Raw genomic sequence first — 115,343 nt, forward strand, 5'->3', positions numbered from 1 at the left:
AAAATTATAAATTTTATGCTGTGGCATTGGTGATTTGGATTCTTGCACTGCTTCATAGCCGACCCATTGAAGTTGGTATAGTTGCGTGTATGGCGTTGGCAGGATATGTCGCTTATAAGCAGAATCTAAACTCGCGCCTTTTGCTTCCGTTTTTGTATCCTACGATTCCATTTTTGGCACTTTATAGTGTGTATCTTGATTTTAAGGTTGATGGGATATGGTGGCTTATTTTGGTTATTGTGTGCTGCGATAGTGGGGCGTATTTTGGAGGCAAAGCCTTTGGCAAAAACAAACTTAGTCCAACCTCACCAAACAAAACCATAGAAGGTGCTATCATAGGGCTTGCTTTGGCTGTTATTATCGGTAGCGTTGTGGGTATTTGGGCATTAAATGTCAATTTTTTCATCTCGATTGTGTTTTGCATTATTGTTGGTGTTTCGGGCATTTTTGGGGATTTGTATGAAAGCTATTTGAAGCGCAAAGCTGGACTGAAAGATAGCGGAAGTATTTTTCCTGGACATGGTGGGGTGCTTGATCGGCTTGATGCGCTTTTGTTTGGAGCGATTGCTATGCACTTTTTGCGCTTTGATGTGTGGCAAAACACAATCGATCCAAGCCTTATTCCAAACTTTATACAATAATAGATTCTATGAAGTGATGATACAGAATGATTATTCTTGGAAGCACAGGCTCAATAGGGCAATCAAGCCTTAAAATCGCTAAGAGATTTCGCAAAAATGTCGAGGCTTTGGTCGCTGGCAAGAATATCGATTTACTCAATCAGCAAATCGCGCAGTTTCGCCCTAAAAGAGTATGTATAGCCGATAAATCTGATTATGCAACACTTCAGCCTCTTGGCGCAAAGGTGTATTGCGGAGAAGAGGGCATTATTGAGTTGATTATAGATTCTCAAAGCGAGCTTGTTATCAATGCGTTGGTTGGGTTTATGGGGCTTTTGCCAAGCATTACTACACAAAAATGTGGCAAAAAGCTAGCTTTAGCAAATAAAGAATCTTTAGTTTCTGGTGGTTGGCTTTTGGATACATCAGCAATCATTCCTATTGATAGCGAGCATTTTGGGTTGTGGTATTTGCGTAATGATAGAGCGATAAAAAAGCTCATTATCACAGCAAGCGGAGGGGCTTTTAGGGATTTTCCACTAGAATCTATTTTTAGCCAAACCAAACAAACAGCACTCGCACACCCAAATTGGAAAATGGGTAAAAAAATTACAATAGATTCTGCAACAATGATGAATAAAATCTTTGAAGTGCTTGAGGCATTTTGGCTTTTTGATTTTACGCATATAGAGGCTTTTATCGAGCGCACTTCAAGCATTCACGCCCTTATAGAATTCCTTGATGGAAGCACGATCGCTCATTTTGCTACACCTGATATGTGTCTGCCCATAGCATACGCGATAGATCCAAAGAAAGCTATGCATTCTCAGATTGTAGATTCTTTGTGTTTGGAGAAGATTCAATCTTTGCGATTTGAGTTTATAGATTCTGCGCGTTATCCGCTTTGGGAGCTCAAAAGCTATATATTGCAAAATCCAAAATCTGGCGTGATTATTAATGCTGCTAACGAAGTAGCGATTCAGAGATTTTTAAAAGATGAGATTGTGTTTGGGCATATCAAAGATATTGTTTGTGCGAGTTTGGAACATTTTAAAGAATCATTAGAACTATCAGCATTACAGGCATATAGCGAGATTTTGGATTTGGATCTTAAGGTGCGCGCTTGGGCTTCTTGTTTTGATGTTTTTGGTGCAAAATCTCACTAAATATTTACACAAAATTTATGTATTCGTGGCGAGTTAGAATCTGTTTTTTAATAAAGCGTTGTATAATGCCTCTCTTTGAAAAGAAATAAAGGAGCGTGTTGTGGTAGATTATGGGATTAAGTATTGGTCAAATGATGATTTTATTATCGAAGATGGTGTTGTCAAAGTTAATCACAAAAATAAACCCTCACTTTTGGAAATAGTTGAAGAAATACGAGAAAAAGGCTATAAAGGACCATTACTCATTCGCTTTCCTCATTTGATTTATAAGCAAATCACACAGCTTTTTTGCTCGTTTGAAAATGCCATAAAAGAATACGACTACAAAGGGCATTTTAAGGCTGTTTTTCCACTCAAAGTCAATCAAATGCCAAATTTTGTCTTGCCACTTGTTGAATGCAGCCAGAATCTATGCTATGGACTTGAGGCAGGAAGCAAGTCTGAGCTGATTGTCGCGATGTCTTATACAAATCTTAGCTCCCCAATAACCGTCAATGGCTTCAAAGACAAAGAGATGATTTCACTAGGCTTTATCGCCGCTAAAATGGGACATGATATTACCTTGACAATCGAGGGATTAAATGAATTGCTTGGTATTATCGAAGTCGCCAAAGAAATGGGCGAGCCTTGTCCAAAAATAGGCTTACGCATTCGGCTTCATAGCACAGGCACAGGCGTTTGGGGTAAATCAGGGGGCATTAATGCCAAATTTGGTCTCACTTCAACAGAGCTTTTGGAGGCGATACGACTTTTGGAAGATTCTAAGCTTTTAGCGCAATTTAGTATGATTCATTTTCATATCGGAAGCCAAATTAGCGATATTTCACCACTCAAAAAAGCAATCCGAGAAGTTGGCAATATTTATGCAGAATTGCGAAAAATGGGTGCATCAAACCTTACTTGCGTAAATATCGGCGGCGGACTTGCCGTAGAATACACACAGCACGAAGACTCAAATAATCGCAACTACACATTAAGCGAATTTAGCGGTGATGTGGTGTTTTCACTCAAAGAAATCGCGCGCAACAAAAAAGAGCGAGAACCAAACATATTCATAGAATCTGGTCGTTATGTATCAGCCAATCACGCAGTGCTTATTACTCCTGTGCTAGAGCTTTTTAGCCACGAATACGACGAAAAAGCTTTACGACTCAAAGAAAAAAACCCCCAACTTATCGCTGAAATGCTTGATTTATATCAAAGCATAACAGAAAAAAACGCGATTGAATATTTGCACGATAGCCTCGATCATATGGAATCTTTGCTGACATTATTTGATTTGGGATATATTGATCTTACCGATCGCTCAAATGCTGAAGTGCTGGTGCATTTAATCATCAAAAAAATCATCAAACTGCTTAAATACAAAAACCATAATGAAATCATCAGAATCCAAGAGCAAGTCCAAGAGCGGTATTTGCTTAATTGTAGTTTTTTTCAAAGCCTGCCTGATTATTGGGGATTGGCACAAAACTTTCCTGTAATGCCACTTGATAGGCTCAATCGCCGACCTACAAGAAGTGCGAGCTTGTGGGATATTACTTGTGATTCTGATGGTGAGATTGCTTTTGATGCAAAAAAGCCACTTTTTTTGCATGATGTTGATGTAACAAAAGAAGAATATTTTTTGGGATTTTTCCTTGTGGGTGCGTATCAAGAAGTGCTTGGTATGCGCCATAATCTCTTCACGCACCCGACAGAATTTAGCGTTGTATTTGATGATGATCTCAATAAAGGCTATGAAATCACTAATCTTCTTGAAGCCCAAAATGTGCTTGATGTGCTTGATGATTTGGATTATGATACCAAAGAGATTGAGCGGATCTTAAAGCAAAGAATCGAAGATGCCAAAATCGATGAAGATGACAAAAAAGAGCTTTTGGGACAGTTATATGTCATGCTAAGCGAGAATGGGTATTTGCGAACAATCACAAAAAATGGAGAATAGAATGAGTCTATTTGCACTTATCAAAGAAGATTTTGCTACACCGCTCAAAAACGATCCTGCGATCAAATCTAAATTTGAACTTTTTTTTAATTATCCCGGGCTCATTGCGATTGTGCATTATCGTATCGCGCATTTTTTGTATCAGAAAAATTTTAGACTCCTTGCGCGCATTATCATGGGATGGAGTCAGTTTTTGAGTAATATCGACATTCACCCCGCAGCACAGATTGGCAGGAGGATTTTTATCGATCATGGTATAGGCGTTGTGATAGGTGAGACGGCTATTATTGGCGATGATGTAACGATTTATCAAGGGGTGAGCTTAGGCGGGGTGAGCTTGGAGCAGACAAAGCGACATCCGACACTAGAATCTGGCGTTGTGATCGGGGCTGGAGCGAAAATTTTGGGCGATATAACAATCGGCAAAAATGCCAAAATCGGCGCAAATTCTGTGGTGATAAAAGATGTGCCAGCAGAATCCACAGCCGTGGGGATTCCAGCACGCATTATTCCACCAAAGATTCCGCCAAAGCACACAAGACTAGAGTCTCAATACATAGATTCTCAAAACGACAAAATCGAGCATAAAATCCGCACAAATCTGCCTGATGTGAGTGGCAATGTGTTTTTGTATTTGTTACAACGAATAGAGATTATGGAGCAAAAAAAAAATCTGCTCAACCCTTCTTATACAAATTGCAAAGAAGCTCTTGAAGCATTAGAAAAACTCCAACTTGATTTGGATAAAAAATACGAAGATTACATTAAGGCTCTTAAGATGAGTCATGATGAGTTTTAGATTCTCGCTTGTGGGGTTGAGTAGCGACAAAATGAATGGATTTTGTAATGCTTTGAGTTTTTATAGAATCTAGAATCCAAAATAATTTGAGTTTAGATTCTGTATTTTTTCCCTTTACAATACCTTTGGGTTAATTGGGTTAAAATGACAAAATATGCGTCTTGTGAGTAGTTGCAAAACTGCGTGGTAATCCAATAGAATGAGTTTAGATTCTCTTTTGCTTCGTCCTATCAGTCCTTACAATGACGGACAGGCTTGTCATTACGAGCAAAATTGAAAATTTTGCGTGGCAATCCATTTTTTGAGTTTTTAGATTCTAGAATCTACAATTTATTGATTGATGATTTTGTTTTTAAATCACATTTGCAAACACTTATAGATTTTTATAATGATTAGGGTTAGATTCTAAATAATATAAACTCTACATAAACTTAAAACTTAGATCAAAGAAAGAATAGCAATTTGCAAGACATTAAGACACTAAAGTGGCCGGGAGAGAGGGATTCGAACCCCCGGAGGTGTTACCCTCAACGGTTTTCAAGACCGCCGCTTTCAACCACTCAGCCATCTCCCGCACAAGATTATAATTTTGGAGGCGACACTCGGATTCGAACCGAGGAATCAAAGCTTTGCAGGCTCATGCCTTACCACTTGGCTATGTCGCCTTATTGGTGGTGCCCGAAGCCGGACTTGAACCGGCACGGAAGTAATATCCGAGGGATTTTAAGTCCCTTGTGTCTACCAATTCCACCACCCGGGCATTACTAAAAATTATAACAAGCATGTAAATAGTGTATTATGGAGCGGGAAACGGGGATCGAACCCGCGGCCCCAACCTTGGCAAGGTTGTGCTCTACCACTGAGCTATTCCCGCAAAAATATGAGCTTGATAATAAAGTTAAGTCTAAAGCTGTAATTCTATCAATGCTTCATAAAAAAATCAAGACTAAAAGCGTTTTTTTAAAAAATTTTTATTAGAATAATGGTTTTAAATTTGTATCGAGGAATATTTATGCATTTTCAACCCTATCCATTTGAGCGTCTTAATGCCCTAATTAAAGATATTTCTCCACAAAAAGATATTATAAAGCTCACCATTGGCGAGCCTCAATTTGAAACGCCTAATTTGATATGTCAAGCACTTCAAGATTCTGCAAAGCAGTTGCGCTATTATCCGCCTTCTTCTGGTGAGACTTATCTCAAAGACGCGATTTTGCGCTTTATTAAGCATCGCTACAATATTATGCTAGATTCTACTTTTATCATTCCAACTTTTGGGACAAGGGAGGTTTTGTTTAATCTTCCGCAGTTTTATCTTTCAAACATCACTTCGCCTCTTGTCGCTCACCCTAATCCTTTCTATCAAATCTATGAGGGAGCAGCACTTGCGAGTGGCGCAAAAACGATTTATATGAATCTCACGCAAGAAAATAAATTTAAACCCATGCTTACTCAAGAGCAGATGAAAATGGTAAATTTGGTGATTTTGAATTCACCAAATAACCCGACAGGAGTCGCACTTGACTTAGAAGAGCTCAAAATTTGGGTCAAAAACGCGCTTGAATTTGACTTTTTGCTTCTTTGTGATGAATGTTATAGCGAAATCTATCAAGATTCTCCACCCGCTGGAATCCTAGAGGCTTCTTATGCGATTGGCAATACAGATTTTAAAAACATTATCGCGATTAATTCTATCTCAAAACGTTCAAGCGCGCCGGGGCTACGAAGTGGATTTGTCGCTGGAGATAGAGAGTTTTTGAAAAAATACGCCACATATAGAACATATGCTGGGCTTGCCATTCCATTTCCGTTGCAAAAAGCCGCAGCTGCTGGCTGGGAGGATACAAAAGAATGCGAGAAAATCCGCAGAATCTATGCTAAGAATCTCCAAATCGCCCAAGAGCTTTTTCCAAAGGCTCATATTGCCCCATATAGCTTTTATATGTGGCTTGAAGTCAGAGATGATTTAGATTTTTGTCAAAAGCTCTATCACCAAGAGGGCATTTTGGTTTTGCCGGGTCGGTTTTTGGGAAGAGAGGGCGTTGGGTGCGGATTTGTGCGTATAGCATTAGTTTATGAATCAGAAAAAATGAGATCCATTCTTTTGACTCTTCAAGCCTTTTATCAAAGCTATCAATCCGATACAAAAAACCGCGCCATGATAGATTCTCTCTCTCCACTCTCACTCTCTCAAGCCAAAATCCATTTTATCGGCATTGGTGGGATTGGTATTTCAGGGCTTGCAAAATATCTTAAAGCACAAGGTGCGAGCATTAGCGGAAGTGATATTGCGCATTCGCCAACTACGCACTATCTGAAGTCTTTAGGTGTGCCAATTAGCATTCCTCACGCAAAAGAAGCGATCACAAATCAGGATATAGTAATCCACTCAGCAATCATAAAGCCCGATAATATCGAAATTCTGCAAGCCCAGCAAAAAAACATTCCTGTGCTATCACGTACGCAAGCCTTGAAGCTTATTTTAGATTCTAAGCGCGTGTATAGCGTTTGTGGCGCGCATGGCAAATCAACAATTAGCGCAATGTTAAGCAGTATTTTTCCGCATTATGGCGCGATCATAGGAGCAGAGAGCAAGGAGTTTTTTTCAAATGTGCGTGAAGTGCAGAGTCAAAATATAGTCTTTGAAGCTGATGAATCTGATAAGAGTTTTTTAAATTCTAATCCATATTTTGCGATTGTTCCAAATGCAGAGCCAGAGCACATGGAGACATATAATCACAATTTAGAGGAGTTTTATGCGGCGTATAAGCAGTTTTTATCAAGTGCAAAAAAAAGCTGCATTAATATTGATGATCCTTTTTTGAAGGACTTAGATATGGAGTGTATCCGCCTTGACCCCAAAAAAGACATCAAAAATATCAGCTATTTTCTTAAAAATGATGAGCCATATACATCATTTGAATTAAGAGATTTTGGTGGGTTTGAGGTTTGGGGTATAGGCGAGCATACAGCTACAAATGCCTCTATGGCGATATTGAGTGCTTTAGATTCTATGGATGTAGAAAGCGTGCGCAATAATCTTTTGAATTTTTGCGGAATCAAAAAACGTTTTGATATTTTACACAAAGAGCCTTTGACGATTATTGATGATTACGCTCATCACCCCACAGAGATCAAAGCCACAATCGCTTCATTGCAAATTTATGCTTCATTACGCAATATTGATGAGATCACAATGATTTGGCAGCCACATAAATATTCGCGCTTATTTGATAATCTTGAAGCATTTCAGCATTGTTTTGGTAAGCCAGAAAGGTTTAAGCTCATCATTCTTCCTGTGTGGGCTGCGGGTGAAGATGCGGTAGAAGTGGATTTTGCGACACTTTTTAAGCATTATAATCCGTTGCTTGCTACAAGATTGCAGCGCGTAGGTAATATCCTTGAAGTCTATAAAAACGAGAATCTAGTTCAACGGATTGAGAGTGGTATTGCTATTGGGTTTGGGGCAGGGGATATTACCTATCAGCTTCGAGGGATAAAATAATGCTTGAACTCATCTCAATCACTGGAATCTTTCTGCTTCTTGGAGCATTTATCTTTGTGATACTCCATAATCTCTCTATTGCTAAGATAAAAAAAATTTTTATCGGAGGAGTGCTGTATATATGCCTTTTTGCAATGATGTTTTATATTTACAAGCAAAACAACACACAAAGCACAACTGCTTTTTTGCAAAAGGCTTTTTTGGAGGGGCAGACACTTGATTGTGAGGGATTTTTGGTGAATCAAACAGACTTTAATTTTATTAATCAAACCTATATGTTAATTGGCAAGCCAAATACCCCAACAAGCAATATTATGATTTCACTTGACAAATGCAAAATCGTAGTGCCAGATATAAATCCAGATCAGACGATTAATGGGCATACGCTTGAGGAATTGCAAAGAGATTAAAGATAAAATAAGGAGGCAGGTTTGCGCCAAATATATTTGATTAATTCAAAAGCCATTGCGGGAGTAGATGATGTGGAGACACTACTTGTCAATCATATCCAATACTATCCGATAAAAAAATCTCTCCTTGATGCTCATATCTCGCCTATTACGCCACAAAAGCAAATCGACTCGCTTATTTTCACCTCAAAGCATGCTATTTATGCGCTCGTGCAAGATATAGAAAAGCACCCTGAGATGAAAAGTTTTTTTGAGATTCCAAGCTTTGTGATTAGCAAGCCAAGCGCGCAAACATTGCAAAAAAATGGCTTTCATGTGGAATTTATCGGGCGGGATTCTCATGGTGATGGATTCTCAAGCGAGATTATACCACTTCTTGCGCATCGCAAGCCACTTTATTTTAGAGCCAAAAAAATCATCTCAGGGCTTGATGAGCGATTGTTGGAAGCTAAGATTCCGCTTAAGCAAATTGTCGCTTATGAAAATAAAACGCTCTCTTTAGATCTAGCCTATAAGCCAAAACCACGATCAGTGATTATTTTTACGGCACCGAGCAATTATCATTCTTTTGTGCAGAATTTTGGCTGGGACGGAAGCTACATTGCGATTGCAATTGGGATCACAACTTTTGGGGTATTTCATCGCGAAGTCGAGGGCTATATCAGCCCCGAGCAGACGATTCAGAGTTGCATAGAATTTGCTAGGGATATTATAAGTAAGTATCCATAGATTCTAATTTATCTCTTTTCTTGATTTTTTTATTTCTGGATTACAATGCTTACGCTTAAGAATGATGAAGTTGTTTCTGATTTAGATTCTGGTTTGACTAGATTGCCACGACTTCCTAGCGGAAGTCTCGCAATGACAACTCGTTTTCTGGATTCTTCAGTCGTGCATACGCACTCCTTCAGAATGACAATTAAAAGATTCTATATTGTAATGTTTGCGTTAAGAATGACAAAATGACAACTTTAGATTCTAGATTGCTTCGTCCTGTCGTTCTCACGATGACAGGGCGGATTTGTCATTGTGAGCAAGGTTTATCCTTGCGTGGCAATCCATAGAATCCACTTTTAGATTTATAGAATCTAGAATCTAAAAAGCAAAAAGATTCTCAAAATCCAGGGATAACTTCGCCTTTGTAGGTGTCTTGGATAAATTGTTTGACTTCTTGGCTTTGGAGCGCGTTTTTGAGCTTGATAATCTCTGCTTTGTTTTCATCTCCTAAGCGCACCGCCAAAATATTCACATAAGGCGAGCGAGAATCCTCCAAAATAAGCGCATCTTTTGTCTTAAGCCTTATTTGCATAGCATAATTGCCATTGATGATAGCAAGATCTACATCTTGAAGAGTCTTTGTCAAAAGTGCCGCTTCAATGGGTTTGATTTTAAGATTCTTGGGGTTTTGGATAATGTCAAATTCTGTGGCATTGAGATTATTTGGGTTTTTGAGCGTGATTAAGCCATTATTATGAAGCAAAATAAGCGCTCTTCCACCATTTGTCGCATCAGAGGGGATAGCGATTGTTGCGCCATTTGGAAGCGCATTGATAGATTTTATTTTTGTAGAATACCCACCTATTGGCTCGATATGGATTTGAGCGATAGAGATAAGATTTAGCTTTCTGTCTTTGTTGATTTTGTCAAGAAACGGCTTGTGCTGCATAAAATTTGCGTCAATATCTTTATTGGCTAATGCGAGGTTTGGCGTTACATAATCTGTAAATTCGACAATTTTAAGCTCTATTCCTTCTTTTTGAAGGGTTGGGATAATGCTTTTGAGAATCTGTGCGTGCGGGATAGGTGTCGCACCGATTTTGAGCTCTTGAGCGTTGGCAAAAAAGCCAAACAAAAACAATATAAGAGATAATATCTTTTTCATCTTCTCTCCTTTGGTTGATTGTTTTGATGTGGTTTTGATTCTTGTGTAAATCTTTGCACAAATTCTTGCTTTTTCTTGCCTTTAGATTTGGCTTAGATTAAGCTTGAATTTGGCTTGATTTTAAGTTTATTTTGCGCCACTTGCACCCACAGGCAGAATCTCACCATTATATTTTTTGAGGATAAAATCCGCGACTTCTTTGCTTAATAAAACCTCTTTGAGTTTTTGTATATCTTGGCTATTGTGGTTATCAGGTCGCGCTGCAAGGACATTGGTATAGACAGATTTTTCATTTTCGTGGAAAAATGATTTCTTCACGCTCATTTTTGCTTGCAAGGCATAATTTGCATTAATCACAGCTGCATCAACGCCTTCTAAAACCCGTGGAAGTGTCGCTGCATCGACTGTTTTAAACACGAAATTTTTGGGGTTTTTGATAATGTCAGATTCTTTAGAATCTAAATTATTTGGATCTTTGAGTGTGATTACACCATTATCATGAAGCAAAATCAACGCTCTTGAATAATTTGTAGGATCGTTTGGTATAGCGATAGTTGCGCCATTTGGGATAGATTCTAGTGAGCTGTATTTTTTGGAGTAGAATCCAAGAGGCACGACATAAATTGGCGCGATAGAGATAAGATTTAGCTTTCTGTCTTTGTTGATTTTGTCAAGAAACGGCTTGTGTTGGTGCATAGTCGCATCAAGTGTTTTGTCGTTGAGTGCGATGTCTGGCGTGATGTAGTCTGTGAAGCTTTGCACAGTCATATTGACACCTTGCTTTGCAAGAAGTGGTTTTGCAAATTCTAAAATCTCAGCAGCAGGCACAGGAGTGGCTCCGACTTTGATATTTCCAGCATACGCGACACTCATAAGGCTTCCTAGTCCTAAAAGTAGGCTTACAATTTTGTTTTTGTAGTTTGTTTTCATATTTTTCCTTTTTTGTAATGTTTAAGGCATTGAGAATCTAGTTTGTTTTTAGATTCTCGGACTTTTTTGGATTTTTAAATGCTTTAGATTCTAGATTATTTAGATTCTGTGTTGCCTCCTTGTGTTATCGGTTTTTGCGTAGATTTGCCACAAGGCGATCACCGATACTTTGCACCCATTGCACAAGCACAATGATAACAATCACAGAGCTTAATAATATATCGCTCTCATAGCTTTGGAATCCTAATCGTATCGCCACATCTCCAAGTCCGCCAGCACCCACTGCTCCAGCCATCGCAGAATACCCAATAAGCCCAATGATAGTGATTATAATCGCATTTGTAATGCCGGGCATACTCTCAGCAATCATCATTTTGATGATTTCAAATTTTGTCGCACCCATGCTTGTTGTCGCTTCAATTAGCCCTTTATCGACTTCTTCAAACGCGCCTTCAAATAATCTAGCGATAAATGGAATCGCAGCAATTCCAAGCGGAACAATCGCAGCAGTAGGTCCTATCATCGTCCCGACAATAAGACGCGAGAGTGGCAAAAGCAAAATGATAAGAATGATAAATGGAAAAGAGCGCACGATATTGACACTCCACCCAAGCACGACATTAAACCAAGGCGCAGAGATGATTTTGCCTTTTTTGGTGATACTAAGGGCAATCCCTAGCGGTAGCCCGAAAAACACCGCAAAAATAATAGCAATCGCTACCATATAAATCGTATCATAAGTGGCTTGAGAGATGATAGAGTAATTTCTATATAGCGATTGTGTGAGGTTTTGGGCTATATCATGAGCTAGCATTTCTTGAATCTGTGTTTGTGCTTGAAGTTGCGCAGAATCAAGTGCAGATTTACTCGTAGAATCAAGCGCAGATGCAGATGTTGCAGACATAGATGCAGACATCAATGAATGTATGTGCCCATAGAGATTATCTGCATTAAAAGAAAGAATATTGATTATCTCCTCATCAAACAAAGCCTTTATTTCTAGCGTTTGTAATATATCTTGTAATTCTTGTGGGCTTTTAAGATTCCAAATAGAGCGGATAAAGTCTTGGAGTGTTTGTGAAAAATGATGTGAATAAATTTGATTATTAGCATAATGGCTTGCTATCTTGTGTAAAAGATTCTCAAATATCGCATCATAAGCCATCGCACCTTTTTCTAGTGCTTCACTAATGCTTAAAGAATGTGGCGCATTATTTGCAGAGTCAGAATCTTGCTGTGTGTGCTGTGGTACCAAAAACGTAGAGACTTTGGCTATATCACGCAAAAGAGGCGCGATAATGAGTATCGCCAAAAACACTCCCCCAAAAATAAGCAAAAAATGACGCAATATAGAATTAAGTTTGTTTTTCATGCTTTTTCTCCTTGTTTTTTTGCTTGTTTTTCCTCTTGTTTTTCTTTTGGATTCTCCCCTGCTTGATTGCTTGAAGTCCCGCTATAAGCAAGTGGTTCGACAAGAAGTTGTTTAGATTCTAGGTATTGTATGGCTTTTTGATTGAGCGCAGTATCATCGCCAAATTCTACAAAAAGATGACCGATTTTAGTCGTTGAGAGAGGCTCGATATTGCCAGCCAAAATATTCACATCAACGCCAAATTTTTTGACAATTTCAGAAATGATTGGCTCATTGATATGCTCGCCTACAAATGAAATTTTGTAAGCATTTGGGTTATTAACACTCAAAACTTCCTCAGAAGAGATAGCTGGCAGATATGAGATAAGCTCTTTTGTAACTTGATGTTTGGGCTTGGCAAAGATATGCTCGACATTTCCGCGTTCCACAATCTCTCCATTACTCATCACGCAGGCTTTATTGCAAATATCGCGCACAACTTCGATTTGATGAGTGATAAGCACAATAGTAAGCCCTAAATTTGCTTGGATAGTTTTTAATAAATCAAGAATAGATTTTGTTGTTTTTGTATCAAGCGCGCTTGTCGCCTCATCGCAGAGTAAAATATTTGGGTGATTTGCCAATGCTCTAGCGATAGCTACGCGTTGCTTTTGCCCGCCACTAAGCTGACTTGGATAAAATGATGCTTTTTCTTTGAGCCCCACAATCTCTAAAAGCTCATACACACGCGCTTTTATATCTTGCGTTTTCCAGCCGGCAATTTCAAGCGCAAAAGCGACATTTCCAAATACATTTCGAGAAGAGAGGAGGTTAAAATGCTGAAAAATCATACCGATTTTTTGTCGCTCTTTTTGGAGTTTGCGCGTAGAGAGATTAAGGATATTGACACCATTTATAAATACTTCTCCTGTCGTTGGAGATTCTAAGCGATTGATAAGGCGGATAAGGGTGGATTTCCCAGCTCCAGAATAGCCGATAATCCCCATAATATCGCCTTTTTGAATGGTGAGATTAAGGGGTTTTATTGCTTGGAATCCATTTGGATAGATTTTGGTGATATTTTTTAGTTCTATCATTGCTAAATCCTTATTGCATACAATCCTTGTATTAAAATTTGGCATTCTAGCACAAAAAAATAACAAACACAATATGTATTTGTAAATTTATGTATTTTATTAAATACAATTTTAATTTATTTTTTTTTAAACTCGCTATTTGGCGCTGCATACCAAATAAGTATATTTGTAAGCTCAGTTATATGTGTAGCAAATGCAAAAATATGCCTAAATGACTCAACTACTCTCCAAATATTACCACCTTTATAATATGGAAGTAAATTATATAATGCTCTATAATTCACACTCCAAGTATTGCTTGCTTTTGAATAGCCAAACACATAATAATAACTCTTGTTTGCTATTGATTTTTGTATTTCATCTTTGTCTAATTTGATAAGTTTTATTTTTTGCTCCTTGATTTGAAATTGATTTGAAATAATTGCAACAATAGATTCTGCATAAAGCAGAATCTAAAACTAATCTAACTCTCTTTTTTTGGGTATTAATATCACACAAATTGTCGCTATCAGCATAAGTGCGACAAAATACACAAAAAAGCCATCTTCGATTCCATTTGCTTTGAATTGTAACGCGACATAATTTGCCGAGCCACCAAAGCAAGCTGCGCCTATGGTATAGCTAAAGCCTGTGCCAAGCGCGCGCACATGAGGTGGAAAAAGCGTGGTTTTGAAAATCCCAGCCACCGCGCTATAAAAGCTTAAGAAAAAGCACATTAAAGCAATCACGCCAAAAAGTTCTAAGCTATCATTTAAGCCTCTCATAAACACAAAAAGCGGATAGATTCCCACTAAAGCAAATACACAAAAGATAAGCAAAGAGCTTTTTAGTCCTATTTTATCACTTAGTGCTCCCATAAAAGGCACAAGCACAAAAAGAACACTCAAAGCCCCTAGCATAATGTTATTTGCAGTGTGTGCGTCTATGCCATTATTTATCATAAACACTTTTGCATATACCGTGATGATGTAATATGCCGGCGAGCACCCAGCAGTGATCCCTAGCACAAGCAAGACACTTTTATAAGATTTCAAAAGTTCTTTAAAGCTTCCTCTATCTTCGTGTTTTTTTAGCTCCTCGCTTGAATTATCATGCATAAAAGTTCGCACAAGCAAGCTTACAAGTGCCAAAGTCCCACCGACAAAAAATAGCACTCTCCAGCCCCAAGATTTCATCGCCTCATCATCGATAAATAAAAACAAAAAGCTAATACTTGCCACTGCTAAGAGCTGACCGCCTATGAGCGTGAAATATTGAAACGATGAATAAAGCCCTTTTTTACCTTTTGGTGCGATTTCGCTAAGATAAGCCGCTGCGATTCCGTATTCTCCGCCGACAGCTAGCCCTTGTATAAGGCGAGCCACAAGCAAAAGCACAATAGCTAAGTCGCCAATGGTATTTTTGTCAGGCAAAAAAGCGATAGAAAATGAACCAAACGCCATAAAAACAATGCTTACGACCATGGCATTTTTGCGCCCTAATTTATCTGCAAATGAGCCAAAGATAATGCTGCCTATTGGCAAACACAAAAACCCAGCCGCAAACACGCCAAAAACGGCGATTTGCTGCACTAAAGGCGAGCTTGCGTTTGAGAAATTATGCGCGAAATACACCGCTGCAAAACCATAAATATAAAAATCAAACCATTCTACTAAATTCCCGCTACTTGCTGCAATCACAGAGCTTATACGCTTTGTGTGAGCGAGATTCTGATTCATAATATATCCTTTTATCATTTATCAACTAGACTAAAATCTAGCGTGAGTTTAGCCTTAAACACAGAGCTTAAAGCAGCCTAATACTTCTCCTAAATACTTCACCAAATGCCTTGTGAGATATTTACCTAAATATATTTTTAGCGATATATTCAAGCTCTTGACTCATATTCGCACATTGCACGATGATAAGATCAAGCCCTGCTTTTTCGTATTCTTTGATCTTTGCTACAATCTGCTCTGGTGTGCCAATGAGTCTTGGGCGCAAACCACGATTTGACACGCTGTATTCCTCTTTTGAGATTTCTACATCTAAATTTGAATTATCTGTAAAATCTTTGTAGGAATTTGCATAGGCTTGCTCATCTTTTATTGTGGTGATTCGCTTTAGCTCTTTTAGTGCTTCCTCTTCGCTATCTCTAGCGATAATGTAAGCTGCCATGCCAAAGCCTTTAAATTCGCCCAAGCCTGCTTTTTTGCGCCTTGCTTTCATATCCTCTATTTTTGCCTTGATTTCATCTGGTGTGCCTCCATGCATAAGATAAAAATCTGCAAACTGCGTGATAGATTCTCGTCCTACTTCACTCTCACCACCCGCATAAATCAAAGGCTCGCGATTTGGCTTTGGCTCATTATAAGAGTCTTTAAACTCAAAATATTTGCCCTTAAAGCTAAATGGCGATTTTTTCCAGAATCCACGCAAAACCTGTGTGTATTCGCTCAAAAATGTATATCTATCATCATGCCCTTTGAAGTCGATCCCAAACTGCCGCGCTTCCTCCTCCCACCAAGCAGAGACGAGATTGATACTAAAGCGATTGTTTGAGATTTGCGCTAAAGTTACAAGCTCTTTTGCGGTAGTAGCGACTTGATGGTATTGCGGGCGAAGTGCTGCTAAGATCTCAATTTTATTTGTGATACTTGCTAATGCTGTGGCTATCGCCCATGCGTCCAAACAAGGTGCTTTATGCCCTTTGATGTCGTTTAGATACAGCTCTGGCACAAGAGTTAGCACATATCCTAGATTCTCCGCTTTTATGGTAAGATTTTTGATATATTCCCAGCAACACTGCGTAGTGTCATCATCTACATTTCTAAGCCATGATCCAAATACAGGACTCCAATATCCAAATTTCATTTTTACTCCTTTATTTTTTTAAATTCTTGTATCAAAAATTCAGCGACCCTATCTGCCGCACTTTGCTTGCCATTTGCCCTAAGGTTAGATTCTACTTTTTGGTTGTAGTTTGTATTAGTGTTTATGTCATATATCACAATCTCCCTTCCTGTATCAATAAATTCAATGCCCGCGACTTCGATTTTGTGCGCTTGCAAAAAAGATTCTAGCTTCACTACCAAAGGTGTGTTGGCAGTGATGTCTTCTCTTAGGCTAAATTTCGCGCCTATATCGCATGCTGCGCTTGCTAGTGCGGGTTTTTTCTCTTGTCTGTCAATCTCACAAGATTCTGCCGGACAGAGCTCAAAACCACCATCGCTCGTATCGACTTTTACCGCATAAAAAAACTTCCCGCCAATAAATTCAAGCCTTGTGATAAAAGGATCTTTTGCCTTGATATATTCTTGCAAAAGCGTGATGTTATCAACTGCGCTTTCAAATTCACTTGAAGTAGCGTATTTTTCAAAGTCTGCATAGCTTTCAAAAAGTCGCACGCCAAGCCCTTTTCCACCTTGATTGTGCTTTGTGATAAATGGCGTTTGCAATTCTTTAGCCCTCAAAAGCAAATCATCTTTACCAAAAACAGCCAAAGTGCGTGGCACGCGGAATCCAAATATGCTTAGAGCAAGGTATTGTGCGACTTTGCTAATTTCAAGCTCAAGCACATTTGGACCATTTATGATTCTGCGATTATAAGATTCTAGCCATGCAAAAATAGCCCTTGCGTATTCTTTGGCGTGCTTGTGATTTCTTGTGTGCGATGAGGCACTCATTCTACTAAAAAACACTCCTTTTGGCGGAGCCTTGCTAAGATCAATACTTCCACTGCTTAGATCAATTTCACCAAAGCTCGCGCCAACGCGTTTAAAAGCCTCATAAAATGGTGGCAACCACTCACTATTTTCGTGCAAGATATAAATATCTTTTTCTAAATTGTTATACAGCATTTTGCTCTCCTGAAAGGTTGAGATTTGGAGTAGTGATATTTGAGACACTAAGGCTTGAAGAATCGTTATTAAGGATTCTGTATTGGCTTCCTATGTGATTAGATCCTAATCTATCGCCCTTGCCAAAGAGCTTATTTCTTAGACTTCCACTTGAATACTCAAGCTGGTAAGAGCCTCGTTTTTGAAGCTCTGGCACGATGAATTCCACTATATCGCTGATTGTTCCCGGAGCTGTGGCGTAGGCGAGGTTAAAACCATCGGCATCAGTGTATTCGATAATTTTTTCAAGCTCATCAGCGACTTTTTTTTGACCGCCAATTACCTTTCGCCCAAGCCCGCCAATACCTGCAACGCGTATCAAATCTCGCAAAGTCCAATCTTTGCCATCATCGGTTTTGCCCTCGCTTAGCTCTTTGACTTTGCCAATGACTGCGTTTGATTTGATATTTGTAAGTTTATCATCAAGCCTGTATTTGCTTAGATCCTCACCAAGCCAGCCAGAATTCAGCACCAAAGAGCTTTCTTCACTGACATATTTCAGCAAATCTTTATGCTTCGCTTCTGCTAACGCGTCAGTTTCATCAGTGATGATAGTGCTTAGCACATAGATTTTTGCACTATATGGGTCGCGTCCAGCTTTTATGAGCTCTTCTCTTATTTGTCGGACAGAATCTTTTGTGTATTCAATCGAAGTTGGGCTGATAAATATCGCTTCCGCGTGTTTGGCGGCAAATTTTAGCCCGCGAGGGCTGTTGCCTGCTTGAAAAAGCACGGGCGTGCGCTGAATGCTAGGCTCACAAACATGAATGCCCGGCACGCTAAAATACTTGCCTTTATGATTTATAGGGTGGATTTTAGCAGGATCTGCAAAAATGCCTCTCTCTTTATCAAGCACCACCGCGTCATCTTGCCAACTGCCTTCTAAAAGCTTATAAATTACCTCCATATATTCATCAGCATAGTCGTAACGTTCATCATGTGGAAATTCCTTGCTTCCTAGATTCTCATTTGCACTTGGCAAGTAGCCTGTTACGATATTCCAGCCTACGCGTCCTTTTGTGAGATGATCAAGGGTTGATAGTCGCCTTGCAAATGGGAAAGGTTGCTCAAAAAACACTCCAGCTGTGATACCAAAGCTAAGATTTTGCGTTACGCTCGCACCAATGGTAGCAAGTTGCAAAGGATCATTTACAGGGATTTGCACCGCACCGCGTATCGCTGCATCAGCATTGCCTTTGTAGGCGTCATACACGCCAAGCACATCAGCAATAAACACAGCATCAAAAAGCCCTTTTTCTGCAATCCTAGAGATATTTTGCCAATACTCAATATCTTTATACCTCAAAGTCTCATCGCCCGGATACCTCCAAGTGCCAGCACTTTGGTGGGTAATGCAGTTCATTTCAAATGCATTGAATCTGATTTGTTTTTTTGTTTTACTCATTTGTTCTCCTTTACTTTAAATGTTTTTTGTGATTTTTAGATTCTAGATTGACTCAACTTTTTTGACTCCACGATTTTTCGGTTTTTTATTTTTATTGTTGCGCTTTTGGCTTTGTATTTTTCGCGCTACACATACACATCAAACACATTTTTTATCCTTTTTAAAAATTTCAGTGAGAATTGTAGCATATTTTTTATAAACACGATATGTGTTTTTTAAAATTTTTTATAAATACATATCGTGTTTTATTTAGAATCTAAAATACATTCAGAAATGCGGTATTTGCTTTAATCAAGCTATAAAGTTATCAAATAAAAATAAGTTTGTTTTGCCTAAAATTGGTAAGACTTTTATGCAAGGCTTTTGAATGGGTTTTTCCAAAAAATTGGGCAGAGCTTTATTATATAGTATTAGATTATTATCATTGTAGATATGGTGATGGCTATTGCTACAATCGCGATGTGGTAGAGTTTTTGCAAAGCAGGGCGATGGTGCAATGATGTAATAATGGCAAAATAATGGCGAAATGATTGGCAGTAAAGCTTTCTACATAGCAATATAGAATCCAAATTTAAGCAGAATCTAAACTCAAAATAAAGCTTTACATTAATGTAAATGTGTGGCAATTATTAAGGGTTAGATTCTTGCATTAAGTCTTGCATTAAGTCTTGTAATGAGATTTTACAAACGCATCATTGGATATTTGTATAAACTGCTTGCACATCATCATCATCTTCGATTTTATCAAGCAGTTTTTCAATCTCACTCATTTGCTCTTCGCTAAGCTCTATCGGACTTGTAGCGATTCTTTGAAGTGAGGCTTTTTTGACAGGGATACAGAGGCTTTCAAAGCCCTCACTTAGCATACCAAAATCCTTATAATCAGCATACGCGATAAGTAATCCAAGCTCATCGTTAGATTCTAGCTCTTCTAATCCATAATCAATCAACGCTAGCTCTATCTCTTCTGTCTCCATAGATTCTGGTTTTTGAAATTCAAACACGCTTTTGCGATGAAACATAAACTCTAGCGAGCCATTTGGCACGATTTGCGCGCCGGGTGTTTTGTTGAAATAGCTTTTGATGTTGGCGATTGTGCGGGTTGGATTATCTGTGGTGCATTCGATAAAAATCAGCACACCATAAGAGGCTTTGCCCTCATAGCTTATCTCGCTAAACTGCCCATCTTTGCCACTAGCGCGTTTGATCGCAGCATCGATATTGTCTTTTGGCATATTTTGCGCTTTAGCATTAGCGATTGCGGTGCGGAGTTTGGCGTTCATATCTGGATCGCTTCCGCCTTCTTTGGCTGCGACAGTGATTGTTTTTGCAAGTTTAGGGAAAATCTTACTCATTTTATCCCATCGTTTTTCTTTGGCTGCTCTGCGGTATTCAAACGCTCTTCCCATAATGTAATCCTTAGTCAATGATTTGAATCTAAAATCCAAAATTATAAAGAATAAAAACTTTATACATTTTGAATTTTTGATGAGTTGTTTTGAATTTTATGAGCTACGAATGAGTAACGTTAGAAAATCCATACATAAATTTATACATAATAGAATCCTTGAGTTTGCCACAAGCTTAAGCCAAAAATCAGTATTTTTACGCTAGAATCCTGCGTCCTTTTAGAATCTATCTTGAAGTCAAAGATAAGATTCTAGAAAAATTCACACATACCAATCCTTAAATTTGTGTTGCAAAATATGGAAAGTATTTTGTTAAATGGGTATGGAGGACAAACCAAATTACTATAAAGGAGCCTATTATGGTTACTATGAAAGACTTACTTGAATGCGGAGTGCATTTTGGTCATCAGACGCGTCGCTGGAATCCAAAGATGAAGCCATTTATCTTTGGTGTGCGTAAAAATATCCACATTATCGACTTGCAAAAGACTTTGCGATATTTCAGATATACATATAATATCGTCAGAGACGCAGCAGCAGAGGGTAAAACGATTATGTTTGTAGGGACAAAAAAACAAGCAAGCGAAACCCTCAAAGAATACGCAGAAAAAATTGGTGTGCCGTATGTGAATTACCGCTGGCTTGGTGGAATGCTAACAAACTTTAGCACGATTAAACGTTCTGTCCGCAAGCTTGAAGTCATCGAAGAAATGGAATCAAGCGGACAAATCGATCTTCTCACCAAAAAAGAAAAACTTATGCTTTTACGCAAAAAAGAAAAACTTACACAATATTTAGGCGGTGTGCGTCATCTCAAAAAAGCTCCTGATATGCTTTTTGTCATTGATGTCGTCAAAGAAAAAATCGCTGTGGCTGAAGCAAGAAGACTTGGGATTCCAGTTGTTGCTCCTCTTGATACAAATTGTGATCCTGATAATGTGGATTATCCGATTCCGGGAAATGATGATGCGATCCGATCGATTCAGCTATTTTGCAAAGAAATCTCTGAAGCAATCATAGAAGGTCGAGAAAGCAATGGTGGAAGCGGAGAAGCAGAAGAATCTGAAGTGTCCAATGATGAGGCAGTGAGCGCGACTAAAGAAGAGCAACAAGCTGTGCTTGAAGAAGCTATGGCTGAAGAAGAAGGAGAATAAGATGTCAGAAATTAGCGCGCAACTTGTCAAACAACTTCGAGAAATGACTGATGCAGGAATGATGGATTGCAAAAAAGCATTAGTCGAAGTTAAGGGTGATTTACAAAAAGCAGTGGAGTATTTGCGAGAAAAAGGCTTAAGCAAGGCTGCAAAAAAGGCTGATAGAATCGCTTGTGAGGGTGTGATCTCCGTCAAAGTTGCTCCTGATTTTTCAAAGGCTTCGTTGATTGAGATTAATAGCGAGACGGATTTTGTCGCTAAAAATGACGGATTCAAAGATCTTGTCTCAAAAAGCACAGAGCTAATTTTTGCTAATCAAATCAATGATGTGCAAAGTCTTGGCACACTAAGCATCGATGGGCAAAATTTTGATGAATACCTCAAAACCCAAATCGCAAAAATTGGCGAAAATATCGTTGTGCGAAGGGTTGTGAGTATCCAAACAGGTGCAAATGAAATAGTCAATGGCTATGTGCATTCAAATGGGCGCGTCGGCGTGCTTATCAGCGCAAGTTTCACAAATCCACAAAACACAGCAAAGATCGCTGAATTTATCCGCAATCTTTGTATGCACGCAGCTGCTATGAAGCCTCAAGTATTGGATCATAGCGGGTTTGATAAAGATTTTATCCAAAAAGAAAAAGTCGCCCTTATCGCTGAACTTCAAAAAGAGAATGAAGAACTCAAACGACTTGGCAAAACGCTTAAAACCATTCCAGAATTTATCAGTCGTTGTGAGCTGACTCACGAAGTGCTTGAGAAGCAAAAACAAAAACTCAAAGAAGAGCTCAAAAAACAAAACAAACCAGAATCTATTTGGGACAAAATCATTCCGGGGCAAATTGAGCGATTTATCGCTGATAACACTTTGATAGATCAGCGACTTACACTTTTGGGGCAGTTTTTTGTGATGGACGACAAAAAAACGATCGCGCAAGTGCTTGAAGAAAAATCAAAAGAATACAATGATGCGATTAAGATCACAAAATATGTGCGATTTGAGCTTGGCGAGGGTATAGAAAAGAAAGTTGAGGATTTTGCTGCTGAAGTCGCAGCACAAATGAAATAGCGTAAATAAATTTGAGAATCTAGCCTGAGAATTTATGCGCTAGTGTCGCAATATAAGGTAGAGTAATGGATATAAAGCTTGCTGTTTTTGATTTTGACTCGACGCTTATGAATGGTGAGACGATTGATATATTGGCGCAAGATTTTGGCGTGGGCGATGCTGTGAGTGTGATCACCAAAGAGGCTATGGAAGGTCATTTGGATTTTTTTGAGAGCCTCAAAAAGCGCGTCGCAAACCTAAAAGGTATGCAAGAATCAAGAGCAAAAGAGATTTGTAGGAATCTGCCATTAAATGAGGGTGCAAAAGAATGTATCGCTAGTCTCAAAGAAAAAGGCATAAAAGTCGTGTGCTTTAGCGGTGGATTTAGCTTTGCGACTCGTCATTTTGCAGAGATTCTCAAGCTTGATGCGGATTTTAGTAATGTCTTGCATACCAAAAATGGCGTGCTAAGTGGTGAGGTCGGGGGCTATATGATGTTTTCAGATTCCAAAGGTGAAATGCTCTCAAAACTTCAAACGCTTCTAGGAGTCAGCCCCAAAGAAACTATGGCTGTGGGCGATGGCGCAAATGATATAAGTATGTTTAAACATTCGGCATATAAGGTTGCTTTTTGCGCCAAAATCGCGCTCAAAAATGCAGCAAATATCATCATAGACAAACAAGATTTACGCGAGATTCTAAAACACATTTGAGGTGGTTATGAGAGACAATAGAACAAATGACAACTTAAGCCTTATCCCTATAATGTTTTGCTTTGATAATAATTATGTGATTCCAGCTAGCGTGTGTTTTTATTCGCTTCTAGAGCATGCAAATCGATATACTTGCGACATTGTCAGCGGGGGGGGGGGCAGAATCTAGCTCTTTAAAGCGTAAGTTAGAATCTAAAAATTCTTATAAGCAGATTTTGGCTTATGAAGCAAAAACTACAAACTCACACCAAAACACACAAAACAAAATCAAACTTTTTTACAAACTCTATGTAATCCACAATGACATATCTAAAGATTCTCAAAATATTCTTCACCAAAGCATAAGCGAATTTAGCAGTTTTGCGAGTTTGGAATTTATCGATGCGGCGAATAGATTTTCACAAGAATGGCAGAATTTAGGATTAAAAGGGCATTTTGCGCAAGAAGTTCTTTATAAACTCCTTCTTGCAAGCCACTTTCCGCAATATGATAAAATCATAGTTTCTGATGTTGATGTCGTTTTTTTGGGTGATGTATCAAGGAGCTTTTTAGAGTTTGATTGTGAAAGCAATCTATACCTATCAGGTGTGAAGCTAAATGACCCTGAAAGTTTCTTGCCACTTGATGGCTGGAAAAGCGGATACAAAAAATACACTCAAGATGAATTTAACGCAGTGCAAAATGGCATAGGTGGTGGGTATTTCATCGCCAATCTTAAAATGTGGCGCAAAGATGATATAGAATCTAGATTGATTGATTATCTCTCGCATAATGCTTATAAATTAATCTTAGCCGAACAAGATGTGCTTAATATAGTTTGCTACCCAAAAATAGACACTCTCTCGCCTGCGCATATCGTGCCACATCACTCATGGGAATGGTATGGTAAGCAATGGGAGCATTACAAGCCAAAGCTTTATACTCAAGAGCAGCTTGATAATGCAAGGGATTATCCAATCCAGCTTCATTATGTGGGTTCTAAGAAACCATGGAATCACCCAAGCGAGCCAAAAAGCGATATTTGGTATAAATATCTAACAAAAACGCCATTTCTTGAAAACCACCTCAATAATCTAGAATCTATCATCATTAATGCCTATGTCAAAACAACTTTATCTTATCGCTTGCAAAAATTCATAAAAAATAATCCGCTCTTTGTTTTTGATGTGAGATTCTATGGATGTTTATTATCTAGGATATATCGCAAACTTTACAAACTCTATAAAGGATAGCCAATGAATGAATTAGATAGATTTTTATCGCCAGATTTTAATGCAAAGGTGTTTTTGGAATGTCAAGATAATTTCGCTAAAACGCAGCATATAAAATCGCATTGTGTTTTTAGGCAAGAAAATTTGCAAGAGGATTTGATAGGGGATTTGATAGGGGATTTGCACAAGAATCCGATGGGAGAAAATTTAGTAGGGGATTTGCAGAATCATAAAAACCAGAATCAAGAGAGTGAGATAGAATTTAGCATAGCAATTCCTACATATAAAAGAATCGACACCCTAAAACAAGCCATAGATTCTGCATTGTCTCAAGATATAGATAATGCTAACGCGTCGATATTGTCGGGGGGGGCAATCACAAAAGCCTAACCTTAAAAAATCCTATGAGATCTTGGTCGTAGAAAACACAGATAACTACCCCAAACCCTCTCCGACACAAGAACTTCTAGAATCAAAATATAAAAACAAAATTACTTATTATAGAAACGAGCAAAATCTAGGACTTCTTGGGAATTTTAATCGAGCTATCACGCTTGCAAAAGGCAAATGGGTGTGTGTATTGCACGATGATGATGTGCTATTGCCACATTATCTCTCATCTATGCAAAAAGCAATAAAACAAGTCGCTTTAAACACTTCTCTTATATCGCATCGAGCGATTTATTTTGGTGATTTGAGTCTGATTTCTTATTCTCCAACTAAAGAATCTAGCATTAAAGCTTTTCTCAAACATTATGCAAAGCCCTTGTTTCTTACGCTTAAGACTACAAAGAAATTTTTATTTTCTTGTATTGTCTCTCCAATGCTAGGAATCAAGCGATACAAAACTCTAGATACACGAGATTCTGACTATATATGCAAATATAATCCACTTCACCCATCAGCTTTGCTTCATCATAAGGATTTGACTCTTAAGCTTGGAGGGTATGATGCGGAGTTTTTTCCAAGTGATGATTGGTTTTTTCATACAAGGGCTGCAAAATTTAGTCAAGTCTATCAACTCAACGAGTTTTTGAGTAAGTATCGTTATTTAAACAATGCTTCATTTAATACAAATACTTTGCGACTTGGAAGTATTGTAAATTTTTTGCATATACGAGACAATATAAAAGTATCAAAGAAAATCAAATCCATACTTCTCACAAAGCAGTATCAACATATTTTAGAGATAAAAGATGATGCCCTTAGAGTCGAGTTATTGGGATATATGCAGAGATTGGAGTTTAAGCCAAAGAAGCTAAACAAACTTGATGAATGGCTGTATAAAATCTATCGCTTAGGTGATACGGAACTTTATGAGGTAGAATCTAATATTTAAGACACAAAAAATCTAGCATTTTGGTGTATAATTCTGGCTTTAGCCAAATGTTTGCATTGCAAATTTTTATATTGAAGGAGCAAAGGAGAATATATGTTTTTAAGTATTTTAGTTCCGACTTATAATAGAAAAGATGAATTAAGCAGGAATCTAGATTCTATATTGGCGCAAGGTTATAGCTGGCAAAATAGCTCAAATCAAAAACGATATGGAAAATTTAATGAGCTAGTTGAGATCATCGTCCAAAATAATGCCTCAACAGATGGCACAAAAGAAATGCTTGATGAGATGTCGCATAAAATCCTCTCGGGGGGGGGGGCAAATTTAAAAGTATTTCATAACCCTTCAAACTTTGGGCTTTGTCAAAATATGATAGAAGTTCTTAAAAATGCCACTGGAAAATATGTTTTATATCTCACTGATGATGATTATTTACTGCCTCAGTCATTAAGCAAGATTATAGATTTTCTCCAAAACAACACTTATGATTTCGTGCGGTTAAATCTCATAACTTTTTTGGAGCAATCTATTCAGGCATATTGCAATATTCTATTTGCTTCATATATCAATACTACAAATGCTACACAAAGCCAAAAGGTTTCTATATTTTGTTCTACACATATTCTTACAGGAAATATCTTTAGGCGAGAGAAAATAGACATGGAGGCAATGTGCGCGGTAAAGGAATGGTGGTTTCCACATATGAGTATATCTGGAAGAATGATGGATAATTTTGCTTATATTCCTTATGTTTATATTGTGCATACTTGGGAGAATAAAGTGTATTGGGGAGATGAAAATGCCCATCACAAAAGAGATGAATATAGCAATGTAACAGCAGGATTGTATAAAACAATCTTAGGGCTTGAATGTGTGCTAGGAATGGACTTTATCAAAGAGGCTATCTGCTGGTATAACCCACACAAAAAACTTTATGCTTTTGCGTATGATATTTTAAGCACAAAGCAAAAAGTAGCTCTATGGCGGGCAAATACAAAACAAGCACTCAAAACTTGGCTAAAAAAGATTGTATTTTTCTTATAAGTTTGGCTTTAGATTCTAGATTCTCATTGTAAGTGGTTGCAAACAATATAACAATTCAGTCAAGATTTAGATTCTAGTTTTAGAATCTAAAATAAATATCACAAACTCCAAAACTCCAAAGTCAATTTAGATTCTGCATAGCAAACTAAATAAAAATCTAAATGCAGAATCTAAACTCACTGCGCATTCTTATCCCACCAAATCTGCGGGCTTAGATCATATCGTGGCATAATCTCTGGCATTCCTATATGATCCCAATACGCTATCCGAAAAGTAGGCAAAAAATAATGAGGCACGACATAATCCCCCCACAACAAAACCCTATCAAGAGCCCTTAATGCGCTAATTTGATAAGATCGATGAGGGGCTGCAATCACTTTTTCAATCAAACAATCAACCACTTGAGATTGAATCCCGCTATAATTTTTGCTTCCCTCCTGCATAGCACTTTTTGAGCTCCAAAAATACCGCTGCTCATTTCCCGGAAACAAGCTTTGAGCGATAACTTCGACAATCATATCGTAATCAAATTTTTTCACACGATTTGCATATTGGCTTGGATCGATTTTTTGGATATGAAGCTTTATGCCTAGAATTTGAAGATTTCTTGCATATTGCAAGGCTAATCGCTCAAAGGCTGGATTATCAAGCAAGAGCGTGATTTGAAGTTGCGTGTTTGTGCGCGGATTGATGAGCTTTGTATCTTTAAATACATACCCTGCTTGAAGAAGTAAATCTCGCGCGAGTTTTAGATTCTCCCTTCTTGCCTCTCCTGTGCTTACAGGCACATGATATGGCGTAGTGTAGAGGGCTTGCGGAAGTAAATGCGCGCTATCACATTCTCGCAAAATCTCTTTCTCCTTATCTTGAGGAATGCCTGTGCTTGCGAAAATAGAGTGATTAAAATAGCTTGTGGTGCGCTCATATTGAGAAAAAAACAAATTCAAATTCGCCCATTCAAAATCAAATGCATAAATCATCGCCTTTCGCACCAATGGATTAGAAAACACCTCTTTTCGTGTGTTTAAAAAAAACCCCTGCATACCCGTTGGAAGCGCGTGATGAATAGTTATTTTTTTGATTTTAGATTCTCGCACTGCATTTCCTACATACTGCTTTGCCCAAGTTTTTGCTTTGCTCTCTTGCCTCCAGTCATATTGATGATTCAAAAAAGCTTGCAAGGCAACAGCATCATCACGATAATATTCATACTCAAGAATATCAAAATTAAACTGCCCTTTGCGACTTGGTAAGTCTTTTGCCCAGTATGTTTTGTCGCGCTCATAAGTGATTTTTTTGCCGATTTCAAAAGATTTGATCTTATAAGGACCGCTACCAAGTGGAGGAAGTAGCGGATTCTCGCCAAATGTGTTTTTGCCATTGTGGATATAAAAATGCTTAGGCAACACGCAAAGCTGCCCTAAAATCAATGGAAGCTCTTTGTTTTGTGTGGTGCGAAAAATAAATTTCACTTTGTGTGGTGAGAGGATTTGCACCTCTTTGACATCTGCGTAATATTGCTTATAAATAGGGCTTCCTTTTGTTATTAGCATTTCAAAGCTAAATTTCACATCTTTGGCTTCAATCGGCACACCATCAGCAAAGCGCGCCCTCTCATCAAGCATGAAAATCACAAAATCATTGTGCTTTGAAACCTCTATATCTTTGGCGACAAGTGCGTATTGCGCGTAAGGCTCATCCATACTTTGAGCCATAAGCGTATCATAGACAAACTCTAATCCACTCGCACTCTCTCCGCTTAGCACAAATGGATTCAGAGACGAAAAGCTACCTATCGCATAGCTTTTAAGCGTGCCACCTTTTTTGACATTTGGATTGACATAGTCAAAGTGCTGTAAATGTGGGTATTTTGCTCTCTCTCCTAATGCGATATATGAAGCACCATACACAAAACACAGCGACAAACACGCGCCAAACAAAATCTTTGCTACATTCATTAATCTATACTCAACTTTTGTCTATATTTCCCTAATTTTGCGATATTTCTCTGTGCTTTTTATTGCAAATATTCTTAGATTAGCCCGACACATTCTTTTGCTTTTTGATAAGTCTTTCTTGCTATTGGACGCACTTTTTCTACTCCTTGAGTCAATATCTGCTCCAAAAATGCCTTATCAGCATAAATTTTTTGATAATTTTCACGAATAGGACGCAAAGACTCAATAATCACCTCTGCTAAAGCGATTTTTAAATCCCCATAACCCTTGCCTTCAAAGCTCTTTTGTATGGATTCTCGGCTTTTTTGCGTCAAAACCTCATAAATGCTTAAAAGATTATAAAGTCCCGCTCGCGATTCATCAAACACAATCGTGCTTTGTGAATCAGTTGTGGCTCTTTTGATTTTGCGCAAAATCTCATCAGGCGAATCAAGCAAAAAAATAGCGTGATTTGCACCATTGGCTGATTTACTCATTTTGGATTCTGGATCATCAAGCCCCATAACCCTTGCGCCGACTTTTGGAATGAGCGGCTCTGGAATCTTAAAGCATTCTCCATAGTCCTTATTGAACCGTTCTGCGACATTACGCGTAAGCTCTAAATGCTGCTTTTGATCTTCGCCCACAGGCACAAGATCTGCTTGATAGAGCAAAATATCTGCCGCCATAAGGGCTGGATAATTAAAAAGCCCGACATTGATATTTTTTGGGTTTTTGGCGGATTTGTCTTTGAATTGCGTCATTCGGCTCATATCGCCCATAGAAATATTGCAATCCAAAATCCACGCCAAAGCAGGATGTTCGTCAATTTGGCTTTGTATAAAAAGGCTTGATTTGTGTGTATCAATCCCACACGCAAGCAACATAGCGACAAGTTCATAAGTTTTGGCTTTGAGCTCTTTTGGGTCTTGATAGATTGTTATCGCGTGAGAATTCACGATACAAAAAATATTTTCGTAGATTTCTTGAGAATCTACCCAATTTTTGACTGCCCCCAAATAATTTCCAAGATGAATTTTTCCTGTTGGCTGAATCCCTGAAAAAACAAGCTTTTTTGACATTTTTATCCTTAGTAGTATGAAAAATTGAACAGGCAATATTATACATTCTTGGATTTAAAGCTTTATTAATGTTTTTTAATTACAATAAGCGCTTATTTTACAAACAAGGACAAACAATGAAAAAACAAATTCTTGCTCTTGGTATCGCGCTTTTGGCGATAACTGGTTGTAAAGATATAGGTGAAAATGCTGATGTAAATGATGCGCTCAAAGGTGCTCCAGACTGGGTAATCGACGGAAGTAAAGACAACTTAAGCGCAACAGGAAGCGCAAAAATCAAAAATGGCAATATTGGCTTTGCGACAACACAAGCTTCAGCAAGTGCGAGAGCTGAGCTTGCAGGACAAATCGCAACGCGGATTGAGAGCAAATATAGAGAGCTTACAACAAGTGGTGAGGATAGTGTCAATCAAGAAGCAGTCCGAGCTGTAAGACAAAGCGTAGATCAAGTCTTAACTGGCACGAAAGTAACAAAAAAATGGGTAAGTAAAGATGGTGTATTGTGGGTTTTGGTGCAAGTAGAAAAACTTGATACAAAACTCCTTAAAGATAATCTCTTGCAACTTGATGGGCTTAATCAAGAAGCCGCAAAAGCGTTGGCTCAAAGCGTTGATGAGCTCATCGATGGACCGCAAGCTCAAGAGTAGTTTTATCCAAATATGCCTTTTGGCATATTTGTGGGTTTTTACTTAAATCTTTTTGATCTAATCTTACATAACTTCTAAATACAAAATAGATAATACATAATGATAAATATTGTTCTAATTGAGCCTAGAATACCGCAAAATACAGGCAATATAGGGCGTTTGTGCGTGGGTGGCAATGCGATTTTGCATTTGATTCACCCATTAGGATTTAGCTTAAGTGAGAAAGCCATTAGACGATCGGGGCTTGATTATTGGCAGCACCTTCACAAATACGAATGGGCGAGCTTACAGGATTTTTGGGAGCGAAATCCTATCACCACGCAACATTTTTTTCTCACTACAAAATCCAAAACACCCTATTATCAGGCTTGTTTTGGTGATGAATGTTTTTTGTATTTTGGTAGAGAAGATGCGGGGATAGATGAAATGATTTTAGATTCTAACCCAAACCAAACGCTTACCATTCCGATGTCAAGCAAAGCCCGAAGTCTCAATCTCGCTACAAGTGTGGGAATCGTGCTATATGAGGCTCTAAGACAGAATCCATGGTATAGGTTTGATTAGATTCTGCAACAAAAATAATTCAGAATCTAAAAAGAATCTAAAATCTCTTTATGCTTTTTTGAGTTTGTATAGATTCTAGATTCTGCTTTTTTGAACGCTCTCTTAGATTCTAACGATCTTTGATATTGAGTGCTTTAATGAGCTCCACATATTTTTCATATTGTGTTTTTTTGAGATATTTAAGAAGATGTTTGCGTTGCCCGACAAGCTTAAGTAATCCCAAACGACTTGAATGATCTTTAGAATTTGCCCTAAGATGCTCTGTAAGGGTTTTGATACGTTCGCTCAAAAGTGCTATTTGCACTTCAGGAGAGCCTGTATCTTTTTCTCCTCGACTAAATTTTGCGATGATTTCTTGTTTTTTCGCCGTATCTAAAGCCATGATGACCTCCTGATTGGTATTTTGAAATAAAAATGTGATTTTACTTTTAAAACCTTTAAAAAACTTTTAAAGCCTCGCAAATATTTATAAAACCTTTAGAAAATAATATTTTTAGGTAAAAAAGCTTTTTTTTACCTAAAAATAGCTAGAATCCAAACTTCATTATAAATATATTTCAATCTCAAGGCATATATAAAAATGGCTTCAAAGCGACAATCTGTGCTTAAAAAAATCGCCTTTTTTCTCCAAAACATTGGTAAATCCAAAGACCTCACGGTTGTAGTGTTTTTGATGTGTATTTTGGTGATTATTATCGTTCCGCTGCCACCGGTGATTTTGGATTTTTTGCTGACTATTTCGATTATGCTTTCAATCTTGATTATTTTCATCGCACTATATATCAATAAACCAACAGATTTTTCCTCCTTTCCTACGCTTTTGCTTATCGTTACACTCTATCGGCTCGCGCTCAATGTCGCCACTACAAGAATGATTTTAACGCAAGGCTATTTGGGACCAGAATCTGTAAGTGATATTATCGCTGCATTTGGGGAATTCACGGTTGGTGGGAATTACATCATCGGGACGATTATTTTTATTATCCTAATCCTTGTAAATCTCCTTGTCGTTACAAATGGTTCTACGCGCGTAACTGAAGTGCGAGCGCGATTTGCTCTTGATGCGATGCCCGGTAAGCAAATGGCAATTGATGCGGATTTAAATAGCGGGCTTATTGATGAAAAAGAAGCACGTACAAGACGCGCTATGCTTTCTCAAGAAGCGGATTTTTATGGCGCAATGGACGGAGCGAGTAAGTTTGTCAAAGGTGATGCGATCGCCTCAATCATCATTACCGTGATTAACATCATTGGTGGTTTTCTTATCGGGGTATTTCAGCGGGATATGAGTATAGAGTATTCCGCATCGACTTTTACGATTCTTACCATTGGTGACGGACTTGTAGGGCAGATTCCAGCACTCATCATTGCGACTGCCACAGGTATAGTCGCCACAAGAACAGCACAGCAAGAAAACCCAAAAGAAGGTTTTGCGCAAAATCTCGTCTCACAGCTCACCTCACAATCAAAAACGCTTATCATCGTAGGCGTTATACTTCTTCTTTTTGCTTCTGTGCCGGGGCTTCCGACTTTTTCTTTGGGTTTTGTTGGACTGCTTTTGTTGTTTATCTCTTGGCTTCTTTCACGAGAGGACAAAAAAAGTCTGCTCTCTATCATGACGGATTGGCTCAATAAGAAATTTAATATCAACCTTGATCTCTCCGCAGAATCCAAACCAGAATCTAGCACAGCAGCAGATCTCTCGCCCATTCCTAAAGTCGAAAAATCACTCGAAGAAATCAAAAAAGAAGAGGAAAAAAATCTCAATGAAGCATTAAAAATCGAATTTTTAGAGCTTGGATTGGGATATGAGCTTATCGGACTTGCAGATATTAAGCAGGGCGGGGACTTGATAGAGCGGGTGCGTGGCATACGCAAAAAAATCGCAAGCGAATATGGATTTTTGATGCCACAAATCAGAATCCGCGATAATCTCCAGCTTCCACCCTCAAACTATGAGATAAAACTCAAAGGCGTTGTGATAGGCGAGGGAAGTGTGATGTCAAATAAATTTTTGGCAATGGATACGGGGATTGTCGGAAAAGAGATTGAGGGGATCAAAACCAAAGAGCCTGCGTTTGGGATTGATGCGCTATGGATAGATCCAAAAGACAAAGAAGATGCGATTATTAATGGCTACACAGTGATTGATCCTGCAACTGTGATTGCGACGCATATCAGTGTGCTTGTTAAAAACCACGCAGAAGAATTTATCACCCGTGATGAAGTCAAGGGGATCTTGGATCGAATGGCAGAGGATTATCCAGCACTTATCGAAGAAGCAAGGAAGATTCCAGCACTCATTCGGCTTGTATTGCAGCGGCTACTTTATGAGAAAATTCCTATTAGAGATATGCTCTCTATTTTGGAGACGACTATTGATAAGCAAGCTCAAAATATGGATATTGATACGATAGTTGAGTGCGTGAGGGCTAAGCTTGCACGCGTGATTACGCATACTTTTGCGTCTGATGATGGAGTGCTAAAGATTCTGACTTTTGCGCCAATGGACGAAGAATATCTCAAAAATAGAGTAAGAATCAGCGAAGAATATGGCAAAAGCCTTGATCTTAACGCTGGTGAGGCACAAAAACTTATCGATGCGATCACCTCAAAAGCAAATAGTTTCTTAGAAAAAGGCTTAGGGCATTGCGTCCTTGTGGTCGATCCGCTGTTGCGCCAACCGATGTTTAGAAAAATACAAGATTTTAGGCTTGATGTGATTGTCTTAAGCACTGCTGAGATTGATATAAACTCCAAATATGAATTTATAGGCTTAGTTGAACCTCATTTTTAAAGAATAAAAAGGATAAAAATGCAAACTTTTCATCTCTCACATATTGATCTTGATGGGTATGGCTGTCAGTTTGTAGCACGAGAATTTTTCGAACATATCACATTTTTTAATGCAAATTATGGCAAAGAAGTGCTCGCTAGAATCAATATGATTTTTGCGCAAATCGATGAGTCTTTGAAGCTTGAGATGAAGTTTCGCTCCAAAAATCCGCAATCTTTTCTTATCCTTATTACTGATCTTAATCTCACGACAAATGAAGCCAAATACATTGTCTCAAAGATTAATGATTACAAAATCTCCGGACACAATATAGAGCTTTTGCTCCTAGATCATCATATCAGTGGTGAAGAATGCTCAAAAATCTATGAATGGTATCATTTAGATTCTGCACATTGTGCGACAAAGATTACTTTTGAAACACTCAAAAAACAATACCCCAATGCAGAATCTAAAACACGATGGCTTGAACCTATTGTTGAGATGATTAACTCTGTGGATATTTGGAAAGAAGATGGATTTGGGTTTGAGTTTGGCAAGGTCGCTTTGGGAATGATTGCTTCAAGCAATGAGCTCAATCGCTTTATGTTTGACAAAGAGCATAGGGATTATAAATTCTATCTTTTATCTCAAATCAAACATTATCTACATAAGCCAAAAGGAGAAGTGCTTTTTGATAATGCTATCTTTAGGCTTAAAAAGCTCGCACTAAAAGGCGATCCTGATAATGAAACAATGGATTTTATCACTTCAAGAATCCAAGCCAAACTTCTTAGCCAAATCAAAGACAAATGCTTTATCTCATATAGAGATAAAAAAGGATTCTTAAGCTATTCTATGGGCGGGATTAGTGTGCTTGCAAATTTATTTTTGCAGCAAAATCAAGATATTGATTTTTATATGGATATTAATAATCGTGGCAATATAAGCCTTAGGGCAAATGGAAAATGTGATGTGTGCGCACTAAGCAAAGAAGTGTTTAATGGAGGAGGGCACAAAAACGCTTCCGGTGGCAAAATGGAAGGCTTTAAAGAGAGCTTTTTGTATGAGGATATTAAATCTCAAGTGCAAGCTTTTATTAACGCTAAAATCAAACAATAAATAACTACTAAAGGAGTTTTATGCCAAAAATAACTCAGACTCAACACACCAAAACCACTCACGCGCGTAATTCTCATACTCAAGACACTAATATCCAAAACATTCGCACTCAAAACACCCATACGCAACATGCCCGCACGCAAAAATCTCACACCCAATCTATGCAAGATATAGATGAAGAGAGCGCGATAGAAATTCTTGATTTGCTTTGTGTGGCACTTCATTTTGCTGGAGTAAAGCAAGAATGCATAGAAAAAGCACTTCAGCTTTATAGCAAAGAGCTTGATAATTTTGATGAGAATGCCTCATATGGACAAAAAGAGATTATACAGATTATTTTGACATTGCGTAAGAAATACAAAGATTTGTTTCAATAGAATCTAAATACAAAGGCAAAGTATGGATACAACGAGCGAAAACAAAAAAATAGCACTTTTTATTGATTGTGAAAACATAAGTTATAAATTATGCGATGAGATTATGAAAAGACTAAATGAAATCGGCGAGGTATGCATTAGAAAAGCGTATGGAGATTGGCGTAAAGAAGCTTTGCATTCATGGGTGGGATTGCTTTTGCAGTATTCCATAGAGCCTATCCAGATTCTCACAGGTAATCGCCAAGATGACGGAGATAGGCGAGGCAAAAACTCAAGCGATATTAAACTTACCATTGATGTAGTCAATACCCTTTATAGTCGCAATATCGATTATATCGCACTTGCTACAAGCGATAGCGATTTTGCGCCATTGGCACAAGAGATTCGCAAATGGGCGATTCCAGCCATTGGGTTTGGGACAAAAAACGCGCGCGATGAGCTTAAGCAATCTTTTAACAGCTATGATGAACTTGATGAACAGCATACATTGAGTGCAAATAAGGCGTTGATAAAGCTTTTGCACAAAGCGATCGAGCAAAATCAAGATAGAGAATCATACGCGCTTGTCTCAAGGATAGGGAATTGGATTAAGGAGAATTATTATAAAAGTGCTTCTTCTTATGGAGAAGAAAGCTGGGGCGATATTTTTAAGCAGCTCAAAAATGAATTTGAGCTTAATTATAGCGGAGCAAGAAATAGCGTAATGAGTGTGCGTATAAAGCGCGAGAATAAATAATCATAATGCTATAAAACCTAGCGTCTCAAGACCTGCGGTGCTTGGCTTGGCATTTGCTTTGTAGATTGTATATCCATAAGAGCCAAACCCAACCCACATTGAAAGAGTGCTATTGGCAAGGATATGATGTTTGCACATTTTCATAAGTAAAAAATCATATCGCACTTCATATTCACCATTTACATCGACAATTACACAATCTCTACTTTCACTAAATTGCCCTCTCATATAGGCAAAATCATTACCAAAAATAAAAAATTTTACATTTGAGACAAGTTGTCGTATTTGCTCCATGGCGTGTAGATAATACTCCATATCCAAAACATCAGATGGTATATGCATCAAATAATCGCCCCTGCGTATATGGATAGAGCAAGAATTTGTATGTGATTGTATTTGCTGCGCTATTACAAGACTTTTGCTATCAAGTGGGAGTTGTGGATAGAGGATTTGCAAAAATTCATCTTTGTAGGATTTGATTTCTTTAAAATTCCACATATATTCCTCATAAATATAATTATGATTTCCTAGATTCTGCGCTAATTGAGCGATGGATTCAAAGCGCAAATGTGGCTTTGTGAGAGTTTTTTGTTTGTCATAAAGAAAAAATGGCTGTTTTTTGCAAAGTTTATAGAGGATTTTATTGCCTAATTTTTTGAGACAAAACATACAATAGCTTATGTTAAGTTTTTGTATAAGCTCTTTTTTTGAAGTGATAATTGGCAATATCGGAGAAAAATAAACAAGCTCTAAATTGCGAGCATTGAGCGATGTTGTGAAACGATATTGTGTGCAGTCTAGATATACAGGCTTTTTAAGATAACGATAAAGAATCACGCAAAAAGCATAATGAAAGAATTGATTACCCAATCCTCCATCAATAAATACTACTGCCCCCCCCCCTTATTAAGATTTTTCATATTTTTTCTATGCATTTTTATCCTTTGAGATAATATAAAAGCTGTAATTATATAATAAAATAGTCAAAATGATAGAATCTAGCTATTGAAATATTTTGTATCTCCAAAGACGCAAAGACTGCAAGAATTTTTAAGTTATATTAGATTTTAGTTTGTGGTTTTGACAAGCACAAAATTCGAGCCCTTAGTTGTGTAGATGTGGTTTTTGTATTCTATTTGGTTATTAAACATAGATTCTAGGAATGATTTTTTGATATGAGAATCTTTAAGCGCAAATTCTACCCCCACAGAAGTTGAATAACTCACCCAATCGTATTTCAAATCACTATTAAGCAAAGCTGCATATTCGACCAAATCCGCACTTGCAGGGCTTATGGCACTGATGACAAAGAAATTTTTTCTATTGTCTGGAGAGGCAAGCTGGAGAATGGTTGGGTTAAAGTTGATTTGGGTTGAGAGGAATTGTTTTGGTTGTTTTTTAGAATAGCCAATTTGAGAGAGGATAAGTCCGCTTTTTGAGGCGGAAGTGTTGAGTAAAAGCGTCGTATTATCCAAAAACGCCTCTTCAGTTTTAAGCTTTTTGGTGAAATTTGAAGCATCTTGGTTGTTAATTATGGCTTGGTGGATAATGTGTAAATCATAAGCACGAAGCAAATCCATAAGATAAGTGCCAATCTGGCTATCATCGGTATATTCTACGATTTGGCTATCTTTGGCAATGCTTGCAAGTATATCAAGCTGCTTTTTGTAGCTGATACCTCCAAAGTAAAAATTCTTAGGTGTATCACCTTGTATGCGCTCTTTGTTTATTGTTGGTATATAAATCGGAAAAGAGACATTGATATTATCGATGAGATTTTGCGTGCCTTGCTGCGTGAGGATTGCGATAGCAAAATCAAAATTACTTTGCGTGATTTTGTAAGTTGTAGATTCTAGGTTTGTGATACCCTCATCAATGCAGTCAAACACTTCAAACTCAAAATCTATTTTTTTAGACATCAGATATGCAAGGATTGTATTAGAAATCGTTACAGCATACTGCCCGATCGTTTGTCTTGGGATAATGAGAGCGATTTTGAAATGAGATGATTTCTGGCTTTCTTGGATTTGGTTAATGCGCGCTAATGCTTGAGCAAAATTTTCAAGCAAGCTTTTATCAGTGATATTTGGGCTAAATTTTGCGATAAATGAAAAAAGTAAGCCATTATTATAAAGCTTTTTGAGGCAGGCTTCATTACAGGCTTGATCGTTTATATCCAAAATCTTTTCTGTGGGAAGAGGAAGTGGAGAGATGATATAGCTTTTTGCAAGCCCTATATTAAGCCCAAATACAAAAACCAACAAAAATACACACAATTTCGCATAACACTTCGCATTTGTAGTCAAATATCGCATATTTACACCTTTCATCAAATGGAGTATTCTAGCATAATTATGCGATTTTACGATAACTTAGGGCTTCAAGAAGATGTTTTTTTGCGATTGTATCACTTTCATCAAGATCAGCTATCGTTCTAGCAAGCTTTTTGATTTTTTGGATTGCGCGATGTGAGAGATTAAATCGTATTGAAGCTTGCGCAAGCAAATCCGCTGTCGCAGAATCTAGCACACAAAAGGTTTCAATTTCGCTTTCGCTGAGTTTGCCATTAAATGTGCTTTGATTGCGCTTTATTTGCCTTTCAAATGCGGCAAAAACTTTCTCTTGCATTTCTTTTGAAGTGATTGAGGATTGTTTGTTTACTTCATTTTCTTGCATTTGCACAAATATATCTATCCTATCCAAAAACGGCTCACTTAGGCGATTTTTGTATGAGAGAATCTCCTTATCTGTGCAACGACACTCTTTTGTTTGGCTTAGTAGATTTCCGCAAGGGCAGGGGTTTTGCGCGCCAATAAACAAAAACGAAGTCTTATATGATACCTTGCTATGCACCCTTGAGACGATGAGCTCGTTATTTTCTAGCGGCTCTCGCAGGGATTCTAAAATATCCTTGCCAAAATATGGCAACTCATCAAAAAACAATACGCCATTATGCGCCAAAGCCACTTCACCGGGCTTGGCTTCGTATTGTGTAGCAGAGCCTAAGATAGATGATTTTGAAGCACTTTGATGTGGTGCGCGAAACCTTCTTATGGGTGAATATTTTGTCTCTTGAGAGCTTAAAGCTTGAAGTTTGACACACTCTATCATATCTTCAAGATCCATTGGAGGAAGGATATAGCGCAATCTTTTTGCAATCATACTTTTTCCGCAGCCCGGACTTCCTTCTAAGATGATATTATGAAATCCACTCGCAGCAATAAGCGCGGCTCGTTTGGCGATTTCTTGTCCTTTGACTTCTTTAAAGTCAAGTTTGAAATCCGTAGAGTAATAGAAATTTTTGTCATTTATAATAATCGAATGAAAATCAAAATGATTCTTTTTTGGCGCGGGTTTAGATTCTAGATTCTGGATAATTTCTAATGCTTCTTTGAGTGTATCTGCATAATACATATTGAGATTTGGAATATAAGAAAATAGATTCTGCCCAGCTCTTGGAAGCAGGACTTTTGCATTTGGGCGCAATAATGCCACCTCAAGAAGCAAAGGATAGAGGCTATCGCTATGTTTTATCTCTCCATCAAGCCCTAATTCCCCAAAAGCAAACCAATCTATGGGTGTAGCATTTTCTTTTTGAAGTGCGATTAAAAGCGCGATTGGCAAGTCAAAATGACTTCCTGTTTTGTTGAGATCGGCGGGTGAGAGATTGATAGCGATTTTTAATGGAGGAAAGTGAAATCCGATGTGTGTGAGCGCACTTTGGACGCGCTGTTTGGATTCTTGGATAGAGTTATTTGCAAGCCCTGTGATCACAAATGCAGGCAATGCTCGGACAAATGTAGCTTGCACCTCTACGATTTCTCCGCCGACACCATTTTTTGTTGCGCAGTAGATTTTATTCACCATTTGCGTTGCTACTCCTGTTTGTTTTTGTGTTTTAGATTCTACCACAAGTTAGATTCTAGTTTTCATAGAATCTAAATCCTCTCTTTTTTGCTATGCGCTCATTGGGCTTTGCTTGAGAAGGCATATTTCAGGGAGTTTGAAATTTTTAGCCTGCAAACCTACAATGAACGCTTATGTTACATTTGTTTGTGTTTTTGCTTGCCTAAAAATTTCTACACAACTATGACTAAATCTGCCTAAAAATAGAGGATTTCTTAATGCCTCTTGTATTTGTATAGAATCTAGAATCTAAAAGTAGATTCTTATAATTAGCCACGCAAAATTTGAAAAATTTGCTCGCAATTGAGGGGGCGGGTTTGTCATTACGAGGACGATAGGGCGAAGCAATCTAGTCAAAATGGATTGCCACAGCCCTAAAGGGCTTCGCAATGACGACAAAAATGATATAGATTCTAGTAGAATCTATGCAGATACAAGCGAACACAAAAAGAGAGAATCTAGAATCTATGTAAATATGAAAATTAGATTCTAAATTCCATCATCGCAAATAGCACAGAATCTATTTTCCCAAATACACCTGTCTTGGACGCGTAATTCGTGCGTATGGATTTTTGACATGCTCAATGAGTTGTGCGCACCAGCCGGGCATTCTTCCTAGCACAAAAATAGGCGTAAATAATCGTGTCGGAATCTTAAGCGCACTCAAAATTATCCCACTATAAAAATCAACATTTGGATAGAGATTTCTTGCCTTAAAGTAATCATCGCTCAACGCAACTTCTTCGAGTTTTTCGGCAATATCACTAAGTCTGTTATCCATTTTGATTCCTTTTTTGTTTAGCTCATCTTTAAGTGCTTTGATAGCCTTTGCTCTTGGATCATAGCTTTTATACACGCGATGCCCAAATCCCATCAATCGGAATGAATCGTTTTTGTCTTTGACTCTTGCGATAAATTTTTCTACATTTTTCACATCGCCAATCTCATTGAGCTGCTTAAGCACAGCCTCATTTGCGCCTCCATGAGCTGGTCCCCAAAGCGCATTGATCCCAGAAGCGATAGCCGCATACGGATGGACGCCAGTGGAAGCGACATTACGCACCGTCGTAGTAGAAGCGTTTTGTCCATGATCTGCGTGTAAGATGAGAATCTTATCAAGTGCTTCGACTTCAAGAGGGTTAATTTCTTGCTCGCCTTTGAGGGTGTATTTGTAGCGTCCATGAGGGTAAGAGCGGAGCATATATAAGAAATTTTCCACATAGCTTTTGCTTACATCTGGCTCGATAAATGGGGCTCCCACAGAGTGGCGGTAACAAAAAGCAATCATCGTTGGAGTTTTGGCAATAATTCGGCGAGCCATTGTTTGATAATCATCTTCATCGTCCATTTCTTTGTGATCATAATACAGTGTCGCAAGTATAGAAAGAAGTGCAGAGAGTGTCGCCATAGGGTGCGCAGAATCTGGAAATACCCCAAAAATCCCTTTGATTTTTTCGTGCAAAAAACTTCTATGGCGCAATTCTAAATCAAAGCTCAAAGATTCTTCTTTGTTTTTTGGAAGATCATCGCTGATTAAAAGCTTGCATATATCGGTGAAGTGGTATTTTTGCACTAATTCTTGAATAGGAAAGCCCTTATATAAAAGCTCGCCTTCCTTGCCATTGATAAAGCTGATTGTGGATTCACAGCCTGCGGTGCTTCCATATCCGGGGTCATAAGAAAAAATCCCTGTTGTCTCAAAAAGCTTTGAAAAATTTATAGCTTTTGGTCCTCTCGTGCAGTCAATCAGGTCAAAATCCCAACTTTGATTTGTCTCGTTATTCTTTAGTGTTACTGTTCCCATGGATTCTCCTTGTTGTATAGTGTAATATTTATTGTATACAGAAAGTTTTTCAAAAAGTAAATTATTTGTTAAATTTTTGGCGTAACGAGTGTTGCGTGTGGTAATTTTGTAACGCACAGATTAAAGTGTGCGTGGCGTAAATACCACAATAAAAAACGCAGGCAAAGCAAAAAGTGCTGCAAATAAGGGATTAAAATGCACGCCCATATAGGCAAATACAGCTCCACCAAGTGCGCTTGCCAAAGCGATTCCGACATTAAATGCTCCTTCATTGACGCTAATAGCAGTATCTTCAAAGCCATGAGCGTATTTATTTGCCGAGAGGATAGAGAGAGATTTAAGTGGCGCGATACCAGCAAAAGCTACGATTCCCATAAGGCAGAGATTGATTAAAACTAGCGTTTGCGAATACGCACTAAGTGCCATTGCTCCATAAATGAGAATCTGTCCTAGTAAAATAATACGTAATGTTACGATTGAGCCTTTTGAATCAGTGATTTTGCCACCGATGAGATTCCCGAAAATCGCACTTCCACCATAAATAAGGAGAATTGATGCAATGGAGTTTTTGTCAAATCCAGATAATGACAATAAAATTTCAGCAATATAAGTATAAATCACAAAGCTTGCCCCGCAAGTGCAAGCTGTAACGATATATGCTCGCAAAAGTTGAGGCACTTTGATTGCAAAATATAGATTCTTAAAAAATGTTTTTTGTCCATTGATATTTGGCATGATGAGATATACAGCCACAAACGCACAAAAGCTCAATATCCCAATAAGCCAAAAAATAGCCTTGAAATTATACAAATGACCAATGAATGTCCCCGCCGGAATCCCCGTAACAAGCGCGATAGTCAAGCCTGATACCATTAATGCTAGGGCGGTATTTTCTTTGCCCGGCGTTGCGATTTTTACCGCAGCGATTGTTGCGATCACAAAAAACACCCCATGCATACAGCCAGCTACAAATCGCGCAGCAAGCGTGAGATAAAAATTTGAACTTAAAGCGATAGTGATATTTGCAAGCATAAAAATAAATAAATTTAGCATAAGTTGGTGCTTTCTATCCATGCGACTGATAGGAATAGTAAGTATCGGTGCTCCGATTACAACGCCTACGGCATAAATTGTTACAAGCCAGCCAGCCATAGGTTGAGAAATCCCAAAATATTCTGCAATATCAGGCAATATCCCTGAAACGATAAATTCTGTAACCCCCATACAAAATGCGCTTAAAGCAAGGGCTATGAGTCCTTTTGAAGAATGTGTTTTAGTTTTTGACACGAGAATCCTTAAAATTTGAAAATTGAAATACTAAAGATTTTTGTCTTATTTTTTACTGAAATTTTAAATCAACCCCAAAGCTCTAAATAGAATTAAGGAAATAATGCTAGAATAAGGCTTATTTTTTCACTTAGGAATTATAATGAACCACAAGAGAGCAAAACTATCAATACATTTGGCGCATTTGGCATTTATGGTGAGTTTGGCATTTGTTGTGCTCATGCAAATAGCCCAAGCAGAATCTAGCAATATAGTAGAATCTAGCCATACAAGCAATAAAAACATTGTCGGTGGAATCGCTATAAAAGTCAATGGCGATCCAATCACAATATATGAAATCAAACAAATCCAATCCAATCATCACCTCACAAAAGAGCAAGCAAGCGAATTTCTAATCGCCCAAAGACTCAAATCCCAAGAAATCGAACGACTCAATATCAAAGTAGATGATATGCGCATAGATCAAGAGATCGAAGCAATCGCTAGTCAAAATCAAATGACTCATCAGCAGTTTTTAAACGCGCTTTATCAAGAAGGTATAGATTTTGATACTTACAAAAAGCAGCTCAAAGAACAAATAGAGACGCGAGAGCTTATGCGAAATATTTTGCTTTCATCAGATGTGTCAAATGAGGACAAAATGCGAGAATATTACAATACACACAAAGATGAATTTATCGCTCCAACAGATGTCCAAACAACGCGCTATGTCTCTAAAGATCCAAAACTCCTTGAGCGCACGATACAAAATCCAGCAATCAGCCTCAATGGTGTCGAAAAAACAGAAGAAAACATAAAGACAAATTCACTTAATCCGCAAATCGCCCAACTTTTTTCATCACTCAAAGAAGGTGAGTTTAGCCCAATCCTTGATGCTGGCGGTGGAAATTATGTAAGCTTTTATGTCCAAAAAAAGCATGGCACAGAGGTGATGTCTTTTGATCAAGCCAAAAACTACATTGCTCAAAAACTCGCCCAAACAAACCAAGAGCAGATTCTCAATGAATACTTTGAAAAAATCAAACTCAAAGCCAAAATAGAATATTTGAGAGGAGTTTAGCTAAACAATGTCAGAAAATATAGCGTTTTTGTATAGAGATCCTTTATTTGGCATTGCGATTTTTATCGCGATTGTGATTATTTTGGTTTTTGCTGATTATGGACGCAATAAATACAGACAAAAAAAGCGCGAGATCGCCTTACAAAACTTCACAAAATCTTATGGTGAAGGCTCATTAAGCGATGAAGTTGTCAAATTTTTATCGCTTGCTAAAAATCCTATTCCACCTTTGTTGTTTTTGGCAAATACCTACTCAAAAGCTGGCGATAGCAATTCTGCGATTAAAATCTATCTTGGAATGCTAGAGCAGGTGCATAATTTTCAAGAAAAAATCATCATTCTAGAATCCTTGGGGATCACTTATTTTCAAGCTGGATTTTTGCAAAGAGCAAAGCATATTTTCTTAGAAATCCTAAAAAACTATCCTCGTAACTCTCAGATTCTGCTTTATTTGATGAGGACTTATGAGAGTATGGGGCAGTATCAAGAAGCCCTCGATACACTTGAATGCCTTGATGAAGTCGCAACTACAAAACAACGCAAAGATAATGCCATTGTCAAGACATATTTGCATTTTATGCGCTTAAGCAGTGGTGATATGCTTTCTTTGGAGAAAAAAAATAAAGAAATCATATCGCTTATGCATCGCTGCCAATACATTAACCGCATAGCACTAGGCTATCTGAAGCTATATGCAAGAGAGTTGTTTTGGCAGGAAGTCAAAACATTTGATAAGGTAAGATTCTGCTATGATTTACTATGGAATATCAATCAAAATGAAATTCCATTTGAGGCAATCAAACACCATAGCGACATTATGGATATATATCGCGCAAAAGGCTATATTAAAGACAATAAAGAATGTGCGACTTTCGAGCTTGAGGCATTAAGGATTTTGCATCAGCACTCTAGCCAGCAAGGAGATATAACTTTTGAATATCGTTGCGTTCAATGTAAAAATATTTTTCCTTTTGATTCGTATCGTTGCCCGATATGCGCTCATGTAGGTGAAATGGATTTGGTTCTCAAGCTCAAGGAAAAAACAAGCGTGCAATGAAAGAAATCACTCTCTACACTGATGGCTCATCTCTTGGTAATCCCGGTCCTGGAGGGTATTGCGGAATCTTAGTGTATAAAGATACTGAAAAAATTATTCAAGGGGGCGAGCCAATGACAACAAACAATCGCATGGAGCTTTTGTCTGTGATAGAGTCGCTCAAAGTGCTAAAGCAACCTTGTAAAATCGCTTTATATACGGATTCTCAATATGTCTGCAATGCGATAAATCAATGGCTTACAAAATGGGTGCAAAATGATTTCAAAAAAGTCAAAAATATTGATTTGTGGAAAGAATACCTTAATCTATCACAAAAACATAGCATTATCGCACATTGGATCAAAGGACATAATGGACATGCCATGAATGAGAGATGCGACAAAATAGCAAGAGAGCAAGCCCAAAGCTTTGCACTTCATATCGCAAAAACCAATAAATAAAATATTAAAGGTTACTATGGATTCTATAACACGATTTCAAAACAACATAAACTACCATTTCAAAAACAAACAGCTTCTCATCGAAGCCCTCACGCATAGAAGTGCCAAAAAATATAATGCCAACAAACACAATAACGAGCGTTTAGAATTTTTAGGTGATGCGGTGCTTGATCTCATTATCGGGGAATATTTGTTTTGTAAATTTCCACAGCATAATGAAGGCAAACTCTCAAAAATGCGCTCATCTCTAGTCAATGAAGAAAGCTTTGCAAAAATCGCTAGAAATATACACATCGGGGATATTCTTATCCTCTCTCAAAGTGAGGAGCAAAACAATGGACGCAATAAAAACTCACTCCTCTCTGATGCGTTTGAGGCTATAATGGGCGCGCTATACCTTGAAGCTGGGATTGAAAAAGTCAAAGAAATTATATATAAATTGCTTGATACTTTGTATCCAAATATGAATATGGATAATCTTTTTATGGATTACAAAACAGCCCTGCAAGAAATCACCCAAGCGCGCTTTGGAAGCATTCCTGTATATAAACTCATCGATGAAAAAGGACCTGATCATGATAAAAAATTTGCTATGCAGATTCTGATTGAAGATATTATCTATGCGACAGCGATAGGGAATTCCAAAAAAAACGCCCAGCAATCATGCGCAAAAATCGCATATCTCAAAATCACAAAACAAGAGGATAATCAATGAATACTTTTGGAGAAGCACTTAGAGTTACGACATTTGGAGAATCTCATGGCGCAGGGATTGGCTGTGTGATTGATGGTTTTCCTTCTGGCATACATATCAATACAAACCTTATTAATCACGACTTGCAAAGACGACAAGGAGGCAAAAATCGCTATACAACTCAACGCAAAGAAGATGATTGCTTTGAGATACTAAGCGGGGTATTTGAAGGGGTAAGCACCGGAATGCCAATCGCACTTTTTGTCAAAAACACCAACACAAAATCAAAAGATTATGACAATATCAAAGATATTTTTCGCCCCGGACATGCGGATTTTAGCTACTTTGTGAAATATGGATTAAGGGATTATCGAGGCGGGGGAAGAAGCTCTGCAAGAGAAAGCGTGGCAAGGGTCGCAAGTGGGGCATTTGCAAAAATGCTTCTTGGAGAATTTGGGATTATTTGTGAGAGTGGGATTCTGGGCGTTGGCGAATGTATGGGTGAGAGTATAGATTTTGATTTCGCTAGGGAGAGTGAAATCTTTGCTCTTGATAAACAAAAAGAGTCAATCCAAAAAGATCTCATTATGCATGCGCGTAGCACTCACGATAGTATCGGTGGTTGCGCTCTTATTAGAGCTTTTGGTAATAAAAAAATCCTGCAAGGACTCGGAGAGCCGTTGTATTACAAGCTTGATGGCGCAATCGGGGCTATGATGATGGGGCTTAATGGTGTCAAAGCCGTGGAGATAGGAGATGGTATCGCCGCATCACAAACATGCGGAAGTCGCAATAATGATATGATGAATGAAAATGGATTTTTGAGTAATCACGCAGGCGGGATTCTAGGCGGGATTACCACAGGCGAGGAGATCAATGTGCGGGTGTATTTCAAGCCGACTCCAAGTATATTTGCTATGCAACAGACAATCGATATTTATGGTAATAAACAAGACTTTGAACTCAAAGGTAGGCACGATCCTTGTATTGCTGTGAGAGGTAGTGTGGTGTGCGAAAGTATGCTTGCATTGATTTTGGCAGATATGCTCTTGCTTCATACCAAATCAAGCCTTGCAAATCTTAAAAAAATTTATGCGGAATTTAAATAGAATCTAAATCTTCTCTTTTGAGTATATTTTAGGGAGTTTGAAATTTTTAGCCTGCGATGAACTTCTATGTTACACTTTTTTGTGTTTTTGCTTGCCTAAAAATTTCTACACAACTCCAAAATCTGCCTAAAAATAGAGGATTTTTTTTACGCCCATTTGTGTTTGCATAGATTCCAGAATCTATGCAAATGAGAATATGTATTTTAATTAGGCTTAAGTTAGATTATGCTAGCGTAGATTCTACATTTTCTAATAAGTTTTAGATTCTGATGCTACTCAAACTTATCCACAAGGAGGCAATGATGAAAAAAGAGACCATTACACAAGCCTTGGAGCTAGCCCAAAAACTTCAAGAACAAATCACGCTTCACATCTCAGCCACAGAAAAAGCATTTCACAAAAAAATGCAAAAACTCCTCAATAATCCAAAAAGTAAAGTCATGCTTATCGAGCTTTTGGATAGAAGCTTTCGATGCCAAAACAAAAGAGCAAGCTTTGATTTTATTGAGCAGACACTCAAAAAATACGGCATAGCAGATTTTTTTACCCCTATTGAAAAAACCCTGCTTTTTGTGTTTTTGACTTTTGGAAAGCTAGCCCCAAGGCTTAGCGTGCCATTTTTTGTCAAGCATGTGCGAGATGATACAAGAGGCATGGTGCTTGATAGTAGTTCGGATTTTTTGCAATCCCACATCAAAAAACGTCAAGCACAAAATATCACACTTAATGTAAATCTTATCGGTGAGGAAGTGCTCGGAGAAGCAGAATCCAAATACAGAATCCAAAAATACCAAGAAGCACTTAAATCAAGCTATATCACTTATATTTCAATCAAAATCACAACAATTTTTAGCCAAATCAATATCCTTGATTTTGAATACTCTAAGGCAGAGATTGTAAAGCGACTTGATTATTTGTATGGAATCGCTTTGAGCGAAGAAAAAACCCAAAATATTCCAAAATTTATCAATCTTGATATGGAGGAATTCAAAGATTTGGAGCTTACCGTGAGCGCATTTATGGAATCCATTGCTAAATTTCCAAATCTAAATGCCGGAATTGTGCTTCAGGCGTATATTCCGGATTCTTTTAGATACCTCAAAATCCTGCATACATTTTCAAAACAACGCGTGCAAAATGGCGCAAAACCTATCAAAATCCGCTTTGTCAAAGGAGCAAATATGGAATCTGAGGAGACCATAGCTTCTCAAAAAGGCTGGGCTTGTCCGACATTTGATAAAAAAATTGATACAGATTCTAACTACAACAAAATGCTTGAATTTATCTTAGAAGATGAAAATTATAAATACATAAATATCGGCATAGCTAGCCATAATATCTTTGAGATTGCTTATGCTTACACAAGGATTTCTCAAGAAAACGCGCTTGAATTTTTTACATTTGAAATGCTTGAGGGAATGAGTATGCAAGCAAGTTTTGAGCTTGCAAAAATCCATAAGCTTATCTTGTATGCGCCAGTGTGTGATGAATCGCATTTCAACAACGCGATTGCGTATTTGGTGCGTAGGCTTGATGAAAATACAAGTGAAGATAATTTTATGCGCTATTTTTTTAATCTTCATGTCGGTGATGTAAATTGGGAGCTTCAAAAAAAGATATTTTTGGAGGCGATAAATGGTATAGCAGTGCTTGATAACTCTACACGCAGAATCCAAAATAGAAATCTCAAATCTCAAACCAAAAGCTCATTTGAGACGCATAGCTTTGTCAATGAGCCTGATACGGATTTTGTTTTGCCCCAAAATAGAGCATGGGCTCAACAAATCAAAGCCAAATACCAGAATCCAATATGCATGGAAGTCTATCCTGTGCTAGCCCAAATCGCACAAAAAGACACACAAAAAACAACAAATACACAAAAAATCTATGACAAAATCCACAACAAACACATCGCTAATCTCACTCTAGCAGACAAACAGACAATCCAAAATGCCATAGAAGTCGCTTCAAAGAGTGATTTTTCTAATCTATCACACAAAGACATTTATGCTACTTTGGCAAAAGTAGCACAGCTTATACGCGAGCGAAGGGGCGATTTGCTAGGGATTGCGGCATTAGAGGTTGGCAAAACATTTGCAGAAGTGGATAGTGAAGTAAGTGAGGCGATTGATTTTTTGGAGTTTTATCCATATTCACTTCAAGTGCTCAAAGAGCAGAATCCAAAAACTTCTTTTACCGCTAAGGGCATTGGCGTTGTGATTGCGCCTTGGAATTTTCCTATTGGCATTTCCGTAGGCACGATTGCTGCACCATTGGCTGCTGGCAATAAAGTCATTTACAAGCCTTCGACATTAAGCGCGCTTTGTGGATTGATGGTTTGTGAGTGTTTTTGGGACGCTGGGATTCCAAAAGATGCACTTATCTATCTGCCCTCAAAAGGAAGTGATATATCACAACACCTTCTTTCAAATCCACTTATCCAATTTGCCGTGCTTACAGGTGGCGAAGAGACTGCATATAAGATTCTAGAATCTAACCCGACATTGCAGCTTAGCGCAGAGACAGGAGGCAAAAACGCCACAATCGTTACAAAAATGGCAGATAGAGATCAGGCTATAAAAAATATTATCCATTCAGCTTTTTCAAATTCTGGGCAAAAATGCTCGGCGACATCGCTATTAATCCTTGAAGAAGAAGTTTATAATGATGAAACATTTAAGCAAACGCTTGTTGATGCGGCAAAATCTATGAGTGTTGGCGATCCATTTGAATTCAAAAACAAAATCGGCACGCTTGCAAATGAGCCTGACACAAAGCTCAAAAAAGCCATTGATGAATTGAGGGATTATGAATATTGGGCGTTGAAGCCAAAATTTTTGCATAATAATAAAAAACTTATGACGCCGGGTATCAAATACGGAACAAAAGTTGGTGATTTTACTCATCAAACCGAACTTTTTGCGCCACTTCTCACGGTGATGTGTGCTAAAAATCTAGATGACGCACTATATATCGCAAACTCCACTGGATATGGGCTTACAAGTGCGCTAGAATCTCTTGATGAGCGCGAATGGGAATATTATATCAATCGCATCGAAGCTGGAAATATTTATATCAATAAACCCTCAACTGGCGCGATTGTCCTAAGGCAGCCATTTGGTGGGGTGAAAAAAAGCGCCATTGGCTTTGGGCGCAAGGTTGGGATTTTTAACTACATTACGCAATTTTTGCATATCACGCAAGATGAGCCAGATGGGCATCTCACAGATACAATTATAGAGCCAAAAATAAAGCGACTCCTAGAATCTAGTGAGATTGACACAGCCCAAAAAGAAGCACTAAAGATAGCACTTATGATGACAAAAAGCTATGTGTATCATCGCAATAATGAATTTAACACGCAAAAAGATTATGTCAAAATCCGAGGCGAGGATAATCTTTTTTCTTACACGCACATTGCTAATATGGCATATCGATACAGCAAAAATGACAGCTTGCAAGATATTTTGGGGGTGATTATCGGGGCGCAAGTCTCAAAAACCCCGCTTACAATAAGCTTCAAAGAGCATGATAAAAATTTAGATTTTGCTTATCAGAATCTTGAAAAAATGGGACTTCATGGAGATTTTGTCAAAGAAAGTGATGAAAGCTTTGCTTCCAAAATATCAGAATTTGAGCGCATTCGATATATGGATATTGCAGATTCTCATCATATCATTTACCAAAAAGCCGCACAATATGCAAAAGTCATCATCAAAGACAAGCCTATTTTAAATGGACGCTTTGAGCTTTTGTATTATTATAATGAAAAGTCAGTTAGCATTTCATACCATCGTTATGGGAATCTAGGTGCACGAGCTTTGCAATCTTTGAAGGACTAAAGCACAATAGAGAAGTCTATAAGCAAGCAGGCTTTGACTAAAGCGTGAGGTATTTTAACTAAAGCGTGAGGCATTGAGGCTACAAATTTGTTAAATGCAAGATTATTTGGGCGCGGAATTATTCAAACACAAAATAAGCGAGCGGATTTCTTCAAATTTTTGATAGATTTGCTTGTCTTTGGCAAGATTTTTAAATGTGCCATTGGAGTGTTCGCTAAAGCATTGATTATCTTGCTTGATAGGTGTCTGATAATATTCAAGGATATTTTTTGGCACCCAAGCTTGCACTTCTAGTGCTTCGATAGTTGGAGTCTTGATAATCTCACTAAAAAGCTCTTGATGTTCTTTTAAACAAGATATTATTTGATTTTTTCTATAATGATTAAATTCGCTTGCATAGCTTGGGTGATTGAAGCAAAAGAGAATCTTTGGGGGCTTGTAAGTGATTTTGAGAATGTTTTTTTGCATATCAAGCGGGAGGACTAATTTTAGACTTTCTAGGTTTTTGCGCGTTTGCAATCGCTTTGCGAGTTGCTGGTATTGTGTGTTTTGTAATAATTCGGAGAGGATATGTTTCGTATTTTTCATTTGGCTATTGTAGCATATTTTTTGTGTGTTTGTGCGGGTTGCGCGGTCAAAACAGATCCATATTATGGCGATCCAAGCAATGCAAGAGGTTTTGATGATTTGAGTAATTTTGGTAGTGGAACTTCTGTGATTTCTGAGTAAGCATAAGTAAGCAAGAAAATAAATCATTGGGATAAAGTTATGCAATATGATGTGATTATTATTGGTGCTGGGATTGCTGGACTTTCGTGCGCGAGGTATTTAGATAAGCACCTCAAGGTTTTATTATTATGCAAAGAAGAGCCTTGGGATTGTAATACATTTTTCGCACAAGGTGGGATTACTTTTCCAAAAGATCCTTTGGATATGGATTTGCATATACAAGACACAATAAATGCTGGGGCTATGCATAATGATTATGAAGCAGTGAAGCTACTTAGCCAAGAGTCATTTGTGATTTTTAGTGATATTTTAGATTCTGGATTTTGCGTAGATAGGGATACAAATGGAGCAATTTTGTATGCCAAAGAAGGTGGGCATAGTATCGCTAGGATCATTCATTCTGGTGGCGATGGCACAGGTAGGGCGATACATACTTTTTTGATTTCGCATTTATCGCACACTTTGCATAAAGGCGCGCAGGTTGTGGATTTACTTATAGAGGAGGATAGGTGTTATGGGGTTGTCGTGCAGACCAAAACCAAACAATGCGCTTTTTATGCCAATCATATCGTCATCGCAAGTGGTGGAGTAGGTGGGCTTTTTGCATACCATACAAACGCGCATACAATCAGCAGTGATATACACGCAATGGCTTTGGAAAATGGCTTAAAGCTTGAAGATATGGAAATGCTCCAATTCCACCCAACAGCGTTTGTGGATTCTCCTCATGCTCGAAAAACGCTCATCACTGAAGCCCTAAGAGGTGAGGGCGCAAAGATTATTAATTCCGCAGGCGAACGGTTTTTGTTTGATTATGACAAAAGAGGAGAGCTTGCGCCAAGGGATATTGTCGCGCGCGCTATTTACAAGGAGCGGTTTATACGCGGGCAAAATGTATATCTTGATGCAAGTTGCCTTAATCAAAAAGAATTTATCCGCAAATTTCCAAATGTATATCGCTCACTTAAGGCATATCACATTGATGCGCCAAGTCAAAAGATTCCGATAGCACCTGCTTTTCACTACTCTATGGGCGGGATAAAAACTGAACTCAATGGGCTTGTTACGGGAATGAAAAATCTTTATGCGATCGGAGAATGTGCTCGAAGTGGCGTGCATGGGGCAAATCGTTTGGCAAGTAATTCATTGCTTGAGGGGTTGGTATTTGGCAAAATAGCCGCACAAACTATACAAAATAATCCGATCTCAAACCCCAAACGCAATTTTTCGATTTCACAAGAAGTGCTGCATAAAGAAGGCGATGAGCGATTGAAGAATGTTTTGCGTAAAATTATGTGGGAAAAAGTTGGGATTATCCGCTCCAAAACATCGCTTCTTTCGGCATTAGAGGGTGTGGAGGTTATGGCATTAGGAAATATCGGAAGAATGCTAAGGCTTCGGCTTATGGTAGCCAAAGAAATCATCACCCAAGCACTCAACCGCAAGCAATCTTTAGGCGCGCATTATGTGTCGGATTCTGATGTATAGTGATGTTGTGAAGTTAGATTTTGTGGTTATCTAGCTTGTGAGTTGTATTTGCTTAGAATCTAAGCACAAACCCACGCTAGAATCCAAAATGAAGCAGAATCTAAATATTGCATATTTTATTTTATTGCTTTATTTTTGGAATCTAGAATCTAAAAGTGGATTCTATGGATTGCCACGCTCGTTTTACCCACTCACAATGACAAGCCTAATCTGTCATTGTGAGGACGATAGGACGAAGCAAAAGAAAACCAAAATCTAGAATCTAAAATAAAATCCGTCATAGAATCCAAACAAAATCTAAATCACAATCTAAACCCAAAAAGTAGAATCTACAAGCAGAATCTATACAAAATGGAATTATTTTTGCTTTTTGTCTTGTATCTTATGCAGGAGCAGGAAATGAAAGGGATTTTACTTTTTGTATGTTATGTGATATTTGCGATCGCAGCAGATCCAAGCTTTGATGATATAGCGCAGCAAGGCGCGCAATATAATGACTCTGGTTTGTTGCCCCCTTCGCAAAATCCTTCATTGAGCGCAAATACCCCACAAAATGGCAGTGAAAATCAAATGCTAACCCCAAATGCGCCAATGGCAGAGCCAAAAGATGACGCACTTCCGCATCAATACCCCATGACAGATAGGCTAGATTCTCCTGATGTAGCGACTGCACAGCTCAAAGCCGCTATGGATTATGCCAAAAAAGGCGATTATGTGAATGCGTTTGGGTTATTTAAAAAATCCTGCGATGGCGGTAATGCTTCTGGGTGCTTTGGGCTTGGCACGATGTATGCTGTGGGTCGTGGCGTTGATATGGATTTAGAAAAAGCAAAAAAATATTACGAAATGGGCTGCTCTGCTGGCGATCCGACTTCTTGCACAAATCTTGCGATGATTTATAATGATGACAAAAACGCCTCAAAAGACGACAAAGAGCTTGCAGTGCAGTTTTATATGACTGCATGTCAAGGAGGCGATGCGATTGCGTGCAATAATTTGGGCTTTATGTATGCAAATGGCGATGGTGTAACCAAAAATTTTTTTACTGCTGTAAAGTATTATAAAATGGCGTGCGATGGTGGCAGTAATCTTGGGTGCTACAATCTAGGGCTTACAAACAATACTCAAAACATCTATGGCAAAAACAAAAACAAGCTCTCAAAGCCTGATTTAAACTATATGGCGTGCAATGCTGGAGATATAAAGGGCTGTGCAAATTTAGGGTATATGTATGCAAATGGGCTTGATGGCGCACCACTTAGCTATGCGTATGCGGCAAAGTATTTTAAAATGGCGTGTGATGGGCTTGATATAGGCAGTTGTAGCAATCTTGGCGTGCTGTATCAAAAAGGTTTAGGTGTTACGCAAAACATAGATTACGCGCTTGATTTATATGCGTATGCTTGCAATGCTGGATTGCAGCAAGGGTGCGATAATTATCGGATATTAAAGCAGGATTTAAGTATCAATCCGCACCCAAAATACAATATCAAACCCCAACCGATGAAAAAATCACTTTTTTATCAACGTTAAATCCTAGAATCTAAAACTAATGATTTTGTATATCCACATTCCTTTTTGCGACCATAAATGTGGATATTGCACTTTTAATTCATACACAGATAAGCACCATCTAAAAAGCCTGTATATACAAAGTTTGCTTCAAGACATCAAAGCGACATTGCGGTGGTGGAAAATCTATCACAATGGGCAGAATCTAGATTCTATTTATATTGGTGGTGGCACGCCAAATATTTTAGATTCTAGGGCGTATGCTAGGATCTTTGAGTGTATTTATCAATTCACCTCCACTCCAAAAGAAATCACCATAGAATCTAATCCAAACCTCCTTCAAAAGCAATGGTGCAAGGATCTTATATCATTTGGGATTAATCGTATCAGCATTGGCGTGCAAAGCTTTTTTGATGATACATTAGTATTTTTGGAGCGCAAACATACTTATAAGGATATTTTTAAGTCCATAGAATGCGCGAGGGATTTTGAGCATATCAGCATTGATCTTATCTATGGCACGCCTTTTGACTCTACGCAAAGACTTGCAGAAGAAATCGCTTATGCCACATCATTACCTATAGATCATCTCTCTGCATATAGCTTGACATTAGAAGAAGGCTCAAGCCTGCATAGACGCTATCATGACATAAAGCCCGATATGACAAAACATAATGAATATAACGAATATGGCGATAGCGAATATAATAATGGCGAATATGTCGCAACTCTTTTGCGCGAAGCGGGATTTATGCAATATGAGGTTTCAAACTACGCGAGAGGATACAAAAGTTTGCATAATTTAAGCTATTGGCGAGGAGATGAATACCTTGGTTGCGGGGCTGGTGGATTTGGCAGAATCAAAAATGTGCGCTATTGTGGCACACATAATATAGAACGTTATATCCAAAATCCACTCTACAAACATAAAGAATATCTAAGCATTAAGGATTTGGATTTTGAGCGGTTGTTTTTGGGACTACGTTGTGAGATCGGCATCTCTACGCACAATCTTAACCCAAAAAAGGTTGAGATATTGTGTAGCGAAAATAAATGTATGTATTTAGATCATCACAGCATACGCGCTAAGAATTTCTTTTTGGCTGATGAAATAGCGTTGTGGTTGTCATCTTAGATTTTAGAATCTTGTTTGTTGTAGAATCTAGAATCTCTAAAATTTTATAAAATCCTACTTATTCTAAGATTTTTTTTAGTCATTTTCAAGTATAGTGAAAGATTTATTTTGGAAGTGTAGTAGAGTTCATTTTTGCAATTTTGTTTGCGAATTTGGCATAGATTTGCAAAAATCAATACTTAGTGAAGGTTAATAAGGTTTAGAAATTATGCGTCATTTTTTAACATTAAAAGATTTTTCAAAGCAAGAGATTATAGATATTATGTGTTTGAGCTTTTCAGTCAAGGCTGATTTTTTGCGCGATAGAGAGTCAAATACAAAATATTTTCGCAATAAGATTCTAGGAATGATTTTTGAAAAACCATCAACGCGCACACGCGTAAGCTTTGAGGCTGGAGCATATCAGCTTGGCGGTCAAGCAATCGTGCTTATGGGTAAAGATACGCAAATTGGTCGTGGAGAGCCTATCAAAGATACTGCTAGGGTGATGAGCGGAATGGTGGATATGATTATGATGCGCACATTTGAGCAAGAAAAGCTTGAAGAATTTGCGACATACTCAAGCGTGCCAATTATCAATGGGCTTACAGATTTGTATCACCCAGTGCAGGTTTTGGCGGATTTGATGACGATTATTGAGTGTGGATTTTATACTGATGATTTCAAAGATTGTGCTTTGGAGTTTAAGGATTGTAGCCAAAAAAAATCTAGCCCAATCATCGCGTATGTAGGAGATGGCAATAATATCGTGCATTCATGGCTGTATTTGGCTGCTCTTTTGGGATTAGAATTTCGTATCGCTTGCCCTAATGGCTATTCTCCAGATGAGGCAATTACACAAACAGCACTCACGCTTGCCAAATCTTCGCACGCCAAAATCTCGCTCACACAAGATCCTAATGTAGCCGTGAAGGATTGCAATATCATCATCACTGATACATGGATCTCAATGGGTCAAGAAGATCAAAAGCAGCAAAAAATCGCTATTTTTAAAGAGTATTGCGTAGATCAAGCTTTAATGGCAAAAGCAAGTGATGATGCGATTTTTTTGCATTGCCTGCCTGCTTATCGTGGATATGAAGTGAGCGAGGAGGTATTTGAGGGCGACAAAAGCAAAGTGTGGCAAGAAGCGCATAATAGATTGCATATCCAAAAAGGAATCATGGTATGGCTACAACAAAATCAATAAAAATGTCTCACTTTATGCAGACAAACAACATCATCAACGCGAGCAAAATCTCGGATTCTCAAATGCTACTTCATCTTGAAAAAGGTTCATTTGATCCTCATGAAATGTGGTTTATGAAAGATGATGATGAAAACGAATATGCTGTCATGCCACAAAATGTCCTCAAAAAAATCATCTCTATCATACGCAACGCACATGAAGAAAAAGTCTATCTTGAACTCTCAAGAGATATTAGCCAAAATACGCCCATTGACTTTGATGATGTAATGGTTGTCGCACTTGAGAGACTAGAATCTAGACGTCTCCCAGATGGCTCACTTCCGCAGATTAACACAAAAGCCATGGTGAAAGAGCTGAAAAAAGAGTATCCAAATTTATTTATAGATTTAAATCAATATTATTTTTTACAAGGATTAAAATGATAGATTTTGCTAAATTTGCCAAATACTCAAAATCCGCGCCCCGCTACACAAGCTATCCTACTGCGGTTGAATTCCACCAAAAATTTGGCAAACAAGAGCTCAAAGAAAGCCTAGCGCGCAATGATGCCTTTGACACACAAGAATCCAAACTTCCACTCTCGCTTTATGTGCATTTGCCTTTTTGTAGAAGTGCGTGTTATTTTTGTGGGTGCAATGTGATTTATACAAGCAAAGAGGACAAAAAAGATCGCTATATCTCGTATCTCAAAAAAGAGCTTGAGATTCTCAAAACCCTTATGAATACACATCGCGAAGTTGTGCAGTTTCACTTTGGTGGAGGCACGCCGACATTTTTTGATGCTAGACAGCTTGGCGAAGTGATAGCCCTTATCAAAGATACTTTTCAAAATTTCGCTCCAGATGCGGAGATAAGCTGCGAAATTGATCCGCGCTATTTTGAAGAAAGTCAAATGAAAGTGCTTAAAGATGGTGGTTTTAATCGCCTAAGCTTTGGCGTGCAGGATTTTGATAATCTCGTCCAAGAGGCTATACATAGATTCCAAGATACAGAGCTTGTAAAAAGCGCAGTGAGTCTTGCTAGAGCGTATCATATAGATTCTATTAATTTTGATTTGATTTATGGATTGCCACATCAAACAATCACAAGCTTTATGGAGACTTTGCAAAAAGTCATATCACTTTGCCCCGATAGATTAGCGATTTTTAATTACGCGCATGTCCCATGGATCAAAAAAACAATGCGTAAAATCGATGAAAGCACGCTTCCGCCACCACAGACAAAGCTAGAAATCCTAGAAAAAACAATCGCTTTCCTTGCACGCAATGGCTATGAAATGATCGGTATGGATCATTTTGCTAAAAAAAGCGATGAGCTCTATATCGCCAGCCAAAAAAACCAACTCAGACGAAATTTTCAGGGCTACACCACAAAAGGATTCTCGCAGACTATCGGCATAGGGCTAACTTCAATAAGCGAAGGAAAGGATTATTACGCGCAAAATTACAAAGATATGGCACTTTATGAAAGTGCGCTTGATCGTGGAGAAATGCCAATTGAGCGCGGAATCAGACTAAGTGATGAAGATATGTTACGCAAAGATGTGATTATGAGCCTTATGAATACGCTTAAACTTGAATTTAAAGACATCGAGCAGCGATACAAAATGGATTTCAAACAGCACTTCTACAAAGAGCTTCAAGAACTCTCACACTACCAAGAAATAGGAATCTTAAAAGTAGATCATAGCGGAATCTACACAACCCAAACAGGTGGCTTACTTATCCGCAATATCGCTATGGTATTTGATGAATACCTCACCAAAATCCCACAAGAAGAACATAAATTTAGTAAAAGCGTATGAACCCTCTTAACCTTAGCTCATTATCAGATTCTTGCGTCAAATGTGGCAAATGCGTCCCACAATGCACGATTTATCGTGTAACACGAGAAGAAGTAACCTCACCGCGTGGATATTTGGATCTTGTCGGCGCATATGCAAGGGGCGATTTAGAGCTTGAACTTAATGTCAAAAATTTCTTAGAATCTTGCTTTTTATGCACAACTTGTGTCGAGGCTTGTCCTACGCATTTGCCTGTCGATCGGGCGATTGAGAAAATCCGCGTAGAAATTGCCAAACAATATGGAATCGCTTGGTATAAGAGAATCTATTTTTATTTATTGCGACATCGCAAGCTTATGGATTTTGTGTTTTCGTTTGTGGATTTTATCGCGCCTTGTGTGTTTCAAAAAACCGCATCAAATGACAATAAAATCCGCTTTTTTACAAATCGAGTCGTGTTTCCATTTCAAAAGAAAAGCTTTTTGCAAAAACATAGTGGCAAAAGAAGCGAAATACACAATCAAAAAACCCCATATACGCCAAATTTAGCGCATAAAAAAGTCGCGATTTTTATTGGTTGCTTGGCAAATTATAATTATATCAATGTGGGCGAGAGTCTTTTGGAGATTCTTGCGTATCTTGGAATTGATGTGCTGATACCAAAGCAAGAATGCTGCGGTGCGCCAGCGTATTTTACCGGAGATATACGCACCACCACAACTCTTATCAAAAAAAACATTCAATATTTTGAGGGTTTTATTGATGAAGTTGATGCGATCCTTATCCCTGAAGCCACTTGCGCGGCTATGCTGATGAGTGATTGGGCTCATGCGCTAAGTGAGGAAGCAGAATCTAGCTTGAGAAACTCATGGATAGAGCGACTCAATAAGCTTACACCAAAAATGAATATGGCAAGTGTTTGGCTATATCACAATACAAATCTCGCACAAATCCTCAAAACAAAAGGCACAAATCCCGCGACACTCACTTATCATGACCCATGTCATGCCAAAAAAGTGCTCAAAATCCACAAAGAACCACGCGCCCTCCTTACGCAAAATTACCATATCACTGAAATGAGCGAACCTGATAGATGTTGTGGGTTTGGCGGGGTGAGTATGCAAGCTGATAGATATAATCTCACACTAAAAGCTGGGGCACCAAAAGCGCAGATGATAAAAGAGAGTGGCGCACAAATCGTAAGCGCAGAATGCAGTGCGTGCAGAATGCAAATCACAAATTCACTGCATCAAGCCAACGCAAAAGCAAGCTTTATCCACCCACTCGAGCTTATCGCAAAAAGTCTTAAGGAGAAATTGCGATGAAAAGTATCGCCCTTACAGTAGGAGATTTGAGTATCACAGGAGGTGCGGAGAGAGTGGTTGTCAATCTCGCACATGCGTTTTTGGAGCTAGGCTACAATGTCGAAATTATAAGCTTTTTTCAGAAAAATAAAGATTTCCCATATCAAATCAATCAAAAAATAAAAATCACAATTATACATCATGGTTCAGAATATGAATTAAAAGATCGCTATCATGGATTTTGGCGGAAACTCTATTTTAAAAATTTTTACAAAATAGCTTTAAGCTATCAGATAAAAAAACATTATAAACATATTGATACATTTATCGTAAGTGATTGGACTTATACGCCGTTTTTTAAAAACAAAAACACATATTATATAAAAATCATTCATTGCAACTTTGTGCGATATAATTCCCGCAATAAATATTTTGATACACTTGTTGTGTTAAGCTCTAGCGAACTTAATCTATGGAAGCAATACCACAAAAATGTCAAGGTGATCCCAAACTTTCTACCAAGCATTCCTAGTGCGCGCGCGGATTCTAATAATAAAGTCGTGCTAGCTGTTGGTAGAATGGATAGGGGTGATCAAAAAGGCTTTTTGCGCCTTATAGATATTTGGAATCTTTTAGCACAAGATACGAGCTTTACGCCTATTTTTAAAAAATGGCGGTTGTATATCGTGGGCGATGGGGAATTAAAGCAAGAGATAGAATCTAAGATTGCCGTGCTTGAACTATCAGATTCTATAATTTTAAAGCCCTTTACCAAGCAGATTGAAAAGGAATATCTAAGTGCTAGCATTTATGCGCTCAGCAGTCATTTTGAGGGGCTACCAATGGTGCTTTTAGAATCTAGTGCTTATAGCTTGCCAAGCGTGGCATTTGATGTGAAATCAGGTCCAAGTGATATTATCGAGGATTTAGAATCTGGCTTTTTAGTAACAGATAATGACTTGCAAGGCTTTGCGGAAAGGCTCAAGCTTTTAATGAGCGATGAAGCTCTGCGCGCGCGCTTTGGGATAAAAGCCAAGCAAATCGTGCAGGAGAGATTTGGCAAAGAAATAGTGATGAAAGAGTGGAAAAAAGCACTACAACAAACATAAATATCAAAAAAAAAGAGTTAGAATCTATGATTGATGTAAAAATAAATAATGCTAAAAAAATCAGCATATGTATTTTGGTAAAAAACGCGCAAGGCACGATAAAAGAATGCCTTAAGGCACTCAAAGACTTTGATGAGATAATCTTGCTTGATAATGAGAGCACGGATTCTACGCTTGAAATCGCGCGAGGGGTGAGCGAAGAATGGACGCGGGATTCTAGAATTGTAGGGAATTTGGAGCACGAGGATTCTAAGGATTCTAAAAACTCCGCTAAGCCTGCCAAACCCGCCACAATCCGCATTTTTTCTAGCCCGTTTTTAGGCTTTGGTGCGCTGAAAAATCTCGCGATAAGCCACGCTAGGAATGAATGGGTGTTTGTGGTGGATTCTGATGAGGTGATTGAGCAGGGGATTTATGCCGAGCTTGAGACGCTAGACTTGAGCTGTGTGCGCGCGATCTATGCCCTGCCGCGCAAGAATCTCTACGCAGGTGAGTGGATAAAGGCATGTGGCTGGAGTCCGGACTTTGTGCTGAGGATTTTTAACAAATCCTACACGCATTTTAATGAAAATCTCGTGCATGAGAGCGTAATCCTCCCAAGTGATAGCAAAAAGCACTATCTCAAAACCGCGCTAAAGCACTATGCTTACGATGATGTCGCGCATTTGATTGATAAAATGCAACACTATTCAAATCTCTATGCTAAGCAGAATCTAGGCAAGCCATCAAGCCCTACAAAAGCCTTTGTGCGCGGGACTTGGAGCTTTGTGCGGAATTATTTTTTCAAAAAAGGCATACTTTATGGCTACAAGGGCTTTATTATTAGCGTTTGCAACGCTCTTGGGACTTTTTTCAAATACATTAAGCTTTATGAGCTCAACACACACACACACACACAATTTGTTCGCTCATCATTACGACATATAATCAAAAAGAGAGACTAGCCCTCGTGCTAGATTCTGTGCGCGCCTTGAATCCGCTGCCTTTTGAGGTCATCATCGCTGATGATGGGAGCAAGGAGGATACAAGAGAGCTTATAGAATCTTACGCGCGCGATTTTCCTTGCGCGTTAAAGCATATTTGGCAGGAGGATAAGGGCTTTAGACTAAGTGAAATCCGTAATAAAGCCATAAATGCGAGCAAGGGGGAGTTTATCATTGTGCTTGATGGCGATATGATTGTGGATTCGTATTTTGTGGGTGATTATCTAAAAGTCTCGCGCAAGGGTGTTTTTGTGCAGGGCTCAAGGGTGATTTTAGATTCTAATATTACAAAAAAGATTTTGGAATCAAAAAATTATCATCTAGCATTTACAAAAAAGCCTCTAAAAGCACGCAGGTGTAAGATTCTCTCAAAATTTATTTTTAAGAGAAGCGTGCTAAAAGCGAAAGTTTTTGATAAAAAAGAGCTCATTAAAGGCGTGCGTGGGTGCAGTATGGGATTTTTTAAGGAGGATTTTGCGCGTATCGGTGGATTTAGCGAGCAATTTCGAAGCTGGGGGCGCGAGGATAGCGAATTTGTAGCGCGCTTTTTGTTTGCTGGCGGGGAATTTCGACGTCTAAAATTTAGCGCCATTGCCTATCATCTCTATCATGATGAATCGCCCAAAACAAGCCTAGAATCTAATCACCAGCTTTATTTAGAGACAATCAAAAACAAAAGCAAATCTTGCGAGAATCTTTCAGAACATTAAAAAATACCAAACCATAAAACCCATTAGCCTATGCTAGATTCTTGTATTTTAAGTGAATTGCTCAATCAACTCACAATGACAGGCTAGAATCTAAACTCTCTCACTTCACACTTAAAAAATGATAATGAATGATTTTAGATTCTAGCTTTTTAGCAAATTTGTGGATTGCTTTGGCTTACTTGCGACACAAGCAAGCGCGACTCATTCGCTTGCCTTGCAAAGTCGCAAAATATCCTCTGTGCTTGCACTTATAAGTGCGTAGCACGAAGTAAAAATTCTAGAATTTCTTTACGCTTTCTGTGTTTCCATAGATTCTAAATTCTCAACTCTAGCGATTATTTTTGTGTGATTATTACTTTTTTGGGGTTGATTTTTTTCTCATTGTGATATTGAGAATCTCAACGCTTAGAGAGAAAATCATCGCAAAATACACATAGCCTTTTGGAATATGAAAATGCAAACCATCAGCAATCAGCACAATCCCAACAATCAGCAAAAACGCAAGTGCTAGAATCTTAATAGTCGGGTAAGTATCGATAAAGTGCGAAATCCAGCCCGAAGCAAACATCATAATAAACACCGCAATCACAATGGCTAAAATCATAATCTCCAAATGATTTGCCATTCCGACAGCCGTAATCACAGAATCAAGAGAGAAAATAATATCCAAAAACGCGATCTCAACAATCACAATCCAAAAATTTGCAACTTTTTTTATCGTGTATCCTTCTTCTTGGCTAAAGACTTGCGCGTGGATTTCTTTGGTGCTTTTATACAGCAAAAACAACCCACCGATAAAAAGCACCAAATCCCTGCCTGATACAGGAAAATCAGCGATTTGAAACAATGGAGCGGTGAGTTTTGTCATCCAAAAAAGTAGCGTCAAAAGCGCAATGCGCGCAAACATCGCAAAAAATAACCCCAAAATCCTAGCTTTGCGTTTTTGATCTTGTGGCAAGCGATTGACAAGCACACCGATAAAGATGATATTATCAATGCCTAAAATAATCTCAAGAATTGTCAATGTAAAAAGCGCGATCCACGCATTTGGATCACTAAGTAAAGCAATCATAACCAGCCTTTTTTCTTAAAGTAGATAATAGGTATAACCGTTGAGATAATCATCATACCTATCGTAAGAATATAGCCATATCGCCATTGAAGCTCGGGCATATGCTCAAAATTCATACCATAAATTGTCCCAATGAGTGTAGGGGGCATCATTGCCATGGTTACGACTGTGAAAAGCTTGATAATTTTGTTTTGCTCGATATTGATTTGGCTTGTAAAAAGACTTTGTGTATTGTCAAGCACGGTGAGATTTGCGGTTGTAAAATCAACAATAGAATTTAAATCCTTAAGCACAATGCTTAGATCTTTTTTAATATCAGATTCTACTTTATTGCTTTTTAGAAGCATAGTGATTGCTCTTCTTTTGTCAAATAGCGAATCTCGCACGCTCATATTGAGCTCTTGGAGATTGGAGAGTTTGGTAAGATGAATAGTATGGCTTTGAGAATCTTGCTCAAAAACCGACTTACGCAAAAGCTTTGTAAGCTGGGCTGCACCTTCTATCATATCCGCGTCTTGCTCGACTCTGACTTCAAAGATTTTGCTTAGCAAATCAAATCCATCTTCAAAGCTTTTTGGGCTGGTTAGCACGCTTTGCTGGATTTCGCCAAATACCTTAAAATCTGCATAGCGGATCGTAAATAAAATCCCCTGAAACAAGATAAAAGTAACGGTTTCATTATGGAGATCCATTTCGTTATTACGCATAAGAAAGTAAGTGTTTATGGTTATACTTTGCTCATCTTCGGAATACCGCGCTGATTCTTCTATCTCTTCGCGCTCTTCTTTGGTGGGTATATCAAGCGTGTAAGTTTTTGCGATATAAGAGATTTCTATCGGGGTAGGGTGCAATAAATCAATCCACAAAATCACACCTTGAGGAAGTATAATATCTGCAACATCATTCACACTCTCGCGCCGCACGACATTATTTTGCTTAAAAAATACATTCATCATCTCACACCCCCACTTATATTTATTTTTTGTCTAATACCTCAAAAGTTGGCAATATTTTTCCCTCCAATAGCTCAAGGCTCGCTCCACCACCTGTTGATATAAAGCTCATATTATCCCTCTCACCTGCTTTTTCTACCGCATCAGCTGTATCTCCTCCGCCAATGAGGCTAAAGGCGTAAGTTTCAGCTATGCAGTGAGCAATATTAAATGTGCCACGCGAGAATTGCGAAATCTCATAGATTCCAAGCGGTCCATTCCAAATGATTGTCTGTGAGCTTTGGATAACTTCTGTAAAAAGCTTTGTTGTCGCAGGTCCCATATCTACGGCGATAAAATTATTTGGCACATCTTGAACGGGTGTGATTTTGATATTTATATGCTGTTTAATATCATCAGTGCTGACAACATCAATAGGCAGGTAGATTTTGACATTTTTTTGCTTAGCTTTTTGCAAGATATGCAATGCCTCATCGACAAGATGATCTTCTACAAGTGATTTTGCCATATCAAAGCCCAAAGCTTTGAGGAATGTATTACTCATCGCTCCACCGATAATGATTTTATCAACAACATCTAAAATATTTGAAAGCAATTCAAGCTTTGAGCTAACTTTGCTTCCGCCCACGATAAGCAAAACGGGCTTGAGCGGATTAGCCAAAGCTTTGGCAAATGAATCAATCTCTTTTTTGAGGAGTAGTCCAGCGACTTTTTCTTGCACAAATGCAGCGATCCCATAAGTGCTTGAATGCGCCCTGTGGCTTGTCCCAAATGCGTCATTGACAAATACATCACATAGCGAGGCAAGTTTTTGGCTTAAGGTTGTGTCGTTTTTTTCTTCACCCGGATAAAATCGTATATTTTCAAGCAAAATAATACTTCCAGCTGGCGCGTTTTTTTGCAGCTCTAGGGTAGATTCTATGGAATCTGCAAATAAGATACTTTTGTCAAGCAGACGTTCAAGTCGTTTGAGGATATGTTTGAGTGAAAATTCAGGCTGGATTCCTTTTGGGCGACCCAAATGGCTTATAAGAATGATTGATTGCGGATCATTATCGATACAATAATTAATAGTCGGCAGGGCTTCGCGGATTCTCGTATCATCAGAAATATTGAAATCCTCGTCCATTGGCACATTAAAATCAACGCGAATCAGCACGCGTTTATTATGCAGAGAAATATCTCGAATCGTTTTAACTTGCTGCATAAAGGTTATTCCGGCTACTTGCTTCATTGCGCACTCCTTATTTTTATAAATAAAACTTCAATAATAGTTAAAATACAATAAGAAAAATATTAATTAGCAGAATAAAAAGCGCAATTTGTCAAGAAAAATTATTGTGAAAAATTTTTGGAGAAAATTTATTAAGAATTGTTGCGTGGAAAATTATACAAAATTGTGGAAAATATCGTGGAAAATATTGTGATGTAGAAAATTTAGCAAAACACAGAATCTAAGATCTTTAGAATTAGAATCTGTGTTGTTTATGGCTTTAGTTGCCTTTAACGATAGTTGTTCTTTTTGTATAAAGTCCAAGCACGGTATAGAATTTGGTATCAACACTTTTGATTTGTGAGATTTTGCCTTGCTCTGCGGCAGCTTCAATAGAGCAATCACCTAGAGCCACAAGTCCGAGATAGCTTACACATTCTGAAGTGCCTTCTTTTGTAGAGTTGCCCACAGAAGTGGCATTATGAGGACCCACAGCATCTGTAAAAAGAGCACCCGGAACTGGACCACCAAATCCGCAACCTGTCAAAAATAGCGCAACAGCAACACTTAAACCTAAACAAAATTTTTTCATACATTCTCCTTAAAACTTAGATGTAATTAAAATAAAATACTATTTTAGAATCTTTATTAGGGTTAATCCTTCGGCTTTAACTAAAATAAACCAAGAATCAAACTTAAAAAGAAAGCTAAAACCGTAGTATTATAATCAAAAAAAAAAAAAAAACAAGTAAAATTTTTAATGCAGAATCTATTTTGGATTCTGTGTTGCTAATTAAGTTAGTATTAACAGCTTTCATTTTACAATTCTCAAAAAATCCACAAATCTAAAAGGAATAGAATGCACGCGCACTCTTTGCAAGAGGTTTTAGAATGTTTGCAAAAGATTGATTATATAGATATACATCATAATGCAACGATGAGTGAGATTCTGCTAGGAAGGGCGATTGCTCAAAAATTTGGCATAAAAATCACCTCACAATGTGCGAAAAAATTTCAAGACTTTGTGCTTGGGATTGTAAATATCTCTCAAAAGCCGTATATATACACTGATAATTTTGGCACTGATGAGCTTGCCTTGTGCGCAAATAATACTCATATTATTGATGAGAAGTTAGAAAATATAGATGGCGTGGTTGTATTTGGAGGGATTGCTAGAAGGATTGCTGGGGGGATTGATTGTGGGCTAAACTATGTCATAAAAAGCGAGGCAGATAAAACATTTGTGATATATCCAATGCTAGATTCTAGCTATACATATCCACAAATCCAATATGAAGTCGGCACAGAGCTAGGTGTGTCTGTGCTACTTTTGAAATGGCTTATCACACAAAAGCCTGATGAATGGCTTGCTACGATGCTAGATTCTGTGCTTAGAGAGATTGATATAGGCTATATCGCTTCAGAATGTAATGTAGCAGAAGAAGAGCTTGATAGGTTGAGTGATTTTTTATCACATTGCACTTCGCCTGTGCTACTTGTAACTGATGTGATTTTCTACCACCCCAAAAGCAAAGAAATAGCGCAGATTCTAGGGATATTAGAGCGATATTCACATATCAGAATCTGCGTCCTGCCAACATTTAAAAACGATATACAAATCACTAAGTTTTGCCATTTAGATGAGGCGAGCAAAAATCATAACAATGACAAGTGTATAAAATACATAGGGATTGGTGATTTTGGCAAGCGCGCCAAACATTACGCAGAGAAAAATGTGGAAAAAAATATAGAGAATATGGAAGATGTAGAATGGCATTTAGAAGGGAAATTAGTAGGCTATATAGAATCTAAAGATTGTGTAGATTCTATGCGAGATTCTACACAAAACCAGAATCTAAACCCCATGCAAGATACGCTACACACGCAAATCACCCTAAATACTCCAATCACTATACATTTGCATAAACACAAATACAGCACAACTTTGGGCGAGTTTTTGGCGGTGCTTGCTGTGCCTGCGGGGCTTGATGGGTTTGATGATAAGCTATCAGATTTGCTTGATATAAATTTACTTTCTAGCACTTCATCTCTTCACGCATTATCTCCTTATGCTTCATCTCCTCACACATCATCTTCTAGCGCATCATCACAAGCCAAAGAGCAAAACCACGCAATAAAAGAGTCTTTTGAAGTGATTATGCAGAATCTCCAAGAGATTCCAGAAAATAATGGCGCGATGATTTTTCTCACACATATCGCACCAAATGTATTAGAATCAAGCCAAAATTGCCATAATCCAAAAGATGCAAATCAGAGCCTAGCACAAGATATGGATAAAAATATGGATAAAAATTGCGTAGAATCTAAACTTTTTGTAAGTAAGCAGTTTTTGCTTGCGACAAGACTTACTCACAATGCAATAATAAAGCTCAAAGTCTATCATCAGACATTGCTTTGTCGTATAGAGTTTGTAGAATCTATCAAAGGTGTAATTGGGATTTTATACACGCGAAAAGTTTTTGCCAAATACCCCTTTGTCAAAGCAGATTTTGAGATTATAGAGTCAAAAATTCTCACGCAGAATCTAAATCCAAATCAAAATACCAATAAAATCTCTAATGAAAATCCAAAGCGCAATCTCACAAAGCATAATCCTAGTGGAGAGTCATAATGTATTTACGCATTTCTATTTTTATGGTTCGATTCTTGTTTGATTTTTGAAAGGGCAGAGTGTGTATAAATTAGGCATGTATCAATTCAAAAATTTTAATTTTGTAGCATGGCTTTATGGGCTTATTTGCTTTATGTGCGTATGTTTGCCACATTTTGTATATGCGCTTGAGATTTCTACGACTTATGGCAAAGAGGGCGGAGAGAGTTTTTCGGTTTTGACCTTGAAAAACGATTGGGAATTTGCATGCACGGATATTACAGATGTGTATGAAAATAGTTTATCGATAGAATGCGTGATTGATAGGATTCCAGATCGTGGATTTGCAGGATTAGAAAATAACTTTTTCTCTCTTTCTTACAAAATGATTGATGGGCATTTTTGGCTGTATATCTATCCTAAATACCACCAAAAACTATTTGGGATCAAAAAAGATCCAAGAGGGGATTTTGAGATCGATAAAGCTCACCCCAAAAAAGCTAAGATTTGGCAAGTGATCGGCTATAAAGAGCATATACCATTTTTGTCGCAAACCCAGTCAAAAAATGGTCTAGATTTTCCTGTCAAAATCCAATCTGCACAAACGCCATTTATTCCGGAGCTTAATACCAACAATAGCCCGCTTAAAATGACAAAAGATAAGGATTTTGTCGTTTATTCAGAGATACAAAAACTTATGCAAGAGCAAGATTATGCAAGGGCATTGAGTCAAATCAATGAAGCAATTGCCACAAATCCAAATTCCATTTTTCGTCGCGATTTGTCATATCAGAGGATTATTGCGATGACGCATTTAAATCTCTCCGATCAAGATCCGCTCATTAATGCAGCACTTGAGTGGATTAAGCTTTTTGCATCAGATTTAGACATACCAGAGGTGCTGTATATTTTGGCTAATGCTTACAAAAAAGACGACACGCAAGCAGAGGCGGATTATTATTATCGCAGAATCATGGACGAATACCCACAATCAAAATACGCCCCGCTCGCACAAATGCAGCTTGCCAAAAGTTATGAAGCCAAAAATGCCCCAACACATGCAAGTTTGTATTTCCAAAAAGCATATACAGAGGCAAAAGATTTGGATAGCGCGAGCGAAATCGCGATAGAATGGGCGTTAGCAGAGATAAAAAATAAAGACATAGAAGATGCGCTTGAGCTTATAACAAAAGTTTTAGACGCATATCCAGAATTTTTCCTCACATATCCAGACACACAAGAGCTGATAGCCACACTTGGCAAAAATAATCTATTTGCTGAAGCTGCTAAAATTATAGATTTTATGGCAAAAAATTCCAAAGATGAAGCGCAACAAGAAGAATACATGTATGCGCTCGGGGCGTATTATTTAGAGGCTAAAAATATCGATTTGGCTCATAAGGCAAATGAGCTATATATCCAAACATACGGAGATAAATCCAAATATTCAGAAGATGTGAAGAAGCGCGATGATAAGATTTTGTTTGATGTGAGTGGTAGTGATGATGAAAAAATCACTCGCTATGAATATATCCGCTCAACCTATCCAAACACAAAACAATCCCAAAAAGCCACAGATTTGATCGCTCAAATATTACTCAAGCAGCAGCAATACCAAAAAGTGCTTGATTTGTTTCAAGATTCTGCCCAAAGTCCGTATAAAAATAAAGCCCTAAATGAGCTTGCCAAAGAAGCTTTAGGCGCGCATAATTGCGCTCAAGCAAATACTTATCTTATCAGGCTAGATGATTTTGATTTGAGTGCGGAGCAAAAGCTTGTGGCATTTGATTGTCTCACTCAAGCAGGATTACACAAAAATGCGCGCGAAATCTCTAAAAATATGGCTAAAGACACGCAGGATTCTAGGCTTAAGCTTGAATGGCTCTCTCGAATCGCCAAAAATCTCTACACACTAGGAGATCCCAAAAACGCCTCTCTTGCCTCAAGAGATGCGCTTAATCTTGCGATAGATTTGAAAACAAAATATGATGTGGCATTTGATACATTTGAGATTCTTTATACTTTGCGCTCCAAAAACGAAGCCAAAAAAATATTTACATTTTTGGAGCAGCATTTCTCACAAGATGAACGTATGCTTCCTGTATATGCAAAAATGCTTGAATACGCAAATGATGATAAAGATCTCACCGCAATACAAATTTATGCGCAACACATAATCGATATGCAAAAAAAGTTTAAAACTGATCAATTCACGCCTTATGCGGATTTTGCGCTTGCTTCTGCCTTGTCTCAATCAAACAAAAAAGAGCTTGCGATTGGGGTTTTGAAAAATATAGATTCTAGCAAGCTTGATGAAGAAAATCAGCAAAAAGTGCTCTATCAAATCGGAAATCTCTATAATGAGCAAAGCAATACACAAGAAGCATTGACATATTTTGGGTATTGTTTAAAGATCACAAAACAAAGTGATTGGAGATTGCTTTGTAAGCAGGCAAGTGATTTGCTTGCAAAGGAGAATCCAGAATCTAAAACCATAGAATCTATGAGTACAGAATCTAGCAATGTAGAATCTAATCAACCAAAACAACAGGAGTAACTTATGGATATGAGTATTTTTAGAGAATATGATATTCGCGGAATCTATAACCAGAATCTCGTGCAATCAAGCGTGTTTAAAATCGGTTTTTTGCTTGGCAAAAAAATCAAAGCTAACAAGCAGGATTCTGTGGCTATTGGCTATGATGCGAGGGTGCATTCACCAGTGCTATTTGAATGGCTTAAAAATGGGTTTTTGCATAGTGGTTGCGAAGTGCATTTTATCGGTATGATTCCTACACCTGTTGCGTATTTTGCGACATTTCAAGAAGATATCAAAAACTCTGTGATGATTACAGGAAGCCATAATCCACCAGAATATAATGGATTCAAAATCACGCTCAATCAAGAGCCTTTTTATGGTGAGATGATACGACAATTAGGCAAAGAGCTAGCAGGGCTTGATATAGAGTATGTTTGTAGCGATAAAAAAGTGCATACACTCAATGCTTTAGGGCTTTATCAGGATTATTTTGTATCGCATTTTAAGCATTTAAAAAATTTTCCTTATGAGGTTGTGTTTGATTATGGAAATGGCGTTGGGGCGATTGCTTTAGAGGAGATTTTGGATAGATTAAATATCAAGCATATCAGTCTTTTTGAAGATCCAGATGGCACTTTTCCAAACCACCACCCAGACCCTAGCGAAGAAAAAAATCTCAAAGATTTAAAAGATTCTCTCACATCACATAAGCTTCAGATTGGTATTGCATTTGACGGAGATGCGGATAGGATTGCGCTTGTGACGCCAAATCACAGCTACAAAGGCGATGAGCTTGCGATTTTATTTGCGCGAAATATCGCCAAAACAATAGCAAAGCCAATCATCATCGGAGAAGTGAAATGCTCACAAGCAATGTATGATGAAATCGATAAAATCGGACAATCTGTAATGTATAAAACAGGGCATAGCAATCTCAAAGTCAAACTCAAAGAGCTTCACGCTCATTTGGCAGCAGAGATGAGTGGGCATTTGTTTTTTAATGACAGATATTTTGGCTATGATGACGCATTGTATGCGGCTTTGAGGGTGCTTGAATTGTTTTTAGATTCTACGCCACAAGAGCTAGAGCAGCAAATTAGGGTATTGCCACATTATTTTTCTACTCCTGAAGAAAAAATCCATACCACTGAGGATAAGAAATTTACTCAAATTGAGAATCTCAAGCAAAAACTCAATAACCCCCCAAAAGACTTTCCACCGATAAAAAAGCTTATCGATATAGATGGGATACGAATTGTGTTTGAAGATGGTTGGGGGCTTGTGCGCGCAAGCAATACAACGCCAGTTTTGGTTACTCGATTTGAAGCCACAACAGAAGAAAAACTTAATCTTTATAAGACAAAAATCCTTCAAATCCTCCAAGATTCTTAAAGGATTACGGGCAGATTTAAGTAAATGCGCTCAAAATGCCTAAAAATGTCGCAAAAAAGCATAAAAAAATTAAAAAATAGTTGCTAAACCCTTGATTTTGGGGGATAAAGTGTGTAAAATAAGCCTGCTTTAAAATCAATACAGGAGATAACCATGAATAAAGCAGAATTTGTAGAATTTGTAAAAGATGCTGGAAAATACTCTAGCAAAAAAGACGCTGAAACAGCTGTAAATGCTTTTGTAGGTGCTGTTGAAAAAGCACTTAGCAAGAAAAAAAGTATTGAACTTGTTGGATTTGGAAAATTTGAGACAGTTCTTCAAAAAGGTAAATCAGGAAAAGTTCCAGGAAGCAATAAAACTTACAAAACAAGTGATAAATATGTTCCTAAATTCAAACCAGGAAAAAGCCTTAAAGATCTTGTAGCTAAAAAATAACACAGATCTTCCCCCCATAACTATGGGGTTTGTCCCCGTAGCTCAGCAGGATAGAGCGTCCGATTCCTAATCGTAAGGTCGTGGGTTCGAATCCCGCCGAGGACACCAGCTTTCAACTTCATTTTGATTCAATTTTAATTCATAATAGCTTTTTATCACGATTTATACAAGATGATTTATGCGATATGGTTTGATTTAAATAAAAGCACAAAATGGCGATTTTTGATGAGAATCTAAAGTGAGATCTAAGTTTGGCATTTTTTTTGCTTGATGCAAGTCAAGGATAACAAACAAGAATCTAGAATCTAAAAGAATCAATATAAACTCATTGACATGGAAGGAAAAAGGTATGCGTATTACATTTGGGACAAAATACAACCAAATGAATTATTATCAAAACGCTCTCCAAAGTAAATTAAATGATTCTAATACAAAAATTGCCTCAGGACTTAAAATACAATATGGCTATCAAGATGCAAGTGCATACAACCAGAATCTAAAATTTGAAAATGAGATTAATACATTAGCACAAGGCATTGATGTCGCCAAACACGCCCAAACAGCGACACTCAACACTGACAAAACTCTAAATGATCTCTCTCAAACAATGGTGCAATTTAAAACAAAGCTTATCCAAGCGGCAAATGACATTCACTCAACTGCTTCAAGAGAGGCTATTGCTAATGACTTGCAAAGTCTCAAAGAGCATTTTATCAGTTTGGCAAATACTTCTATTGGTGGCAATTTTCTTTTTGGCGGGAGTAGGGTTGATAAACCGCCTTTTGATCATAGTGGAAATTATTATGGTAATGACGAAAAGCTAAGCGTTTTGCTTGGATCAAGCAATCTTGTTCCTTATAATATCACAGGACAAGAGCTATTTTTTGGGCGAGATTCTGATAAGCAACGTATGATTACAACAAATGTCCGAATGCTTAATCAAAGCAAGCTTCACCCCGGAATCATGGATCAAGCAAATAAATCAAATCTATCAGAAGAAGTGTATATAAAATCCACAGATACACTGCGGGATTTGATAGGTGATAATGATAGCAATCCTGCAAATGATTTACAGGAGTTTTTTTATATACGCGGTGTGCGCCCAAATGGCTCTGTGTTTAAGACAAAGTTTGCGCTTGATAAGGGGTTTGAAAACGAGGCGACAGCCACACGCGTTCAAGACTTGCTTGATCGCATTGGCAAAGAGTTTGGCAATACTGCGATTAATAAAGTTGTTGATATTACGCTCAATCAATGGGGACAAATAGAGATTAAGGATTTGCAGCCCGGGCGATCGGGCATTGATTTTCATATGATTTCAAGCGATGTTGATGTCGATAATATCGATGAGCTCATAAAATCAGGAGCTAGAATTACAGCATATAATCAAAGTCCATTCCTTACAGAATCTGCCACTTCGACAATTACAGGCGTTACAGATAATTACGACTTCAGATACACACACATTCCGACAGCATTTATCACCAAAGACAATAAAGCCGCAGAATCTAATACAAAACTCGAAGATATATTTCCGCCAAATGTCTCATCGCTTCTCATCGGTGGCACACGCCCAAATACAAGTGATGGCAAGGTAAATGAAGATTCTGAGAATCCATTAGGATTTTTGAAGTTTGATATTAAAAATATGCAAGTTTCTGATTTGGTTCGGGCGATAAAAGAGCATTTTGGTGGCAATATCGATGTGTCATTTTCAAAGGGTCGCCTAAGCATAATCGACAATAATGTAACAAATCAATCTCATGATTTTAAAGATCCGCCTTTTAATGGCGAGCATGGATTCTCGATTTCGCTCACAACACTTGATCATGATGGCGCACAAACCAATGGCATACCGACAGATTATGGTATGGAATACGATCGGACATTTTTTGAAAACAAAGGCTCAAAGCTTATTTCAAATGTATCCCAAGTGCTGGCTGATGGAAGCGGGTATGCCTCAGGTGATACAAAGCTTTCAGATGTCGTTGGTGCGAGCATTGAAGGGCAATCCTATGTGCTTAAAGTCAATGATATAAATGGAATGATGGTTGAAGCAAGGATTGTGTTTGATCCCAAGGGGGCTTATTTGCTACTGCCAAGTCTTGAAAATGGCGAGGATTACACAATTCCACTTTTTAATCCACTTGATGATCCACCCGGAATCACCGTTACGAAGCCAGATGATGTAACATATAGGCAGATTATGGATGCTATGAGTATCGCGCTAAATTACAGCAATCAAGATGATGCATCATATAGAAGTGTGCAACCTCCAATTGGCGGGGTAGTCCAAGAGACAAAAAATGCGTATTTGGCATTGCTAAAAGGTACTCAAGGTATGCTTGATGTCAATATGAGTGCTGATGGAAAAATCGAGATTCAGGATAAAATCCGATCTATAAGCAGAATGAAAATAATGCTGTATGATTCTACGACTACTGATTTTTCAAAAAACAAAATCCAGCGAGATACAAATTCGTTGCGATTTAATGCAAATGATGCGCTGACTATTGATACTCCAGAGATAAGCTTTTTTAAAGAGGTTGATGAGATTATAGATTCTGTGAGAAGAGGCATATATAGAGCTGGGGCTAAGGATACATATGGAGAGGATTTACGCAAAAAAGGCATACAAAATGGAATTGTGGCTTTTGATCATTTGAGTGATCATATTGAGCGAATCATTGCCCTAAATGGCTCTCATGGAAAAACTTTTGAAAACTCCATACATAAAACAGAGATTTTAAAAACACAAATAGAAAGCCTTAAGGGCGAAAACATAGGGACTGACATTGCTGATACTTATAATAAATTTTCAAATCTCACGACAAATCTAAGTGCTGTTATGAATTCTACAAGCAGAATCAACCAAATGTCGCTTGTGAATTATTTATAACACATACCACAATCACTCAAAATTAAAATACATACAATATTGTTTTTGGATTTTTGTTTGGATTAAGTAAGCCCAGATTCTAGGAATCTAGGCTATTTTATGGAGTTAAATTTAAACAAAAAGGAGAGCAACGCACAATGAATAGATTTAAATAAGGTGGGAGTTACCTTGTAATTTTATGCGTTTAGCCGAGCTACTTATATGAACTCGGCTAAGTAAAGTTATAACAAACAAAGATAAACAAAAAATAAACAAACTATTTTTGATTTCTTCATATAAAATTAACTTTTATATCTATTTGTGAAGAAAATTTTTTTATAAAAATCACAAATTTTTGGTAAAAGTTTATGCTATAATCTTTTTTTAAGTTTTATAACAAAGTCTTGATTTGAAATAGATTTCATAGAAGAAAGGATTTAGATGCGTATTCTAGTAGTTGAAGATGAAGATCTAAAGAATGATTTAGGAGCTTTTCTTAATAATAGGGGGTATCAAACAGATATTGCCGAAAGCTTAAAAGATGGTTCATATTACATTAGCATTCGAAATTATGATCTTATCGTGGCAAGCATAAAATTAAAAGATGGCTATGGGACGGATCTGATAAGTGAAATTAAGGCAAAATCTCCGCGTGTTCCTGTTATTATCCTTGCTCATAAGCCAAAAGCAGAGCAAGAGATTCAGACATTTCGACTTGGGGCTGATGATTTTTTGGCAAAACCTCTTGATTTGGAAGTATTGTTAGCAAGGATTGAGGCTCGTTTGAGATTTTGGGGTTCAAGCACTATTGAAATCGATGATCTTATCATTAATCCTGACGAAGAAAAAATCACCTACAAAGGCAGAGAGATTGAAGTCAAAGGCAAGCCATTTGAAGTTTTGACTCATCTTGCGCGTCATCGTGATCAAATCGTCTCAAAAGAACAACTTCTTGATGCGATTTGGGAAGAGCCAGAGCTTGTAACGCCAAACGTAATCGAAGTGGCTATCAATCAAATTCGTCAGAAAATGGATAAACCACTAAATATAGCAACGATAGAAACCGTAAGACGCAGGGGTTATAGATTTTGCTATCCTAAAGCTCCTTCTGATAGTGAATAATATTTACATTTGGATTGGAGGAGAATATGGCAGAGAGCTTAAATGGTTCTCAAATGCTAATTGAGGCTTTGCATTTAGAGCAAGTTGAAGTGATATTTGGTTATCCTGGTGGGGCTGTATTAAATATCTATGATGAGATTTACAAGCAGACATATTTCAAACATATACTCACTCGCCACGAACAAGCAGCTATACACGCAGCAGATGGCTACGCAAGGGTTAGCGGGAAAACAGGAGTGGCTATTATTACAAGCGGTCCGGGCTTCACAAATGCAATCACTGGAATCGCAACTGCTTATATGGATTCTATACCTCTTGTGATTATAAGTGGGCAAGTGCCTATATCGCAGATAGGCACAGATGCTTTTCAAGAAGTTGATGCTGTCGGTATTTCTCGTCCTTGCACGAAGCATAATTATCTCGTAAAAGACATTCAAGATCTTCCGCGCATTATCAAAGAGGCATTTTATATCGCCAAAACAGGAAGAAGCGGTCCTGTTCTTATTGATATTCCAAAAGATATTTCCGCAAAAATTGGTGCATTTACCTATTCAGAATCTATCGAGCTTAAGACTTATAAGCCATGTTTTAAGGGCAATCAAAGACAGGTTAAGAAATTAATCCAAGCATTACAGACTTCAAAAAAGCCTTTGATGTATATAGGCGGAGGTGTGGTGCTAGGCAATGCATACCATGAAATACGAGAGTTTATCAAGTATTCACAGATTCCAGCTGTTGAGACGCTTATGGCAAGGGGTGTTTTGGAGTTTAATAATCCTCAAAATCTCGGTATGGTCGGAATGCATGGTAGCTATGCTTCAAATATGGCGATGCAAGAGTGTGATTTGCTTATATCCTTTGGGGCAAGATTTGATGATCGCGTTACAGGAAAAGTCAGCGAATTTGCTAAAAATGCCAAAATAGCGCATATTGACATTGATCCTAGCTCTATTGGAAAGATTATTGATGTTGATTATCCTATTGTCGGAGATGTGAGAGAGGTTTGTTTGGAGCTATTGGGCTTGGCTCAAGAGATTGATCCAAACGCGTATGCGGATTGGAGAGAGCATTTGCGCTCTTACCAAAAACGTTATCCATTGAGTTTTGAGGATTCTGATACGATTATCAAGCCACAATGGGTTATCCAGCAAATAGGAGAAATCACAAGCAAAGATGCCATCATCTCCACAGATGTGGGGCAACACCAAATGTGGGCGGCACAATTTTATCCATTTATGCGCCCAAGAGAGTTTTTGACAAGCGGAGGATTGGGGACAATGGGATTTGGCTTTCCTGCCGCCATTGGTGCGTATTATGCAGAATCCAAAAAAACCATTATCAATATTACAGGCGATGGAAGCATTTTGATGAATATCCAAGAGCTTATGACTTGCGTGCAGTATAGGATTCCGGTGGTTAATGTGATTTTGAATAATAATTATTTGGGTATGGTGCGACAATGGCAAACTTTCTTTTATGAAGAAAGATTTTCGCATACAGATTTGAGCCTCCAGCCAGATTTTGTCAAGCTTGCAGAATCTTTTGGTGGCGTTGGTTTTCGAGTAGAAAATAAGCAAGATTTTATACCCACGCTCAAAAAAGCTATTCAATCACAAAAAGTTTGTCTTATCGATGTTGTGATTGACAGATATGAAGATGTCTTACCAATGGTGCCGGGCGGATCTCCTCTTAATAAGATGATTTTAAAGTAGGATACGATAATGCAAGAACGAAAAATAATTGCTGTTACGGTTGTGAATGAACATAGCGTTTTGGCTCGAGTTTCAGGACTTTTTGCGGGTAGGGGATATAATATAGAATCTCTCACTGTCGCGCCAATTCCCAATACTTCACTCTCTAGAATCACCATAGCAACGCAAGGAGATTCTCGGGTTTTAGAGCAGATTATCAAGCAACTTCACAAGCTTATACCTGTCCTTACCGTGAGTGAAGATGGCGATTTTTTGGAAAAAGAAAGTGTATTAATCAAAATCGACATCAACGAAGAGCTTGCCTCAATAGAAGCCCTTGCAAAAGCTTATAATGGCAAAATAGCTAATGCAAATGAAAAATACATCATCGTTGTCGCGACAGAAAAGCCCCAAAGAATCACAAGCCTTATAAAAGCTATGCAAAAATTTAAACCAAAAGAGATATTGCGTAGTGGTGTCATCGCAATGGAGCGGTATTAGCGATTAATGATAGCATGGCAGTAATGAAGGCATTTATGCGTATTTTTGATTATAAGGATTCTCAAGAAAGTAGAATCTTATTTGTTTTTTTATTGTGTCATTTTGTTGTGTGGTCTTTTTTGCCTTTTATGCGTGGAGTGATTCCACTTGATTGTGTGGAAGCTCTTTCTTGGGGCAAAAATTTTGTTTTTGGCACAGATAAGCATCCACCACTTTCAGGTTGGTTGGCGTATTATTTTTATGTATTATGTTTTAAATTACCAGAATCTGTGTATATTTTAAGTCAAATTTTTGTTGTGCTTGGGTTAGTATATATCTACAAAATAGCTCAATTCTTTCTCTCTTATAAATATGCACTATTTGCTACAATCATTCTTGATACGATTATTTATTACAACTTCACATCGATAGAATACAATGTCAATGTTGTTTTGTTATTTTTGTGTCCAGCTTTTACTTATTATTTTTATAAAGCTTTTTTTGGTGGTTTATTAAGGTATTGGATTCTGACTGCTATTTTTGCTGCATTGGGTGTTTTGGATAAATATTATATGTTTTTGATTCTTGCTTGTGCGTTTCTTGCGATGTGTATGCTTCCGACAGGACGAAAGGCATTTGGCAAAAAAGAATTTTATATCGGGGTTGTTGTTTTTATAGTTCTTTTGACTCCGCATATACTATGGATGTTTGATAATGATTTTATGGCTATTTCTTATATTCTTAATCGAGGTGGCTTGCAGGGTATTTCAAGTGTAAATACTGATGGTTTTTTGGTAAAGCATATTGGTTATCCAATTTATTTTTTCCTTTCTCAATTTATACTTGTTATTCCAGCATTGTATATATTTTTTATCACACGATATAAAAGTCTTGCATCAGCCGAACAAAATTTTCTACATTCAAAATATCATCTAATCCCCCCCCCACAATGATATTAAGGTATATTCTACACCTGAAGAGCAAAAGTATTTTCTCATTATAATGGCTTTTGGTCCTATAGCTCTTCTGATGTTTATCTCTTTTATAAGCGGTATTTTTTTGTTGCCAATGTGGGGAACTCCATTGTTTTTTATGTTTGGCATTTGGCTTTTTTATACTTTTTGGATTCCAGATGAAATCTTTAAGCAAAGATTCTTTGCTATTTTTGTAGTAGTTATACATTGTTTATATATTATCGCGTTTATTATTATGATGCTATTTACAACATCTTTAAGAAAAAATTTAGATAGTGAAGCATTTATTTTTCAAGTTAAAGATATTTGGAGTGCTTATATGTATGATACTCCATTGTTATTTACAGGTGGAGATATGTGGCTATCATCTATTATTGCTATTTATTTTGAAGCAGAATCCAAAAACAAAATAAAAACCTTTATCGACATAGATCCAAAGAAAAACTCTTGGGTAGATGAAAAAGTCTTGCAAGAAATAAAACAAAAGGGCATATTGATTGTAAGTGGATCGCCTAAGGAGCTACAATCATATGCTGATGTTTTTCCTCATTTGCAATTTGTCAAAGAAATCAAAATTAGCTCTTCAAATATCTTGCACCAGAAAAAAGAACAATCCGTTTTTGTTGGAATCGCAAAAGATCCATAGAAAATACGCGTGGATTATCGCAATGGAGCGGTATTAGTAGTATCAATAGCAGATTATTAAGGCTTAATTTAGCTCAATATTTTCAAAACTTTGCTTTTTTGTCTTATTTTCTTGCCTTGTTTTTGTAGAAATTACTTCCTAATAAGCCTAATGCGTGTAGAAGAGGTTTTTTCTAGCTTATAGGCTCTAAGTTTATTTAGCAACGCTACACCCACAGATATGCTTCCTGCAATTATCGCGATAATTATTAGGCTGATGGTCGCATTTGTGCTGAAGGCTTCCGCATCAGTGGGCGTAGATGTTACAAATGCAGAGATGAGCGTATGAGTTCCACCTGTGGGGATTTTGAGTATTATGATTCCCGCAATGATACCAATAGCACCAATAGCGACAGCCCATGCCACTTTGCCCCTTGCTTTTATCCTTATGACTTTATTTGCCAAATCACCCTCGATTTCTATTTCGCTACTTTCGTTTCTAAGAGCCTCTGTAAGCTCTTTTTCATTTGTAACTTGCGTTGCCATTTTGTCTCCTTAAATTTTGCTTTGTATGCTTTAGATTTGCATTACTCTAGAATCTAAATCGCGCTTTTTAGCCTTAGATTCTCGTTTTGATTGTATTTTTTAGCATATTTTTTGCCTCTAGTAGCGAGCTAAATGCGCCGCTTTCACCAAGCCTAAGCCCGATTCCTAGCATAAGTGCACGCACCTCTAATGCTTCTTGGATAAAGGCTTGCTTATTATGCGCGCTTGGGTTGCGCTCCTGCTGCAAAATCCCAATGTGCTTTGGCAACATTGTGTGTAGATAGAATCGAAGTGGCGCGTTATAGCGCGATTTTATAAGCTCTTTTATCCTTTCATTACGTAATAGACTGACAAAATTGCCAAGATTATGCGGTTTGACTCCTAGCAAGTCCTTTACAAAAAGCGCCTGCCCACGCGTATCATAGGCAATATTTATAATCTCCTTATCTTGCTTGCTTAAATCTCGCACAAGAGTCTTGCAAAGCTCCCAAGCCTCCCACTCAAAAGCCGAAGCATAGTCAGTCATCGCATTTGAGAGGTCATTTATATCTACCTTCAATGCTCTGTGCTTCTCAAAAATCATTTCAGCCTTTGTAAGCTTCTCTAGTGTGCTTGTAAGTGCTGCCCTCTCAAAGTCCGCCCCTAAGCACACATCAATAAGCCTCTGCTTTGTGGTGATAAACTCCTCACTTTGCAAGGCATCGATATAGTGCTTTGTGCCTTGCGAAAAATAAAATTCTGGCTTGTTTTGGTGTATCTCTAGCGGGTAAGTGTAGGGATTGCCATATATGCTAAAGGTGTGATTGCCAAAGTCTGGCGTAGTGAAGTTGGCAAGATACACATCACGCACCTTGACAAAGTCGCCCTGCACAAGCTCGCGCAAATCCTCGATGATAAACCACGTTTCAATATCAAGATTCTTTTCTGCATAATATTTAGGCGCGATATTTGAATCTTGTAATTTTGATAAATCCGTGCAAACTTTTTCAACCTTTGCTACAAAGAGATTCTCATAATTTGTGAGGAAAAGCTGGAATGGGCAAACAAAGCGCGCAAAGTCAAAAGATAGGGCGTCAAAAGGCGGGATGTCATTACGAGTGTTAGCATGGCAATCTATTTTTACTGCTGGATTGCTTTGGTCGCTCTGCTTGCTCGCAATGACAGAGGGTGCAAAATCTACAATCACTTCGCTTTGTGTAAGACGTAGCTTTGAGCACACCTTGCCAAAGGCTACTTTGCCTTCAGACTTTAGAATCTCAAGATGCTTTTGTATCACGCTTTGGTCGTAGTAGGGATTATAAAGGATAAGATAATTTTGCATTCATGCACTCCTTTAAAGTATTTTGCAAATATGATTACTTGTTTTGTGTGTATCATACGATTGAGTGGCTTGAGTTTTGTTTAAAGCTTTTAGAATCTAAGTGTCATTGCAAGACTTCGAAAGAAGTCGTGGCAATTTATAGAATCCACATTGTCATTGCGAGCCTCACAAAGTGAGACGTGGCAATTTATCTATGAGGCAATTTTTAGATTCTGGATTGCTTCGGTCGCTTTGCTTCCTCGTAATGACACATACTAGATTCTTTGCCTAAAGGCTCGCAATGACGCAGGGAAACCTCGCAACGACACAGATTCTATATCTTTGGCATTTTTGGCTTGCCTGAAAATGCGCCTTTGAGTGTGTTAAGCGCAGTATCTAGCACTGAATCTAGCACGTTTAACTCCTCTCTGCCCTCCATTAGCGTTTTGCACTTTGGGCAGATAGCAAAGCTATCCGCTCCTAGCGCATCGCTCTTTGGGGCTACTATCTTGCTTTTCCCGCAGGTCTTACAGACGGCTTTGTAGGCTCTTGGCTGTATCATTTTTTCTCCTTTGTAGTTGTGTTGTTTGCGTATTAAAGCGTATCTATAAGCGCATTAATGTCTGTCCCAAGCGCACCCGCGCCAAAGCTTTTTCATAACTGCTCCTTTATGGATAATTTATAAGCCTTAGGCTTATATAATGAAAGCTTATCTACTAGCTATGATACCAGCTAATAAAGTCCAAAAAGAAGGCTTGAATTTGCCTTATTTATAGGATTTGGGTTTGTATAAAAATCTAATCCACGATTAAAAATCTTATCTATTTCAACTAATGTTCCTATATTGATAGGTTGTGTAAAATCAATGGATTTTTTTAGCTTTGGCTCTATGATAGATTTTAGGCGCAATTCGTCCATTTTAAACAAATCTAAAAGATATTGCAAACGCTCAATGTTGATTTGTATTGTCTGCCTTGCTCCCATAAAACCCTCTAGTTTTTTACTAAATTAACTTAATATAGATTGATTAGTTGCGAATTGTAAGGCAAATTTAAGTAAAATGAGATATAAAACTTTAAAAGGATTAAAAATGGAATTTAAGCCAGAGAAAATTTGCATAGCTAAGTTGCTTAGCGAAGATGGACAAAAATTTGTAATCCCCGAATATCAACGCCCTTATCGTTGGGGCGAAGATGAGTGCGAAACGCTTTGGAATGATATTATAAGTGTTTTTGGTGATGGTAGCGATATTGAAGAGTATTTTTTAGGTTCTATCGTTACCTATAAAAACGATAATGGCGAACTTGAAATTATCGATGGGCAACAAAGAATCACTACACTTACACTACTTTATAGAGCTTTTTATGAAACATTCAAAACTGAGGAAGAAAAAGCCAAAGGGGATTATCCAAGAGATTTTGGCAAATGTGTTTGGGATTATGAAAGAGATAAAGGCTTGCTTTTTGAGAATTGCCATTTAAGCAGTCAAGTTATAACAGATGCCGATGAAAAGATTTTAAAGCAACTTTTAAGTGAAAATTGTGAAGTTGAAAACAAACATTCAAACTATGCTAAAAACTATGATTATTTTTATGGCAAATTGTTAAATTTTAAACAAGAAAAAAGTTTGGTTTGGAAAGGTTTTTGTGAGATGTTTTTAGGCAGAAAACTTTTTGTTTTGCTCGTTGTTTGTGATAGTCAAGAATCAGCAATGACTATTTTTAACGCTTTAAATTCTCGTGGCTTACCTTTATCAAATGCTGATATTTTAAAGGGATATATTTATAAAAAAGTGAGTGCAAAAACAGAATTTGCAAATGCTTGGAAAGATATTGAGTCCAAAGTGGAGGATAGCGATAATATCAAAGATTTAGATTTTCTATTTATACAATATATGTACATTATTCGTGCTGAAAATGAGGATATTGACACAACAACTCAAAGTATGCTTAATTTCTTTACCAAAAAAGACAAAAAGAAAAAATGTTTTGGGGCTTTGCAAGATTGGCTTTATAAAGAAGAAACGATACCTTTTATTTCAAATTTAGCTGATTTTTGGATAAAACCTGAAAACTACCTAAACGATACTTCTAGTCGATACATTAGCGTTTTAAATTTGTTTCAAAATGATACTTGGAAAATTTTTGTAAGTTATTTGGTGTGGCGAAATAAGGATTATTTTGCTAATGAGCAGTTTGACAAAGATAAATTTAGCGTAGAGTTTGATAAACATTTGCGAAAACTTATCAAATTTTGCACACTCGCATTTTTAAATAACAATGCCACTACAAATGTGATTAGGGAGATAGTTTTTAAAATGAATGTTGAACTTTTCAAGGGGCAAGAATTTTCAACTAAAAATACTTTGCCCTCAAAAGAAGTTTTCTTTGAAAACACTTTTAAGTTTGATTCAAGAAAAGCAAAGTATCTTTTGTTTTTATATGCTTGTATTTATAGTGATTTTAGTGAGGATATTAACCCTAAAAACAAAAAGTTAGAAGTGGAGCATATTTTGCCTAAAAAATGGCAAAATGCAAATTTTAACGGCTGGGATGAACAAAGTCATAAAGAGTATTTAGAAAAAATAGGCAATAAGATTTTACTTGATGAGCAAAGTAATATCAAATGCGCTGAGAACTTTTTTGCACAAAAACAACAAAAAGAATACAAAAATATTTATGATAAAGCGAATTTAAAAGAAGTGTATGATTTAGGTTGTAGGGCTAAAAACATTTGGGATAAAGATGATATAGATGAAAGAAGTGGGGAAATTTATAATAATTTGGCAAAATTTTTGCAGTAAGATTTTAAAAGACAGCTTATGACTTTCTCCAAAACAAACTCGCCTAAACGCCCTTTATGAGCGACTTAAAGGCGCAAATGGCGAAATTTTAGGGCGCAAAGCTTATGTGAGTTTGCAAGAAATATTGAGCGATGAGACTTTGAGAGAGTGCAGTGGGGTTGTAGCAGAAAATATCTTAATGTCGATGTTTGCAAAATCTTTGGATATAATTACAAAAATATAAAAGATGTGATTTTATGGAGTAGATAAGTGGCAGATTTATCCAGCGATTTGAGGTGTTTGACAAGGCATTTTTAAATTTAGATGAGTTAAAGGCGCGTGATTTTAGCTCTTTTTCGACACTTGAAAAAGAGGGAATTATCCAGCGATTTGAGATTTTAGTCGAGCTTTCGTGGAAAGTGCTAAAAGATTTTTTGGAGAACGAGGGATTTCTCATAGCAAGCCCAAAGGACGCTATTCGTCAGGCATTTAGTAGCAAACTTTTTGGCGTTGATATAGCGGATAAATGGCTAGAATCGCTAAATATTCGCAACCTTACAAGCCATACATACACGCAAGATGCGCTAGATAAAAATGTGCGATTTATTTTAGATGAATTTTTGCCACTTGTGAAAAATCTGCAACAAATATTAAAAGGCAAACTATGCGATATGGGCTAAATGAGCGGGATTTGAGGATTATCACAAAGATTTTAGCCAATCAAGGCAATGTTAAAAATGCACTAATTTTTGGCTCACGCGCTATGGGTACTTATAAAATCGCTTCGGATATAGATATTGCTTTGGTGGCTAAAAATGGCGATTTTAGCCTTGCAGAGATTGCGAATCTAAAGGCAGAATTTGATGAGAGCGATTTGGCGTATTTTGTGGATTTGATAAGCTATAATGACGCAAATGACGCGCTAAAAAGGCATATTGATACGCAGGGCAAAGCTATATTTTTGCGCGATTCATAGCCCCGCGCTTAAGTTGGAAATGCTAGTAAAAATCCCTGCGCTACAAGTGCGAATCTGCTCTTTTGTAATATCTTACAATATCGCATAAAATCCGCAAATACGCTCTATATGCGCAATTATTGTATTAAGCACCGTCCGCCTGTGCATTGATTGACAAATTCTAATTGAAGCGGACTTCTTGTGCCGTGCCTATCATCGCCCTCGCCCGTGCAGTTATTGCTAGATAGTGTGCTATTTAGCGGATTTTGATAAGTTTCTTCAATTTGCATACTAAAAAGCAAATACACATTTTGCGTATATCGTGAGCTAATGATAGAATATGCTTCATTTGCATTGTGTGCGATAGAGCTTTGCAAATAGTTTGCAAATCGCTCATAGCTTGGGCTTCCTGCGACATTAGTTGGTAAAAATGCCACGCCCTCTTGCAAACGAATCACAGGCATCGCGTGTCCGTTTTGTCTGCCACTTCTATCAGTGCGATAAATATTTACAATCCACATAGAGCCAACAGGTGCGCTAAAAAATCCATTTATCATCTCACGCACTTGAGAAAGTTCAGAGGCAAATCTCTCGTTGCGATATGCGCGAGAAGGATACATAGTAAGTGCGATTGAGCGATAGATTTGCTCACTTTGGGCAAAAGCTTCTTGTTGCGTTAATCCCTGCGGGAGATTCAAAGTAGAGTAATTTTCAAGCTGGTTAGCTAAAAGCGGATAGCGCGAACGAAAAGAAACAAAAGGATTTTGCCCTACTTGTGTATTAAAGAAATATCCACCTTGCGTTAAAGGCGTGTTAGGGTGCTCATTTAGCTCGGCTATGATTTGATAGCTATGTAGCATACATACGCCACAATCGCCTATCCTTACGGCTTGTCCATCGGTTGTAGTTGCGATTTGCCACAATCTGCGCCTCCATTCATCGTTGAGCGTAAAAGTAGGTGGCAATGGAGGGGCTTTAAGCAATGGCGGACTTTGGAGCGTTGGCGTGGTTTGAAGCAGTGTTTGATTGCCACTTGCTGGGCATTGCGGCAAAGAATCGCCCAAATTTGCATTATAAAAGCGCACAAAATTTTGCACATCATTTGAGAATCTAAAAAACGAAGTGGGGGCGTTTGTCCTATCTGTGGCAGCATATTTTTTCGTAGCAGTGTAAGGCACTCCATAGTGAATCCCATATTGCGGGACGCGCAAAATATTCCCCGCATAATCGCTTAAAAGGCTAATATTATTGCTTCCAAAAAATTCTAAATTCCACGATTGCGTGGATATGATTTTCCTAGATTCTATCACATCGCATTTTGTAAAAAATGTCCAATTCCAATCCTGTCCCCGCGCTTGATTTGAAGTAAGGCAGATAGTATTTCCATTGCCCTTGTCATATTGTGATATTTGCCCATTTAGCGGATTGTAAGTGAGATAAATAGGGTCGTTTTTAACAGATTCGTTATTGTGTAGATAGTAGCTATCAAATGTCCCGCGTCCCGTAGCAAAATCCCACGCGATAAAGGTGCTAATAGATAGATTCACAGGCGTTGCTATGGTATTTAGCCATTCATTCATACCGCTTAGGGCGTGATTATTTGCTTTTTTATCGGCAGATAGGACAAGAAAGCCATTTGAATCCTGCACTTGCAAACCCATAGAATGCGAAATAAAAGCATTGTTTTGTGTGGTAAAGACTTGCGATTTGTCATTTATCACGCAAGGGCGCAAGATGAGATTCTTTGTGGATGCGCCTAGATTTTGTGGTGCAGTAGCACAAACCCAATCTCTCCCCACAATCCACGCGATTCTACCAAATACATCATATCTAGCGGGTGGAGATTTGGAGCAGTTTTGCAAAGAAATATAGCCCTCTCCGTTTCTAAAAGTAGGCGCGTAACAAGCGATTACGCCATTTTTTAACAATACAGAGATGGGTTTATCTTTTGGCTTATCGGCAAGTTTTTGCGGGATTTGCGTATTTAGTGCATTTAAAGGGGCAGAGCCTAGTTGAAGTGATTTTGTTTGTGTTGTTTGTGGATTTTGGTCGTCTTTGTTTATCTCATAAGCAGTTAGTAATAACGCATTTACAAGCAATGCTATTTTTAAAAATACTGCACCTTTCATTTGTCGCTCCTTATTTTAAATCCGCAGATTCTAACAAGTTTTTATATAAATTTTTATTAAGTCTGCTTATAAAATTTAGATTTACATAAATTTTGTTAGAATTGCGGTTTTGAATCTTAAACTTAAAAGGCAAAAACAATGCAAGGCAATCTAGCACAAGTAAAAAGCGACATTTTAGATGAGCTTAAAATGCGTGTAGAGGACAGAATTTTAGAGCCAAACAACTACGAAGTGCTTTGCAAACTCATCAACAAGGCAGACAGCATAAGCGAGGCACAAGCTATCGCCGCACTAGGCACGACTTACAAAAAAAACAGGTTTTCATTTTGAACAGGTTTTCATTTTGATACGCGTTTAGAAAATTTAAGCAACGACATACATTTTTTAGCCAAAGATAAAGCTTTGAGCTTTGAAAATGACAAAAATGCCATTACGCACAAGCTCATCATAGGCGACAATTACCCCGCACTTTTGAATTTGCTTATCACTTACCGCGAAAAAATCAAAATGATTTATATCGACCCGCCTTATGGTAAGGACGATTTAGGTGAGTTTGCCAAAACCAACTACGAAAACGCCATTACGCGCGATAATTTGCTTTCTATGTTAAAGCCACGCCTAGAAATCGCTAAAATGCTTTTAAAAGATGATGGCGTCCTCTTTTGCAGTATAGATGATAGAAATCAAGCGTATGTGAAATGCCTTTTTGATGATATTTTTGGGGAGAGAAATTTTATTTTTTCTGCACCACGAGTTGTAAAAAAGGGCATCATCACCTAAGAAATCATTTAAAAGCGAGCTTTTACTCGCACTAAAGCCTCCAACCACTGGCACCAAAAGCTCTTGGGCTGCTATCTGCTTTGTAATACCCGCAGAATCAACTAAAGAAAGATCTTTAGCACCTGAAATAAGAGAATCCAATTTGCCTAAATACTTGAGATAGGACTTCTGTGTCGCTAGCATACGCGCTCCTTAAAAAGTTTTGTATTACCACCTTGCGTTGTGTTTTGGGCGCATTGCTAAAGTGGCAATATCAAGCTTTTTATTGCGCTTTAGTCATCTTCTTGCTTACTCTCTTTAAGGGCTTTTATAAGCAACCATACAAAGCCAAAGATTAAGCCAATGGCTACAAGCATAGCCCCAAGTCGCGGGATAGCTAGGCAGATAATGCCAACTAGCACACAAAAGAGAATCTTTGCATTTGGCAAGCCTGAAAAGAAAAGATAATAAAGCATTACCGCAGCGATAACCCCGCAAGCTAGAATAAGCATATTGCCTCCTTATAAAAACTTCTATAAAAACTTTTTGGCGATTTTTAGCATTAGTGAAGATTCGCGATTCTTAGCGATGTCGATAATAGAATCTAGCAATTCATCAAAGCGCGCTCTATCTTCATTCCTATATGCGCCGATTTCTTCGAGTATTTTGAGCGCACTTTTGGCTTTTTCATAATCGCTAGAAAAGCTTGAATTAAGCGTGTTTATGGGGGATTGAAGCTTGTCTTTATAAAGGCTATAAAGTGAGCGGAATTTCAATAACTTCAAGATTCCAAGCGTGCCGACAATCGCCCCAATAATGGGGATAAATAAAAGCAAAAACTGCATTGTGCCTCCTTAATCCTAAATCAGTCTAAAAACTTCTTTGCAATCTTTAGTGCCCCTGCCTTTTTGCTACTTGCCACTTCATAAAGTGAATCTAGCAGCCCATCAAACTTATCTTTATTTTTTGCCCGATACGCGCCCACTATCTCTATACAATCAAGCGCGCGCTCTAACTTGCCATCATTGCTTAGAGAATTTAGCCCGCTTAGTTTCTTTTTTAGCTTTAGCCCTAAAGAGACAAGGCGACACATCTTGCCTACCTCCCAAAACTTAAAGCTTTTTGCTAGACTAAAAATCGCGGTAATAAGCTGCATTAAATCCTCCTCGCTTAGGTTGTCTATGCCTTTTTGTGTGCTTTGGCTCTCTAGCTGCTTGCGATAAGAAGCACTAAAAAAGCTTATTATCGAATTAGGTGCAGATTCTGCGCGCTCGCGGCTTTGACTAGGGCTAGATTCTGCGCCCTCATTACTTTTGTTACTCTCGTGGCTTTTGTTACTCTCGTGGCTTGATTCCACGCGCTCGCCTTCACCCCAAGCAAATTCTCTTTTTTCTGTGTCTTGCATTGTTACTCCTTTGTGTTAGATTGCTCGCTTAGATTGCGCGCTATAAGTGCCTCTAATGCGCCCTCAAAGTGTTGCAAATCGATTGTAAAAGCCTCAAAAACATTGCCCGCTACCTTGTGGTGCTCAAAATGCGCGAGGGCAGATTCTAAAGAAGTGTTTTGTGCGGTGGTATCAAAAGGATTCTTCATTGGCTCTGTGGGCTTAGATTCTGTGCTCTCATTACTTTGCGTATCTCTCCATACTCCACGCCCGACAAATGGCGTGGCACGCGCGGGCTTTTGCACAAGGAGGGATTTTTGTGCGACTTTTGGGTTTAGGGTATCTACGATAAATTCATCGCTTAGCTTTGGATAGAGCGAATCAAGCGCGCTACGCGTGCGGATAGAATCTTTGGTTTTCTTTTGTGTGGTTATGTTTTGTAGTTTTGGAATATTTATGGTGTTTATCTGGATTTGATTTTTTCTGCTGCATGCTTTTTCCTGATTATTATAAATCCTTACAATACAAAAAAACGATTTCAATAAAAATTAAAAGAATAGGGCGTTTTGGCTAAAAGAATGTTTCAAACATAAACAAAACATAAACAAAGTGCAATGTGCTTTATTTATTGTTTAGATTCTGTGTTTTAGCCTCTTATCACATTTTCAAAAAAGCCAAAAAAATTGCGCGTTGCAAAGAATTTAGCATATAGAATGATTATTTTTAGATATAATCAAGATTTTAGTTTATTTAAGCTTTAGAGGGCATAATGAAAATTATATATGGCTTAGTATTGCTTTGTGTAACTGCATTAGCAATCGACAAAGACACGATAAAAATTATTCAAACATATCGAATGGCAAATATAGAGCAAACAAAAGAATTGCTTGAGTCCTACCTTCAGAAACGGGATTTTTGGCTGGGGGTTTTGGGTGATTATGATACAAATTATGGCTATTTTGAGGGGTATAATTTTTTATTTATATCAAACAAGCAGATTCCAAATTTAAGTCTTTATGAGATTAATCCTAATGGAAAGTTTCGCCTTATCCGTGAGATTCCGGCACTTGTCGCAGCAGGGAAGGGCAATAAACGACTTGAAGGCGATAAAACAACGCCCATTGGCGTGTATGACTTCACAAAGAAGTTAAGTGGTTTGCCTCCATATTATGGACCTTTGGCGTTTGCTACGGATTATCCAAATAATTATGACAAATCGCAAAAACGAACAGGCTCTGGAATCTGGATTCATGGATTACCACTTGATGGTAATCGAGAAGAGCTCAATACAAAAGGTTGTATTGCGATTAAAAATGATGTTTTGGCAGAGTTTGGTAGGATTGTTGATTATAAACAAGCGTTGATTATCATTTATGAAAAAGACTTTAGAGTGCCCAAAAAAGAGGAGATAGCTGATATATTAGCTACGCTTTATGCGTGGAGAATGGCTTGGATTAATAATGATCTAGAATCTTATCTTGGATTCTACTCCAAAGATTTTATCCGCCCAGATGGTATGAAGTTTAATGCCTTTTCTGAATACAAAAAACAAGTCTTTGCCAAACGCGAGGAAAAAAGCATTATTTTTAGTGATATAAGCGTTGTTCCGTATCCAAATGAAGAGGGGCGGATTATGTTTCGGGTGAGCTTTAATCAAGATTACAAAGCCTATAAAAATGGCAAAAATACATACTCTTCAAATAATTATAAGATTCTCTATATTTCTTATGAAAATAATCAAATGAAAATCATAAGTGAGTAGGCGCAAAAGGTGCAAATGCAAAATATGCGAGTGTATATGGCTAGATTCTGCAAATATTTGGCGTATAGCGCGATATTAATCTTTGCATTTGGTATGCTAAGTAGCCTTAATGCCGCTCCGACAATCCCTAGTGTCAATCTCTCTTTAAGCGCGCCTGATACTCCAAAACAGCTTGTAACATCGCTCAATGTTGTTGTTGTTTTGACGCTTTTGATTCTCGCGCCATCTCTTGTGCTTGTGATGACAAGCTTTATGAGGCTTATTATTGTTTTTTCGTTTTTGCGCACAGCGTTAGGCACACAGCAATCCCCGCCGACACAGATTCTGGTATCTTTGGCTTTGGTGCTGACTTTTTTCATTATGGAGCCAATCGGCAAAGAAGCGTATAATGCGGGCATAAAGCCATATATCAATGAGCAAATCGGATATGAGGAAGCTTTTGAAAAATCAAGCGAGCCATTCAAAAAATTTATGCTCAAAAACACACGCCAAAAAGATTTGGCTTTGTTTTATAGAATCCGCGATCTGCCAAACCCACAAACCCAAAATGATGTCCCGCTAACTATCGCAATTCCTGCATTTATGGTGAGTGAGCTTAAGACGGCATTTATGATAGGGTTTTTATTGTATCTGCCATTTTTGGTGATTGATATGGTGGTAAGCTCGATTTTGATGGCAATGGGTATGATGATGGTGCCACCGGTTATGATTTCTTTGCCATTTAAGATTCTGATTTTTGTGCTTGTCGATGGGTTTAATTTACTCATCGGCTCTTTGGTGCAAAGCTTTAAGTAAAACTTAAAAAAGCTTAAAATCCTTAAAGTAGATTCTAGAATCTAAATTACATAGAATCTAAGTCCTCTCTTTTTTGTATATTTCAGGGAGTTTGAAATTTTTAGCCTGCGATGAACTTCAATATTACACTTTTTTGTGTTTTTGCTTGTCTAAAATTTCTACACAACTCCAAAATCTGCCTAAAAATAGAGGATTTCTTTACACCTCTTTGTGTTTGCATAGATTCTACTAGAATCTATCATTTTTGTTGTCATTGCGAGCAAAATTTTCAAATTTTGCGTGGCAATCCATAGAATCCACTTTTAGATTCTAGATTCTAGGACAAAATACTTTGCCACTTTCGTTATGTTTTAGGTTTACTAAAGAATCCAGAATCCAAACTAAAATCTATTTTAGATTCTGTATTAGATTTTTTTCTGGATTCTTCGGTCGTGCATACGCACTCCTAAGACATGGCGACAAAGCTAGAATCTTATTGGCAATTTTTGAAGTATTTTTAAAGTATTTTTGAGTGATATAAGCGTGCTTAAAGTTGGCTAATCAAGTCAGCGCAGAAGTTTGATATAAGCGCATAAGCTCTATATAAAAATCTTGCTCGTTTTTTTGCGTGAGGATTCCGTCATTTAAAGGCACGAGATCATAATAGAGCTTTTGGAGATTGCTGAAGCGATTGGGGTATAAAGAAGAGAGGATTATCGCTGAAATCTCTGGTCGCACTAAAATAGCCGGTGGCAAAAGCCCTAATTGATAAAATTCCAAAATAGATTCTGTGTTGTAATTGATTTGATGATGATGCCCATGCGAACAGGTGATATTGTTGATAAGCATTTTGCAGACATTGCAATACGCATAATTTGGCTTGATTTTGGTTTGGATTCCTTTGATTTCATCTAAAATAGAATGCGGTATGTTTTTGTGATAAAACATTGATAAATTAGGCTGTGCCTCATTGGCGACGAAATGCGTGCAGCCATAATTTTTGGCGATGATTGCATGAAGGAGGATTTTGTTTTGGCTCATAAACAAATATGTATCATCAAGCGGAATAATACACACTCTCTCATTGATAAGAAAATGCTCCAAAGCAAAATCGAGGCATTTTCTTCGCAATTCATAATCAATAATCGTATCAGTGTATGGTTTGAGTAAAAAAATCACCACCAAATCAGAGGATTCAAGCTCATCTCGTATCAGCTTTTCGTATGCTCTATGAAAAACCGATCCATCAAGAATGATTGCTGTAATTTTTTTGGCTTGATACTGCTTGATTTTATCTTGGAGATTTTGTTTGGGCTTTTTGACATCATCGCATTTGACTTTGTATTGACCATAGATAGCGTATTCACCGAGTCGATTCTGGATTTTTTGTATGGCTTGAGTTTGTGTGGTGCCTCCGCCGAGTTGTTTGATTCTGTCTTGTTTATTGATCGTAAATACTTCTTCAACCTGAATATATCCGACAATATGATTTTCTACGACAATATCAAGTATTTGGTTGGTTTGGGCTGATTGGATCACTTCTTGGTTTCTTTTTCCGGAGGGGTTTAGGACAAAAGGACTTGAGAAGTAAGTATCAGAATCTTTCATTGTCTGAAAAATCTGTTTATTTGCAAGCCCCTTTGTGGGGTATAAAAGCCCCTCTTGGACTAATGCAAGCGAATACAGGGCTTCTTTGTCGATATGAAGTTGTTTATTTTTTGCGTAAGATTCCATATTTTTTTCTTTTTTCCCATAAGCTTTTTCTACTCATTCCTAATTTTCGCGCTAATTCAATATCAGGATAGCGATTTTCAAACTTCGTGATAATGGTTTTGACATAATCTTTCACAGACATAATTTCTCCGCCTAACTCTTGAGTATTAGGAATATCAGAAATATCTATAACTTGAGGAAAAGAGATTTTGTCAGTGGAGATAAACGAGATGATGAGCGGATATTTGCTGGCTAATTCTAAGAATTCTTTTTTGTCTTGTTTTTTGAGATCTTCAAGATTGGTGATGTAGTAAATTTTATTTTTTGGTGGCGGATTTTTAAATATATTTTTGTAATTTATGGATTTAAGCGTTACAAAATCAAGCAAGATGTTTTTTTCTTTGGCGTATTTCATAGCATAAATATCTGCGCTTCGTTGAGATGTGCTTTGAATGATAAATGGCGGATTGTAGGGTAGGGGAGCTGGAATATTGAGCGCGTTTTGGACAAAGTCAAAATACGAATTAAAAAAATCAAGCGTTTTTTTGGTGAGGTGGTAATTATGATAATGCGTTATTTTTCTCACTAGCTCATCAATCATAAAAGGCTTTAGCACATAATCCTTTGCCCCAGCCAAAATAGGCTTACTCACCGTATCATCGCTAATGTAAGAAATCATCATAATGATAATAGAATCTGAATGGTTTTTGATAAACTGCTCGCAATATGCATCATATATATTTGATGAAATTAAAATAGTCTCATAATCCACTTGCTTATTTGGGATAGTTTGACTAATTGTGCATTCATATCCTACATCACTTAATTTTCCTGCGATACTTTGTGCGAGATATGTTTCATTCTCTAGAATTAAAAGTTTCATTTATAATCTCCTTTAGATTGATAGTTTTTAGACTTACGCTACTTAGGACACATACCCCTTCTTCTCGCCCTATAAAGCCAAGTTTTTCAGCTGTTGTGGCTTTGATATTTAGAGCAAAAAGAGGAATCTCCAAAATCTCACTCAAGCGAGATTGGATAGCTTTTTTGTAAGGTGAAATCTTTGGGGTTTGCGCGAGGATCGTTACATCAAGATTGAGGATTTTAAACCCGACACTTTTGGCAAAATCATAAATTTGCCTTAAAAGTATTGCAGAATCTGCATTTTTGAATGTCTCATCTGTATCAGGAAACCACTCGCCAATATCACCAGCTCCCATAGCCCCAAGGATAGAATCCGCGATACTATGGAGCAAAACATCACCATCACTATGAGCCTTGAATCCGACATCACTTTGGATCTCCACGCCACCAAGCATCATTTTTTTGCCTTTTTCAAAGCCATGTATATCAATACCATTACCCACATATACAAAAGAGTCATTATCAATAAAAGATTCTAATGCTTGTAAATCTTGCTTAAATGTGAGTTTGGCTAATTTTTCATTGCCTTGTATGTAGCCTACTTTTCCGCCTATTTTTGCGATAATCGAACTCTCATCAGTGCTTTGATATGTATTTATGGCAAGTTTAAGGATTTGTGTTTTGGAGAGTTGGGGGGTTTGGATTCTTAGGAGTTTGTCTCGATTGATGTATTCTGTATCATAATAGATCGTATCTGCAATGCCTATGGTTGGTGCTATGCAGTCATATTGCTCTTGTATCATAAGAGAGAATAGGGCGTCAATGATTTCTTGTGAGACATTAAAACGCGCCACATCACTAACCAGCACATGTTCTGTTTGCACCTGTTCTAAGGCGTTGCGTAAGGATTCTTGACGCGTGATTCCGCCTTTGATTATCTGGTAATCGCACATTTTACACATATAGCGATAATCAGATTCTGAAGCGGTGATGATGATATGCTCAAATGGATACAATCGCGCGAGTTTATCAGCTACAAAAAGCCACAATGGTTTATTTTCTTTAAGACGCAACCATTGTTTTTTGATTTTGTGCTGCTTGGTTTTGATGTCTTGCCTAAAGCGAAGAGAATCCCCTGCTGCCATCAAAACAAGTGTCGTTGGTAAAGTATGAATGTTTGGCAATGTATTGCTGTGATTTTTGGTTTGTTTGAGCATATTCTATCTACCAATTTTGCATAATTTTTTAGAGATTATAAGATTTTTTTCTTAATTTTTAGACTAAATGCAAATCATTACACAAAATTACATCATTATGGAATAAAGAATGCTTTTTATTTGAAGTTTTAATCTGTATGGAGAAAATATGCTTAATGGTAAAAATATCCTCATTACCGGAGGAACAGGAAGTTTTGGTAAAAAATTTGTCCAAATGGTTCTCAAAAACTATAACCCAGCAAAAGTTATCGTATATAGCAGAGATGAGCTGAAGCAATATGAAATGAGTGCCGTATTTAACGATAAAAGAATGCGATATTTTATAGGAGATGTTAGAGATTTGGAGAGATTAAATCTCGCTATGAGTGGCGTGGATATTTGTATCCATGCTGCCGCGCTCAAGCATGTCCCCATCGCTGAATACAACCCCACAGAATGTATCAAAACCAATATTGATGGCGCAAGTAATGTCATCGCCGCATGCCTTAATCACAGCGTCTCACACATCATCGCCCTATCCACAGACAAAGCTGCTAATCCTATCAATCTCTATGGAGCGACAAAGCTTTGTAGCGATAAGCTTTTTGTAAGTGCAAACAACATCAAAGGCGCAAAAAAATCTAAATTTAGCGTTGTGCGATATGGAAATGTCGTAGGAAGCAGAGGAAGTGTTATTCCGTTTTTTAAGAATCTTATCCAAAATGGCGCAAAAGAGATTCCAATCACTGATGAGCGAATGACAAGGTTTTTTATCACGCTTGAGCAGGGTGTTGATTTTGTGATTAAAAACCTTCAGAGAATGCATGGAGGAGAGATTTTTGTGCCTAAGATTCCGAGTATGAAAATGGTCGATTTAGCCCTAGCTCTCGCCCCAAATCTACCGATAAAAATCATAGGTATTCGTCCCGGAGAAAAGCTTCATGAAGTGATGATTCCAAATGATGATTCTAGACATTGCTATGAGTTTGATGATTTTTATCTCTTGGAGCCAAGCATTTTGTTTCAAACCCCTATAAATTATGGAATCACTGCAAATGGACAAAAAGGGGTAAAACTCAAAGATGAATTTGAATACTCAAGCGATAAAAATACGCTATGGCTAAGTAAGGAAGAGATTCTTGAGATGGCTTCTAGAATCTAGATTCTAGTAGAATCTTAACTTTTGCTATCAGGCTCGCTTGATTCAAGCAATGCTTGGTTTGCAAAACAAAAATGTGTAAAAATGAGAATCTGAAGCAATGGTGCAAAAAAATTAAACACAGGAATAAATCCCAAAGCATAAGCGGCAAAGGCAATTTGAAGTTTATTGTTTTTTTCTTGCATAAAATGTTCGTAATTTTGCTTGCCTAAAATCTCTGTGCCTACATCAAACAAAGTCGCCTTATAAAAAAATATAAAATGTGGTATTAACATCACGATTGCCCCGACAAATGGCATAAACAAAAAAGGGATACAAACCACAAGCCCCGCACAAAATAGCACAAACATCTTGAAAAATGCCTTCAGAGAATCAAACAAAGAGATGCCCTTGGGCTTGGGAAGAGTAGGGTAGTGCTTAGAATAAACATACCGAACAACAAGTGGCGTATAAAATAGCGAGACAAACATATTGCCAACGCACGCAAAAACCACCACAAAAAACCCCAAAAACGCATACAAAATGACATAAATAGTGCCTTTCATAATGTTTGTTAAAAACGAATCGCTAATAAGAAGCTGATTTTGCCACGATATTGGAAAAAACCGATTGATAAAGCCCAAAAGATTGTCTGAAAAATAAAACAATATCACCGCCCAAAACACAATTCCAAACACAACAGGTAAAACATTAAGTGCAATCATGGCAGGACTTAAAAAATCACGCCAACTTTTTTGAATAATAGACATTTTACTCCTCCGATTAGATTTTATTTTTACTTATGAAAACTATAATTTTCAAATTTTTATCCAAACTTTTTATCTGTGGTATCTCCTATTTTACGATTTAGATTCTAGTTTAGATTCTGATAAATACGGCAACTTCTCTCGCAAAAAACTATAAGGAGGAAGCTTGCATGGAAGCATAATAAAATTTGTATTGCCACTATGGATAGATTCTACCTCTTTACCATTTTTAAGCAAAATCTTGTCAAATCGCATAAAATATTTATCATTTTGCTTATAGATTTCTCCATTTTTGCCCTTGCATTCAGTAATGACAGAATCTAATGGTGCGACAATCTCTTTAGATTCTCCTATGCGTATGGTATGTCTGCATAATGCCCTCTCACCGCTTTCATCAACTTCAGCACTCACTTGATAATCGCCATCACTGATAGCACTTTTGTGGTTTTGTGTGTCAAGTCGCTCAAATGGACGACGCACAAGATAGCCATCTGTAAAGCCCCTATTTTTCAATGTATGAAGCTCTGCTTGGTAGTGTGCGCTATCGCATTCTTTGCCTGCGTAGTAGTCATTAAGTGCATTTCTGTAAGTGCGCGCAGTGATCGCAGCATAATACACGCTCTTTGTGCGCCCTTCTATCTTGAGCGCATCGACTGCACCAGAATCTAAAATCTCTTTGATATGGCTTGCGAGATTGAGATCTTTTGCATTAAAAATATGCGTGCCTACACCCTCTTCTTCTTCAAGCCGCAACATCACGCCATTATCGGGATTTCTCACATAATATTCATAATCAAATCGGCAGTCATTCGCACAGCTTCCGCGATTTGGCACGCGCCCATTTTGGAGGCTTGAGATAAGGCAACGTCCAGAAAACGCAAAACACATACTTCCATGCACAAAAATTTCAATCTCTAAATTTGGCAAAGCTTTTTTTATCTCTACTGCGTCTTTGAGGCTAAGCTCACGCGCTGCGACTATGCGCTTCACGCCCATTTCATAAAACACTTCCGCATCAAGAATATTTAACACATTTGCTTGCGTGGAGAGGTGGATAGGAATGTGCGGGGCGATTTTTTTGGCAAGCCTTACGACACCCGGAGCTGCCACGATAAAAGCATCAGGATTAAGCTCTGCCATTTTGGCGATGTGGGATTCTAGAAGCTTGAGTTGATTATTAAAAGGAAAGCCATTAATCGTTACATAAATTTTTTTACCTAAAGAATGCGTGTATTCCACACCTTTTGCAAAGTCCTCATAGCTAAAATCCTTGCCCGCACGATTGCGTAATGAAAAATGGCTCACGCCTCCATACACAGCATCTGCGCCATAAGTAAGTGCTATGGTGAGTTTGTGTAGATTTCCTGCTGGAGAGAGGAGTTGGACTTTTTTTGTCATTTTTGCCCAAAAGAAGCGATGAGATTTTCTATCTCTTCAGAATTTGCCATATTGTCGTTTTTGTCGCCGGGGATAAATACAGCTGAAGCCACGCGTTTCGTGTCATCGATTTTGCTTTCAAAAAGAGAGTTCATATATTGTGAGAGCGCGCGCATTACATTGATTACGCGTTCAATTCTCTGTCGGTTAATATCTTGAAACTGCATTATATCCATAGCTTGCATTGTCGCATCTAGGCAAGCTTGGGCATTGTTTATGATATTTGTTACAGAATCTTTTGCTTGAGTGGTGGAGCTAAGCGATTTTTGAAAGGTCTGAATGTGCGGAAAACTTTCGCATAATTTCTGAAACATACTTTCTTGATCTTTGAGGTATTTTTCTATGTTTTTTGCAAGCTTAATTATGTCATTCGAATGAGAATCCACAATATCAAGCTGGTCAAACACCTCCCCTGCTTTGACTTCTGTATCTCTTGTTACATCATCAAGTTGATGCACAACCTTGTGTTCTTTGTTTGGTGGCGGTGGCGGCCAATCCTTAGAGGCATCAACGCGAAAATTTTGAGGATCAAAATCCGCGGGCAATTCAATATTGCTATCATCTTTACTTTGGGCTACATTATCTTTGCCGTTATCTTTATTGTCGTCATTGTCTTGATGTGCATCGGATTGTTCTGATACACCATTCATAAGCGCATCTAGTTCTTCTTGCGTCATAATGTATATCTCCTTGAATCTAAGCGTGAATTATAACGATTTTTTTTCATTTTTTTGCTTAAGTTTTTTAGTTTATTGTATTTTGATAGACAAGCACATCTTCGATGATATTGTCTATATCGCCATCAAGTATAGCCTCAACATTGCTATATGCTTTGCTTGAGCGCAGATCCTTTACCTGCTGATAGGGTGCGAGCACATAGGAGCGGATCTGATGCCCCCAGCCAATCTCGCTCAAATCTTTAGAATCCACTTCGCCCTGCTGTTTAAGCCGCTCTAGCTCATAGAGCTTGCTTTGGAGCATTTTTAGCGCAGTGGCTTTGTTTTTGTGCTGAGAGCGGTCATTTTGGCACTGCACGACAATGCCGGTTGGCAAATGCGTGATTCTAATGGCAGATTCTGTTTTATTGACATGCTGTCCGCCCGCACCGCTGGCGCGATAGGTATCTATGCGGATGTCTTTATCCTCAATCTCTACTTGTATATCATCATCAAGCTCAGGGCTTACCTGCACGCTTGCAAAGCTTGTGTGGCGCTTAGCGTTTGAATCAAAGGGTGAGATTCTCACCAAGCGATGCACGCCATTTTCTACCTTTGCGTAGCCATAGGCATTCTCGCCCTTTATGAGAAACGCAGCACCCTTAATGCCCGCCTCCTCGCCATCTTGATAATCAAGCAGCTCGACTTTGAATCCCCGCCGCTCGCTCCAGCGCAGATACATACGATAGAGCATACTCGCCCAGTCCTGCGATTCTGTCCCGCCAGCGCCGGGCTGAATGGTGATAATCGCATTTGCGCCATCATGCTCGCCACTTAGCATTACGATAAGCTCTAGTTGCGTTACGCTATGTTCGAGCTGATGAGATTCTTGAAATAGCAACTCCAAAGTCGCATTATCTTCTTGACTAAGGGCTATTTCAAAAAGTTCAGAACAATCTTTTAGATTCTGCTCTATTTTTCGATATTCTTCAAGCATTTTTAGCAGTATTGACTTTTTTTTGCTAGTCTCTCCAGCCTGCTTGGTATCTTCCCAAAATCTCGGATCTTGCTCGAGTGCTTCTATCTCTTTGAGTTGCTGTTGTATGCTTTCAGGCTGAATGATTTTTTGTATATTTTCGCATTTATTTTGGAGATTTTTAAGCAATTCTCCATACTCATAAGAATCCATTTTTGTCCTTGTGATAAAAATAATGCGTAATTATAGAATAAAACCCCTTGATTATGGTTGAATAATTTTTGATGACTTTTTGGAGATGTCAGAGATGATAGTGTATAATGCACGATAAAGTGTATGAGAAAAAGTTAGGAGCAATCTTAAAATGACCTTTCCGCTAGAATCACGCGATAATGTCGAGAAAAATTATCTTTTTTGGTTGATTAAATTTTTTGCATTCAAAATGACTACACTCTCTAATCGCCATATCCACAACCCAGAATCACTCAATCAAAGCCTAATCCAAATCAAACAATCGCGCACTATGGAGGATATAAATTCCGCGCTCAAGCAAGCAAGAAATGTCGGTATGATAGGGATTAATACTTATGCTACACCGCTTTTAAAGCTTGGAGGCTATATCAAAACTTCACGACTTATTAGCCTTAAAGAAATTGATGAGGAGTTTTTGAGCGAATTTATCACTATCCACACTGCTAATCTCTCAAATGCTTCTAAGCGCAATTATCGTATCGCACTTATCGGGTTTTTTGGATTTATCGACAAAAACAATCGCAGTGAAAATGGAGAATCTTTTATTTTTAATATCCAGCTTAAATTTCTTTCAGGCACTCGTGGCAAAAGCGGGGTGAAACTGCCAACTTTCCTTAAAGAAAGCGAGCTTGAGCGGTTTTTGGGGGCGATAGATACAGCCCCGATGTCAAACCAGAATCAAGCGCGAGATAGGCTCATTGTCAAACTCATCGTTTATACGGGTATGCGGGTGAGTGAGGCGATCAATCTCACATATCCAAATATCATTCCAGAAAACGAAGTTTTTATGCTTAATATCCAAGGCAAAGGCGATAAATATCGAGTCGTGATGATAAAAAAATCTCACATTCAAAATCTACTTAATGAATGGCTCTCACACCGCAATACAATTTTGCATATACAAAATAATCTCTTGTTTTGCAATAAAAATGGCAAAGCGTTGAGTCAGCCTTATATCTATGGTATCGTAAAAAATATTTTGCGAAGTATTGGGATCAAAAAAGAAAAAATGGGCGCGCATATGTTGCGACACTCTTTTGCCACCCTACTCTATCAAAAACACAAAGATTTGGTGCTCGTGCAAGAGGCATTAGGACATGCCGATCTCAATACAAGTAGAATCTATACGCATTTTGATACAAGTAAGCTTATGAAGGCTGCAAACTTAATGGACGATTTGCAAGATAAATAAATTTAGGTTCTATAAATATCAAGGAAGGAATTGCTTAAACGCAATTACGCATAATTTGATTTGCCAGCTTAAAGGGAGGGGCAAAAAGCCCCTATACGCTTACCGCTTGTATTTTACTTTGATTTTAAACCCAAAGAGTCTAAAATTTTAGGTATAATCTAAGCGTTGGGCGTTTATGCGTTTGGCTTCGCATAATAGCCCCCTTTTTACTGGATTTGCCCCCTATCTTTCTGATTGGGGGTGATTAATTATAGCATAGATTCTCTGCGACTCCCTACTGCATTTACTTTCAGCCCATACTAACTGTTAAAGCTATATAAAAATTAAATCAAGATTAAAAATAATAAAAATTGCATTGATGAATATTTAACACAAGCTTTGGAGGAGATGATAAATAACCCCCTAGAATCTAAGGGGTGAGAAAAAGATTTAAATTGTGATTAATAAGCTTTAGAATTTATACGCACAAGAAAGCAAAATTGTATTGTGTGGAGTTACAGCAAGTGTGCCTATTTTATTAAATTAGAACCACCATTAAAATCTGTTGTTTTTATATCCATTGTTGAACTATTTCTATAAAATCTATACTGATAAGTCAAAAAGAATTGATGATGAATCTTATAAAAATAATGTAACCCAACACTATAAGTTGTCGCAAATTGTGTATAACCTGATGTAATCATATCTAGATTTGGGCTATTTGAATTCGTAGTTTTAACATTATCTGCCCCAAAAATACTTGTCAATTCAACTCCAAATCCAATATCACCACCAAAGGTATGATTCCCTCCATGAACTATATCAAGCAAATAGCTCAAATTAACTCCATGATTACAAAGCATGCACTGTTGAATCTATCTCCCGAACCATTGCCATACGCAATAAATGGAATCTTTGTATTATAGTTTGCATAGCCTATATTTGCTTTAAGTCTCAAACCTGAAAAACTATGAACACTTCCTTGATAATCGTGAAAATACCACTTGCCACCCAAAGTTAAGATTTACAGGAAAGGCTATGCTTGATTTTGATCCATAACCACCACTTCCAAAATCAAGCCAAAAACTATTATCCACAAATGCTAATCCCACTTCCGCACCGATAAAGCACCCTGTGAGCTGATATTTGCCTTTGCAAAACCCTAAGAATCCAGATTTAATGATTTTTTCATTTTCTTTTTGTTGTTTTCTAAGTGCTTTATTTTCATTTTCTAAGCTTTGAATTTGAGCATCAAGATTCTCATCATTTGTGTTTTGAGTCTGTGCGATACTCACTTAACTCATCGCACCCATAACGCATAATCCACAAAGTAAATGTTGTAACTTTTTCATTTTTTACTCCTAATTTTTGTTATTTTTTGTTTTATGATTTGTGTTGAAGCCAAATAAAACTCATTTATAACGTTTTTTTAGTTTTGTAAAAAAACGCATAAAATAGCGTGAAAAATTGCGATTTTGTGTAGAAATTACTCAATTTTTAGTCTTATTATGTTTTGCAAAATAAAATATTTAGATTCTAGAATCTAATTTACATAGATTCTAAATCCTCTCTTTTTTTGCATATTTCAGGGAGTTTGAAATTTTTAGCCTGCGATGAACGCTTAATATTCTATCTTGACTAAAAATTTCTACACAACCCTAAAATCTGCCTAAAATAGAGGATTTCTTTACGCTCTTTTTGTGTTTGCATAGAATCTAGTTTTGCTATAATGCAACTTTCATTTGCCCACTACTCAAAAAAGGATTCTGATGTTAAAGAAAATTTTTGCACCTATTGTGTGGATTTTAGATTTTATCACGAAGTATTTTAAAACTTTTGTGTTTTTGTTTATCGTGGCACTTATCGCAGTAAGCATAAGCGAGCCTATCCAAACTCCAAATCTTGCAAAAATCCAAATCAAAGGTATGATTTTAGATTCTGCCCCATTGCGCGCGCAAATCGAGAATCTCAAAAAATACCCCTCGATAAAAGGCGTGCTACTTGTGATTGACTCGCCCGGTGGCGCGCTTGGCGCGAGTGTGGAAATGGCTGATATGATTAGAGATCTCAACGCGCATATTCCGGTTGTAGCTCATGCTGAAGGCGTAATGGCGAGTGGTTCGTATTATGCGGGTGTGTATGCAAGCAAGGTTTATGCTAATCGAGGAAGTTTAGTTGGAAGTATTGGTGTGATTTTTAGCGGGTTTAATATCGAGGAATTGCTTGATAAAATCGGCTACAAATCGCGCGTCATCAAAGCTGGGCAATACAAAGAAGCTGGGGCGTATTATCGAGAATGGACGCCACAAGAGCACGCATATCTTCAGAATCTCATCAACGAAGAGTATCAAATGTTTGTCTCTGATATTGCAAAAGAGCGGAAGCTAGATATAAATAATGCAGATGCATTCGCACAGGGCAAGATTTTTAATGCTTCGCGCGCGCAAAAAATCGGACTCATAGATGAAGTTGGCTCAAGAGATGAAGCCATAGCTAAGCTTAAGGCACTTAGTGGCGTAACTCAAGAAGTATGGCTACAAAAAACAAAATTTGAGGATTATTTTGATGGAATGCTAGAGTCAAGTATGAGCTTGATTCTAGGGAAGTTTCATTTGGATTTGCGATAATGTGGGCTAGGATTGGGCGATAAACAATAATAAGCGATACAAGTGAAAATAACATGACATATACACTACTCATAAGCACTGATGATACAAAGGGTTTGGTCTATAACATCTCCTCAATCCTCTATCAACATGATCTCAACATCGAAAAAAACGATGAATTTGTGGATAAGGAGCATAATTCTTTCTTTATGCGCACAGAGATTGTCGGCACGCTTGATGAGGCAAAGCTTCTTTCACAAATCAAGCAAGCCCTTCCGCAAGGAGCGAAAGTAAAGCTCATCACAAAGCGCAAAAAATCACTTATCCTCCTTGCTACAAAAGAAAATCATTGTATCGGGGATTTGCTTTTGCGGTATGAAAATAACGAGCTTAACGCTGATATTAAAGCTGTAATTGCTAATAGAGAGAATCTAAAAACTCTTGTGGAACGATTTGGGATTCCTTTTTATTGGGTTGATTCTGATAATAAGCCAAAAGCGCAATATGAGCGCGAAATGATACAGATTATCGACTCATTTAAGCCTGATTTTTTGGCTTTGGCAAAATATATGCGTATCCTCTCGCCTGATTTTGTGCGGCATTATAAAGATATGATTATCAATATCCATCATAGTTTTTTGCCTGCTTTTGTCGGTGCAAATCCTTATAAACAAGCCTATGATAGAGGTGTGAAAATAATCGGAGCGACCGCGCATTTTGTAACACAAGATCTTGATGGCGGACCCATAATCGCTCAAGACATCACCCAAATCAATCACACATACAGCTGGCAAGATATGCAAAAAGCGGGAAGAAATATAGAAAAAAATGTATTTGCTTTGGCGCTTGATTTGGTGCTTAATGATAGGGTGTTTTTGAATGGGAATAAGACAATTATTTTTTAGATTCTAGAATCTCATTTGTATGGAATCCAAATTCTAACTTTTTGGTAAATTTTGCGGATTGCTTCGGCTCTCTTAATTAGCGACACACGCACAAGTGCGACCCACTCGTTCGCCTTGCAAAACCCCAAAATTTATTCAAAAAATCTGGAATTTCTTTACATTTTTTGTGTTTCCATAGAATCTACTAGAATCTGTCGTTTTTGTCATTACTTAAGCTTTCGCAGAAAGCGAAGAATCCAGAAAAATCGTTATTGCCAGCAGTTGTAAAACTGCGTGGCAATCCATACGATAAGTTTTAGATTCTCTTTTGCTTCGTCCTGTCATCCTCACAATGACAGATTAGGCTTGTCATTGTGAGCAAAATTGAAAATTTTGCGTGGCAATCTATAAAGAATCTACTTTTTGATTTTTATATTCTAGATTCTATGTAAAATGAGAATCTAGATTCTAAAAAACCTTGCAAAACCTCAAACACATAAACACATAAAACCCTACCGCGCACAAAAGCATCATAATATAGATTTTTTTAGAAAATATAGCCCCAAGCCCCAAAGCTACATAACCTATCGCTAAATACCATGGCAAATAAAAATCAATATTTGGAATCTCTAATCCTAGCACCATATCTAAAAACCGATCAAATAACCCACCAAAACCAATAATATGAAGCACAATAATAAGCGGAAAAAACACCACAAACGCCAAACTCACAAGAATGGAGATAAGCTGATATGGCGAAAAATACGGAAAGAAATAATGCACAATGGGCGTTATACTCAAAAATACAACAACATTAAAAAACATCCAATACATAGCCAAACTGCCTAGAGTGCTTTTTTTGTCGCGTTTGTAATGCGTAATAAAAAGAAAAATATAAAACACACCAAACATAGAAAGCACAAAACCAATGCTAAGTAAAACATTAGGAAAAAACGCTATACAAGTAAGCCCCACAAGAAGTAAAAGCCCAAAATTTATGATATTTAATCCGCTAAAATACAGCAAAAACCCAAAAGTAGCCATGATAAAAGCCCTCAAAAAAGAAGGCAAAAAATCCAAAAATACCAAATACAAAAACATCACACAAATAATCATAAACCCAACATCATACACTTCATTGCGATAGCTAAAATACCGCCTTTGAAAAAAGCGATATATCGGCGTAATAAGCACAAATAAAAACGAACTTAGCACTCCAAGATGAAAACCGCTAATAGCTAAAATATGCGCTAAGCCTAAAAGATTTGAAACATCGCGCCACTGCTTATCAAGCGTCTCACCAAAAAAAAGCGTCCGAAATAAGCTCGCATTTTGCGGGTTTTGGTGCTGGTTATTGATAAAATCTACATACCATAGATTTGATCTTTCTTGTGGCAATACAGAAAAAGTGAAATTAATAAAAAAGCAACTTCTTAAAAATTCAAAAAAAGAGCATTGTGCCTTGCCATAGATTCTGATGTGGCGGTTTTGAATGGGCTTGAGATCCTCTTTTGATGTGGTATAAAAAATATGCCCTTGGCTGGATTTGAGCTTAAGCACAAAGTAAGTTTTATTGTCTTTTGTTTTGGTGTATTGTAAGAGAATCTGCGCGGTGATTTCTCCGGGCTTATCCATTGGCAAGTGTTTGTATTGATAAAATTTCACACAAAGCATTATGACAAAGACAATCAACAAGCAAGCAAAAACTCCAAACCATTGCTTTTTGCCCTCGATAAAATTGATATGATATGGAGAAAATTTGGATTTTTGAGACATCAGAGCTGGACGATTTGTATCGTTGGCGAGTCAGCAGAATCTAGCTTTGTATTTGTCGGTGTGTAGTCTTTTTCATCATTTCTTATGCGCTCTTCAAAGCGCGTATAGGGCTTGTTAAACTGAATGCGGATTGTGCCTATTTCACCATTGCGGTTTTTGGCTACGATGATTTCTGCGGGCTCGATTTTGTTTCGTTTGTCTTGCTCATACATTTCTTTTTCGAGTTTTTTGGCTTCATTTTCTTTGCCATCTCTTTTGAGCTTGGCAATTTTGTCTTTATCAGCCCTTTTTCTGTATATATCATCTCGATACAAAAACAAAATCACATCAGCATCTTGCTCGATTGATCCAGATTCTCGCAAATCAGAAAGCATAGGTCGCTTATCATCGCGCGTCTCAACTACGCGATTAAGCTGTGAAAGGGCTATAATTGGGATATTAAGCTCTCTAGCAAGTGTTTTTAGTCCTCGTGAGATTTCTTGGATTACGCTATGTCGCTCTTTTCCTATCGCACCTTTTGATTCATTGCCACCGCTCATCAGCTGCAAATAATCAATCACTGCGATTTCTAAATTTGGATCTTGAGATTTGAGCTTTCGAAGTTTAGATCTAAGCTGCAAAATCGTAAGAGAGCTTCCATCATCAATATACAGAGGTTTTGTAGTCATTGTATCAGTTGCCACACTTAGCCTCTCCATTTGCACATCATCAAGTCGCCCGATACGCAAATCCTGCAATGGAATCGAGGTTGAGGCAGAAAGCATACGCAACATAAGGTGCGTTGAAGGCATTTCAAGGCTAAAAACAGCCACACCTTGATTTTTATTAAGGATTGTTTGGATCATATTCAAAAAAAACGCGGTTTTTCCCATTGAAGGACGCGCGCCGATGATGATAAGCTCACCTTTATTAAATCCAGTCGTCATTCTATCAAGATCTTCAAAGCCTGTTGCAAGCCCTGTGAGGATATTATTGCCTCTTTCTTTGAGGATTTTTATGTTTTCAAGTGTGAGCTCTATGATCTCGCGACTTGTGAGAAAATCGGTTTGGGTGCTTTTTGTCGAAGAGATTTCAAAGACTTTTTGCTCGATTTCATCAAGTATGCTCTCGCTTGTGAGTGTCGTATCAAATGATTTTTCTCTCATCATATTGGCAAGTTTTGCTAGCTCTCGCTTGATTGAGGCGTTTTTTATCTCTTTGATAAAGGCTTCTATATTGGCTATCGGGCTTACGGATAGAATCTGTGTGAATTCCTCTTGAGAGACTGATCTTTTGCCTACTAGCCTGCTAGCAATAAAATCAGGCGTGATTGGAAGATTTTGGGTATGAAGCTCTTTGCAAATATCAAAAATATGTCGATGCGCAGGATACAAAAAATCACCCACTTGAAGCTGATCGCTTATATCATCAAATCCGCTTGGATCAAATATAATCGATGAAATGACGCTTTTTTCCATATTTGCGATGTAGGTATTGAAATCTTCCATAATGTATCCTTATGTATCCTTGATAATCCTTAAATAAAAGTAGAATCTAAACATAAAAGCTTTTAATAGCAAATAAAATACCAAGCAAATAAATAAAAATCGCAAAAAACAAAAACAGACTAAATAGCCCAAAATGCTGCACGATAGGCTGTGTAAGCAAAGGAGAGGAAAAATGCCCCAAAAACACAAATGAGCTTAACCCACCAAGTGCCCTTGCTCGGATAGAATCTTTGGCGATTGAGAGCAAAAAGGAGCTGTTATTAACAATCATAAGCCCACACCCTGCTCCCAAAAACATAAGCCCAATAATCACAGCAATATATGAATGAAACACATAAATAATCAAAAAGCAGCTTGCCATACTTATAAGTGCGAAAGTGTAGATTCTGTAAATATTAAAGCGATTGCGTAATCGCTGATAAAAAAGCGATGCTGTGCCATAGGCAATAGAAGAGGCAGTCATAGAAAATCCGATAATCTTTGGATCTTGATGAAGATAATCAGTGATAAAAAACGGAATCTGCGTTGGTGAAATATAATAAGTAACCATTGTCCCAAATGCAAGCAAATAAATAGGCAAAAACAAAAAAAATGAAAAATGCGATTGCGATGAAGTCTGCGCTGCAACCTTAAATCGCGCTTCAATGCGTGGCTCAAAGAGATAAAAATACGCAAAAATAAACACTAAAAATCCAAGTAAATACACAAAAAAAGGAAATCGCCAATCAAAACTTGAGAGATACCCGCCAAGACTGACAAAAATAGCACTTCCGCACGCTGTGCCAAAGCCTTGCTTGCCTAATGCCCTCTGTCGCTCTACCCCGCTATAATAATCACCCACAAGTGCGCTCGCACATACCATAACAAACGCTGTGGCAATGCCAAAAATCGCCCTTGAAATGAGGATATGATACACATTATCAAGCCAGAATCCAATCGCTCCTGCTACACTCCAAAATACCATCGAAGGAAATAAAAATTTGAGTTTGCCATATTTATCCGCTAAGATTCCAGCTATCGGCGAAAAAAGCACGACAAAAAGTGCGGGAGTTGTAAGGATTAGAGGTATAAGTATATCAATATGTGCAATGCCTAAAAAATGAGCTTTCATCGCCGGTAATGACGGAGAAATCACCACACTTCCTAAAACCGTCATTGAGGTTGTCGAAAAAAGCGCGAGTTGGAAGATTGGATTTGTTGTGTTATATCGTGATTTTGTATCGCTCATTGTGCCTCCTTTGGCGGACTTTTGCTATCTCTTTGAGGTGAAAGATGATAGAATGAAGCAAAGTTTATACGATAAACATAATCCTAATATCCTAAATTTATTTACACCCTATATCACAAAATAAATTGCAAAATAAATCACAAAAACAAAATATTGTAGCAAATCCAACTTTAAAGAATGCATGAGAACTAAAGAATGAATTATTTATAATTTTGTTATAATACAAACTTTTATAAGGCTTGCAGAACTTTATAATCACAGAATCTAAATTTGCGTAAAATCTAAATTATGATAGAGGAATTGGCATTTAATGATACATATAAAAAAACGCTTTTTACACAGCTTTTTACACAAAGGATTTATCGCATTAAGTGTGTTTTGTGCTTGCAGTGTGCTTGTATCTGCTATGGATTTTTCGCATTGCAAATCCTACTACAAACAAGCGACAACCTCGATAGATTCTGCCCTACTCTATGCAATCAAATACCAAAACAATCAGTATCTCATCGCGTTTTCAAAAACCCCGCTCACCTCGCCATATATCATCAAAAAAGATCCATTTCTTGGGCTTTATTTATTTAAAGGAAGCACACCGCTCTCTTATACGCTCAAGCCTCTTGATAATTTTTCAAGGACAACACAACTTGCTGCAATCAATCAAACCCAAATCACCACAGGTAAGGTATTGAACTTTGAACGCGGGATTTTTGATCTTGGGAAGTTTTCAAGCACCCTACCCCAAAATAGCGTCATCAGCAATATTTGCTATCAAATTTATGGAATCGCGATAGATTCTCATACATTCATACCCAAAAACCTTATCGATAGATTTTTGTCTCAAAAAGGCGGTAAATATGGAGATATAGGCATTAGAACCACAGAAGACAAAAAAGGATTTGTCATTGTCAAGCAAGTGGATTTGTTTTTTGATAAAAATCCATTTTTACCTGAGGATAGGATTCTAGAAATCAATCAAAAGCCTATCAAATCGCTTGTGGATTTTGAATGGAGTGTGGCAAATCTTGAAATCGGAAGCACAAGCCATATCACCATATCGCGCGGAGGCAAAAAACAAACCTTCCACATCAAAGTCGATAGACGATATGGTGGCGGACTCATCACAGATAGTTTTTTGGAACGTTTTGGGGTGGTGATAGATTCTGATATGGTGATAAAAAAAATACCAAAACCTCTGCCATTTGCACTCTCTCAACTTAGTGTCGGCGATAAGCTGATTTGGATTAATAAAACCCCTATCCAAAAAGATTTAGGTTTTTGGCATTTGCGCGAGCTTTTGTCAAAAGCAGGACTTAAAGGCGAGGCTGAATTGCTTGTGCTTCATCAAGGCGTTGAGATTTTTATCCATTCCAAACTTAAATAAAAATGCTTGCAAGACAATCCAAAAATCGCACAAAAACCACACAAAAATCATAAAGGAGGAAGCGCTATGGCAAAAGAATCTAACATAATAGAATCTCAAGGCATAGAATCTACACTAGAATCTTACTTGAAAGCTTGCAAGGATTTTGAGGATTTTTTGCAGCATTATAAGCCAGAGATTGACGGATTCCACCCGCATTTCAAAAAGGCATTTTGGGAAATGCTTGAAAATGGTGGCAAGAGATTCCGCCCAAATCTTTTGTTCGCCGTAGTAGAAGCGCATAATCCTCTGCTTATACCAAATGCGTTTTTGCCAAGTTTGGCACTTGAATGCCTGCATACATACTCACTGATACATGATGACTTGCCTTGTATGGATAATGCCACTTTAAGGCGCGCTCACCCTACTTTGCATACGACTTATGGCGAAACTACGGCTGTTTTGGTCGGCGATGGGCTCAATACTTTTGCGTTTTATCTTTTATCAGAATCTAAGCTCGCTGCTTACACAAAAGTCGCCCTCATCAAAGAGCTTGCCTTAAATGGTGGCATTGGCGGTATGATAATCGGACAAGCTATGGATTGCTTTTTTGAGAATCAAAAACTTGATAGGGAAAAACTCCAAACAATCCACACCAACAAAACCGCAAAACTCATCGCCACAAGCCTAAAAATGGGTGGAATCATCATTGATGCTTCACAAAGCTATATAGATTCACTTGAGCGATTTGGCTTAGAGCTTGGATTGTTTTTTCAGATACGAGATGATGTGATTGATGTGGTTTTGGATTCTGCAAAAGCAGGAAAGACAACCCAAAACGATAGCGCAAAAAATAGCTATGTCAATCTTTTGGGACTTAATGAGGCAAAAGAATTGCTTGCAACTTACAGACAATCATTACTTAGTCAGATTCAGGGCTTTTCACCAAAGCTAGCGCGCAATCTTGAGTATGTATTGAGAGATTTTTTTGAGGAGATATGATGAAAAATATTTTATTGACAAATGATGATGGGTTTGACTCCAAAGGACTTTTGGCACTCAAAGATGCACTATCACCGCTAGGACGGGTTTTGGTTGTCGCTCCTGCGAGTGAAAAATCTGCTTGCGGGCATGGATTAAGCATTACAAAGCCATTGCGGTTTGTGCGTATCGATGATGATTTTTATAAGCTTGATGATGGCACGCCAACAGATTGCGTGTATCTTGCTTTAAATGCGATGTATAAAGAGGGCAAACGACCAGATTTGATTGTCTCTGGCATTAATATAGGCTCAAATATGGGCGAAGATGTAACCTACTCCGGAACCGTCGCTGGAGCTATGGAGGGTGCTATTGCTGGGATTTCAAGCATTGCGATCTCACAACTTGTCTCGGATAAAAATCTCGCCCAAAGCAATGACTTCACATTGGCAAAAAAAGTGATCGCTGATTTGGCAAGTAAGATTCTAGAATGCAACCCGCTTCCACCGCGTAGATTTTTGAATGTCAATATTCCAAACACAACGACTTTCAAGGGCTACAAAACCACAGAATTAGGCATTAGATTATATGGCAATGACGCAAAGCTAAGTCGCAATCCGCGAGGCGAAGAGTATTATTGGCTTGGGGTGCATCCGCTTGAATGGGAAGAAAGAAGTCGTAAGATTCTCTCAGATTTCAACGCCACAAAGCAAGGCTATGTCTCAATCACCCCTCTAAGCATAAATCTAACAAGCTATGATGATTTAGATAATGTTGCAAAGTGGCTAGGATAGAAGAATTAGAGATAGAAATACAAGTTAGATTATAGATTCTATTTTCCATGAGAGCTAAATTCTCTCTTTTTTGTATATTTCAGGGAGTTTGAAATTTTTAGCCTGCAAACCTACAATGAACGCTTAATGTTACACTTTTTTGTGTTTTTGCTTGTCTAAAAATTTCTACACAACCCTGACTAAATCTGCCTAAAAATAGAAGATTTCTTTACGCTCTTTTTGTGTCTGCATAGATTCTAGATTCTAAAATAGATTCTGCTAGATCTTCGCTTAAGAATAACGATAAAAAGATAGAATCTAATTTTTTTGCACGAGATTTTCGCCTTTGAAATATCCATAAACTTCAGCACTTCCGTCTTTTTTGAGGATTAGCACGGGGTATGTTTCTTCATAT

Annotated in this window: 110 protein-coding genes, 5 tRNA genes and 2 pseudogenes (2 of these 117 running past the window's edge); 69 read left to right on the forward strand and 48 right to left on the reverse strand. The window is 37.8% G+C overall.

Annotated elements, in window-relative coordinates; all coding sequences use genetic code 11:
* The 5 genes from DY109_RS06575 to DY109_RS12355 all read left to right on the forward strand — a co-directional run.
* Positions 1–641, forward strand: the 3' portion of a protein-coding gene (locus DY109_RS06575; protein ID WP_023948952.1) for a phosphatidate cytidylyltransferase. It extends 178 nt beyond the left edge of the window; only the last 641 of its 819 coding nucleotides appear in the window; the start codon falls outside the window, past its left edge; it ends in the stop codon at positions 639–641.
* Positions 642–667: 26 nt separating this feature from the next.
* Positions 668–1,786, forward strand: a complete 1,119-nt coding sequence (gene dxr, locus DY109_RS06580; RefSeq protein ID WP_023948953.1) for a 1-deoxy-D-xylulose-5-phosphate reductoisomerase — start codon at positions 668–670, stop codon at positions 1,784–1,786.
* 100 nt (positions 1,787–1,886) lie between these two features.
* A complete protein-coding gene (gene speA / locus DY109_RS06585; protein WP_023948954.1) occupies positions 1,887–3,734 on the forward strand; it encodes an arginine decarboxylase in 1,848 nt (615 codons plus the stop codon).
* Between the two features lies 1 nt (position 3,735).
* Entirely contained in the window at positions 3,736–4,533 is a 798-nt protein-coding gene (cysE, locus tag DY109_RS06590; RefSeq protein WP_023948956.1) for a serine O-acetyltransferase, read from the forward strand.
* A gap of 273 nt (positions 4,534–4,806) precedes the next feature.
* On the forward strand, positions 4,807–4,929 hold the full coding sequence (locus DY109_RS12355) for a hypothetical protein (protein WP_023948958.1): 123 nt from the start codon (positions 4,807–4,809) through the stop codon (positions 4,927–4,929).
* 90 nt (positions 4,930–5,019) lie between these two features.
* On the opposite strand, the gene DY109_RS06595 is transcribed toward DY109_RS12355, so the two are convergent.
* From DY109_RS06595 to DY109_RS06610, 4 genes are all read right to left on the reverse strand, one after another.
* Positions 5,020–5,107, reverse strand: a tRNA-Ser gene (locus DY109_RS06595).
* Between the two features lie 16 nt (positions 5,108–5,123).
* Positions 5,124–5,198, reverse strand: a tRNA-Cys gene (locus DY109_RS06600).
* 7 nt (positions 5,199–5,205) lie between these two features.
* A tRNA-Leu gene (locus tag DY109_RS06605) sits at positions 5,206–5,293 on the reverse strand.
* Between the two features lie 39 nt (positions 5,294–5,332).
* Positions 5,333–5,407: transfer RNA gene (locus DY109_RS06610), tRNA-Gly, on the reverse strand.
* 138 nt (positions 5,408–5,545) lie between these two features.
* Between DY109_RS06610 and DY109_RS06615 the strand changes: the two are divergent.
* The 5 genes and pseudogenes from DY109_RS06615 to DY109_RS11135 form a co-directional block, all read left to right on the forward strand.
* A pseudogene (locus DY109_RS06615) lies at positions 5,546–6,652 on the forward strand (succinyldiaminopimelate transaminase); the annotation flags it as partial.
* Positions 6,653–6,691: 39 nt separating this feature from the next.
* Positions 6,692–8,038, forward strand: a complete 1,347-nt coding sequence (gene murC / locus DY109_RS06620; RefSeq protein WP_034550119.1) for a UDP-N-acetylmuramate--L-alanine ligase — start codon at positions 6,692–6,694, stop codon at positions 8,036–8,038.
* A complete protein-coding gene (locus DY109_RS06625) occupies positions 8,038–8,448 on the forward strand; it encodes a hypothetical protein (protein WP_023948963.1) in 411 nt (136 codons plus the stop codon). The genes murC and DY109_RS06625 overlap by 1 nt, the downstream gene beginning before the upstream one ends.
* A gap of 21 nt (positions 8,449–8,469) precedes the next feature.
* Positions 8,470–9,177, forward strand: a complete 708-nt coding sequence (locus tag DY109_RS06630; protein ID WP_023948965.1) for a uroporphyrinogen-III synthase — start codon at positions 8,470–8,472, stop codon at positions 9,175–9,177.
* Positions 9,178–9,222: 45 nt separating this feature from the next.
* The gene (locus DY109_RS11135) at positions 9,223–9,414 is read left to right on the forward strand and encodes a hypothetical protein (protein ID WP_023948967.1); all 192 of its coding nucleotides are present in this window, start codon (positions 9,223–9,225) and stop codon (positions 9,412–9,414) included.
* A gap of 148 nt (positions 9,415–9,562) precedes the next feature.
* Here DY109_RS11135 and DY109_RS06635 read toward each other — a convergent pair whose 3' ends face one another.
* The 9 genes from DY109_RS06635 to DY109_RS06680 form a co-directional block, all read right to left on the reverse strand.
* Entirely contained in the window at positions 9,563–10,330 is a 768-nt protein-coding gene (locus DY109_RS06635) for a MetQ/NlpA family ABC transporter substrate-binding protein (protein WP_023948969.1), read from the reverse strand.
* A gap of 126 nt (positions 10,331–10,456) precedes the next feature.
* A complete protein-coding gene (locus DY109_RS06640; protein ID WP_023948971.1) occupies positions 10,457–11,260 on the reverse strand; it encodes a MetQ/NlpA family ABC transporter substrate-binding protein in 804 nt (267 codons plus the stop codon).
* 124 nt (positions 11,261–11,384) lie between these two features.
* Positions 11,385–12,074, reverse strand: coding sequence for a methionine ABC transporter permease (locus DY109_RS06645; RefSeq protein WP_112059096.1), 690 nt, complete (start codon positions 12,072–12,074; stop codon positions 11,385–11,387).
* A 554-nt stretch (positions 12,075–12,628) separates the two neighbouring features.
* Positions 12,629–13,708: a methionine ABC transporter ATP-binding protein gene (locus tag DY109_RS06650; protein WP_023948977.1), complete on the reverse strand. Its 1,080-nt coding sequence runs from the start codon at positions 13,706–13,708 to the stop codon at positions 12,629–12,631.
* Positions 13,709–14,166: 458 nt separating this feature from the next.
* Positions 14,167–15,426 (reverse strand): MFS transporter, encoded by a 1,260-nt coding sequence (locus tag DY109_RS06660; RefSeq protein WP_023948983.1) that lies wholly within the window; start codon positions 15,424–15,426, stop codon positions 14,167–14,169.
* Positions 15,427–15,547: 121 nt separating this feature from the next.
* Entirely contained in the window at positions 15,548–16,561 is a 1,014-nt protein-coding gene (locus DY109_RS06665) for an LLM class flavin-dependent oxidoreductase (protein ID WP_023948986.1), read from the reverse strand.
* Between the two features lie 2 nt (positions 16,562–16,563).
* Positions 16,564–17,547 carry an ATP-grasp domain-containing protein gene (locus DY109_RS06670; RefSeq protein WP_023948988.1) on the reverse strand — a complete coding sequence of 328 codons (984 nt, stop codon included), beginning with the start codon at positions 17,545–17,547 and terminating at the stop codon, positions 16,564–16,566.
* Positions 17,537–18,991: an LLM class flavin-dependent oxidoreductase gene (locus tag DY109_RS06675; protein WP_023948993.1), complete on the reverse strand. Its 1,455-nt coding sequence runs from the start codon at positions 18,989–18,991 to the stop codon at positions 17,537–17,539. Before DY109_RS06675 ends, DY109_RS06670 begins: the two co-directional genes overlap by 11 nt.
* Positions 18,992–19,683: 692 nt before the next feature.
* Positions 19,684–20,400, reverse strand: a complete 717-nt coding sequence (locus tag DY109_RS06680) for a YebC/PmpR family DNA-binding transcriptional regulator (protein ID WP_023948997.1) — start codon at positions 20,398–20,400, stop codon at positions 19,684–19,686.
* 359 nt (positions 20,401–20,759) lie between these two features.
* Between DY109_RS06680 and rpsB the strand changes: the two genes are divergently transcribed.
* From rpsB to DY109_RS06715, 8 genes are all read left to right on the forward strand, one after another.
* Positions 20,760–21,554 (forward strand): 30S ribosomal protein S2, encoded by a 795-nt coding sequence (rpsB, locus tag DY109_RS06685; protein ID WP_023949000.1) that lies wholly within the window; start codon positions 20,760–20,762, stop codon positions 21,552–21,554.
* Position 21,555: 1 nt separating this feature from the next.
* Positions 21,556–22,623: a translation elongation factor Ts gene (tsf, locus tag DY109_RS06690; protein ID WP_023949002.1), complete on the forward strand. Its 1,068-nt coding sequence runs from the start codon at positions 21,556–21,558 to the stop codon at positions 22,621–22,623.
* 65 nt (positions 22,624–22,688) lie between these two features.
* Positions 22,689–23,315 (forward strand): phosphoserine phosphatase SerB, encoded by a 627-nt coding sequence (gene serB, locus DY109_RS06695; RefSeq protein WP_023949003.1) that lies wholly within the window; start codon positions 22,689–22,691, stop codon positions 23,313–23,315.
* Positions 23,316–23,322: 7 nt separating this feature from the next.
* Positions 23,323–23,484 (forward strand): glycosyltransferase family 8 protein, encoded by a 162-nt coding sequence (locus tag DY109_RS11140; protein ID WP_146739924.1) that lies wholly within the window; start codon positions 23,323–23,325, stop codon positions 23,482–23,484.
* Complete coding sequence (locus DY109_RS06700) at positions 23,432–24,547, forward strand: glycosyltransferase family 8 protein (protein WP_115737825.1); 1,116 nt, start codon at positions 23,432–23,434, stop codon at positions 24,545–24,547. Before DY109_RS11140 ends, DY109_RS06700 begins: the two co-directional genes overlap by 53 nt.
* 3 nt (positions 24,548–24,550) lie before the next feature.
* Positions 24,551–24,916 (forward strand): glycosyltransferase, encoded by a 366-nt coding sequence (locus DY109_RS06705; RefSeq protein ID WP_023949011.1) that lies wholly within the window; start codon positions 24,551–24,553, stop codon positions 24,914–24,916.
* Complete coding sequence (locus DY109_RS06710) at positions 24,870–25,865, forward strand: glycosyltransferase family 2 protein (protein WP_081714917.1); 996 nt, start codon at positions 24,870–24,872, stop codon at positions 25,863–25,865. Before DY109_RS06705 ends, DY109_RS06710 begins: the two co-directional genes overlap by 47 nt.
* A 93-nt stretch (positions 25,866–25,958) precedes the next feature.
* Positions 25,959–26,909, forward strand: coding sequence for a glycosyltransferase family 2 protein (locus DY109_RS06715; protein ID WP_023949015.1), 951 nt, complete (start codon positions 25,959–25,961; stop codon positions 26,907–26,909).
* A gap of 176 nt (positions 26,910–27,085) precedes the next feature.
* Here the strand turns inward: DY109_RS06715 and DY109_RS06720 are convergent, their stop codons facing one another.
* Together DY109_RS06720 and trpS are read right to left on the reverse strand one after the other, a co-directional pair.
* Positions 27,086–28,867, reverse strand: a complete 1,782-nt coding sequence (locus DY109_RS06720) for an extracellular solute-binding protein (RefSeq protein WP_023949017.1) — start codon at positions 28,865–28,867, stop codon at positions 27,086–27,088.
* A gap of 74 nt (positions 28,868–28,941) precedes the next feature.
* Positions 28,942–29,928 carry a tryptophan--tRNA ligase gene (trpS, locus tag DY109_RS06725; protein ID WP_023949019.1) on the reverse strand — a complete coding sequence of 329 codons (987 nt, stop codon included), beginning with the start codon at positions 29,926–29,928 and terminating at the stop codon, positions 28,942–28,944.
* Between the two features lie 116 nt (positions 29,929–30,044).
* Here trpS and DY109_RS06730 point away from each other — a divergent pair, with 116 nt between their 5' ends.
* Positions 30,045–30,575 carry an LPP20 family lipoprotein gene (locus tag DY109_RS06730; protein WP_023949021.1) on the forward strand — a complete coding sequence of 177 codons (531 nt, stop codon included), beginning with the start codon at positions 30,045–30,047 and terminating at the stop codon, positions 30,573–30,575.
* 99 nt (positions 30,576–30,674) lie between these two features.
* Positions 30,675–31,139, forward strand: a complete 465-nt coding sequence (locus DY109_RS06735) for a tRNA (cytidine(34)-2'-O)-methyltransferase (RefSeq protein ID WP_034550048.1) — start codon at positions 30,675–30,677, stop codon at positions 31,137–31,139.
* Between the two features lie 109 nt (positions 31,140–31,248).
* Here the strand turns inward: DY109_RS06735 and rpsO are convergent, their stop codons facing one another.
* The gene (gene rpsO, locus DY109_RS06740) at positions 31,249–31,521 is read right to left on the reverse strand and encodes a 30S ribosomal protein S15 (RefSeq protein WP_023949025.1); all 273 of its coding nucleotides are present in this window, start codon (positions 31,519–31,521) and stop codon (positions 31,249–31,251) included.
* A 198-nt stretch (positions 31,522–31,719) separates the two neighbouring features.
* Between rpsO and flhA the strand changes: the two genes are divergently transcribed.
* Genes flhA through DY109_RS06760 form a run of 4 tightly spaced genes read left to right on the forward strand, consistent with a single transcriptional unit; the run spans position 31,720 to position 36,147 of the window.
* The gene (flhA, locus tag DY109_RS06745) at positions 31,720–33,936 is read left to right on the forward strand and encodes a flagellar biosynthesis protein FlhA (RefSeq protein WP_023949027.1); all 2,217 of its coding nucleotides are present in this window, start codon (positions 31,720–31,722) and stop codon (positions 33,934–33,936) included.
* Between the two features lie 18 nt (positions 33,937–33,954).
* The gene (locus DY109_RS06750; protein WP_023949029.1) at positions 33,955–35,034 is read left to right on the forward strand and encodes a DHH family phosphoesterase; all 1,080 of its coding nucleotides are present in this window, start codon (positions 33,955–33,957) and stop codon (positions 35,032–35,034) included.
* Between the two features lie 20 nt (positions 35,035–35,054).
* Positions 35,055–35,411: a hypothetical protein gene (locus DY109_RS06755; protein ID WP_023949031.1), complete on the forward strand. Its 357-nt coding sequence runs from the start codon at positions 35,055–35,057 to the stop codon at positions 35,409–35,411.
* 22 nt (positions 35,412–35,433) lie between these two features.
* Positions 35,434–36,147: an NYN domain-containing protein gene (locus tag DY109_RS06760; RefSeq protein WP_023949032.1), complete on the forward strand. Its 714-nt coding sequence runs from the start codon at positions 35,434–35,436 to the stop codon at positions 36,145–36,147.
* Here the strand turns inward: DY109_RS06760 and DY109_RS06765 are convergent, their stop codons facing one another.
* From DY109_RS06765 to DY109_RS06775, 3 genes are all read right to left on the reverse strand, one after another.
* Positions 36,148–37,029: an alpha-1,2-fucosyltransferase gene (locus DY109_RS06765; protein WP_115737826.1), complete on the reverse strand. Its 882-nt coding sequence runs from the start codon at positions 37,027–37,029 to the stop codon at positions 36,148–36,150.
* 185 nt (positions 37,030–37,214) lie between these two features.
* Positions 37,215–38,462, reverse strand: a complete 1,248-nt coding sequence (locus DY109_RS06770; RefSeq protein WP_023949036.1) for a putative periplasmic protein — start codon at positions 38,460–38,462, stop codon at positions 37,215–37,217.
* Positions 38,463–38,499: 37 nt separating this feature from the next.
* Positions 38,500–40,014 carry a YifB family Mg chelatase-like AAA ATPase gene (locus tag DY109_RS06775; protein WP_034550141.1) on the reverse strand — a complete coding sequence of 505 codons (1,515 nt, stop codon included), beginning with the start codon at positions 40,012–40,014 and terminating at the stop codon, positions 38,500–38,502.
* Between the two features lie 397 nt (positions 40,015–40,411).
* Between DY109_RS06775 and DY109_RS12360 the strand changes: the two genes are divergently transcribed.
* Complete coding sequence (locus DY109_RS12360; protein WP_023949039.1) at positions 40,412–40,546, forward strand: hypothetical protein; 135 nt, start codon at positions 40,412–40,414, stop codon at positions 40,544–40,546.
* Positions 40,547–40,573: 27 nt separating this feature from the next.
* On the opposite strand, the gene DY109_RS06780 is transcribed toward DY109_RS12360, so the two are convergent.
* The gene (locus DY109_RS06780) at positions 40,574–41,857 is read right to left on the reverse strand and encodes a citrate synthase (protein ID WP_023949040.1); all 1,284 of its coding nucleotides are present in this window, start codon (positions 41,855–41,857) and stop codon (positions 40,574–40,576) included.
* 120 nt (positions 41,858–41,977) lie between these two features.
* A complete protein-coding gene (locus DY109_RS06785; protein WP_023949041.1) occupies positions 41,978–43,144 on the reverse strand; it encodes an MFS transporter in 1,167 nt (388 codons plus the stop codon).
* A gap of 142 nt (positions 43,145–43,286) precedes the next feature.
* Between DY109_RS06785 and DY109_RS06790 the strand changes: the two genes are divergently transcribed.
* From DY109_RS06790 to DY109_RS06815, 6 genes are all read left to right on the forward strand, one after another.
* On the forward strand, positions 43,287–44,204 hold the full coding sequence (locus DY109_RS06790) for a peptidyl-prolyl cis-trans isomerase (RefSeq protein ID WP_023949042.1): 918 nt from the start codon (positions 43,287–43,289) through the stop codon (positions 44,202–44,204).
* Positions 44,205–44,211: 7 nt separating this feature from the next.
* Positions 44,212–45,261: a tetratricopeptide repeat protein gene (locus tag DY109_RS06795; RefSeq protein WP_023949043.1), complete on the forward strand. Its 1,050-nt coding sequence runs from the start codon at positions 44,212–44,214 to the stop codon at positions 45,259–45,261.
* On the forward strand, positions 45,258–45,701 hold the full coding sequence (gene rnhA, locus DY109_RS06800) for a ribonuclease HI (protein WP_023949044.1): 444 nt from the start codon (positions 45,258–45,260) through the stop codon (positions 45,699–45,701). Before DY109_RS06795 ends, rnhA begins: the two co-directional genes overlap by 4 nt.
* A gap of 16 nt (positions 45,702–45,717) precedes the next feature.
* The gene (gene rnc, locus DY109_RS06805; protein WP_023949045.1) at positions 45,718–46,416 is read left to right on the forward strand and encodes a ribonuclease III; all 699 of its coding nucleotides are present in this window, start codon (positions 45,718–45,720) and stop codon (positions 46,414–46,416) included.
* Positions 46,413–47,504 (forward strand): chorismate synthase, encoded by a 1,092-nt coding sequence (gene aroC / locus DY109_RS06810; protein WP_023949046.1) that lies wholly within the window; start codon positions 46,413–46,415, stop codon positions 47,502–47,504. The genes rnc and aroC overlap by 4 nt, the downstream gene beginning before the upstream one ends.
* 302 nt (positions 47,505–47,806) lie before the next feature.
* The gene (locus DY109_RS06815; RefSeq protein WP_023949048.1) at positions 47,807–51,346 is read left to right on the forward strand and encodes a bifunctional proline dehydrogenase/L-glutamate gamma-semialdehyde dehydrogenase; all 3,540 of its coding nucleotides are present in this window, start codon (positions 47,807–47,809) and stop codon (positions 51,344–51,346) included.
* Positions 51,347–51,448: 102 nt separating this feature from the next.
* On the opposite strand, the gene DY109_RS06820 is transcribed toward DY109_RS06815, so the two are convergent.
* Entirely contained in the window at positions 51,449–51,934 is a 486-nt protein-coding gene (locus tag DY109_RS06820; RefSeq protein ID WP_023949049.1) for a hypothetical protein, read from the reverse strand.
* On the opposite strand from DY109_RS06820, the gene DY109_RS11505 reads away from it, so the two are divergent.
* The 11 genes and pseudogenes from DY109_RS11505 (at position 51,917) to DY109_RS06865 (ending at position 63,288) form a co-directional block, all read left to right on the forward strand.
* The gene (locus DY109_RS11505) at positions 51,917–52,075 is read left to right on the forward strand and encodes a hypothetical protein (RefSeq protein ID WP_023949051.1); all 159 of its coding nucleotides are present in this window, start codon (positions 51,917–51,919) and stop codon (positions 52,073–52,075) included. The two genes, DY109_RS06820 and DY109_RS11505, sit on opposite strands and share 18 nt — an antisense overlap.
* Positions 52,076–52,093: 18 nt before the next feature.
* A complete protein-coding gene (locus DY109_RS06825) occupies positions 52,094–53,563 on the forward strand; it encodes an L-aspartate oxidase (protein WP_258399897.1) in 1,470 nt (489 codons plus the stop codon).
* Positions 53,564–53,600: 37 nt separating this feature from the next.
* Positions 53,601–53,822, forward strand: coding sequence for a hypothetical protein (locus tag DY109_RS11145; RefSeq protein ID WP_023949055.1), 222 nt, complete (start codon positions 53,601–53,603; stop codon positions 53,820–53,822).
* 140 nt (positions 53,823–53,962) lie between these two features.
* Positions 53,963–55,096: a tetratricopeptide repeat protein gene (locus DY109_RS06830; RefSeq protein WP_307983657.1), complete on the forward strand. Its 1,134-nt coding sequence runs from the start codon at positions 53,963–53,965 to the stop codon at positions 55,094–55,096.
* Positions 55,097–55,115: 19 nt separating this feature from the next.
* A complete protein-coding gene (gene hemW / locus DY109_RS06835) occupies positions 55,116–56,210 on the forward strand; it encodes a radical SAM family heme chaperone HemW (RefSeq protein WP_023949059.1) in 1,095 nt (364 codons plus the stop codon).
* Positions 56,211–56,418: 208 nt separating this feature from the next.
* Positions 56,419–57,399, forward strand: coding sequence for an ornithine carbamoyltransferase (gene argF, locus DY109_RS06840; protein ID WP_023949061.1), 981 nt, complete (start codon positions 56,419–56,421; stop codon positions 57,397–57,399).
* Positions 57,378–57,821, forward strand: a complete 444-nt coding sequence (locus DY109_RS06845) for a DUF2603 domain-containing protein (protein WP_023949063.1) — start codon at positions 57,378–57,380, stop codon at positions 57,819–57,821. Before argF ends, DY109_RS06845 begins: the two co-directional genes overlap by 22 nt.
* Positions 57,812–59,203: an oxygen-independent coproporphyrinogen III oxidase gene (gene hemN, locus DY109_RS06850; RefSeq protein ID WP_181894633.1), complete on the forward strand. Its 1,392-nt coding sequence runs from the start codon at positions 57,812–57,814 to the stop codon at positions 59,201–59,203. Before DY109_RS06845 ends, hemN begins: the two co-directional genes overlap by 10 nt.
* Entirely contained in the window at positions 59,200–60,507 is a 1,308-nt protein-coding gene (locus tag DY109_RS06855; protein WP_023949067.1) for a (Fe-S)-binding protein, read from the forward strand. Before hemN ends, DY109_RS06855 begins: the two co-directional genes overlap by 4 nt.
* Positions 60,504–61,595, forward strand: a complete 1,092-nt coding sequence (locus tag DY109_RS06860; protein ID WP_023949069.1) for a glycosyltransferase family 4 protein — start codon at positions 60,504–60,506, stop codon at positions 61,593–61,595. The genes DY109_RS06855 and DY109_RS06860 overlap by 4 nt, the downstream gene beginning before the upstream one ends.
* A 26-nt stretch (positions 61,596–61,621) precedes the next feature.
* Positions 61,622–63,288, forward strand: a pseudogene (locus DY109_RS06865) (glycosyltransferase family 2 protein).
* A gap of 352 nt (positions 63,289–63,640) precedes the next feature.
* On the opposite strand, the gene DY109_RS06870 reads toward DY109_RS06865, so the two are convergent.
* The 4 genes from DY109_RS06870 to DY109_RS06885 form a co-directional block, all read right to left on the reverse strand.
* Positions 63,641–64,360, reverse strand: coding sequence for a TerC family protein (locus tag DY109_RS06870; RefSeq protein WP_023949075.1), 720 nt, complete (start codon positions 64,358–64,360; stop codon positions 63,641–63,643).
* Entirely contained in the window at positions 64,357–65,316 is a 960-nt protein-coding gene (gene corA, locus DY109_RS06875) for a magnesium/cobalt transporter CorA (protein ID WP_034550052.1), read from the reverse strand. The genes DY109_RS06870 and corA overlap by 4 nt, the downstream gene beginning before the upstream one ends.
* Positions 65,317–65,335: 19 nt before the next feature.
* Entirely contained in the window at positions 65,336–66,547 is a 1,212-nt protein-coding gene (locus tag DY109_RS06880; RefSeq protein ID WP_023949080.1) for a phosphoglycerate kinase, read from the reverse strand.
* Between the two features lie 259 nt (positions 66,548–66,806).
* The gene (locus tag DY109_RS06885; RefSeq protein WP_023949082.1) at positions 66,807–67,118 is read right to left on the reverse strand and encodes a TRL-like family protein; all 312 of its coding nucleotides are present in this window, start codon (positions 67,116–67,118) and stop codon (positions 66,807–66,809) included.
* A 267-nt stretch (positions 67,119–67,385) separates the two neighbouring features.
* Between DY109_RS06885 and DY109_RS06890 the strand changes: the two genes are divergently transcribed.
* From DY109_RS06890 to DY109_RS06940, 11 genes are all read left to right on the forward strand, one after another.
* Positions 67,386–69,158, forward strand: coding sequence for a hypothetical protein (locus tag DY109_RS06890; protein WP_023949083.1), 1,773 nt, complete (start codon positions 67,386–67,388; stop codon positions 69,156–69,158).
* A gap of 61 nt (positions 69,159–69,219) precedes the next feature.
* Complete coding sequence (locus tag DY109_RS06895; RefSeq protein WP_034550054.1) at positions 69,220–71,694, forward strand: tetratricopeptide repeat protein; 2,475 nt, start codon at positions 69,220–69,222, stop codon at positions 71,692–71,694.
* A gap of 3 nt (positions 71,695–71,697) precedes the next feature.
* Positions 71,698–73,068 (forward strand): phosphomannomutase/phosphoglucomutase, encoded by a 1,371-nt coding sequence (locus DY109_RS06900; RefSeq protein WP_023949087.1) that lies wholly within the window; start codon positions 71,698–71,700, stop codon positions 73,066–73,068.
* Positions 73,069–73,221: 153 nt separating this feature from the next.
* Positions 73,222–73,503, forward strand: a complete 282-nt coding sequence (locus tag DY109_RS06905; protein ID WP_023949091.1) for an HU family DNA-binding protein — start codon at positions 73,222–73,224, stop codon at positions 73,501–73,503.
* A 31-nt stretch (positions 73,504–73,534) separates the two neighbouring features.
* Positions 73,535–73,611, forward strand: a tRNA-Arg gene (locus tag DY109_RS06910).
* Positions 73,612–73,852: 241 nt separating this feature from the next.
* On the forward strand, positions 73,853–76,402 hold the full coding sequence (gene flgL, locus DY109_RS06915) for a flagellar hook-associated protein FlgL (protein WP_023949095.1): 2,550 nt from the start codon (positions 73,853–73,855) through the stop codon (positions 76,400–76,402).
* 420 nt (positions 76,403–76,822) lie between these two features.
* The gene (gene hsrA / locus DY109_RS06920; RefSeq protein WP_023949097.1) at positions 76,823–77,503 is read left to right on the forward strand and encodes a homeostatic response regulator transcription factor HsrA; all 681 of its coding nucleotides are present in this window, start codon (positions 76,823–76,825) and stop codon (positions 77,501–77,503) included.
* A gap of 26 nt (positions 77,504–77,529) precedes the next feature.
* Positions 77,530–79,215: an acetolactate synthase large subunit gene (locus DY109_RS06925; protein ID WP_023949099.1), complete on the forward strand. Its 1,686-nt coding sequence runs from the start codon at positions 77,530–77,532 to the stop codon at positions 79,213–79,215.
* A gap of 9 nt (positions 79,216–79,224) precedes the next feature.
* Positions 79,225–79,695 carry an acetolactate synthase small subunit gene (ilvN, locus tag DY109_RS06930; RefSeq protein WP_023949101.1) on the forward strand — a complete coding sequence of 157 codons (471 nt, stop codon included), beginning with the start codon at positions 79,225–79,227 and terminating at the stop codon, positions 79,693–79,695.
* A gap of 35 nt (positions 79,696–79,730) precedes the next feature.
* A complete protein-coding gene (locus DY109_RS06935; RefSeq protein WP_181894624.1) occupies positions 79,731–80,627 on the forward strand; it encodes a glycosyltransferase family 39 protein in 897 nt (298 codons plus the stop codon).
* A 76-nt stretch (positions 80,628–80,703) separates the two neighbouring features.
* Positions 80,704–81,294: a hypothetical protein gene (locus DY109_RS06940; RefSeq protein ID WP_147291176.1), complete on the forward strand. Its 591-nt coding sequence runs from the start codon at positions 80,704–80,706 to the stop codon at positions 81,292–81,294.
* Between the two features lie 131 nt (positions 81,295–81,425).
* On the opposite strand, the gene DY109_RS06945 is transcribed toward DY109_RS06940, so the two are convergent.
* A complete protein-coding gene (locus DY109_RS06945) occupies positions 81,426–81,818 on the reverse strand; it encodes a hypothetical protein (RefSeq protein WP_023949107.1) in 393 nt (130 codons plus the stop codon).
* Positions 81,819–81,891: 73 nt separating this feature from the next.
* Positions 81,892–83,139, reverse strand: a complete 1,248-nt coding sequence (locus DY109_RS06950) for an HP0729 family protein (RefSeq protein WP_023949108.1) — start codon at positions 83,137–83,139, stop codon at positions 81,892–81,894.
* A 2-nt stretch (positions 83,140–83,141) separates the two neighbouring features.
* Between DY109_RS06950 and DY109_RS11510 the strand changes: the two genes are divergently transcribed.
* On the forward strand, positions 83,142–83,315 hold the full coding sequence (locus DY109_RS11510) for a hypothetical protein (RefSeq protein WP_158413028.1): 174 nt from the start codon (positions 83,142–83,144) through the stop codon (positions 83,313–83,315).
* A gap of 137 nt (positions 83,316–83,452) precedes the next feature.
* Here the strand turns inward: DY109_RS11510 and DY109_RS06955 are convergent, their stop codons facing one another.
* Positions 83,453–83,680, reverse strand: a complete 228-nt coding sequence (locus tag DY109_RS06955) for a hypothetical protein (RefSeq protein WP_023949110.1) — start codon at positions 83,678–83,680, stop codon at positions 83,453–83,455.
* A gap of 170 nt (positions 83,681–83,850) precedes the next feature.
* Positions 83,851–84,102, reverse strand: a complete 252-nt coding sequence (locus DY109_RS06960; RefSeq protein WP_023949111.1) for a hypothetical protein — start codon at positions 84,100–84,102, stop codon at positions 83,851–83,853.
* Between the two features lie 106 nt (positions 84,103–84,208).
* Between DY109_RS06960 and DY109_RS06965 the strand changes: the two genes are divergently transcribed.
* The 3 genes from DY109_RS06965 (at position 84,209) to DY109_RS06975 (ending at position 86,876) form a co-directional block, all read left to right on the forward strand.
* Entirely contained in the window at positions 84,209–85,921 is a 1,713-nt protein-coding gene (locus DY109_RS06965) for a DUF262 domain-containing protein (protein ID WP_023949112.1), read from the forward strand.
* A gap of 275 nt (positions 85,922–86,196) precedes the next feature.
* Positions 86,197–86,580 (forward strand): HI0074 family nucleotidyltransferase substrate-binding subunit, encoded by a 384-nt coding sequence (locus tag DY109_RS06970; protein WP_023949116.1) that lies wholly within the window; start codon positions 86,197–86,199, stop codon positions 86,578–86,580.
* Positions 86,565–86,876: a nucleotidyltransferase domain-containing protein gene (locus DY109_RS06975; RefSeq protein ID WP_023949118.1), complete on the forward strand. Its 312-nt coding sequence runs from the start codon at positions 86,565–86,567 to the stop codon at positions 86,874–86,876. The genes DY109_RS06970 and DY109_RS06975 overlap by 16 nt, the downstream gene beginning before the upstream one ends.
* Positions 86,877–86,992: 116 nt before the next feature.
* On the opposite strand, the gene DY109_RS06980 is transcribed toward DY109_RS06975, so the two are convergent.
* A complete protein-coding gene (locus DY109_RS06980; RefSeq protein ID WP_023949120.1) occupies positions 86,993–88,984 on the reverse strand; it encodes a DUF1561 family protein in 1,992 nt (663 codons plus the stop codon).
* Positions 88,985–89,122: 138 nt separating this feature from the next.
* Between DY109_RS06980 and DY109_RS06985 the strand changes: the two genes are divergently transcribed.
* Both DY109_RS06985 and DY109_RS06990 read left to right on the forward strand, forming a co-directional pair.
* Positions 89,123–89,314 (forward strand): hypothetical protein, encoded by a 192-nt coding sequence (locus tag DY109_RS06985; RefSeq protein ID WP_023949124.1) that lies wholly within the window; start codon positions 89,123–89,125, stop codon positions 89,312–89,314.
* Between the two features lie 72 nt (positions 89,315–89,386).
* Complete coding sequence (locus DY109_RS06990; RefSeq protein ID WP_023949126.1) at positions 89,387–89,764, forward strand: DNA methyltransferase; 378 nt, start codon at positions 89,387–89,389, stop codon at positions 89,762–89,764.
* A gap of 272 nt (positions 89,765–90,036) precedes the next feature.
* Here DY109_RS06990 and DY109_RS06995 read toward each other — a convergent pair whose 3' ends face one another.
* The 4 genes from DY109_RS06995 to DY109_RS07010 are packed head-to-tail and all read right to left on the reverse strand — an operon-like array spanning position 90,037 to position 91,669.
* Positions 90,037–90,255, reverse strand: coding sequence for a hypothetical protein (locus DY109_RS06995; protein ID WP_023949128.1), 219 nt, complete (start codon positions 90,253–90,255; stop codon positions 90,037–90,039).
* A 21-nt stretch (positions 90,256–90,276) separates the two neighbouring features.
* Positions 90,277–90,588, reverse strand: coding sequence for a hypothetical protein (locus DY109_RS07000; protein WP_023949130.1), 312 nt, complete (start codon positions 90,586–90,588; stop codon positions 90,277–90,279).
* A gap of 20 nt (positions 90,589–90,608) precedes the next feature.
* Positions 90,609–91,148: a hypothetical protein gene (locus DY109_RS07005; protein ID WP_023949132.1), complete on the reverse strand. Its 540-nt coding sequence runs from the start codon at positions 91,146–91,148 to the stop codon at positions 90,609–90,611.
* A gap of 2 nt (positions 91,149–91,150) precedes the next feature.
* On the reverse strand, positions 91,151–91,669 hold the full coding sequence (locus DY109_RS07010; protein ID WP_023949134.1) for a hypothetical protein: 519 nt from the start codon (positions 91,667–91,669) through the stop codon (positions 91,151–91,153).
* Between the two features lie 227 nt (positions 91,670–91,896).
* On the opposite strand from DY109_RS07010, the gene DY109_RS07015 reads away from it, so the two are divergent.
* Entirely contained in the window at positions 91,897–92,889 is a 993-nt protein-coding gene (locus DY109_RS07015; protein ID WP_023949136.1) for a L,D-transpeptidase family protein, read from the forward strand.
* Positions 92,890–92,982: 93 nt separating this feature from the next.
* Positions 92,983–93,684: a flagellar type III secretion system pore protein FliP gene (gene fliP / locus DY109_RS07020; protein WP_181461867.1), complete on the forward strand. Its 702-nt coding sequence runs from the start codon at positions 92,983–92,985 to the stop codon at positions 93,682–93,684.
* 540 nt (positions 93,685–94,224) lie between these two features.
* Here the strand turns inward: fliP and DY109_RS07025 are convergent.
* Genes DY109_RS07025 through DY109_RS07035 form a run of 3 tightly spaced genes read right to left on the reverse strand, consistent with a single transcriptional unit; the run spans position 94,225 to position 97,457 of the window.
* Complete coding sequence (locus DY109_RS07025) at positions 94,225–95,397, reverse strand: sulfate adenylyltransferase dissimilatory-type (protein WP_023949142.1); 1,173 nt, start codon at positions 95,395–95,397, stop codon at positions 94,225–94,227.
* Complete coding sequence (locus DY109_RS07030; protein WP_023949144.1) at positions 95,375–96,259, reverse strand: response regulator; 885 nt, start codon at positions 96,257–96,259, stop codon at positions 95,375–95,377. Before DY109_RS07030 ends, DY109_RS07025 begins: the two co-directional genes overlap by 23 nt.
* Positions 96,234–97,457: a bifunctional 2-C-methyl-D-erythritol 4-phosphate cytidylyltransferase/2-C-methyl-D-erythritol 2,4-cyclodiphosphate synthase gene (locus DY109_RS07035; protein ID WP_023949146.1), complete on the reverse strand. Its 1,224-nt coding sequence runs from the start codon at positions 97,455–97,457 to the stop codon at positions 96,234–96,236. The genes DY109_RS07030 and DY109_RS07035 overlap by 26 nt, the downstream gene beginning before the upstream one ends.
* Positions 97,458–97,605: 148 nt before the next feature.
* On the opposite strand from DY109_RS07035, the gene pseB reads away from it, so the two are divergent.
* The gene (gene pseB / locus DY109_RS07040; RefSeq protein WP_023949148.1) at positions 97,606–98,598 is read left to right on the forward strand and encodes a UDP-N-acetylglucosamine 4,6-dehydratase (inverting); all 993 of its coding nucleotides are present in this window, start codon (positions 97,606–97,608) and stop codon (positions 98,596–98,598) included.
* Between the two features lie 14 nt (positions 98,599–98,612).
* On the opposite strand, the gene DY109_RS07045 is transcribed toward pseB, so the two are convergent.
* From DY109_RS07045 to prfB, 4 genes are all read right to left on the reverse strand, one after another.
* On the reverse strand, positions 98,613–99,344 hold the full coding sequence (locus DY109_RS07045) for an EI24 domain-containing protein (protein ID WP_023949150.1): 732 nt from the start codon (positions 99,342–99,344) through the stop codon (positions 98,613–98,615).
* 90 nt (positions 99,345–99,434) lie between these two features.
* A complete protein-coding gene (locus DY109_RS07050; protein ID WP_023949152.1) occupies positions 99,435–100,739 on the reverse strand; it encodes a peptidase U32 family protein in 1,305 nt (434 codons plus the stop codon).
* Positions 100,736–101,455 (reverse strand): hypothetical protein, encoded by a 720-nt coding sequence (locus DY109_RS07055; protein ID WP_023949154.1) that lies wholly within the window; start codon positions 101,453–101,455, stop codon positions 100,736–100,738. Before DY109_RS07055 ends, DY109_RS07050 begins: the two co-directional genes overlap by 4 nt.
* 67 nt (positions 101,456–101,522) lie before the next feature.
* A complete protein-coding gene (gene prfB / locus DY109_RS07060; RefSeq protein WP_023949156.1) occupies positions 101,523–102,623 on the reverse strand; it encodes a peptide chain release factor 2 in 1,101 nt (366 codons plus the stop codon).
* Positions 102,624–102,774: 151 nt separating this feature from the next.
* Between prfB and DY109_RS07065 the strand changes: the two genes are divergently transcribed.
* On the forward strand, positions 102,775–103,854 hold the full coding sequence (locus tag DY109_RS07065; RefSeq protein ID WP_023949158.1) for a tyrosine-type recombinase/integrase: 1,080 nt from the start codon (positions 102,775–102,777) through the stop codon (positions 103,852–103,854).
* Positions 103,855–104,363: 509 nt separating this feature from the next.
* On the opposite strand, the gene DY109_RS07070 is transcribed toward DY109_RS07065, so the two are convergent.
* A complete protein-coding gene (locus DY109_RS07070; RefSeq protein ID WP_023947366.1) occupies positions 104,364–104,672 on the reverse strand; it encodes a hypothetical protein in 309 nt (102 codons plus the stop codon).
* A 129-nt stretch (positions 104,673–104,801) separates the two neighbouring features.
* Positions 104,802–105,128 (reverse strand): hypothetical protein, encoded by a 327-nt coding sequence (locus tag DY109_RS07075; protein WP_112058615.1) that lies wholly within the window; start codon positions 105,126–105,128, stop codon positions 104,802–104,804.
* A gap of 474 nt (positions 105,129–105,602) precedes the next feature.
* Between DY109_RS07075 and sppA the strand changes: the two genes are divergently transcribed.
* Both sppA and purU read left to right on the forward strand, forming a co-directional pair.
* Positions 105,603–106,460 carry a signal peptide peptidase SppA gene (gene sppA / locus DY109_RS07080; RefSeq protein WP_023949477.1) on the forward strand — a complete coding sequence of 286 codons (858 nt, stop codon included), beginning with the start codon at positions 105,603–105,605 and terminating at the stop codon, positions 106,458–106,460.
* A gap of 53 nt (positions 106,461–106,513) precedes the next feature.
* The gene (purU, locus tag DY109_RS07085) at positions 106,514–107,344 is read left to right on the forward strand and encodes a formyltetrahydrofolate deformylase (RefSeq protein WP_023949475.1); all 831 of its coding nucleotides are present in this window, start codon (positions 106,514–106,516) and stop codon (positions 107,342–107,344) included.
* A gap of 447 nt (positions 107,345–107,791) precedes the next feature.
* On the opposite strand, the gene DY109_RS07090 is transcribed toward purU, so the two are convergent.
* Complete coding sequence (locus DY109_RS07090; RefSeq protein WP_158413037.1) at positions 107,792–108,988, reverse strand: ComEC/Rec2 family competence protein; 1,197 nt, start codon at positions 108,986–108,988, stop codon at positions 107,792–107,794.
* On the opposite strand from DY109_RS07090, the gene DY109_RS11515 reads away from it, so the two are divergent.
* Entirely contained in the window at positions 108,974–109,165 is a 192-nt protein-coding gene (locus DY109_RS11515) for a hypothetical protein (RefSeq protein WP_146739926.1), read from the forward strand. The genes DY109_RS07090 and DY109_RS11515 overlap by 15 nt on opposite strands.
* Here the strand turns inward: DY109_RS11515 and DY109_RS07095 are convergent.
* Positions 109,099–110,586, reverse strand: a complete 1,488-nt coding sequence (locus DY109_RS07095; protein ID WP_023949468.1) for a replicative DNA helicase — start codon at positions 110,584–110,586, stop codon at positions 109,099–109,101. The genes DY109_RS11515 and DY109_RS07095 overlap by 67 nt on opposite strands.
* Positions 110,587–110,632: 46 nt before the next feature.
* Positions 110,633–111,814 (reverse strand): MFS transporter, encoded by a 1,182-nt coding sequence (locus DY109_RS07100; RefSeq protein ID WP_023949466.1) that lies wholly within the window; start codon positions 111,812–111,814, stop codon positions 110,633–110,635.
* Between the two features lie 310 nt (positions 111,815–112,124).
* Here DY109_RS07100 and DY109_RS07105 point away from each other — a divergent pair, with 310 nt between their 5' ends.
* The 3 genes from DY109_RS07105 to surE all read left to right on the forward strand — a co-directional run bounded on the left by DY109_RS07105 (position 112,125) and on the right by surE (position 114,949).
* Entirely contained in the window at positions 112,125–113,195 is a 1,071-nt protein-coding gene (locus tag DY109_RS07105; RefSeq protein ID WP_023949462.1) for a DUF7488 domain-containing protein, read from the forward strand.
* A 66-nt stretch (positions 113,196–113,261) separates the two neighbouring features.
* Positions 113,262–114,176, forward strand: a complete 915-nt coding sequence (locus tag DY109_RS07110; RefSeq protein WP_081714936.1) for a polyprenyl synthetase family protein — start codon at positions 113,262–113,264, stop codon at positions 114,174–114,176.
* On the forward strand, positions 114,176–114,949 hold the full coding sequence (surE, locus tag DY109_RS07115; protein WP_023949458.1) for a 5'/3'-nucleotidase SurE: 774 nt from the start codon (positions 114,176–114,178) through the stop codon (positions 114,947–114,949). The genes DY109_RS07110 and surE overlap by 1 nt, the downstream gene beginning before the upstream one ends.
* Before the next feature lie 297 nt (positions 114,950–115,246).
* On the opposite strand, the gene DY109_RS07120 is transcribed toward surE, so the two are convergent.
* Positions 115,247–115,343: the final stretch of a DUF411 domain-containing protein gene (locus DY109_RS07120; RefSeq protein WP_034550279.1), read on the reverse strand. 359 nt of this gene lie beyond the right edge of the window; only the last 97 of its 456 coding nucleotides appear in the window; its start codon lies beyond the right edge, outside the window; it ends in the stop codon at positions 115,247–115,249.

This window comes from Helicobacter fennelliae (assembly GCF_900451005.1).
In the GTDB taxonomy this organism is placed as follows: domain Bacteria; phylum Campylobacterota; class Campylobacteria; order Campylobacterales; family Helicobacteraceae; genus Helicobacter_B; species Helicobacter_B fennelliae.

Excerpts from the sequence above, each read along its gene's own strand:
- dxr (WP_023948953.1), top strand. The coding sequence starts at position 668 with ATGATTATTCTTGGAAGCACAGGCTCAATAGGGCAATCAAGCCTTAAA.
- cysE (WP_023948956.1), top strand. The coding sequence starts at position 3,736 with ATGAGTCTATTTGCACTTATCAAAGAAGATTTTGCTACACCGCTCAAA.
- murC (WP_034550119.1), top strand. The coding sequence starts at position 6,692 with ATGATAGATTCTCTCTCTCCACTCTCACTCTCTCAAGCCAAAATCCAT.
- DY109_RS06625 (WP_023948963.1), top strand. The coding sequence starts at position 8,038 with ATGCTTGAACTCATCTCAATCACTGGAATCTTTCTGCTTCTTGGAGCA.
- DY109_RS11135 (WP_023948967.1), top strand. The coding sequence starts at position 9,223 with ATGCTTACGCTTAAGAATGATGAAGTTGTTTCTGATTTAGATTCTGGT.
- DY109_RS06635 (WP_023948969.1), bottom strand. The coding sequence starts at position 10,330 with ATGAAAAAGATATTATCTCTTATATTGTTTTTGTTTGGCTTTTTTGCC.
- DY109_RS06640 (WP_023948971.1), bottom strand. The coding sequence starts at position 11,260 with ATGAAAACAAACTACAAAAACAAAATTGTAAGCCTACTTTTAGGACTA.
- DY109_RS06645 (WP_112059096.1), bottom strand. The coding sequence starts at position 12,074 with ATGCTAGCTCATGATATAGCCCAAAACCTCACACAATCGCTATATAGA.
- DY109_RS06650 (WP_023948977.1), bottom strand. The coding sequence starts at position 13,708 with ATGATAGAACTAAAAAATATCACCAAAATCTATCCAAATGGATTCCAA.
- DY109_RS06660 (WP_023948983.1), bottom strand. The coding sequence starts at position 15,426 with ATGAATCAGAATCTCGCTCACACAAAGCGTATAAGCTCTGTGATTGCA.
- DY109_RS06665 (WP_023948986.1), bottom strand. The coding sequence starts at position 16,561 with ATGAAATTTGGATATTGGAGTCCTGTATTTGGATCATGGCTTAGAAAT.
- DY109_RS06670 (WP_023948988.1), bottom strand. The coding sequence starts at position 17,547 with ATGCTGTATAACAATTTAGAAAAAGATATTTATATCTTGCACGAAAAT.
- DY109_RS06675 (WP_023948993.1), bottom strand. The coding sequence starts at position 18,991 with ATGAGTAAAACAAAAAAACAAATCAGATTCAATGCATTTGAAATGAAC.
- DY109_RS06680 (WP_023948997.1), bottom strand. The coding sequence starts at position 20,400 with ATGGGAAGAGCGTTTGAATACCGCAGAGCAGCCAAAGAAAAACGATGG.
- rpsB (WP_023949000.1), top strand. The coding sequence starts at position 20,760 with ATGGTTACTATGAAAGACTTACTTGAATGCGGAGTGCATTTTGGTCAT.
- tsf (WP_023949002.1), top strand. The coding sequence starts at position 21,556 with ATGTCAGAAATTAGCGCGCAACTTGTCAAACAACTTCGAGAAATGACT.
- serB (WP_023949003.1), top strand. The coding sequence starts at position 22,689 with ATGGATATAAAGCTTGCTGTTTTTGATTTTGACTCGACGCTTATGAAT.
- DY109_RS11140 (WP_146739924.1), top strand. The coding sequence starts at position 23,323 with ATGAGAGACAATAGAACAAATGACAACTTAAGCCTTATCCCTATAATG.
- DY109_RS06700 (WP_115737825.1), top strand. The coding sequence starts at position 23,432 with ATGCAAATCGATATACTTGCGACATTGTCAGCGGGGGGGGGGGCAGAA.
- DY109_RS06705 (WP_023949011.1), top strand. The coding sequence starts at position 24,551 with ATGAATGAATTAGATAGATTTTTATCGCCAGATTTTAATGCAAAGGTG.
- DY109_RS06710 (WP_081714917.1), top strand. The coding sequence starts at position 24,870 with ATGCTAACGCGTCGATATTGTCGGGGGGGGCAATCACAAAAGCCTAAC.
- DY109_RS06715 (WP_023949015.1), top strand. The coding sequence starts at position 25,959 with ATGTTTTTAAGTATTTTAGTTCCGACTTATAATAGAAAAGATGAATTA.
- DY109_RS06720 (WP_023949017.1), bottom strand. The coding sequence starts at position 28,867 with ATGAATGTAGCAAAGATTTTGTTTGGCGCGTGTTTGTCGCTGTGTTTT.
- trpS (WP_023949019.1), bottom strand. The coding sequence starts at position 29,928 with ATGTCAAAAAAGCTTGTTTTTTCAGGGATTCAGCCAACAGGAAAAATT.
- DY109_RS06730 (WP_023949021.1), top strand. The coding sequence starts at position 30,045 with ATGAAAAAACAAATTCTTGCTCTTGGTATCGCGCTTTTGGCGATAACT.
- DY109_RS06735 (WP_034550048.1), top strand. The coding sequence starts at position 30,675 with ATGATAAATATTGTTCTAATTGAGCCTAGAATACCGCAAAATACAGGC.
- rpsO (WP_023949025.1), bottom strand. The coding sequence starts at position 31,521 with ATGGCTTTAGATACGGCGAAAAAACAAGAAATCATCGCAAAATTTAGT.
- flhA (WP_023949027.1), top strand. The coding sequence starts at position 31,720 with ATGGCTTCAAAGCGACAATCTGTGCTTAAAAAAATCGCCTTTTTTCTC.
- DY109_RS06750 (WP_023949029.1), top strand. The coding sequence starts at position 33,955 with ATGCAAACTTTTCATCTCTCACATATTGATCTTGATGGGTATGGCTGT.
- DY109_RS06755 (WP_023949031.1), top strand. The coding sequence starts at position 35,055 with ATGCCAAAAATAACTCAGACTCAACACACCAAAACCACTCACGCGCGT.
- DY109_RS06760 (WP_023949032.1), top strand. The coding sequence starts at position 35,434 with ATGGATACAACGAGCGAAAACAAAAAAATAGCACTTTTTATTGATTGT.
- DY109_RS06770 (WP_023949036.1), bottom strand. The coding sequence starts at position 38,462 with ATGCGATATTTGACTACAAATGCGAAGTGTTATGCGAAATTGTGTGTA.
- DY109_RS06775 (WP_034550141.1), bottom strand. The coding sequence starts at position 40,014 with ATGGTGAATAAAATCTACTGCGCAACAAAAAATGGTGTCGGCGGAGAA.
- DY109_RS12360 (WP_023949039.1), top strand. The coding sequence starts at position 40,412 with ATGGATTGCCACAGCCCTAAAGGGCTTCGCAATGACGACAAAAATGAT.
- DY109_RS06780 (WP_023949040.1), bottom strand. The coding sequence starts at position 41,857 with ATGGGAACAGTAACACTAAAGAATAACGAGACAAATCAAAGTTGGGAT.
- DY109_RS06790 (WP_023949042.1), top strand. The coding sequence starts at position 43,287 with ATGAACCACAAGAGAGCAAAACTATCAATACATTTGGCGCATTTGGCA.
- DY109_RS06795 (WP_023949043.1), top strand. The coding sequence starts at position 44,212 with ATGTCAGAAAATATAGCGTTTTTGTATAGAGATCCTTTATTTGGCATT.
- rnhA (WP_023949044.1), top strand. The coding sequence starts at position 45,258 with ATGAAAGAAATCACTCTCTACACTGATGGCTCATCTCTTGGTAATCCC.
- rnc (WP_023949045.1), top strand. The coding sequence starts at position 45,718 with ATGGATTCTATAACACGATTTCAAAACAACATAAACTACCATTTCAAA.
- aroC (WP_023949046.1), top strand. The coding sequence starts at position 46,413 with ATGAATACTTTTGGAGAAGCACTTAGAGTTACGACATTTGGAGAATCT.
- DY109_RS06815 (WP_023949048.1), top strand. The coding sequence starts at position 47,807 with ATGAAAAAAGAGACCATTACACAAGCCTTGGAGCTAGCCCAAAAACTT.
- DY109_RS11505 (WP_023949051.1), top strand. The coding sequence starts at position 51,917 with ATGTTTCGTATTTTTCATTTGGCTATTGTAGCATATTTTTTGTGTGTT.
- DY109_RS06820 (WP_023949049.1), bottom strand. The coding sequence starts at position 51,934 with ATGAAAAATACGAAACATATCCTCTCCGAATTATTACAAAACACACAA.
- DY109_RS06830 (WP_307983657.1), top strand. The coding sequence starts at position 53,963 with ATGAAAGGGATTTTACTTTTTGTATGTTATGTGATATTTGCGATCGCA.
- hemW (WP_023949059.1), top strand. The coding sequence starts at position 55,116 with ATGATTTTGTATATCCACATTCCTTTTTGCGACCATAAATGTGGATAT.
- argF (WP_023949061.1), top strand. The coding sequence starts at position 56,419 with ATGCGTCATTTTTTAACATTAAAAGATTTTTCAAAGCAAGAGATTATA.
- DY109_RS06845 (WP_023949063.1), top strand. The coding sequence starts at position 57,378 with ATGGCTACAACAAAATCAATAAAAATGTCTCACTTTATGCAGACAAAC.
- DY109_RS06855 (WP_023949067.1), top strand. The coding sequence starts at position 59,200 with ATGAACCCTCTTAACCTTAGCTCATTATCAGATTCTTGCGTCAAATGT.
- DY109_RS06860 (WP_023949069.1), top strand. The coding sequence starts at position 60,504 with ATGAAAAGTATCGCCCTTACAGTAGGAGATTTGAGTATCACAGGAGGT.
- DY109_RS06870 (WP_023949075.1), bottom strand. The coding sequence starts at position 64,360 with ATGATTGCTTTACTTAGTGATCCAAATGCGTGGATCGCGCTTTTTACA.
- corA (WP_034550052.1), bottom strand. The coding sequence starts at position 65,316 with ATGATGAATGTATTTTTTAAGCAAAATAATGTCGTGCGGCGCGAGAGT.
- DY109_RS06880 (WP_023949080.1), bottom strand. The coding sequence starts at position 66,547 with ATGAAGCAAGTAGCCGGAATAACCTTTATGCAGCAAGTTAAAACGATT.
- DY109_RS06885 (WP_023949082.1), bottom strand. The coding sequence starts at position 67,118 with ATGAAAAAATTTTGTTTAGGTTTAAGTGTTGCTGTTGCGCTATTTTTG.
- DY109_RS06890 (WP_023949083.1), top strand. The coding sequence starts at position 67,386 with ATGCACGCGCACTCTTTGCAAGAGGTTTTAGAATGTTTGCAAAAGATT.
- DY109_RS06900 (WP_023949087.1), top strand. The coding sequence starts at position 71,698 with ATGGATATGAGTATTTTTAGAGAATATGATATTCGCGGAATCTATAAC.
- DY109_RS06905 (WP_023949091.1), top strand. The coding sequence starts at position 73,222 with ATGAATAAAGCAGAATTTGTAGAATTTGTAAAAGATGCTGGAAAATAC.
- flgL (WP_023949095.1), top strand. The coding sequence starts at position 73,853 with ATGCGTATTACATTTGGGACAAAATACAACCAAATGAATTATTATCAA.
- hsrA (WP_023949097.1), top strand. The coding sequence starts at position 76,823 with ATGCGTATTCTAGTAGTTGAAGATGAAGATCTAAAGAATGATTTAGGA.
- DY109_RS06925 (WP_023949099.1), top strand. The coding sequence starts at position 77,530 with ATGGCAGAGAGCTTAAATGGTTCTCAAATGCTAATTGAGGCTTTGCAT.
- ilvN (WP_023949101.1), top strand. The coding sequence starts at position 79,225 with ATGCAAGAACGAAAAATAATTGCTGTTACGGTTGTGAATGAACATAGC.
- DY109_RS06935 (WP_181894624.1), top strand. The coding sequence starts at position 79,731 with ATGCGTATTTTTGATTATAAGGATTCTCAAGAAAGTAGAATCTTATTT.
- DY109_RS06940 (WP_147291176.1), top strand. The coding sequence starts at position 80,704 with ATGTTTATCTCTTTTATAAGCGGTATTTTTTTGTTGCCAATGTGGGGA.
- DY109_RS06945 (WP_023949107.1), bottom strand. The coding sequence starts at position 81,818 with ATGGCAACGCAAGTTACAAATGAAAAAGAGCTTACAGAGGCTCTTAGA.
- DY109_RS06950 (WP_023949108.1), bottom strand. The coding sequence starts at position 83,139 with ATGCAAAATTATCTTATCCTTTATAATCCCTACTACGACCAAAGCGTG.
- DY109_RS11510 (WP_158413028.1), top strand. The coding sequence starts at position 83,142 with ATGCACTCCTTTAAAGTATTTTGCAAATATGATTACTTGTTTTGTGTG.
- DY109_RS06955 (WP_023949110.1), bottom strand. The coding sequence starts at position 83,680 with ATGATACAGCCAAGAGCCTACAAAGCCGTCTGTAAGACCTGCGGGAAA.
- DY109_RS06960 (WP_023949111.1), bottom strand. The coding sequence starts at position 84,102 with ATGGGAGCAAGGCAGACAATACAAATCAACATTGAGCGTTTGCAATAT.
- DY109_RS06965 (WP_023949112.1), top strand. The coding sequence starts at position 84,209 with ATGGAATTTAAGCCAGAGAAAATTTGCATAGCTAAGTTGCTTAGCGAA.
- DY109_RS06975 (WP_023949118.1), top strand. The coding sequence starts at position 86,565 with ATGCGATATGGGCTAAATGAGCGGGATTTGAGGATTATCACAAAGATT.
- DY109_RS06980 (WP_023949120.1), bottom strand. The coding sequence starts at position 88,984 with ATGAAAGGTGCAGTATTTTTAAAAATAGCATTGCTTGTAAATGCGTTA.
- DY109_RS06985 (WP_023949124.1), top strand. The coding sequence starts at position 89,123 with ATGCAAGGCAATCTAGCACAAGTAAAAAGCGACATTTTAGATGAGCTT.
- DY109_RS06995 (WP_023949128.1), bottom strand. The coding sequence starts at position 90,255 with ATGCTTATTCTAGCTTGCGGGGTTATCGCTGCGGTAATGCTTTATTAT.
- DY109_RS07000 (WP_023949130.1), bottom strand. The coding sequence starts at position 90,588 with ATGCAGTTTTTGCTTTTATTTATCCCCATTATTGGGGCGATTGTCGGC.
- DY109_RS07005 (WP_023949132.1), bottom strand. The coding sequence starts at position 91,148 with ATGCAAGACACAGAAAAAAGAGAATTTGCTTGGGGTGAAGGCGAGCGC.
- DY109_RS07015 (WP_023949136.1), top strand. The coding sequence starts at position 91,897 with ATGAAAATTATATATGGCTTAGTATTGCTTTGTGTAACTGCATTAGCA.
- fliP (WP_181461867.1), top strand. The coding sequence starts at position 92,983 with ATGCTAAGTAGCCTTAATGCCGCTCCGACAATCCCTAGTGTCAATCTC.
- DY109_RS07025 (WP_023949142.1), bottom strand. The coding sequence starts at position 95,397 with ATGGAATCTTACGCAAAAAATAAACAACTTCATATCGACAAAGAAGCC.
- DY109_RS07030 (WP_023949144.1), bottom strand. The coding sequence starts at position 96,259 with ATGAAACTTTTAATTCTAGAGAATGAAACATATCTCGCACAAAGTATC.
- DY109_RS07035 (WP_023949146.1), bottom strand. The coding sequence starts at position 97,457 with ATGCTCAAACAAACCAAAAATCACAGCAATACATTGCCAAACATTCAT.
- pseB (WP_023949148.1), top strand. The coding sequence starts at position 97,606 with ATGCTTAATGGTAAAAATATCCTCATTACCGGAGGAACAGGAAGTTTT.
- DY109_RS07045 (WP_023949150.1), bottom strand. The coding sequence starts at position 99,344 with ATGTCTATTATTCAAAAAAGTTGGCGTGATTTTTTAAGTCCTGCCATG.
- DY109_RS07050 (WP_023949152.1), bottom strand. The coding sequence starts at position 100,739 with ATGACAAAAAAAGTCCAACTCCTCTCTCCAGCAGGAAATCTACACAAA.
- DY109_RS07055 (WP_023949154.1), bottom strand. The coding sequence starts at position 101,455 with ATGACGCAAGAAGAACTAGATGCGCTTATGAATGGTGTATCAGAACAA.
- prfB (WP_023949156.1), bottom strand. The coding sequence starts at position 102,623 with ATGGATTCTTATGAGTATGGAGAATTGCTTAAAAATCTCCAAAATAAA.
- DY109_RS07065 (WP_023949158.1), top strand. The coding sequence starts at position 102,775 with ATGACCTTTCCGCTAGAATCACGCGATAATGTCGAGAAAAATTATCTT.
- sppA (WP_023949477.1), top strand. The coding sequence starts at position 105,603 with ATGTTAAAGAAAATTTTTGCACCTATTGTGTGGATTTTAGATTTTATC.
- purU (WP_023949475.1), top strand. The coding sequence starts at position 106,514 with ATGACATATACACTACTCATAAGCACTGATGATACAAAGGGTTTGGTC.
- DY109_RS07095 (WP_023949468.1), bottom strand. The coding sequence starts at position 110,586 with ATGGAAGATTTCAATACCTACATCGCAAATATGGAAAAAAGCGTCATT.
- DY109_RS07100 (WP_023949466.1), bottom strand. The coding sequence starts at position 111,814 with ATGAGCGATACAAAATCACGATATAACACAACAAATCCAATCTTCCAA.
- DY109_RS07105 (WP_023949462.1), top strand. The coding sequence starts at position 112,125 with ATGATACATATAAAAAAACGCTTTTTACACAGCTTTTTACACAAAGGA.
- DY109_RS07110 (WP_081714936.1), top strand. The coding sequence starts at position 113,262 with ATGGCAAAAGAATCTAACATAATAGAATCTCAAGGCATAGAATCTACA.
- surE (WP_023949458.1), top strand. The coding sequence starts at position 114,176 with ATGAAAAATATTTTATTGACAAATGATGATGGGTTTGACTCCAAAGGA.